The organism is Aeromicrobium sp. Sec7.5 (genome assembly GCF_036867135.1).
Classification (GTDB): Bacteria; Actinomycetota; Actinomycetes; order Propionibacteriales; family Nocardioidaceae; genus Aeromicrobium.
In genome coordinates this window covers 167,468-280,647 of the sequence record NZ_JBAJIJ010000002.1, presented here as the reverse complement: position 1 = coordinate 280,647, position 113,180 = coordinate 167,468, and the positions used below count along the sequence as shown (strand labels likewise).

The window sequence follows — 113,180 nt, the reverse complement described above, 5'->3', positions numbered from 1 at the left end:
CATCCGGCGCCGGTGCGTCCCCGGGCGGGGGAGGCGAGCCACCGACGTCGCGGACATCATCAGTCGCGGCGGCACGATCTACCTCCTCGGCCGAGAAGACCCCTACGCGTCGGCGTCACCGCTGATGACCGCCGTGGCCGAACACGTCCTGGACACCGCCCTCGAGCTCGCGAACTCCTCGCCCCACGGGCGACTGTGCCCGCCGATGGTGGCGGTTCTCGACGAGCTGCCGTCGACCGCGCCGCTGCCGACCCTGCGCACCCGCATGGCCAACGAGCGCGCCCTCGGTCTGTCCTTCATCTACGCGGCCCAGACGTGGCGTCAGCTGGCGGCGATCTTCGGCGAGCAGGAAGCCCGAGCGCTGTTCGGGCTGACGAACGTACTGGCCCTGTTCGGTGGCTCCAAGGACGTCTCCTTCAATCAGGAGGTCTCCGACCTGCTCGGACCCGTCCGCGTGACCCGGTTCAACTGGCAGAGCGGTGCGATGGCCGGCCGCTCGAGCAGCAGCGACGAGATCCCCATCCTGACCGGCGCCGAGATTCGTCAGCTCGAGCAACGTCAGGCGCTCGTGATCGCCGAGAACGGCCGGCCCGTGCTGGCCAAGCTGCACCGCTGCATCGACGGCGCCCCCGGTCGGGAGCTGTTGCGCGCGCAGGAAGCCGCTCGAGCCCGGGTCGAGTCCGCTCGTCACCACCGGATCGACCCGGCCGCCCGCGCCACGGCGGCGCTGGTGGAGTCGCAGCGTCGAGGTCTGGGCGGGTGGCCCACATGAGCACAGCTCACGAGGTGCCCGCCGCCGAGGACGAAAGCCTGATCTGGCCGTTCCCGAAGCCCACGTCCCGGGTCTCTCTGGCCTACCGCGAGCTCGCGGTCGCCGCCAACGGCACACCAGCGCAGATCGCCGAGCTCGGCGATCTCAACGCACTTCCGCGTCCATGGCTGCCAGCGACGTGCACCGACCCCGTCCTGAGAACTGACCTCTGGAAGTGGCTGGATCGCGTCGCGGCCTGGATCAACCATGAGTACGTCTTCGACCCGGCCGGGATCATCCCGCCATGCTGGCCACGGCACCCGCACCTGATCCACGAGCTCGCGGTGCTGGCCGATCAGCGGTACCGCACCCACGAGGCGCTCACCAGCGACCCGATCGAGGAATGGCACCGGTACACGCTGCCCGCGTTCCTCGAGCGCATGCGCGCGAGGATGCAGTCGCACTGCGAGCGTCAGCACTCCCAATGGCCAGCGCGAAGCCGGTACCTCAACCACGTTTCCGAGCCGGAGGTCCGGAGGCGCACCGAGGCGTACGCCGGCGACCTTCGCACGCTGAGCACCGAACCGGGCCAGGCGGCGACGCTGCCCGGGGCACCCAGGCTCAGCGTCGTCGACCCTCAGACAGGTGAACTTCTGGACTGACGGGCTGGCCGTCCATGAGCGCCGGCAGGTTCCTTGCGGTGATCGCAGAAATCAGCCGTCATCGCCGTGCTGGACGAGTCGGCGCCGGTCTTCAACCGTCAGTGGCGCATTCCTCTGCGTCACTGCGCTGCACCGGGCGCGGATGCTCGGCGCTCGGTGCCACGGTTTTCGATGGCCTGCTGGACCTCGCTGATGGCCGTGCGGAGCGTGTCGCCCTAGACGTCCTCCGATAGGGCGGAGGTGTGCTGGTCGGCGTTCTTGATGTGCTCGGCGGCTGCGCCGAATGCGCCCAGGCGGCGGAGGTTGTCGGCGATGTTGAGGTGAGGCTCGGACAGAAACCGGCCACCTGGAGGCTTGCGTTGTGTTGCTGTGCGCGCTCGGTGAGCGCCTCGGCGGCGTCGAGGGCGATCACATCGGTTCGGCGCATACCGATGCCGAATTGACGCTCTTGGTGAACGCGGCACGCGACCTGCTTCACGAGGGGCAAGCGTCTCTTGATCTTGGTGTGCTCGACCAGGCGCAGGTCAGCATCGACGATGTTGCTGACTGGACCCGCCCTGGCAACGACGTAGTCAACGTGCCGAGGCGGAGCGTCCCCGCACCGTCGCTGGAGGCGACAAGGTGGTGCGGACCTCGGCGTTGACCTTATGGAATGTGCTGACCGAGATTTATAGTCAGCTCGGTTTCGATGCTGTCGGTGATGACGCGTTCCGTGCGTTGGTGCTGGCCAGGATCATCGAGCCGACGTCAAAGGCCGATACAGTCCAGGTGCTGACGGATTTGGGTGTTGCGGGGCCGTCGTTGCGCACGATCTTTCGCACCTTGGGCCGCTGCGTCGAGCGGGACTAACGTCAATACCGTTCAATTAGGGTTGCAGCGATGTCGTGGACCCCGAAGGCCGCTAACCTGCACACGGGCCAGGGCGAAGGCCTCGCCGGTCCACTCCCACCAGTCGACCGGGTTGTCGGCGTGCTGCTGCAGGTATGGCGACTGGGCGTCAGCGAGGCGGTTGGCCATGAGCTGGGCTCAGGCGTCGTCGCGGCGCTGGGCGGCCGGGCTGTCGGGGGAGCGGTCGCCCTCGTCGGCGGCCTCGCCCTCCCACGGGTCACGGGCGCGGCGCGAGATGCGCGCGAAGGACCACATCAGCAGGGCGAGCGTGACGGCCATGGCGACGAAGATGAGGAGCGCGACCCAGCCGGGCTTCACGATGTTGGGGTCCAGCTCCCGGCGCTCACCGGAGGCGACGATCAGGTCACCGGCGGCGACCAGCACCCTTCCGGAGACGTCGAGCACGCTGCTCGCGATGTCGTACATGGGTTCAGCGTAGGCCTGCGAACAAGTCGTCCTGGGGCAGGGTCGTGGGCACCTTGCTGTCGACCAGCTCGAAGTCCTCGGTGGGCCAGGCCTCCGTCTGGACCTCCCGCGGCACGGCGAACCAGAAGCCGTCCGGGTCGATCTGCGTGGCGTGTGCGATCAGTGCGGCGTCGCGGACGTGGAAGTACTCGGCACACTCGACCCGCGTCGTGGTGCGATCGCCGCGGTCCGACCTGGGACCTCGGTCCTTCAGCCAGTCGACGTACGGGTTCTCGAGGCCGCGCGCGACCATGGCGGCGCCGACCTTCTCGAGTCGCTCACGGGTGAACCCACCCTGGTAGTAGAGCTTGCTGACCTGCCACGGCTCCCCCAGCTCGGGGTACAGCTCAGGATCGGCAGCCGCCTCGTAGGCGAAGACGCTGATCTCGTGACACTTGATGTGGTCGGGGTGCGGGTAGCCGCCGTTCTCGTCGTACGTCGTGAGGACGTGCGGACGGAACGAGCGGATGAGACGCACGAGCGGCGCCGCGGCCTCCTCGAGTGGGACCAGCGCGAAGCAGCCCTCCGGCAGGGGCGGCTTCGGGTCGCCGTCGGGCCAGCCGGAGTCGACCCAGCCGAGCCAGTCCTGGGTGACGCCGAGGATGTCGCGGGCGCGCTCCATCTCCTCGCGCCGGATCTCGGTGATGAGATCGGGGTCGTCCTAGATGCCTGGGTGCTGAAAGCTCGGATTCAGAATCGATCCGCGCTCGCCCCCGGTGCACGTCGCCACGTGCATCAGTCGCGGCCGTTCCTCCACCCGCCAGTATCTCGGGTCAGGTGAACCTTGATGAGACACTGGACCCATGACCGACCTCACCGATCGCTACGGCACCCGCACCTCGCCGCGCTGGTTGTGGTGGGTCGTCGCCGGCGTCGGCATCAGCTTGGGGGTGGCGTGGGCGGCGTGGATTGCGCTGCAGCCGCGCCCCGTGTCGACCGAGGTGTACTCGTTCGACGTCGTCTCCGACACCCAGATCGACCTTGAGCTGGAGATCATCCGGCCGGAGCCCACAGCGGTCACGTGCAGTGTCTACGCGCAGGCGCTCGATCACTCGATCGTCGGTGAGAAGACGATCACCATCCCCGCCTCTGATCGGGAGATCGTGCGGCACCCCTTGACCCTCACCACCACCGAGAGGGCAGTCACGGGCGTCATTCGTTCGTGCGAGGTCACCGGCTGAGTGCTAGACGGTATGTGGGACCGCTCGGGTTCTGCTGGGGGTTGTCGAGCCGGGGACCGGAACTCTTCACGGCGAAAAACCCGCCGACGATTCCCGTACTCGACGTCAGTGAACGAAGACTGCACGCTGCGCATGCCCAATTCTCCCGCGATTCCACCAACACCAGCGCATCGACACGAGCCGACCCGCCGGATAGATCAGCGATTCCTTAGGTGAGCCTTGCTCACTGCAGGATGTAGATGGAGGCGAAGAGCGCCACCCAGACGACGTCCACGAAGTGCCAGTAGTACGACACGACGATCGCGCTGATCGCCTGTTCGTGGGTGAACTTGCGTGTCACGAAGGTGCGTCCGACGACGAGCAAGAACGCGATCAGGCCGGCGACGACGTGGATGCCGTGGAAGCCGGTCGCGAGGTAGAAGAGGCTGCCGTAGGCCGACGAGGAGAGGGTCAGGCCGTGCTCGATGAGCTCGGCGTACTCGGTGGCCTGGCCGGCCACGAAGACCGCGCCCATGGCGAACGAGAGGATGAACCACTCGCGCATGCCCCACTGGCGCACGTTGAGGATGCCGGCGCTGCGACCAGCCTTGCCGCGCGCGGCGGCGAACACGCCCAGCTGGCAGGTGATCGACGACGCCACGAGGATCGAGGTGTTCGTGGCGGCGAACGGGAAGTTCAGGAGCTCGGTCTCCTGGGCCCACAGCTCGGGGGTGACGTTGCGGACCGTGAAGTAGGCGGCGAACAGGGCCGCGAAGAACAACAGGTCGCTCGCGAGCCAGATGATCGTGCCGACCGTCACCATGGACGGGCGGCCTTCCTGGCCATGAAGTCGGGACGCGGGGATCGCAGAAGTAGTCGCCACGGCATCATTATGTACGATCCGAACGTGCCCAGTGACCGCCTCCTGCGAGTCCTCGTCTACAGCGACGACCGCGACGTCCGCCAAGCCTGACGGCCCGCCGTGACCTCGAGCCGGATGGTGGGCGATGGGCGAGATCCTCGACGGCCAAGCGTCGGACGCCCAGATCGCCGGGTTCGCGGTCGCGCTGACACGAAGGGTGGGACGCGCGTCGAGCAGCCGGCGTGCTGGAGGCGCTCAGCGTGCGCCTGTACGTGCCGGCCGGCCGGATCGTCGACGTGTACGACCGTGCCAGCATCACGTTCTGCTTCGCCCGCCTGTTCCACCCGTCGTTCCGTCACGTCGGTCCCCTCCGCTGAGGGTGGCTGCGAGCCCCTCACGGACCGTAGCGCCACAGTAGTGAAGCCGGAGGCGCTACGGGCGGTCGAGGACTTCCGCAAGGTCAACTCCGAACTCCTGACACAGTTCGCCAACGTGGCCTCCTGATGGCGCGACGAGACTTCAGCTCGATGCTTCCCACAATCGACAGGGCCCCCGAGGCCCCGCCGCCGGGGGCGCGCGGGGCAGCTGCTCCCATCGACGCTCCGGCGCCGTCGAAGCCGAAGGCGGCCAAGCGTGTGGCTACGAGCACCGCGCCGAAGAACTCGGCCGCGAAGACCCCGCAAGCGGCGCCGCGTGGCGTCGCCGGGGGAGGGAGGTTCGATCAGCTTGAGCGCAAAGAGACTCGCCTGAGCGCTGACCAGTAGGCCGAGCTCTCCTCTCTGGCGCGCGACCTCAACCGACGTCGAGACGGTCAAGGTCACCGGATCGCCGAGAACACCCTCATCCGTCTGGGGGTCAAGAGATCACTTCAGCTTCCCTGACGCTTCCGTCCCCCAAGGCTTCCGAAGGTACAGACTCTGTAGGTGCGTGGACGGAACATTCCGGGGTGCTCCGCCTCGTTCGAGCAGCGGCGATCCACGTCACTCGCGGCTTCAAGGGACGCATCCGCCCAGTTTGGCAGTCGTGAAGCATGGCCTCGTGCGCGGCACGGGCCGCGCGGGTGATCGCACTCCTTCCGCGGACCAGCTCGCCGGCGTCGACGCCGGCGGTGTTGCGTGCGCGCATCATGTGGTCCTGGGCGCCCCGGAGGTGGTCAAGCGATGTGGGCATAGCGTTGCACCCCGTCCAGAACTCGGACGATATTCGCGATCGTTATCTGCACGTCGACGTCGAGATCGGCACCTACGAGCTCGACGAGATTCTGGGCGGCCGGCTCAAGGTCGACCATCCGGCTGACCGGCGGGTCGGGCGGGAACGGCGCTGGCAGGTCAGTGAGGCGCTGAATGCGCTGGCTGGCCGTCAGGGCGTCGTACGCGAGCTTGGAGATCTCCGAGGCCGCGAACGGGGCGAGGCCGTAGATGTCGGTCTGTGCCGCCTCGCGGTTGATCGCACTCGAGGATCTCGATGAGGTGTTGGCCCAGGTCGAGGAATCGGGGATCGGTCGTGGTGTTGGTCATGGTCATGTCCTGTCTGTCGGGCGCGTGTGGCACGAGCGTGTAGCCCACCGAGGCACGGCTTCCAGAGGCACATCGCGACCTGTGGACGGTGGGGCTTGTGGACGCAGCCGGCCTTCGGTGAGGGTCACCGGTGACGCCGTGGTTCGCGGCCTCCACCGATCGGGACATCTGGTGGTCCTCGTGGGCGCGGCCGGGAGATCGGCCCGCGTTGGGGTCGCTCGAGAGCGGCAGCCTGGGTTGGTCGGCCGGGCCCGCGACGTCGAGCGCGGGTGTCCGCTCGAGCAGCGGGAGGTCCTCGCAGACGCGGTGAGCACCGCGGCGCGCATGGTCCAACGCCGTCGACGCGTCCTGCACCGAGTTGCGGACCAGGTCGGGAAGGCCCGGATCGCTGGCGGACGCCGAGACCACCTGCTGCAGTGACGTGGCGGCTGGCTGATTCCGAGTTGCATGTGCCGGGTCTCGCGTGCGGTCTGCAGCACCATCCCCGTCATCGTGCGCGCATGCTCCGGATCGATCCGGCCCGAGGTCGCAGCGTGGAAGAAGGCGGTCTCGGCCTCAGCAGGCACCGGGCGCACGAGCTGCGCCTGCTCCTGCAGAGGGCCGGCCAGGTGGCGGCGCAGGTCATCAGCGCGATCGACGACGAGCATTCCCCCTCAGTGCGGTCAAAGGCCGGCGTCGACTGCTCGCGTGTCCACGTGTCGCCGTCGCTGCACACGGCGCTGTGCACCATCACGACCGATGAGGCCCACGCGCAGATCGTGACGTTCTACCCCGGCGCGATGTCCGAGGCGCGATCGATCGACGTCGCCGCGCTCCACGCCGAGGCCCCGGTCGACCTGCTCCTGATCGGGCCCGACGACCCGGAAGCCATGCTGCGGCACACACAGGCGGCGCGCGAGGTCGGTCTGCCGTTCGCCGCCGATCCGTCGCAGCAGCTGGCGTGGGCCGATGGCGACCTGATCCGTCAGCTCATCGAGGGCGCTGCCTACCTGTTCACCAACGACTACGAGGCCGCACTCGTCGAGCAGAAGACGGGGTGGTCGTCCGCCGAGGTCAAGGCCGCTGTGGGTGTGCAGGTCATCACTCGTGGCAAGGACGGGGTCACGGTCGCCGACGCGGACGGCAACCGCGTCGACGTGGATGCCATCAGCGGGATCGAGGCCGTCGATCCGACCGGCGTCGGCGACAGCTTCCGGGGCGGGTTCCTGGCGGGACTCGCCCGCGGGTCTGGACCTCACCACGTGCGCGCAGGTCGGCTGCACCGTCGCCGCGTCCGTCGTCGAGACCACCGGCACGCAGGAGTACGAGCTCGACCGGGAGGCCTTCCTGGCCCGCCTGGCGGGCGCGTACGGTGATGAGGCGGCCGAGCGCGTCGGTAGAGCGGTGACGGTATCCCCGGGCATCTCCGACATCGTGTCGTAGGAGGGTTGCCCTTAACTCCTGACGGGTACGTGCTGGAGTACTGTGCACGTGTCATCACGTGTCATCACGTGACGATCTTGAACCAGAAAGGCGCCCGTGGGTCGATTGAAGTTGGCGGTTCTCGCCCTTGCAGCAGTCGTGCTGAGCGGCTGCTCTCCTGTCGACGACTCCGACATCAAGCGCCTGGCGCTTCCGGTGGCCGGCAGTGACCGGACCCAGACGATCTGGAACCTGTGGCTCGGTGCCTGGATCGCGACGCTCGTGATCTTCCTGCTGGTGTTCGGGCTCATCGTCTGGTGCATGGTGCGGTACCGCCGGCGCAGCGACGACGAGATCCCGGTCCAGGTTCGGTACAACCTCCCGATCGAGGCGCTCTACACCTTCGCGCCCGTCATCATCGTCGCGGTCTTCTTCTTCCACACCGTGACCGCCCAGAACGCGATCCTCGAGAAGGTCGACGAGCCCGATCACACCATCGAGGTCATCGGCTCGAAGTGGCAGTGGGCCTTCAACTACCTCGACGAGGACGCCACCGGAGGGGTCGACGTCTACGACTTCGGCACGCCGGAGGCGCCCGCCGAGCTGTGGCTGGCCGTCGACGAGTCGGTCCGTTTCGACCTCAAGTCGCCCGACGTCATCCACTCGTTCTGGATTCCCGAGTTCTACTTCAAGATGGATGTCGTGCCGGGCAAGGTGAACTCGTTCGACGTCACACCGACGCGCGAGGGCACCTTCACGGGGCGCTGTGCGGAGCTTTGCGGTCTGTACCACTCACGCATGATCTTCAAGGTCAACGTGGTCTCGCGTGCCGAGTACGACGCCCACCTGGCCTCGCTCGAGGACGAAGGCAACATCGGCCGTCCGTCGGGTGCTGAGGAAGCCGACACGATCGCCGGTCTGGATCCCGAAGGAGCCGAGCACTGATGGCCACCACCACCGCCGCGTTCGACACCGGTGAGGCTCACGTCGCGCCGCCCAGCGAGTTCGCGGGCAAGACGCTGCCGCAGAAGATCATCACCTGTCTGACGACGACCGACCACAAGGTCATCGGCAACATGTACCTGGTCACGTCGTTCCTGTTCTTCATCATCGGCGGCGTCATCGCCCTGGTGATCCGCGCCGAGCTGGCGCGTCCGGGCACGACCTTCGTCGACGACGAGACGTACAACCAGCTGTTCACGATGCACGGCACGATCATGCTGCTGATGTTCGCGACGCCGCTATTCTTCGGCTTCGCGAACGTCATCATGCCGCTGCAGATCGGCGCACCCGACGTCGCATTCCCACGCCTCAACATGTTCAGCTACTGGCTGTACCTGTTCGGCTCGCTCATCGCGGTCTCCGGCTTCTTCACCCCCAGCGGCGCGGCGAGCTTCGGCTGGTTCGCCTACGCCCCGTTGTCGGACGGGGTGAACTCGCCAGGGGTCGGGGGCGACCTGTGGGTCATGGGCCTGTACCTGTCAGGCATCGGCACGATCCTCGGCGCGGTCAACTTCACGACCACGATCTTCTGCATGCGCGCGCCCGGCATGACGATGTTCCGGATGCCGATCTTCGTGTGGAACACGCTCGTCACGAGCCTCCTCGCGTTGATCGCCTTCCCGATCTTCGGCGCGGCGCTCCTGGCGCTCGGGGCCGATCGCATGTTCGGGGCTCACGTGTTCGACGCCGCCAACGGCGGACCGATCCTGTGGCAACACCTGTTCTGGTTCTTCGGACACCCCGAGGTGTACATCATTGCGCTGCCGTTCTTCGGCATCGTCACCGAGATCCTCCCGGTGTTCGCCCGCAAGCCGATCTTCGGCTACGTCGGACTCGTGGGCGCCACGCTCATGATCGCGGCGCTCTCGGTCGCGGTATGGGCCCACCACATGTACGTCACGGGCTCGGTCGACCTGGCCTTCTTCAGCTTCATGACGTTCCTGATCGCGGTGCCCACCGGAGTGAAGTTCTTCAACTGGATCGGCACGCTATGGGGGGGATCTCTGTCATTCGACACCCCCCTGATCTTCTCGCTGGGCTTCCTCACGACCTTCCTCTTCGGCGGTCTCACGGGCGTCATCCTGGCCTCGCCGGCACTCGACTTCCAGCTGTCTGACTCGTACTTCGTCGTGGCGCACTTCCACTACGTCGTGTTCGGCACCGTCGTGTTCGCGATGTTCGCCGGGTTCTACTTCTGGTGGCCCAAGATCACCGGCCGCATGCTCGACGAGAAGCTGGGCAAGATCCACTTCTGGTTGCTATTCATCGGCTTCCACCTGACCTTCCTCGTCCAGCACTGGCTGGGTGTCGAGGGCATGCCGCGCCGCTACGTCGACTACTCGCCGAGCGACGGGTTCACCACGCTCAACGAGATCTCCTCGGTCGGTGCGTTCCTGCTGGGCGCCTCGATGCTGCCGTTCTTCCTCAACGTCTGGAAGTCGCGCAAGAGCAAGCCGGTCGGCCTCGACGACCCGTGGGGCTGGGGCCGGTCGCTGGAGTGGGCCACGAGCTCGCCTCCGCCACGGCACAACTTCCACTCGCTGCCGCGCATCCGTTCGGAGAGCCCGGCGTTCGACCTGCACCACCCCGAGATCGCCGCCCTGGAGCTCCAGGACAACCCCGGAGAGCAGTCGGCCTTCGCTGACGCCCCGGACGTCAACGGCAAGCCCGGCACCAGCACCGACGGTCCCACCACCGATGGCCCCGAAACCGACGGCAAGGAGTCCTGACCCATGAAGGCCGAGCTCTGGACCATCGCTTCAGTCGGCGTGTTCTTCGCGCTGATCACGCCGATCTACTGGGTCCTGACGAGCGACCCCACCGGGTCGGTGGCGCTGCTCATGACGACGCTGCTGTGTGTGCTGCTCGGCTTCTACCTGGCGGTCGTCGCCGGGCAGATCCCGGAACGCCCGGAGGACCGCAGCGACGCCGAGATCATCGACGGCGCCGGCGAGCTGGGCTTCTTTCCGGCTTCGAGCTGGTGGCCGCTGTGGGCGGCCATGTCGTTCGCGACGGTCGTGCTCGGTGTCGTGTTCGGCTGGTGGCTGTTCATCATCGGTGTCACGGTCGGCGCTGTCGCTCTCGTCGGATGGGTGTTCGAGTTCTACCGAGGCGTGCACAAGCACTGATCTCCGTGGCGTGTCTCGCGAGCCCCACAACGGCTGGACCGATTGGAACGTCCCCTGGGAGGAGTACAAGCAGGGCTCGGCGCTTCACCAGGCGCCCGCCTGACGCATCGCTGCCCCTCGGGCTGTGAAGTTGGTCAGCTCACCCCACCGCGATCGGTGAGGCTGTCGGCTCATCCGGCTCTCGGTGGCCGACTACGTTAAGAGATTCCGCGGATAGCGTGCGTCGGTGACGTGGTGCAGGCACAGGCGCCCGTAGGAAATGAGGTGTCAAAGTCTCGTTCTTCCCCACGAGGTGCCTGTGCCTGCTCTGCCATCTTTCATCATCGAACCGCTCTGGGACCAGTTCGCCGTGCTGCTACCCGAACACGTCGACCACCATCCGCTGGGTTGCCACCGACCTCGCATCGACGACCGGGTGGTCTTCGACAAGCTCGTCCAGGTCCTCGTACTCGGCGGCGCCTATGAACGGATCGCTGACTCGACCTGCTCAGCGACCACGATCAGAGATCGGCGAGACAGGTGGATCGCGGCGGGCGTCTTCGAACAGCTCGAGCAGATCTGCCTGGATGAGGTCGATGAGGCGCGGGGACTCGGAAGGTGCCGGATGCAGATCCTGGCCGACGGGTCGGCCGCCACACTGCACCCGTTCGTGAGCGCCCACGTCATACCAGGCACGCGCGTAATCACCGACGGCTGGCCCAGCTACCGCGGCCTCGACAAGCTCGGCTACATCCACGAGCCACGCAGCCAACGCGCCGCTCGCCTTCGTGGCGAGGACGTCGATGGGCTGCTGCCCAGCGTCCATCGGGTCGCGTCGTTGACCAAGCGCTGGCTGCTGGGCACCCACCGGGGAGCGGTCGACGAGGCGCACGTGCAGAGCTACCTCGACGAGTTCGTCTTCCGCTTCAACCGGCGCCACTCACGCAGCCGCGGCATGCTCTTCTACCGGTTACTCGAACTGTCCGTCGAGCACGCCCCTGTGCGCTACCGAGACCTCGTGGCCGACCCCCAGCCCGAGCGAGTCCCACCCAAGCCACCTACCGCAGGAGGTCATCCACCGAGCATGGACAGGCCCCGGGCGAATCGGCCATGGAGAGACCTCTGACCTGCGATGGTCCGGTCAGCTGAATAGCCCTGACAATCGATAACAGCCTCGGCTGTCGGTCTGGGTCAGCGACGCGGTGTGCGGTCAGGACGGTGCTGGGGTCCGCGGCGGACCTGCGGTCGCGGCGTGGTCGCCGTGCGCGGCACCGAAACGCCCGTGCTTTGAGAATTATCTAGGTGCCCGGCGAGTCGGTACCGCAGGTCACGGCAGGGGTTCTCGCCCAGCGGTCGTGTGGCGATCGCCTCCCGTGCGACCTGCTCGATGTCGACGCCCTGCTCGTGGAGTCGCTGCAGCATTGTCGCGGCGGCCGGCCAGTCCTTTCGGGCAGTCAGGCGGCCATCGAGAGAGCGTCCGAGCGGCGCCCACCGGTCGGCCGGGCGCGCCTTGTCCTGCCGTTCGAGGCGCTGACGCACGTCAGAGACGCGGCCGAGCTTGTCGGTGCAGTAGCGCTGCGGGTCCTGGTTGAACGAGCATGCCGCGGCCGCGACGTCGGTGCGCAACTGACCAGCCTCCAGCGCCCCTGCTGCCGCCGTGGTGGCGATGAGGTCCTCCCACTGCTCGGGCGCCATGACGGCGATGACCTCGGCCGCGTTGGTGCTCCTGGCTCTCGGGTCGGCCAGGTTGGTGAGACGTTCGTCGACCAGGAGTGCGGCGAGGTCACGGTGCTGCTGCAGCAGAGCCACGAGCTGGGCCGGTCCCCGCTGCTCGAGCAGACTGGCCGGATCGGCGCCGATCGGCATGGGCACAACCCGGGGTGTGACCAGATGCGGTGCGAGCAACCACAGGTCACGTTCGGCGGCGATCCGTCCGGCGAGGTCGCCGTCGGTGGCCACCAACGGTGTGGCGTGCAGACCGGCGAGCTGGGCGGCCTGCTCCTCGGTCGTCGATGTGCCGAGCGGTGCGACGCCGACGAACGCGCCACCTGAGGCGATGGTGACGGCGATCGCGTCGAAGGGACCCTCGACGAGTACGGGTACTGCGCCGTGGGACACGTGGTCGTCGGCGATGCCGTAGAGCTGGGCGCCCTTGTGGAACACCACAGTGTCGGGGGAGTTGAGGTACTTGGGTCCGGCGAGGTCGTGGGTGGCGTCGGGGTTGCGTCGGCCGACGAACCCGATGACTCGTCCTTGGGTGATGACGGGCAGGACGGCGCGGTCGCGGAGCCGGTCGATCAGTCGTCCGGTGGAGCCTTCCTTGGCCACGCCGGCGGCGAGCATCTCGTCGTCGCTGAAGCCGTGGGTGCGCAGGTGGTCGACCAGGTTGGTCCAGCCTGTTGGGGCGTAGCCGGGGCGGAATCGGTCGTCGCCGGCAAGGTCGACACCGAGTCGTTCGTGCACGTGCAGTCGCGCCCACGAGTCGGAGAACTGGCTCTCGAAGTAGTCGGCTGCTGCGGCGTTGATGGCGTTGATGCGCTGGACCGGGACGGGGGAGGCCTGCAGCTCCCATGCCCGGTCGATGATCCGGTCCAGACCCGAACCGGTGGCTCCTGCCGGCTCCAGGAGCTCGCGGGTGTGCGCCGCGGCGTCCAGCTCGTCGACGTCGACGTGGGCCCCGGTCTCGCGGGCATGGTCGTGGTCGAACTCGAGCGGGTCCGGCTCGTGGAGGTCCTCGGGCGGCGGGTTCTCCTCGGGGACGTCGTAGTCGTCGGTCGGGGGTGGGTCGGTCACCAGGGCGATGCGCCAGATCATCGCCTGAGCCAGGTCGAGGTCCTCGACGTCGCTGGTCTTGGCGAAGTCGAGCAGCTGCTCGACCGGCCAGCCTCGATCGTGTGCCTGGTCGACGGTGGCCACCAGGGTCGGCCACCACGGTGATGAGGTCACGTTGGACGCCTCCTCGACGCCGAGGTGCTCGTGCAGGAGGTCTTCCCAGTCAGGAGCCAGCTGGCCGTCGCTGGAGTTCTGCTCGGCCGCGACCGCCGGCGACAGGTGCCGGGCGATGCGCCACCAGAGCGCTGCGGCCACGTGCTCGTCGGGCAACGGACCTTCCGCGGCGGCGCGGCTCAGCAGGTCCGCGGCGTTGACGCCGGACCGGTTGATCGCGGCCAAACGCTCAGCGAGCGGGGGAGTGAAGGAATCCGAACGCGGGTGCAGTGTATGGATGGCTGGCCCCCACTCGTCCATCGCGGGGCGACGTCCGGCGTCCAGACGGGTGTCGAGCTGGCGTTGATACATCACGGCGGCCTTCTGCATCTGCCGTGGTCCGGTCGGACGCCGGTCGGCCTCGTCGACACCCGTGGCGGCCCTCCACACGGCGATGTCGCCGGCGATCGCCGTGGTAGGGGAGAGGCGGGCGTGACGCGCCCAGGCCGGGGAGTCCGCGCCGGAGGTCGCGTCGTGCACCTCGCTGGCAAGCTCCCGGATCTGGTCGGCAAGCGACCCCAAGTACTTGCCCCACTGGGTGTCGCCGGCGAGCCCGACCGGGACGGCAGGAAGCCAGGGCAGCGGCCCCGGCTCGGCGTCGCGCCTGCCCGTAGGGTCAAGCCGCCAGTCCAGCACCGCGGCACGGTCGTCGGCCGACTCGATGTCACGGGCCGCGACAGCGTCGGCGAGCTCGCCGATCGCGCCGGCACCCTGCGCCTGAAGCAGCACCAGGTGCGCACGCAACGCCGGCCATGCCGGCTCGTCGACCAGACCAGGAACAAGGACCTCGGCCTGGGTCTCGATGCCGGCTACGGCATCGTCTCCGAGGAGGTCTGCGGCGGCGACGTAGATGGCGTCGGCATACCTCTCGGTCGCCCTCTGCAGGCGAGCTTCTGGGGCCTGGGCCTCGGCGATCAGCGTGGTGGCCGAACGCGGGGACTCGTGTCGGGCCAAGACCTGGGTCAGGACGTCGCCGGCCGTGGGCGGACGAAGGGCCTCGGGACGGATCAGACCGTGGGCGTTGCCGTCGCTGGCGACCACGACGTAGGCGTGGTTTTCATGGCGGCCGCGGCTCATCATCGTGTAGAGCTGCTGGCGGGTCTGGTCGCCGGTCACGAGCCCGTGCATGGTGTCGGCCGAGATGCCCTGGGCGGTGTGGACGGTCGAGGCGTAGCCCAGCTCGGTGTGCTCGGCGACGTAGTTCGCCGGCAGCAGCACCCGCAGGCCGGTCTCCACGTGCCGCACCGACAGTGCCGTGCCGCGCACGTCGTCGACGAGCCAGCGGTCGCCGTTCTTGACCCAGTCGGTTGCCGAGATCCGCAGCCGGCGGTCGTTGTTGCGGGTCAGCACGACGTCGCCGACCGAGGCGCTGTTGCCGTCGGCCAGTCGCAGCTCACGGTCCGGTGCGGCGCCGACGTCGCCCAGTCGCGCGTCGCGGGCGCGGGCGTTGAGCTCGGCCACCAGGTCGCGAGTGGGTGCCAGCATCACCGCATCCTTGCCGGCGGCGCGATCGCTGCGCCAGGCGGTGAAGATCTCATCGGTCAGGGTGGCGACGTCGCCGACGTGGACGCGCTTGGTGTCGAAGTAGTAGCCCAACGCCTCGGGAAGTCCTTCGCGAAGCGCCAGAGTCGCAGCGCCCTCGGCAGGGTCGGCGAACCGCATCAGCTCGGCGAGCTTGAGCGCGCCGTGGCGGTCAGCGATGTCGCGCAGGACGCCGCCGGCGCCGATGGCGGCCAGCTGCTGGTCATCACCGATCAGGCGCACCGAGGCGCCGCGCTCGAGCACCGCGGTGATCGCGGTGTCCAGGCTCAGGGTGTCAGCCATGCCGGCTTCATCGATCACCACGAGCGTCCCGGCCCCGATCTGGTCGACCAGGGCGCCGCCCGTGCCGCGCTGCAGGGAGTCGACGAGCTTGGCGAGGGTGTCGGTCGTCGTGCCGGTCTGTTCGCGCAGCGCGGCCGCGGCCGCGGCTGACGGCGCCAGGCCGATGACTTTGCCACCGGAGCCCTCCCAGGCGCGGGTCAGGACCCGCATGGCGGTGGTCTTGCCGGTGCCGGCAGCGGCGATTCCCAGCTGGACGCGGGCGCCGCTGGTGGCCATTCCCCGCACCATCGCGTCCTGGCCAGCGTTGAGCTCGACACCGTTGGCGGCGCTTTCCAGGAGCGCGAGGTCGACGTCGACCGGGGCGACGCGGTGCCGGTCGCGGACGCCTGCGGCCTCGACGATGCGCTGCTCAGCGGCCAGGATGCGCGGCGAGGTGTACAGAGTTGCTCCGACGACGGTGTACACGCTCGCGCCGTCGCGCCGCTGCAGTTGCTCCGGTTCCGTGACCGAGTCGTCGACGACGCCCAAGGGCTGGCAGGTGGCGATCGCCTGGTCGACCACGAGGTTCACGAGGTGCTGGACCTGATCGGCGGGCACGTCGGAGCGGCGCACGTGACGCTGCGCTTCGGAGATGAGGTTCCAGCGGTTCCAGGTGCTACGCCGGTCCTGCACACCCTCGACGACGCGACCGGCGACACGTCCGATCCACGCCGCGTCGACGCGGCGATCGGCGGCGGCCTGCGCCGACAACGGGGCGGGGCGAAGCGCCGTGGTGACCATCTGCTCCAGGCCCCTAACACCGAGAACACCGGTCGCCTGCTCGGCCCACTGAGCACGCTGCTCGGGCATCGAGCGAGGTTCGTGCTTGACGTCGCGGGTCTCGAGCGTGGCCTGCTGGGCGAGCTGCACAGCCTCGACTGCAGTCGGCGGACGGCCGTGGTCGGCGTGGAACTTCGCGACCAGGACGTCACGACGCTCCTCGATGCTCTGACGCCTGGTCGACCAACGCTCGTTCAGACGGGGGTCAACCCCGACGATCTCGCGCACCGGCCGCTTGCGTCGGTCGGTGTTCTCTCGCTCCTCGAAACGCACCCCCAGCGATGCCTCAAGGTGCCGCTCGAGGGCGGTGTTGTAGGCCTCCGACGCAGCAACTGTGGCCTGGAACATCAGCCGTCCGTCAATGGCCAGCCACATGCCGTCCTTGGCGGTCTGGACCTTGTTCGCGACTGCAACGTGCGTGTGGAGGTCTGGATCTCCGGCGCGAGAGTCGCGGTGGGTGAACGCCGTGGCGACCAAGCCGCGGACGTCGACCTGACGCACGCCGTTGGTACCGGTACGGGTGTACAGCGCTTCGCGCTCGATGAACGCCAGCGCGTCCTTGACGGCGGCGTTGTGCGCTCGTTCGATCGCCGCCGCCGTCGCCGGGTCGGCGACTGCCCACAGTGTCGAGACCGACTTGACCGGCGAGAAGGTCAGGTCATATCCGGCTACCGCGGTGGTCTTGGGCCGGGAGTAGAGCGCCACAGAGGAGGCGAGCTCGCGGGCGTCAGCCGGCTCGCGTCCGTGCTCCCGCTCGAAGTATTCGCGCGCCACCTCGGTCCGCACCTGCGCCCGTTCCTCGAGCGACACGACCGCCTCTCGCGGTCGGCCGGCGGCGACGTTGAGATCCTCCAAGCGGCGGGCGACCTCGATCCGGTAGGGCGGAACGTCGGCCTCATAGACCTTGTACGGGGTGCCCAGCTGACGGGCGCGCTTGATGTCGGCGGTCGACGCCGAGTCGGTCAGCTGAGCAACTCTGGAGTCGGCCAACGGGTGGAACCCGAACCCAAAAAGTGCCTTCATCTGCTCAGCCGTGACCGGGTCGCCCTCGTCCAGACCGTCGATCCCGGCCATCCCCGAGCCCATCCACTGGCCGGGGGTCTCGCCGTGGTCGGCGTAGTACGTCGCCAGCGACGTGTGACCCTTCTCGGTCGCATCCATCGCGGCGACCTGGCGGGTCAGGTAGTCGTACCCCGACCCGGCAGTCAGCTTGTGAATCGACATCGTCACGCACGGCAAGGCCGCGCCGAGGACTCCAAGTGGTCGTGATCCGAACTTCAATGCTGGCGCAGGGGTCGTATTCGTTCGGGGCGAATCGCTGGGTCAGTGGGCTCGTTGTGCGATGTAGGTGGTCCAGTCTCGGGCGGCGAGTCCTGCCCAGGCGGCGGCGTTCTTGTGGGTGATGCCGATGAGGTCGGCGAGGACTGGCGCGGGGATGTCGCCGGCGAGGCCGAAGAGGGTGGCTTTGCGGTTCTCGTAGGGCTTGATGCCGGTCGCGACGAGTTGGGAGCGGATGGCCTCGGTGGAGAGGTGTCGGCCGGGGTTGCCGCCGGGGAAGAGCCAGCCGGTCTCGCGGGAGGCGTAGAGGCTCTTGCCGCGGTGTTGCAGGTGCTGCCGGATCAGGTCGTCCAGGAGCGGCGGCATCTGGACGGGCGTGGTGTTGAAGGTGACGTGAACGGTCTGGTCGGTGACGGTGGTCTGGCTGGTGCGCATCGCGACGATTCTGGACAGGGGTTGAGCGAACAGCAGGGTCAGCAGTCCGCCGATGCGGACGTAGTGGCGCAGGTTGTCGTCGTGCAGGAGCCGCTCGACCGCGGCCCAGCGTTGCTCCTCGGAGACGGTCACGGCCGGAGTCAGGCGCGGAATGGCAGGGATGACCAGGCGCGTGTTGATGCGCGAGTCCCGCAGCCAGACGATGAAGGCGTGCTCGTGGCTGAAGGCCCTGCCGGTGTGTTCTTGGTAGCGCTCGAGCAGCTCCTGGGTCGCGGTGGCCGCGTCGGCGCCGCAGGTCTCGAGGAAGGCCAGGAAGTCGATCGCGACGCGGATCCGGCGCCGGGACGCGTCGGTGATGGTCTGGGTCAGGCGGCCTTGGCCGGCGGCTCTGCGCATGTGTCGCAACACGTGCCAGTGCGCGAAGCGTTGGATCAGGGCTGCCTGCTCGGCGGGCAGGTCGGCGGTGGTCTGTTCGATCCAGGGCAGCATCCGCTCGATGCGGATCTCGAACGGTGGAAGGACGCCGACCGCGGTGAGCAGGCTGCGCAGGTAGTCATGGGCGCGGTCCGACGGCAGGTTCCGAAACGTCTGATGGCTGATCTCGACGTCCCCGCGTGCCATCTGCCTGAGCAGTCGGGGTCCGGTCCCGGGCTTCTTGCGCAGCCACCAGATCCCGCTCTGCGGCCGCTCGGACCCGACGAGTTCGTGGAAGACCGGTTGCAGGCGGGTGTGGATCTGACCGGTCGCCGGGTCGGTCAGCAGGTCGGTGAGGCGGTCGCGCAGGGTGCAGCGGGCGCATCGTTTGGCGCCGTAGGGGTGGTCCTCCCTTCCGCAGGTGCTGCAGGCGAAGATCGACTCGGTGCCGGCGCAGGAGGCGCAGACGACCAGTGCGCCGGCCAGGTAGGCCAACGGCCGGATCGCGCCGCAGCCGGGACAGGACTCATGGTGGTAGTGGCGCCGACGCCGACACGCGGTGCAGATCGGTCCGTGCGGGAGGCGGGTGTGGGCGTAGCGGGTGCCGCCGCAGTCGAAGCAGACACGGTCTTTCACTCGGCTTGGTTGGGGCGGCGGATCGTGGCGCGGATCGGCCGGAGGTCACCGATCCCGGGCCCGATGTCGCCACTGGCAGCAGGCTCAACGACCTGCTCCTGGGCGAGCTCGAGGAGGTCGTTGGGGGTGCAGGCCAGGATGTCGCAGAGCGCTGCGAGCAGGTCCAGGTTGATCCGCAGGGGTGGTTTCGTCGCGACCCGGTGGACCATCTGCCGGGAGATCTCGACGCCCCGTCGGTGCAGTGGCTCGACGAGGTCGGTGGTGGCGAACATGCCGTTCTCGGCCATCAGCTGGCGCAGGTTCCACCGGATCACGGTCTTGGTGCTCATGCTTCCTCCCGGTTGTCGTCGTTGTTGTGGTTGGTGTCGTAGACGCGTGCGAGCGCGGCCTGCAGGGTCTTGGTCTTGAAGTCGTTGGAGACCGAGGTGTAGATCGCGGTGGTCGAGGCGTAGGAGTGGCCGACCTGCTCGGTCACGAACCGCTCGGGATAGCCGAACTCGATCAGGTGCGTGACGTAGGAATGACGCAGGCAGTGCAACGTCAACTCCGCCGGCAGCCCGGCCTGGTGGCGAAGGAACGCGAACCGCTTGTCCATCGTCTTGGGGCTGATCCGCTGGCGGCGTTCGGTCAACCACAACTCGGAGCGCGTCCCGGGATTCAGCAGCGGCCTGGCCTGCTCGACCCACTGCGCCAGCCCGCCGATGACCCAGTCGAACTCCGGGACAGCCAGGACCGTGCGGCGCCGCGGTGCGCTGCCGCGGCTGGACTTGGCGTAACGGACGTGGACTGCGCCGTAGGTTCCCCAGCCCGGCATCCGCGGATTCGGGCGAAGGTCGACCACGTCCAGGAAGCGCAACTCGCGCCGGCGCAGCCCGAAGGCGTAGGCCGTCTTGACCATCTGCGCGTCCCGCAACGCCGCCAACGTGCCCTTGCGACCCGAGCGGGCGACCTGCTCGACGCGGTCGTCCAGGAACCCGAACAGCGTCTCGATCTCGTCGTACGAGAACGGCCGCCGCGACGGCTTGCCCTCGTACTCGACCAGATGCGCAGCGGTGTTGTAGTCGTGGCAGACCTGCGACGGGATCGTCCCGAACCGCTGCTCGCACTGACCCACCCAGCCATAACGACCGTCGAGCAGGTAGTCGCAGAACAGCCGCAACGTCAGGTGATAGCCACGGATCGTCGACGGCGCCAACCGCCCCGTGCCGGTCATCAGGCTGGCCGTGAAGTCCTCCACATCGCCTGCCGTCCAGTCCCACGGATGCGACCCGACGAAGCTGGTGAACCGTCGCAGCAACAACACCCGCGGCTCGATCGTCGCCTCCGCCAACAGCCTCGACCTCTGTTGCCTGCCCCACCCCGAGAGCATCGCCTCGAACACCGCCGCCGGCTCGTCCAGATGGAGCACACCGGGCGCCAGAACCAGATGAGCCGACCCCGGAACAGCCACACAGACCTCACTTCACCGGTCAACTAAAAGTGGACAATGACAACTATAAGTTACCAGAGAGGCGACGCGATCTGTCGACCAGCAGCGACGTACCCCCTCGCCGACTCCGGCGAAAGGCACTCGCCCCACGCGCGGCTGTAGCCAGTCAACTTCGAGTTGATTCGCGGCCTTGCTACCGAAGATGCAAGAGGTGTGTGGATGTTTGCTGGTGCGGTTTAGGTCGGGGGTAGGCGAACGGGTGCAGGTTCTCAAGGTGTGTCCGCCGGCGAGGTGGGCGATGGCCCTGTTGGACGAAGGCATCTTCGAGGTGAGGAGCAGGTCATGGGTCGCTCGATCAGGCAGCAGGCGCGGTCAAGGGCGCTTGAGGCCCAGGATGTGCGGCGGCGCGAGCGCGCGGCCGGTGAGAAGCGACGGTCGGCGCTCGGGATCGAAGCGGCGGTCGTGCTCGAGGAACGTGACGAGCTCGTCCGGCGGCTGGAGCTGACGGCAGGGCAGGCAGTGCTGAAGCTGCTGCGCGACGAGCGGGTTCCGGTGGCTGAGCTGGCCGATTGGATCCCGGACCTGTCGGATGGTGAGGCCAGGCGTCTGCGGGCGTTGGCTGAGACTGCCGAACGCGACTTGGGCGCCGGGCCGGTCGCTGGGCCGTGAGTCCGGGCCTTGAACGAAGCCGCCGCAGACGAGTCCGCCTGCGTCGCCGGCCGGAACACTGCGACGTAGCAGGAACCCGGGATGGTTCGCACCCCGATGGCCCGAAGGCCACCCGGCGATTCGGCGGGGAGGGGTAACCGTTCTGGGAGCGCCGCAGCGCTGCCGGCTCCCCGTGCCCGTTTGGGGAGGCGACTCAGTTGAGGCGCAGGAACGTGTCGGCGTGGAAGCTCGTCCGGACCTGGGCGAAGCGATCCTCGACATCGGCCAACCTGCACCTGACCGTCATCGTGGCGCGAATCTCCACGCGGTCGCCCTTCTCAAGCCGTAGCAGGGCGTTCGCGAGCTCGCCGGCGCACACCAGTTCTGCAGTCGGGACCGTGTCGAGCACGATCACCTGACCTTGGTGACGGACCTCCTGGCGGGTGCCGAACATGACAGCCGTAACGTCTTCGCGCTCGTCCCCGACGGCTTCTGGTTTGGCGAGAAGCGTTCCCTGGGCGATGACCTGGATGTTCACTGGGACTCCTAACGGTACTTGAAGTACCGTTAGTATGAGCACAAGTCGATCGTGATGACAATGTGCGACATGTCGACTCCTGTGCGTCCTGAGCAGCCCGAAGGCGTCGATCGTGCGATCGACATGGTTGGGAACCGTGTCAAAGTCGCGGCGATTCGCTCGCTGCTCGTCGATGGGCCGGCTACGCAAACGGAGCTTGCGGAACGGTTGTCTGTACAGCGCTCGCTGTTGCGGAAGCACCTGCCTGTGCTCGAGGAGCTCGGAGTCGTGTGGGTCCATCCGCCCCGCGAAGAGACCGATGCGCGCCGTCGTCAGTACTCGATCATCCCGGCAGAGCTCGAGAAGACTTTGACTGACCTGCGCCGCGGTCTCGGACTCGACTGAGCCGATCCCGAGTGCTCCAGAGTCCGCGAGGGCCCCATGGAGTCTCGACGAGGCGGCGGAAAGTCGACCGCCTCATCGCGCGCGTCTTCTTGACCCGACGCGGCCATCTCAGGCGCGCCGGAGGTTAAGTCGGCATCTCCGACGGAACTGCCTTCGGGGACGAGGTCCACGAAGTAGGCGCGCTGGCGGAGCGGCCATCCCGCGCCCAGCCGCGCTCACCTCGGCTGGAACGTCTTGGAGCGTGGGGTGAGAACAGGGGGCAGGACTTCGTCGGGGTTCGGACGGGTCGAATTGCTGGGCCGTCATGGCGCTGGCTTCAGGCCTGCTTGCGACGAGCTGACGTCTGCCGATTGATGTCCGCAGGGAGCCAGTGGCGGGGCCTGTCTGTTCGACAGGAGTCCCAGGAGGCGACATGAGCGAATTGTCCGAAGCTCGCATACACATCGACCAAGGCAACGAGGTTGCGAAGAACCTCGGTCGGCAGTTGATGAGTTCACACGCTGAGCTGTTGGAACTCGAGCGGCTCAGTGACCGTGCCGGCGGTGGCCTGGTGGTCGTCGATCGCGCCGACGATCTGCGCCGCCGGCTTGCTGGACCACTGCAGGATCATGCGCAGTCGATTCGGCCGGCACTGTCAGAGGCCGAAGCCGCGTACTTCGATGCCGCCGTATCGGGCCGAGTCGACCCAGACCACGCACGAACCATCACAGGCGTGGTGCTGCAGGCCGCGCGGGAAACCCGGTACGTACAGTTGAGCATCGCCCAGGCCGCAACTTCGCTGTATCGGATCGTCTCGGCGCTGCCCTCCGATCCGTGTCTGCCGGAGCTGGTTCAACACGCGGTCCAGGAAGCCTCAGTTGCTCTGGACCAGGCTCGACGAGCAGTTCACCGCGTGAGTGAGGACCTGCCGTTGCTGGGACGGGTCCTTGGATTGGACGCGGCGGATACCGCACGTCAGCAACTCCACCTGGTCGTAGGCGCGAGCGAGCAGACCGATCACCGCGTCAGCCGGCGCAACTACGAACCGCGACCCTCGCCGAACCCGAGCCCGACCACGACCCATGGGCTGCGGCGATGACCAACGTCAGGTCGGCGGTCCGAGCTCGTCGCGAGCCATGCCACCGGGCTTGTTTATCCACAGACGCCGAAGTGTCCGTAGACCCGGGGCGACCAACCACCGCACGCTCGATCTGCCACATCCGCCGAAAGGACACACCGATGATCACGACAGTCGCAGATCCGCGCCATTTTGACCTTGCCCGGAGGTTGGTCGCGATCCTGAGCGCGATTAGCCGCGAGACGGCGCAGGCGCACGTCGTTGACCTCGACCCATCGGCGGTGTCCGAGATCTCTGGTCTGTCGTACGACGCCCTAGTGGCCTGCCAAAGGTTGCAGCTGTTGACCGGCCTGCCGACGCCGTTCCCACAGGAGCCCGAGTTCAGCCGCATGACTGAACTCGAACCTTCGGCCCTGGAGCTTTTCGACTTGATGAGCGCGGAACTTGATCCAGATGTTCAGATCTTGCTCGCGAGCATTGCTCGGGTTTTGGCGGGGACTCGGCGATATGTCCAGCTCGCTTGATCACCTCAGGGTCGCTCAGGCCCACATGCTGCGCGCTCGTAGCTCGACTGGGTTGAATGCCGGCGAACTGGTTCGCGGGTGGTCCTTGATCGCTAGAGCTGCTCGCGCCGCTCACGACCGGTTGCCGGTTGGCGATCCGAATAGGACGGTGCAACGTATCGAAGCCATGTCGAGCTCAATCACGTCTCCGGGCCAGAACCAAGCGTGGCCCGGAGACGGCCGGCGAAGTGAGGCACTTGCACCGGTTCATGGCGACTTAGTTGCGGCCGCAAGGGCTACGCCTCCGGCGGCTGCTGCCGATGTGGAGATCGCGCACCGGATGCTTATCGCCGTGCTCTGGGTCGGCGCTGAGCTGGTCGCTGAACGGGCTCGCGACCACGGCTACGATCTGGAGTTCGACAGGAACCCGGACAGTGAACCGGAGCGGGCTTCGGTGCGCGACGTTTTCCAGCGCATGAAGGCCATCGAAACGCTTGCCATGACTGGCGTGTTTCGTCCGGACGTGCCGCTGGGGTCTCCGTCCGCTGACCTTGGTGCCGCGCTGGGTCGTTGGGATGTGATCGCTCATCGAGCGTTGCTGGCACACGGATCTACTGTCGTGCTGCATCACGTCGCGAGTTTGGAGGTCGCCACGTTCGATGCCTTCCGCGCTGCAACAACGCGAGCACACGTTCTCGGCGTGATCGACTCGCTGACTGCCGAGAGGATCGATCCCGCGATCGCCGGCGCCGCGTCGGCATGGCGTGACGTCGAGAACATCGCGAGCCAGTTCAGCTTCGGCCACTCCTCGCCCGACCGGGACATCATGGGCGCCGGCGAGGAAGTCCGATCACGCTTTTCCGGGATCGCATCCTTGACCTGCCGAGCCGAGGACGTGGATGTTCTCGGCACCTTCACCTCGCACTTGGCTACGTCTATGGGACTGGCCGCTGCAGCGCGGGACCTGGTGGACGAACGCGAACTGCTCGCGCCAGCACGCGCCATCAACCGTCTGCTCCGCGAACAGAACCCTCGCCCGGATCACCTGGGATCCATCGTGTCCGCAGCGGACTTGCACCAGGGACGAGTTATACCGCTCCCGGCAGAAGCGCGACAGGCCGTGCGCGGGCCCCTCGACCTCGCCTTCGCGGCTTCAGCGGAGGCTGTCCGACGCTCCGCTGCCTTCGACCCGATCTACCGGTCCTCGCTGACTCCAACCAGCGAGCCCGGCAGGACACTCAGCAGATCGCCGGAGGTCGCGCCCACTCAGAGGTCCGTTGCCCGAGCGCCGAGTCCGTGATTGATTCGTTCATCGCCGGGAAGCTCGCCGCTACCGCTCGCTCATCGAATCCCGTGATCTCGTTCCGCGCCGCCAATGCACACACAAGAATCCCCCCGCCGAAGCGAGGGGATTCTGGAGTGTTTGCGTCGGTCCAAGCCCGGCGCTCGCTGTTTAGGACGATACCGTCATGCTCGTGACCAGTCAAAGCGCATTGTCGACATTGCTTGGTCCCGCACGGCTACAGACATACCTTCGGGCGGGCGCGAACGATGAGGAACGCGCCTTGGAGTTGTACCTCTGGGCGACGGAGTTGGCGGGCGCTCTCCATGCTCAGATTTCATTCGTGGAGATCGCGGTTCGTAACGCTGTGGATCCTCAGCTATCGGCCTGGAACTCGGCCGAGGGCTACTCGCCTGAATGGACCGCCGATCGCGCAGCGGCGCCGGTGCTTTACAAACTTCTCGGGACTCCGCTCGCTCAGGCAAGAGATCGGGCGACACGAGAAGCTCGCGAGAGGCCGTCCGGGCATCCGAGACACGCGAAAGGTGCCGTGCATGACGACGTCCTCGTCCAACTGATGTTCGGGACGTGGGTCAAGATCATTCGCCCGTTCACCCTGTTCGAATCCGACGCAAGGCAGCGACACCTCTGGGCCAACGCGATTTCCAAGGCGTTCCCATACGCCGACTCGAGCGACGCAGGTCGCGTCGCGATAGGCGAGCAACTGGAGACGCTTCGCAAACTGCGCAACCGGGTCGCTCACCACGACAGTCTCTTGGCAGTCAACGTGCGGCACCGACTCAACGACATCCTCTCGCTGGTGGCGAAAATCGACCCAGCTCTGCCGCCGCTGGTCGCAGCGCGCACCCCACTTCGACGACTGGCACGCGAAGATCCTCGACTTCAGTGGTGACACATCAGGCGGAAGTTTCGCGGGGAAGCGAACAACCGTCGCCGTGGCAGCCGGCTCTCTGCAGGCCGCGAGCCCTGGACCGATCAGCTCGGCACATACCTTTCATGGACCGTGGCCCCACCCCCGCAATGTCAAGCATGTCGCCGGCCGCGTCGAAGCGTCGGTAGGTCGGTCGTGCAACCTCAGGTCGCCGAAAAGGCACGTGACGCCGTCACGACCGGGCAGCGGTTGGGCGTCTGCGTGAGCAGGACAACCGGGACGATGACCACTGCGCCGCGCCTCGGAGGCCTGACGATGAAACGGGTCGGATTGCTAGGAGCAGACAATGGCCGCGAATGACATCAACTCAGTCCCCGAGGAAGATGAGCTGCTCAGCATCAGCGAGGCGGCAGCGATTGTGCGGGCACCCGTTGCAACGTTGCGCTACTGGCGGCATCAAGGCGTCGGTCCTCAAGGCTTTCGCGTGGGACGGGCGGTGCGCTACTGGCGACGTGACGTGATCCGCTGGTTGCAGGAGCAGTCTGTCCACAGCGGCTCAGGTGGGGCTTGATGCGTGGCTTTGAGCCCTCGAGACTTCTGTGAGGAGGTTGACACATGGCGAGCATCGAGAAGCGCAGCCGCGACGGCAAGCATGTCTGGCGCGTGCACTACCGGACGCCGGCCGGTAAGCAACGCAACAAGACCTTCCAGCGAAAGGTCGATGCAGACCGCTTTCTCGTGACGGTCGAGAACTCCAAGATGACGGGCGGCTTCGTTGACCCAACCTTGGCGCGCGTGACCATAGGCGACTGGTCCGCCACATGGCTTGCCGCTCAGACTCACATCAAGCTGACAACGCTCAACCGGTATGAGGGCGTCCTCCGTAAGCATGTCCTACCGACATGGAGTCACGTCACGCTCGATTCGGTGTCACACAGTGACGTCCAGTCGTGGGTGACCGGGCTGACGGGGATGCAGTCGCCCGCGTCAGTTCGCAAGATCCACCGCGTGCTCTCGCTCATGCTCGACATGGCCGTCAAGGATGGCCGGCTCAGTCGAAACTCTGCCGCCGGCGTGAACCTTCCCAGGCTGTTGCGACATGAGCACCGGTATCTAACTCATGCACAGGTCGATGCCCTCGCGAACGCGTGCGCTCTGCCGGCCGAGGTCAGCAAGTACAGATCGGCTGAGGAACAGACGATGGAGCTCTACCGACTCGTGATCCTGTTCCTCGCGTACACGGGCGTACGGTTCGGCGAGATGGCCGCGCTTCGGGTCGTGCGGCTCGACCTGGGCACGCGGCGCGCCATGATCGCGGAGTCGGTAACGCCCGTGCAAGGCCACGGGATGGTGTGGGGCACCCCGAAGTCCCATCAACGTCGTGCCGTCCCTATCCCGCGGTTCTTGATAGAGGACCTGCGGACGCACGTTGACGGCAAGGCCGCCGAGGACCTCGTCTTCGGGGGGATCCGCGGCGGTGAAGCAATGCGCGTGTCCACGTTTCGTCGACCGTTCAAGGTAGCTGCTGCCGAGATCGGCGTGCCGGACCTTCATCCGCACGAGCTGCGACACACAGCGGCGTCCCTTGCGATCGCGTCCGGCGCTGACGTGAAGGTGGTCCAGCAGATGCTTGGGCATGGTTCGGCAACGATGACGCTCGACACCTACGGACACCTCTTCGACAACCGTCTCGATGAGGTTGCCGATGCCCTCGATGCGGCGCGCACAGCGCAGCGGCTCGAAGCTGGCGTTGCCCGTACGTTGCCCAAGTCGGAAACTCTGGACTCGACGAAGATGTCGGATTTGGACAGTCCCGCTGAAACCGCTGGCGATGTGCTGAAGTACCCCGTACGGGATTCGAACCCGCGCTACCGCCTTGAAAGGGCGGCGTCCTAGGCCGCTAAACGAACGGGGCGTGACGCCGGAACAGCATAGCCCTAGCGGATTTGCTCGATTCTCGGCGGTCGGGCCGATCGCGGGCGGCGCCGTGGTGGGATGGCGTCATGACCGTCGACCAGCTGGTGGGCCGCTACCTCGATGCCCTGCGGGCGGCCGACGCAGACGAGGTCGTGTCGCTGTTCGCCGCAGACGGCATGGTCGACTCGCCGCTGTACGGGACGATGCCGGCGGCCGAGTTCTACCCAGCCCTGTTCGCTGACACGGCGCAGTCCGTGCTGACACTGCGCGCCACGATGCTCGGCGGCACCGACGAGCTGCCCGTGATCAGCTTCTGGTTCGACTTCGACTGGACGCTCGCCAACGGGGATCCGGCGCCGTTCACCGTGGTGGACGTCGCCGAGCTCGACGCCGAGGGCCGCATCTCGACCCTGCACATCGTCTACGACACGGCACCGATCCGGGAGGCCTTCGCACGCCAGCACGACTGACTCAGACCGGGGCGGCGGCTTCGACCTTCAGCACGAGCAGCGCGACGTCGTCGTCGATGTCGGGTGGCATGTGACCGATCAGCAGGTCGCACAGCTCCTCGGTGCCGAGGTGCTGCTGACCCTCGAGTGCCTGCTCCAACCAGGCGAGGCCCACGTCGATCGACTGGCCGCGGCGCTCGATCAGGCCGTCGGTGAAGAACACCACCGCAGACCCTGGGGCGAGGGTCTCGACGTGGTCAGCCCGGTCCCAGGCACCGATGCCGACCAGGGGATCGGGGTGGCGATCGAGGATGCGCACCGAGCCGTCCGGCTCGATCACGGCGGGCGGCGGGTGCCCGGCATTGGACCAGCGCAGCGTCGCCGCTCTGAAGTGGGCGTCGTCGATCAGCTGGACCCGGGCGACGATGCTCGTGGCGAAGATCTCGATCCCGAGACTCTGCACCGCTCGCTCCGCCGCCGACAGGATCTCGGCGGGTGAGCCGTCGGCCGTCACGGCCACGCCGCGGAGCAGGTTGCGCAGCTGGGCCATGCCCGCAGCGGCATCGCGGTCGTGCCCCGTGACGTCCCCGATCACGAGGCACAGGTCGTCGCTCGGCAGGCAGAACGCGTCGTACCAGTCGCCGCCGACCTGCGCCTCCTCCGCAGCCGGCAAGTACCGAACGGCCACGGCCAGCCCGTCGGGCTGGGCCGGCCTGCTGAGGAGGCTGCGTTGCAGCGTCTCGCTGAGACGGCGCTCCTGGTCGACGTGGTCGCGCTCCTCTGCCTCGGCACGAGCCCGGCCGAAAGCGCGGCCGACGACGGATCCGGCGAGGCGGACGAAGTCGATGAGGTCGTCGTCGAGGAGGACGCGCGGGTTCAGCTCCATCACCAAGGTCGACGCCGCGAGGTCCTCGCCGTCGGCCTCCAGGGCCGCCCAGATGATCTCGCGCCCGTCCGTCGAGGTGTCGGTGACGACCTCGCCGGCGTAGATCGGGCGAGGCGGTTCCCAGTGCGACTCGCCGGACCAGTCGACGCTGCTGGAGTCGGACAGCTGCAGCTCGACGTCGATCACGTCGTCGTCGTACACGCGGAACACCCGCAGGGCGCGCCGCTTGACCTCGTCGAGCGTCGTGGCGCCGGCCAGCGACTCGGCCAGCCGGGCCAGGACCTCGAGTCGCCGCCGCCCCAGGACGGCGCGCGTGGTCTCGACCACGACGTCGAGCACTCCTTCGACCCGCCCGTCCTCGCCCCGGACCGCCGAGTACGCGAACGTGAAGAAGCAGTCCTCGAGGAAGCCGTTCCGCTCGAGCGGGACGAGCCCGTTCTCGAGCAGCTGGCCCTGGCCGGTCGTGGCGACCTCCTGCATCATCGGTCCGATCTGGTTCCAGACCTCGCCGAAGATCTCCTGCGAGGGAGCCCCCAGGGCCACCGGGTGCTTCCCGCCGATGATCTCGATGTACGCGTCGTTGTAGACGAGGACGAACTCCGGGCCCCAGAGCAACGTCATGGGGAACGGGCTGTGCAGCATCATGTCGACGACGCCCCGCAGGGCAGGGCTCCACGACTCGACGGGCCCGAGGCTCGTGGAGCGCCAGTCCACGGCGTCGAGCACCTCGCGCAGCTCGGGGCTGGCGGCCGCGAAGACGTCCCTGGTCACGCTCGGATTCTAGTGAGGCAAGGTCCGGCTGGCAGGATGATGGTGTGATCGAGGTCGACGAGGACCGCTTCGTGGAGCTGGCCGAGGCGGCGCTGGCATCGCTGCCGCCGCAGCTCGCCGGCCTGCTCGACAACGTCGTGCTGTTCGTCGAGGACGACGCGCCCGAGGACGACCCCGATCTGCTCGGGCTCTACGACGGGGTGGCACTCACCGATCGCGACACCACGTACGGCGGGGTGCTCCCAGACCGCATCATGATCTTCCGCCGGCCCACCCTGGCGATCTGCGAGACCGAGCAGGACGTCGTCGAGGAGGTCCACATCACCGTGGTGCACGAGATCGCGCACCACTTCGGCATCGACGACGCCCGACTCCATGACCTCGGCTATGCCTGATCTTTCTGGGCCTGACGTCTCCGGGCGTGAGCTGCGCCGGGCCGATCAGCGGTACCTCACGGTCGGCGCCGGCACCTCCACCCGGCACTCGTTCAGCTACGGGGCGCACTACGACCCCGACAACGTCGGCTTCGGTGCGCTGGTGGCCATCAACACCGAGTCCGTCGCGCCGGGGGCCGGGTACGACGAGCATCGCCACTCGGACGTGGAGATCGTCACGTGGGTGCTGGCAGGTGCCCTCGAGCACCGTGACTCGACGGGCGCCGGCGGCGTCATCCGTCCCGGGACCGCCCAGCGGCTCAGCGCGGGCGAGGGGGCGAAGCACGCGGAGCGCAACGCCTCGACCACCGAGCCCCTGGTGTTCGTGCAGACGATGCTGCGCTCACGGCACGAGGCCGCCCCGGAGTACGCCTCGCTCGAGGTCCCCGACGGGCCGGGCCGGCACGAGGGGGTCACGGTCCACGCCGATGCCCGGCTGGAGGTCGTGCGCCCCGTCGCACCGGTCGACATCGAGATCGTGAGCCGGTTGCTGGTCCACGTCACGCGGGGGAGCGTGAGCGTCGACGGCGACGTCCTCGCGGAGGGCGACGAGCTGCGCTGCCCGGACCCGGGTGGCCGGCTCCGGCTCGTGGGCGACGGCGAGGCACTGATCTGGCACCTGTCCTGACCTACGGGATGGTGATTCTGCCGACAGCGAAAATCGTTGCTGTGCGCAACGGCACTCTGTTGCTCCGCCGAGTCGACGCCCTAGTCTGAGGTCCGTGAAGGGATGGAGCGCGCACCAGGAGTCTTTGGATCGACTGCGCGAGTCCTATGCCGCGATCCCGCCGGGCTCACCGGTGCGGCTCGCCAAGCGCACCTCCAACCTGTTCCGCCCCCGCACGGCCACCACCGCCCCGGGCCTCGACGTGTCCGGACTCGACGGCGTCATCGCGATCGATCCCGACGCCGCCACCGCCGACGTCCAGGGCATGTGCACCTACGAGGACCTCGTGGCGGCCACCCTCCCGCACGGGCTCATGCCGTTCGTCGTGCCGCAGCTGCGCACCATCACGCTCGGGGGTGCCGTCACGGGCCTCGGCATCGAGTCCACGTCGCTCCGCAACGGCCTGCCGCACGAGTCGGTCCTCGAGATGGACGTCCTGACGGGGTCAGGTGAGATCCTCACGGTCACCCCGGACGGCGAGCACGCCGATCTCTTCACGGCGTTCCCGAACTCCTACGGCAGCCTCGGGTACGCCACCCGCCTGCGCATCCGCCTCGAGCGGGTGCCCGAGCGCGTCTCGCTGCGCCACGTGCGCTTCGACTCCGCCGACGACGCGGTCAAGGCCATCCACGAGATCGGCCAGACCGGCGAGCACGACGGCCGCCAGGTCGATGGCGTCGACGGCACCGCGTTCACGCCCGACGAGATCTACCTGACCCTCGCCGAGCTCACCGACGCCCCGATCGACGTCAGCGACTACACGCGTCAGCAGATCTACTACCGCTCCGTCCAGGAGCTCGAGACCGACGGGCTCACGGTCCACGACTACCTCTGGCGCTGGGACACCGACTGGTTCTGGTGCTCCGGCGCGTTCGGCGCCCAGACCCCCTGGGTCCGTCGCCTCTGGCCGCGCCGGTGGCGCCGCAGCGACGTCTACCACCGCCTCGTGGGCCTCGACACCAAGCTCGGCATCATCGAGAAGCTCGACAAGATCAAGAAGGTGCCCGGCCGCGAACGCGTGATCCAGGACATCGAGGTGCCGCTCGAGGCGCTGCCGGAGTTCCTCGCGTGGTTCGACGCCGAGGTGGGCATGCGGCCCGTGTGGCTCTGCCCCCTGCGCACCACGCGCGAGTGGTCGTCCTACCCGCTCGAGACCGGGGCGATCTACGTCAACGTCGGCTTCTGGGGCACCGTCGAGGTGCCGGCCGACGCCGCGCCGGGCAGCGTCAACCGGGCCGTCGAGTCCAAGGTGCACGAGCTCGGCGGTCACAAGTCCCTCTACTCGGAGGCCTTCTACGACGAGGCGACGTTCGCGGACCTCTACGGCACGGCGGCGATCGACTCCCTGCGCGAGCGCTACGACCCCGACGCTCGACTGACCAACCTGTACGACAAGGCGGTGCGGAACTCATGACGATCTCGACAGCGCTCGAGAAGCTGATGCGACACGGGATGCCGTTCCGTTTCGAGGCCTACGACGGCAGCGCGGCGGGCGACATCGACTCGACCTACACCGTGCGGCTGCTCAACGAGCGCGGACTGCGCTACCTGATGTCGCACCCCGGCGACCTCGGGTTCGCCCGCGCCTACGTGGCCGGCGACCTGGAGATCGACGGCATCCACCCCGGCGACCCGTACGAGCTCATGCAGCACTTCCGCAGCCGGCTCACCTTCAAGCTCCCGCCGCCGGGCGAGCTCCTCACGGTGCTGCGCAGCCTCGGGCTGGCCAACCTCATCGCGCCCACCCCGCCGCCGGAGGAACACCTCTCGCGGGCCCGCCGCGCCTTCGAGGGCTGGCGACACAGCCGGCAGCGCGACGCCGAGGCGATCCACCACCACTACGACGTCTCCAACCGTTTCTACGAGCTCGTCCTCGGTCCCTCGATGGCGTACACGTGCGCGGTCTACCCCGAGCTCGAAGCCACGCTCGAGCAGGCGCAGACCGAGAAGTTCGACCTCATCTGCCGCAAGCTCGACCTCAAGCCGGGCCAGCGCCTGCTCGACCTCGGCTGTGGCTGGGGCGGCATGGTGCGCCACGCCGCCGAGCACTACGGCGTCCACGCGCTGGGGGTCACCCTGTCGGAGCAGCAGGCGGTCTGGGCGCAGCAGGCCATCAAGGAGCAGCGCCTCGACGACCGCGCCGAGGTGCGTTTCCTCGACTACCGCGACGTCACCGAGCGCGACTTCGACGCGGTCAGCTCGATCGGCCTCACCGAGCACATCGGCGTCCGGAACTACGGCTCGTACTTCGCCTTCATCGAGGACCGGCTCAAGCCCGGCGGGCGACTGCTCAACCACTGCATCACCCGCGACAACAACACCTCGCCGGCCAGCGCGGGAGCCTTCATCGACCGCTACGTGTTCCCCGACGGCGAGCTCACGGGTGTGGGGCGCATCGTCTCGGCGGCCCACGACGCCGGTCTCGAGGTGCGTCACAGCGAGAACATCCGCGAGCACTACGCCATGACGCTGCGTGACTGGAACCGCAACCTCGTCGAGAACTGGGACGAGGTGCTGGGCGAGGTCTCGCTCGGCACCGCCAAGGTGTGGGGCCTCTACATGGCCGGCTCGCGGCTGGCGTTCGAGGAGGACGAGATCGAGCTGCACCACGTCCTGGCCGGCAAGCCCCACGCGGACGGCACGAGCTCGTTCCCGCTGCGCCCCAGTTGGTGAGGCGCGCGGTTCGTACCTCGTCGCATCCGCGGTTCGTTCCTCACCGCGGCCGGGCTTCGCCCGGGCGCCCTGCCTCGCTTCGCTCGGCCCGTGGTCACCACCGGTGGTTGAGGTGTGAGCGCCCGCCAGGGCGCGAGCCTCGAAACCTTGGTCAGCTGATCGCAGCCGTCAGCACGGACCAGCGGCCACTGACCGTCAGAGGGTTTCGAGGCTCGTCGCCGAGGGCTCCTCACACCTCAACCAGCGGCGATCTGACTAGTCCAGGTCGATGACGACGGGGGCGTGGTCGCTGGCGCCCTTGCCCTTGCGCTCCTCGCGATCGATCCAGGCGCCGCTGACCCGCGCGGCGAGGGCGGGTGAGCAGAGCGAGAAGTCGATCCGCATGCCCTGACGCTTCGGGAAGCGCAGCTGCTGGTAGTCCCAGAACGTGTAGACGCCGGGGCCCGGCGTGTGTGGGCGGACGACGTCGCTGAAGCCCGCCTCGAGCATCGCGCGGAACGCGGCTCGCTCGGGCTCCGAGACGTGGGTGCTGTTCTCGAAGACGGCCATGTCCCACACGTCGTCGTCCTCGGGGGCGATGTTCCAGTCGCCGGTCAGCGCGATCTGCGCCTGCGGGTCGGCGGCCAGCCAGTCCTGGCCGGCGGTGCGGAGCCGCTCAAGCCATGCCAGCTTGTAGGTGTAGTGCTCGTGGTCGAGGTCGCGACCGTTCGGCACGTAGAGGCTCCACACCTGCACGCCGCCGCACGTCGCGCCCACCGCCCGCGGCTCGAGCACGTCGGCGAACTGGGGCTGGTCGTCGGCGAACTGCCGTTGCACGTCCTCGAGGCCCACGCGCGAGATCAGCGCGACGCCGTTCCACTGGTTCAGGCCGACGTGCGTGTACTCGTACCCCAGCGCGCTGAGCTCGAGCCCGGGGAACTGGTCCTCGCGGCACTTGGTCTCCTGGATCGCGAGCACGTCGACGTCGTGGCGCTCCAGGAAGGCGACCACGCGGTCGATGCGGCTGCGGATGGAGTTGACGTTCCAGGTGGCGATGCGCACGACCCGAACCTAACCGAGGGCGACGAGCGAGACCGCGACGGCCGCGGCACCCAGCCCGATCGCCTGCCCGGGACCGATCCGCTCCTTCAGCACCAGCCACGCGAGCAGCACGGTCGAGGCGGGGTACAGGGCGGCGATGACCGACACGATCGACAGCAGTCCGTCGTGCGTCGCCAGGAGGAAGGTGCCGGTCGCGACGAAGCCCAGCGGGCCCAGGAGGACCCCGCGGCCCGCGGCCCGGGTGCGCGGGACCCACGGCTCCCGCAGCGTCACGGCGATGATCACGACCGCCACGATCGCGGCCGAGTTCGCGACGGCGAGCGGCGCGAAGCCCGCCTCCTCCGGCACCTGGCCGAGCGCCGCGAACAGCACGCCGAAGCCGAGTCCGGCGAGGACCCCGTCGAGGAAGCCCGTGCTCGCGATCTCGAGGGTGCCGGGTTCGTCGACGGGGCGGGCGACGAGCCAGATCGCGGGGAAGGCGCACGCCACCCCGAGCGCCGCCAGGGCCGAGGGTCGGTCGCCCTGACCAAGACCGACGGTGAGTGGCACCAGGGCCGAGCCGACGGCGGAGACCGGCGCGACGACGCCCATGCGTCCGTGGGCCAGGCCGCGGTAGAGGAACACGATGCCGAAGCCCGAGCCGAGCCCCGCCACGGCGCCGAGCAGCAGGTCGCGAGCGGTCGGGTCGCCGGCGATGAACAGCACCGAGACCCAGGTGATGAGGGCGGCGGACGTCTGACCGCAGACCGAGATCTGCCACGCGCTCGCCCGGCGCGAGAAGAGTCCCCCGAGGAAGTCGCTGATGCCGTAGGTCAGCGCCGAGACCAGCGCCAGGATCACCGCCACGGCGTGAACCTACTCCACCCGCGCTCGGTGGGTGCGGCTCCGTAGTCTGGATGCGTGGATGAGCGCATGAGCGGGCGCACGAGTGGGCGCAGACGCGGCTGGGGCCGTCGCACCAACGAGGCAGCGAGCCGTGCCACGGCGCGCGTCGACGACGGCACCGGACGGGCGGCCACGCGTGCCGCCGACCTGCTGGTCGTCGCGGTCCGACTGCTGCGCATCCCCACCGCCGTGCTGCTCGCGGTCCCCTTGCCCTTCATCGCGGTCACGGCCGTGGTGGCCGCCACCTCCGAGGGCGCCTTCCGGGTCGTGGGGCTCGTCGTGGCGGCTCTCCTGGCCCTGGTGTCGGCAGGATTCGCGTGGCGCCGGCGCCAGATCGTCCGCGCCGTCGACGACCCGGTGGCCCTGGCCACCGAGCTCGCCCTCATGGTCGAGATGAGTGGCCGGGCCGACGAGACCCGGGGCATCCTCGAGCAGATCGCGGGCGGCGGCGGTTCGCGGGTCTTCTCGCGGCTCCGCGGGGCCTGGCGCGGCGTCGCGATGCCGGCCCGCTGGATCCAGGGCGTCGAGGACCTGCGCCGGGCCCGCAACTTCGCGCCGCCCCGGATCGGCTGGACCATCTCGCTCTCGATCGCGGCCCTGTGGCTGGTGCCGATCTCGATCGTCGTCGCCCTGTTCGCGCTGGTCGGGGGCCTGGCCGGCTCCCTGTGACGCCGTATGACATCCGAGGTGTCACATCCGGTGACAGCAGGTCGCCGCGGACCTAGGCTGGCCGCCATGGACCTCCGCCAGCTCGCCTTCCTGCCCCTGCGGGTCACGGTGGCCGCCACGCAGACCACGCTCGCGCTGGGCCACTTCGTCTCGCCGCAGGGGCCTCTGCTGCGCGAGGGCGGATACGCGGCCCAGCTGTCGAGGATCATCGCCGACGACGGCCTGCTCAACCAGCTCAACCGCCTGCTCGAGGACGAGCACGGCCCCATCGGCCTGGCGTACACGCTGGCCGAGCTGACGGCGGAGGACCGGCCGATCGGCAAGGCACTCGCCCGCGACGGCCTGCTCGACCGGATGGCCTCGGAGGAGGGCCCGTTCATCCGCCTGCTCGAGGCCGGTGGCCCCCTCGACCGTGCCTTGGCCGAGGACGGGGCTCTGTACCGGTTCCTCGAGCCGGGAGGACCGCTCGATCGGCTGCTCGCCCCGGGTGGCCCGCTGGAGCGCATCGTCGAGCACGACGGCGCCCTCGACCGCGTGCTGGCCGAGGGGGGACCTCTCGACCGCATCCTGGAGGACGGCGGACTGCTGGAGCAGCTCCTGGCCGAGGAGGGGATCCTCGAGACGCTCCTCAAGCCCGGCGGCACCCTCGACCGCCTCGTCGAGCTCGGCGAGACGTTCGAGGCCCTCGTGCCGCGCGTCGACATGCTCGGTGCCGCGATCCCGACCCTCAACCACGCGGTGTCGGTGCTCAACAGCGCCGTCGAGCCGCTCAGCTCGCTCGCCACCCGGTTCCCCGGCGCGCGCCGCCGTCCTCCGGCGTCTCAGCCGGCGCTCGAGGCGGCCGATCCGGCACCGCAGGACTGAATCACGACCCGTGGTCGGCCCGCCGGCCGTCGCCGTGGGCGGCGATGGGGGTCACCGGGACGGAGGTGACGTCCCGGACCAGGGGCTCCAGGTCCTCGACGTGCTGCCCGAACCGCTCGGTCGCGGCCCAGGCGTCCTTGGCCAGCTCCGAACGGAAGCGGGTGACGACGATCAGGCTGGTGTCGTCGTGCGAGCGGTAGACCTCGTTGCCGAGCCAGCCGTGAGCGCTGGCCGCCGCGCTCATGTCCTGCATCTCGGCGACCTGGAAGGCAGCCAGGGCGTCGAGCCCGCCGTCGACGGCGGTGAAGGTGTTGATCAGGACGAGCGGGCCCTGGCTCTGGTGATCGTTCATGGACGGTCCTCTCTCGGTCGGTGCCGCGGCTGGAAGGCCGCGGTCAGGTCGTGAAGGGGCGGTGGATGCGGGCGTCGGTGAGCACGCCGGCCCACCAGTCCAGCTCGGCCAGGGCGCCCCGCAGCGCCTGGGCCGTGGAGTCGTCCGGCACGTACTGGTCGGCGTCGTCGAAGGCGTTCCACGGGACGGCCAGTCCGAGGCAGCGGCGGGTGGTCACCATGTGCAGCTCGGCGAAGACCCCGCGCAGGTGCTCGATCGCGGCGTGCCCTCCCTGGACGCCGTAGGCCACGACCGTCGCCGGCTTGAACATCCACTGGCCGTAGTGCCAGTCGATCAGCCGCTTCACGGATGCTGGGTAGGAGTGGTTGTACTCCGGGGTCACGAAGACGAACGCCTCGGCGGCCTCGATGCGGTCGGCCACCTCGCTCCGGGGTCCACCACCGGGACTGAGGAGGGCGTCGTCGGGCAGGGTGATCTCGGCGAGGTCGATCAGGTCGAGCTCGACGCCCTCGACGGCGTCCAGGGCTGCGACGACCCAGTGGGCGATGGCCGGGCCGATCCGCTCCGCCCGGACGCTGGAGGAGATCACGAGCACCCGTCGGCGGGTGCCGGTCGGGTCCGTGGAGCGGTCACTGCGCGCTGGTGTCGGTGTCGTCATGACCACCACGCTGAGGGTTGAACCAATGTTGAAGTCAAGCCCGATCCGACTTACGGTGAGGACGTGACGATCACCGCCGCACAGCCCACCCCCGCCGGAGCCTCCGCCCCGGCCTCCGAGGGCGAGGTCCTCACCGTCAGCGACGTCGCCGCCGAGTCCGGCGTGGCGCCGTCAGCGGTGCGGTTCTACGAGAAGCACGGCGTGATCAACGCCGTGCGCACGGCCGGCAATCAACGCCGCTTCGACGACTCCGCGGTCTGCCGCATCCGGATCGCCAAGCTCGCGCAACGCGTCGGACTGACCGTGCGCGAGATCGCCGACCTGTTCGCCGCGCTCCCGGCCCATCCCGGCCACGAGGAGTGGGGGCGCGTCGGTGACCAGATCGTCGTCCAGGCCGAGCAGCGCGTCGCCGATCTCAAGGCCCAGCTCGAGGCCATGGGATCGGACTCCACGCTCTGCGAGATCGGCGCGAACCTCGACACCTGAGCGCCGGTGGTGCTCGTGGCGGGTCGCGGCCTGGCTCCCGGGCCGAGGTTCCTGCTGGCTGCGGGTCCGGCCGTGTGCCCCGATACGATGAGGTCGTGACCGACGCTCCCGCGAAGCCTGTCCTGGACCCCTCGGCGAAGGCCGCCCTCGACACCGTCTCCCACGCTGAGTCCACCCCGGAGCGCGAGCTCCCGTGGGCCGAGCTCGGGCTCAAGCCCGACGAGTTCGAGAAGATCGTCGAGATCCTCGGCCGACGCCCCACCGGCGCCGAGCTGGCGATGTACTCGGTCATGTGGAGCGAGCACTGCTCCTACAAGTCCTCCAAGGTGCACCTGAAGAAGTTCGGGGAGCTGCCGCAGGAGACCCCGCTCGGCAAGACCCTGGCCGGCATCGGCGAGAACGCCGGCGTGATCGACATCGGCCAGGGCTACGCGGTCACCTTCAAGGTGGAGTCGCACAACCACCCCAGCTACGTGGAGCCCTACCAGGGCGCGGCCACCGGCGTCGGCGGCATCGTGCGCGACATCCTCGCGATGGGTGCGCGCCCGGTCGCGGTCATGGACCCGCTGCGCTTCGGTCCGCTGAGCGCGCCCGACACGGCCCGCGTCCTGCCCGGCATCGTCGCGGGCGTCGGTGGCTACGGCAACTGCCTCGGCCTGCCCAACATCGGTGGCGAGGTCGTGTTCGACGAGTCCTACCTCGGCAACCCGCTCGTCAACGCCCTCTGCGTCGGGGTGCTGCGCCACGAGGACCTCCACCTCGCCCACGCCACGGGCGTCGGCAACCAGGTCGTGCTCTACGGCGCCCGCACCGGCGGCGACGGCATCGGCGGTGTCTCGGTGCTCGCCTCGGAGACCTTCGAGTCGACCGGCCCGTCGAAGCGCCCCGCGGTCCAGGTCGGCGACCCTTTCATGGAGAAGCTCCTGATCGAGTGCACGCTCGAGCTGTTCGCCGCCGGCGTGGTCGGCGGCATCCAGGACCTCGGTGGTGCCGGCCTGTCCTGCGCCACGAGCGAGCTCGCCTCGGCCGGCGACGGCGGCATGCGTGTCGAGCTCGACACCGTGCCGCTGCGTGACTCGTCGCTCAGCCCCGAGGAGATCCTCATGAGCGAGAGCCAGGAGCGCATGATGGCGGTCGTCGAGCCCGCCAACCTGGACGCGTTCATGGCCATCTGCGCGAAGTGGGACGTCGAGGCCGTCGTCGTCGGCGAGGTCACCGACACCGGCCGGCTCGTCATCGACTGGCACGGCGAGACCGTCGTCGACGTGCCGCCGCGCTCGGTCGCGCACGACGGCCCGACGTACGAGCGCCCTTTCGCCCGCCCGTTCTGGCAGGACATGCTCCAGTCGAAGGGTGCCGAGCAGCTGCCGCGTCCGGCGTCCGGCGACGAGCTGCGCGACCAGCTTGTGCAGGTCCTGGCCTCGGCCAACATCGCCGACAAGTCGTGGGTCACCGACCAGTACGACCGCTACGTGCAGGGCAACACCGTGTCGTCACAGCCCGACGACGCCGGCGTCATCCGCATCGACCCGGAGTCGAACCTCGGCGTGGCCGTCTCCACGGACTGCAACGGCCGCTTCGCCAAGCTCGACCCGTACGTCGGTGCGCAGCTGGCCCTCGCCGAGTCGTTCCGCAACATCTCGGTCGCCGGCGCGCTGCCGCTCGCGGTCACGGACTGCCTGAACTTCGGCTCGCCGGAGGACCCCGACGTCATGTGGCAGTTCGAGCAGGCCACGCACGGCCTGAAGGACGCGTGCGCCGAGCTCGGCATCCCGGTCACCGGCGGCAACGTGTCGTTCTACAACCAGACCGGCGAGACCGCGATCCTGCCGACCCCGGTCGTGGGCGTCCTCGGTGTTGTCGACGACGTCACGAAGCGCGTCCGCCACGGCTTCGCCGCCGAGGGCGAGCACGTGCTGCTGCTCGGCTCGACCCAGGAGGAGCTCTCCGGTGGCACGTGGGCCGATGTGGTCCACGGTCACCTCGGCGGCCTGCCGCCGCGGGTCGACCTGCCGGCCGAGCAGGCGCTCGGCGCCCTCGCGCGCGAGGCGATCGCCGCCGGCCTCCTGACCTCCAGCCACGACCTCTCCGACGGCGGCCTGGCCGTCGCTCTCGCCGAGTCGACCTTCCGCCACGGCGTCGGCGTCACGGTCGCGCTCGACGACCCGTTCCTCGACCTGTTCAGCGAGTCCTCGGCCCGCGCGATCGTCACGGTGGCCGAGGCCGACCACGACGCCTTCGTCGCCCTCGCCGAGAAGCACGGTGTCGAGCTCGCGTCGATCGGTCGCACCGGTGGCCCCGACCTCGTGGTCGAGGGTCAGTTCAGCGTGCCGGTGGCGGAGCTCAAGCACGGCTGGCAGGCCACCCTGCCGTCCGTCCTCGGCCACATCCTCGACTGAGGGCCCGCCGCGGCCCGCTAGGGTCGTCGGATGGACAGCACCGTGGAGCCCAGGGGTCGCTTCGACTCCACCGTGCGTCAGCTCGACATCGCCGCGAAGGCGATCCTCGTTCTTCTGCTGTTCGCGGCGCTGGTCGACCCGAACATGGGCAACATGCAGGACAAGGCGGCCTGGTGGCGCGCGATCAGCTACCCGGCCCTCGCCTTCACCGTGCCGCTGCTGTGGGCGCTGTACTGGCGCGAACGCATGTCGTTCCCCTGGCTCGCGGACCTGTGCATCACGATCCCGTGCTTCTCGGACATCCTGGGCAACCGGCTCGACCTGTACGACCGGATCTGGTGGTTCGACGACTGGATGCACTTCGTCAACACGGGTCTGCTCGTGGTCGCCGTGCTGCTGCTGACGCTCCCGCGCACGGCCTCCCGTGCGGCCGTGGTGGAACGGTCGCTCGCGGTCGGCGCCAGTGCGGCGCTCCTGTGGGAGGTCGCCGAGTACTTCGCCTTCCTGCACCGGTGGGACGCGCTGCCGGAGCGGCTCTACGAGGACACGCTGGGCGACCTCGCGCTCGGCACCAGCGGCTCGGTCGTGGGCGGTCTGCTGCTCCACCGAGCATGGCGGCGGGGTCGACTCGCTGCTGAGGAGCCGCCGGTCGTGCTGCCCCGCACGCAGGGCTGACCCCGGTCGCGCAGTCGTGCCGGACGGCGTGGTCGACATCCCCGTCGCGCCGGCCCGACCTGCGTCCGCAGCTCGGCGCGCGCCGAGCTGCGCTGACGGGACGGCCGGCGGGCCGAGGTGTGGTGTCGTCATGTCGACAATTTCTCGTAGGCCGCGGCCGGCGTCCACGACGTTCATCCTGGGGAAATGTCGTGCGGTCTGCGAGTGGGGCAAAGACGCGTAGCCTGAAGCAGTACGCAGGCCGCGCGGAGGACGACCGGGCTCGGTGTCGCACACCACTCCAGTCCCAAGGGGACGCCCGATGGAATCCATCACCCGCACGATCGACCAGCAACCACCGACCCCCACGGCGAAAGCCGGCGGCTACGTCAGCCACTTCACCGACCTGATGCAGGAGGTGAAGGCCGCCGGGCTCCTCGAGCGGCGCCGCGGCTACTACGTGTGGCAGATCGGCGTCCACGTCGCCGCGTTCATCGGGATCTGGGTCGGCTTCTTCCTGCTCGGCAACTCCTGGTTCCAGCTGATCCTGGCCGCACTGCTCGGCGTCATCGTGACGCAGTTCGGCTTCCTGGGCCATGACGCGGCCCATCGCCAGATCTTCAGCTCGCCCGCGCGCAACGCGTGGACCGCGCGGATCCTGGCCGGCGCCTTCGCGGGCCTGAGCTTCGCGTGGTGGCGGGCGAAGCACAACATGCACCACCGTGGCCCGAACCTCGAGGGCTACGACCCCGACATCGGCCCCGGCGCGATCGCCTTCACGCCAGGCATCGTCGCCCAGCGCACGACGGGCTTCGCCGGGTGGTTCGTGAAGCGTCAGGGATGGCTGTTCTTCCCGCTGCTCACGCTCGAGGGACTCAACCTGCACGCCGAGAGCATTCGCGCCGCGCGTGACAAGACCTCGAAGCAGCCGTGGCGGCGCACCGAGCTCGCACTGGTCGTCGGGCGTCTCTCGATCTACGTCGTGGTGCTGCTGGCGTTCCTGCCGCTCGGCAAGGCAGTGGCGTTCTTCGCGCTCCAGATGGCCGTGTTCGGCTTCTGCCTCGGGGCCTCGTTCGCGCCGGCCCACAAGGGCATGCCGATCATCCCGCCGGAGATGAAGCTCGACTTCCTGCGGCGCCAGGTCATGGTCTCGCGCAACGTCCGCGGCAACCCCGTCACCGACTGGGCCATGGGCGGCCTGAACTACCAGATCGAGCACCACCTGTTCCCGAGCATGCCGCGCTGCAACCTCAAGAAGGCGCAGCCGCTGGTCCGGGCCCACTGCGAGAAGGAGGGCATCGACTACATGGAGGTCGGGCTCTTCCACTCCTACGCCATCGTGGTCGACTACCTGAACAACGTGGGCCTGCGCGCCCGCGATCCGTTCGACTGCCCCCTCGCCGCCCAGCTGCGCGGGTAACAGCGAGGACCCACCAATCTCGGGGAAGCTCAGCGGGTCGTGAGCGACTCCAGCTCCGTGACGGGGACGTAGCGCTGGGAGATGCCGGGACGGGTCCAGGCGAAGCCCTCCGGGGGCTCGTCGCCCACCGCGACCAGGCCGACGCGCTCGGTCTCGCCGGCCGGGAATGCCGCGGCGTACTCGTGGCCCTCGAACGTGGCCCACGGGCCGAGGGGCTCGACCGGCGCGAGGTAGCCACGGCCGTTGCGCCAGCCGTACGCCGGGCCGTCGAAGTAGGTCAGCACCCGCCGGGAGCCGTCGGCGTCGACGCGCCACAGGCAGCTGCCGTTCGGCACGCGGGTGCGCTCGACGGAGGCGACATCACCCTCGACCTGCAGGGTCATGAGCGGGTGCGGGGCGACCGTGACGAGGTCGACGAACGCCCGAGGAGTGGGGTCATCGACCCCGGCGAGCGCCCGGAGGTCGTCGGGACGCAGGCCCCCGATCCTCGCGGCGTCGAGCAGCACTCCCTCGAGCGTGTCGAACCCGTCCTGCAGGATCGCGGTGGTCGTGGCGGCGGTCAGCACCGCGACCCAACCGCCGGAGCGCGGGTCGTGGACCTCGGTGGGGTTGGGCACGGCGGTGTCCTCAGGCGATCAGGGGACGAGCAGGACCTTGCCGGTCGCCCGGCGCTCGTCGATCTCGAGCAGGGCGTCGGTCACGCCGTCGAGCGGACGCGAGGACGAGATGACGGGGTCCAGCGCACCCGAGGCGAGGTGCGGCAGCAGGGCGTCCCACTCCATGCGGATGTGCCCCTGGCGGCTGAGCGCGTAGGCGCCCCAGCCGACGCCGACCACGGTCGTGTTGTTCAGCAGGAGGCGGTTGACCTTGACCTCGGGGATGGACCCGCCCGTGAAGCCGATGACCAGCAGGCGGCCGTCCTCCTTCAGGCTCCGCAGCGAGTCGGTGAACCGGTCGCCGCCCACCGGGTCGACCACGAGGTCGACCTTCTCACCGAGCTTGTCGCGGAAGCCGTCGGCCAGCAGGTACTCGTCGGCGCCCGCGGCGACCGCGACCTCGCCCTTGGCGTCGGTCGAGACGACCGCGACGACCCGGCCCGCGCCGAACGCCTTGGCGGTCTGGATCGCCGCCGTGCCGATGCCGCCGGCGGCTCCGTGCACCAGCACCGACTCGCCGGGCTGCAGGTGGCCGCGCTCGATCAGCGCGAAGTAGGCCGTGCCGTAGTTGAAGATCACCGATGCGCCCTTGTCGAACGCGACCGACTCGGGCAGTGGCAGGACGAACTGCTCGTCGACCGCGACCTGCTCGGCGAAGCCGCCGAGGAAGCTCAGCGCCGCGACGCGGTCGCCCGGCGCGAACTCGGAGTCCTCGGGCGCCTCGAGCACGAGACCGGCGACCTCCGAGCCCGGCACGAAGGGGAGGTCGGGCTTGAACTGGTACTGGCCACGGGTCTGGAGCACGTCGGGGAACGCCACGCCTGCAGCCTTCACCTCGATGAGCACCTTGCCGGCGGAGTCGGGAACCTCGACCTCCGCCACGCCGACTGCCTCGGGACCGTCCAGGGATGTGATCTGTACCGCACGCATGCCTTGACCCTAGCGAGCGCCTCGAGCGGCCCGACGGGGGTCCCGGGGTCGGGTCCGCGACAATGGGCCCATGCGCCTCGTCGACCTGCTCCCCGACCGTGGGCCGTACGACGAGGACGCCGTCTACGACGCGATCTCCCAGTGGGTCGAGAGCCGCGGCCTGACGCTCTATCCGGCGCAGGACGAGGCGATCCTCGAGTGCGTCGCCGGCTCCAACGTCGTGCTGGCCACGCCGACGGGCTCGGGCAAGAGCCTCGTCGCCACCGGCGCGATGGCGGCGACCCTGGCGCGAGGCGAGTGCAGCGTCTACACCGCACCGATCAAGGCCTTGGTCAGCGAGAAGTTCTTCGACCTCTGCGAGATCTTCGGCGCCGAGAACGTCGGCATGGTCACGGGCGACGCGGCCGTCAACGCCGATGCCCCGATCATCGCCGCGACGGCCGAGATCCTGGCCAACATGGCCCTGCGCGAGGGTGCCGTCGCCGACATCGGCCTGGTCGTGATGGACGAGTTCCACTTCTACGCCGATCCCGACCGGGGGTGGGCGTGGCAGGTGCCCCTGATCGAGCTGCCGAAGGCGCAGTTCCTGCTGATGTCGGCCACGCTCGGCGACACCACGCGGCTCGAGGACGACCTCACGCGCCGCACGGGCCGCGACACCGCCGTGGTCTCCTCGACCGAGCGTCCGGTCCCGCTCGTGAGCGAGTACGTGACGACCCCGGTGCAGGAGACCCTCGAGGAGCTGATCGAGACCGGGCAGACGCCGGTGTACGTCGTCCACTTCACGCAGCTCTCGGCCCTCGAGCGGGCGCAGGCGCTGACGAGCATCAAGGTCGCGACGCGTGAGGAGCGCGACCGCATCGCCGAGGCCCTCGGTGACTTCCGGTTCTCGTCGGCATTCGGCAAGACGCTCTCGCGGCTCGTGCGCATGGGCGTCGGGGTGCACCACGCGGGCATGCTCCCGCGGTACCGCCGCCTCGTCGAGACGCTCACGCAGCAGGGTCTGCTCAAGGTCGTGTGCGGCACCGACACGCTCGGCGTCGGCATCAACGTGCCGATCCGCACCGTGCTGTTCAGCGGCCTCAGCAAGTACGACGGCACGAGGCAGCGCCAGCTGCAGGTCCGCGAGTTCCAGCAGATCGCCGGCCGCGCCGGTCGCGCCGGCTACGACACGATCGGCCACGTCGTGGTGGAGGCGCCCGAGCACGAGATCGAGAACGCACGACTCGTGCGCAAGGCCGGTGACGACCCGAAGAAGCAGCGCAAGATCCAGCGCAAGAAGCCGCCCGAGGGCTTCGTGTCGTGGGGGCAGGGCACCTTCGAGAAGCTCTCCACCGGCACGCCGGAGCCGCTCGTCTCCCGCATGCGGGTCAGCCACGCGATGGTGCTCGACGTCGTGAGCCGCCCCGGCGACGCGCGCGCCTCGCTCGAGCGGCTCCTGCGCGAGAGTGGGGAGACCGAAGAGTCGCAGGACCGGATGCTGGCCGAGGTCGAGGGCATCATCGAGGCGCTGCTCGCCGGCGAGGTCGTCGAGGCCGTCGACCCGCCAGACGCCGAGGGCCGCACGCTGCGTCTCACGATCGACCTGCAGGCCAACTTCGCGCTGAACCAGCCGCTGTCGCCGTTCGCGGTCGCGGCGCTCGACCTGCTCGACCGCGAGGCACCCACCTACGCGCTCGACGTCGTCTCGGTCGTCGAGTCGACCCTCGACGACCCGCGCCCCATCATCAACGCCCAGCGCCACCGGGCCCGGGGCGAGGCGATCGGCGAGATGAAGATGGACGGCATCGAGTACGACGAGCGCATGGAGCTGCTGGAGGAGGTCACGCACCCGAAGCCGCTCGAGGAGCTGCTGACCGCCGGGTACGAGGCGTACCGGATCGGACACCCCTGGGTCGCCGACCACGAGCTCAAGCCGAAGTCGGTCGTGCGCGAGATGTGGGAGCGCGCCATGACGTTCTCGGAGCTCATCGGCGACTACCAGCTCGCGCGGTCCGAGGGGCTCGTGCTCCGGTACCTGTCCGACGTCTACAAGACCCTCGGTCGCACCGTGCCCGAGAAGGCCCGCAACACCGAGCTCGAGGACCTCACCGAGTGGCTCGGCGAGCTCGTGCGGCAGACCGACTCCAGCCTGCTCGACGAGTGGGAGGAGCTCATCAACCCCGGTGACGACCCCGCCGTCGTGCGGCCGAAGGCCGACGGCACGGCGCCGCCCCGGCCCGTCACCGGCAACGCGCGGGCCTTCCGGGTGCTGGTGCGCAACGCCCTCTTCCGACGGGTCGAGCTCGCCGCGTTCGGCCGGTGGACCGAGCTCGGCGGGCTCGACGGCGACGACGGGTGGGACGCGGTGGCCTGGATGGAGGCCATGGCGGCCTACCGCGAGGAGTACCCCGAGATCGGCACGGGCCCCGAGGCGCGCGGCCCGCAGCTCTTCATGGTCGACGAGAGCACGCCCGCGTCCTTCGAGCCCGGCTCACGCGCGTGGACGGTCCGTCAGGTGTTCCTCGACCCCGAGGGCGACCGCGACTGGGGCATCACCGCCGAGGTCGACCTCGACGCCTCCGACGAGGCCGGCGAAGCCGTGCTGCGGATCATCGCCGTGGGCCCTCACGAGTAAGTACCGCTCGCGAGAGACTTTGTTGGTGCACAGGAGAGACTTTGTTGGTGGTCAGGAGCAAACAAGGTCGCTCGTGACCACCAACAAACTCTCTCGCGAGCGCAACGTCAGGCGGCGGTCTTCTCGCGCTTCGCGGCGGTGTGCCAGATGAAGTCGTCGGTCTCGACCTGGCGCAGGTGCCACCAGTAGCGGAACGTGAACCCGGGCCAGATCGTGCGGTTCTTGCCCTGGCTGTCGAGGTACCAGCTGGTGCAGCCGCCCTGGCTCCACACGCCCTTGGACACCTTCTCCTGCACCTGGTCGTTGAACTCGCTCTGGGCCTGCGACGTCGGCTGAACCGCCCCGGCGCCGCGGGCGTCCATCGCCTGCAGCAGCTTGACGATCCACTTGGTCTGCTGCTCGATCATGAACACGACCGAGTTGTGGCCGAGCGCCGTGTTGGGCCCGAGGAGCAGGAAGAAGTTCGGGAAGTGCGTCACGGCGACGCCGTTGTACGTCTCGATGCCGCCCTCGTCGAACGTCTTCGAGAGGTCGCGCCCGCCCTCGCCGGTGACGTGCACCCACTGGAACGCGTCGGTCACGTGGAAGCCGGTGCCGTAGATGATGACGTCGACCTCGCGGAAGTCGCCGTCCTTCGTGCGGATGCCGGTGGCGGTGATCTCCTCGACGCCGGTGTCGATGAGCTCGACGTTCTCCTGGTTGTACACCGGGATGTAGTTGTCGGTCTTGAGCACGCGCTTGCAACCGAGGCGGTAGTCGGGGATGAGCTTCTCGGCGGTCGCGGGATCGTTGACGGTCTTGCGGATGTAGCCCGAGACCTTCTTCTCGACGACCGAGGTGATGTTCTGCAGCGGGCCGGTGAAGCCCAGCTGGGTCGCCTCGTTCATCCAGTAGTGCATGTTGCGGTAGGCGCGGGTGCCGCCGGGCACCTTCGAGATGAAGGTCTTCTTCCGGCCGGTGATGTCGTGGTTCGACTTCGGCACGACCCAGGGCGCGGTGCGCTGGTGAACGTCGAGCTGGCCCACGATCGGCGCGATCTGGGGGATGAACTGGATCGCGCTCGCGCCCGTGCCGATGACCGCGACACGCTTGCCGGTCAGGTCGACGTCGTGGTCCCACTGCGCGGAGTGGAAGCGAGCGCCCTTGAACGACTCGGCGCCCTTGATCTTCGGGATGTTGGGGATGTGCAGGCCACCGATGCCCGAGACCAGCACGCGGGTGTCGTACGTCTCGCCGTTGGTGGTCACGGTCCAGCGCTGGGCGTCCTCGTCCCAGGTGGCGCCGGTCATCTCGGTGTTGAAGTGGATGACCTCGTGCAGGCGGTGCTTCTGGGCGACCCCGCGCATGTACGCGTGGATCTCGGCCTGGCCCGAGTACTCGCGCGACCACTCGGGGTTGAGCTCGTACGAGAACGAGTACATGTGGCTCTGGACGTCGCACTCCGCGCCGGGGTAGGTGTTGTCGCGCCAGGTGCCGCCGACGTCGTCGGCCTTCTCGAGCACGATGAAGTCGGTCCGTCCGGCCTCGCGAAGCTTCATGGCCATGCCCATGCCGGAGAAGCCGCTGCCGATGATGAGGGTGTCGGTGCTGATCACATTTCAGATACTATCGGTATCTGAGTGCTGCGCCAAGACGGAACGGCATCGATGTGAGGAGAGCGACGTGACGGTCGACGGAACGCGGATCACCCGGGCCGAGCGCCAGGCGCAGACGCGCGAGCGTCTCGTGGAGGTCGCTCGCGACCTCTTCCTGACCGAGGGGTACGCGGCCACGGCCCTCGACAAGGTGGCGGTCGCGGCCGGATTCTCCAAGGGTGCCGTCTACTCCAACTTCGCCGGCAAGGAAGAGCTGTGCCTGGCCGTGCTCGACAGCATGCACGCCGAGCAGATCGAGGGGATCGTCGAGGCGTTCAGCGCCCGTACCGACCTCGACGGCCGGATCGACGCCTTCGTGGAGTGGGCGCGCCGCAGCGTCGGCAGCCCGCGCTACACCGCGCTCGAGGTCGAGTTCGCCGCAGCCGCCCGCCACAGCCCGTTCGTCGCGCGCGAGCTCGTGAAGCGGCACCGCGAGATGCGGTCGATGGCCGCCGGTCTGATCGCTCAGATCGCCGAGGAGGAGGGCTTCGAGCTCGCGCTCACGCCCGATCAGGCGGCGACGTCGCTGCTGAGCCTCGGCATCGGCATGGGGGCCATGCGCTCGCTCGACAGCTCGATCGACGTCGGCGTCTTCGCCCCCGCGATCCGTGCCCTCGTCCGCCCGCGCGACAGCTAGAACGACAACGCTCCCCGCCATTGGCACCAGCCATGGCGAGGAGCGAAGCGACGAGAAGTACTCCGGGCGAAGCCCGGCCCAGGACCGCCTCGAGCCGCCAGAACGACGACGCTCCCCGCCGCTGGCGTTAACCAGTGGCGAGGAGCGAAGCGACGAGAAGTACTCCGGGCGAAGCCCGGCCGCGACGAAGTCGCGGAGACGCGCGGAGCGCGTCAGTACCCTCCGTTGTCGGTGAAGCGCTGGAAGCTGGCGCGGATCTCGGCCTCGGCCTCCTCGCGGCCGACCCACAGGGAGCCCTTCTCGACGAACTTGTCGGGCTCGAGGTCCTTGTAGGTCTCGAAGAAGTGCTGGATCTCGCCGCGGTCGAACTCGGCCACGTCGGTGATGTCCTGCAGGTGCACCTGGCGCGGGTCGGTGGCCGGGACGCACAGGATCTTGTCGTCGCCGCCGGCGTCGTCGGTCATCTTGAACATGCCGATCGCCCGGCACTCGATGACGCAGCCCGGGAACGTCGGGAACGGCAGGACGACGAGGGCGTCCAGCGGGTCGCCGTCGTTGCCGAGCGAGTCGTCGATGAACCCGTAGTCGGCCGGGTAGGTCATCGAGGTGAAGAGCGTGCGGTCCAGACGGAGCCGGTGCGTCTTGTGGTCGAGCTCGTACTTGTTGCGCTCGCCCTTGGGAATCTCCACGGTGACGTCGAAGATCACATGTCCTCCAGGTGGTGGCCGGCCGGAGTCGCTCACGGCAGGTCGTCAGTCGTCGGTGGCCGTCCACTCCGATGATCCGAGGCGGGAGGCCGTCTCTATAGTCTGGCCCATGTGACGTCGCGCAACAGCCACCGGGTGCGGAAAAGCACTGGGAGGCGAGTCCTGGGTGTCCTTTCCTGGGCCATGGCACTCGTGGTCCTGGCAGGTGCCGTCGCCGGTGGCGTGGTGCTGCACCAGCGGGGGGCGCTGAACGACTTCCTCTGCGGCGGCGACTGCGGCGACCGGTACGTGTCCGAGCCGGAGGCGCTCCGGGCGCCCGGCCCCGCCGACCAGACGGTGTCCGCGGTTCCGCCGGCGTCGGCCGATGCCACGGCGGTCGCCCGGGCGGTCGAGTCGGCCTCCGGACAGCCGATCCTCGGGCCGCACGTCGGCGTCTCGGTGCGCGAGCTCGACGGCGACGAGCTGCTCATGACCTCGCCCGACGCCTTCATCCCGGCCTCCACCACCAAGCTCCTCACGGGGTACGCGGCGTTGACCACGCTCGACCCTCAGGAGCGGTTTCGCACCACGACGGTGCTCGACGGCGATCGCCTCGTCCTCGTGGGCGGCGGCGACCCCTATCTCATGGCCACGCCGGCCGACCGAGGTTTCGCGGCTCGTGCCGACCTCGCCACCCTCGCCGACCGCACGGCGCAGGCGCTGGTCGAGCAGGGCGTGACCCAGGTGCGGCTGGATTACGACGACACCCTGTTCACCGGCCCTGCCGACAATCCGACGTGGGAGCCGTCCTACGCCTCCCAGAACCAGGTCAGTCCCATCACGGCCCTGTGGGTCGATCGCGGTCGCATCGACCAGCGCCGGGTCGAGGACCCCTCGGGCTCGGCGGCCGGGATCTTCGCGGCGCAGCTGGTCGAGCGGGGCATCGCGGTCGGCGAGGTCCAGCCCGGCCAGGCCCCGGTCGACGCGGCGCCGGTCGCCCAGGTCGAGGGCCCCACCGTGGCGCAGGCCGTCGAGCGCATGGCGGTCACGAGCGACAACGGGGCCGCCGAGGTGATCGCTCGGCAGGTCGCCCTCGGGTCCGGGGCCGAGCCCAGCTTCGAGGGCGCCACGAGCTCGATCGTCGCGGCGCTCGAGTCCGGGGGCATCGACACGTCGGGACTCGTGCTCCGGGACGGCAGCGGTCTGTCGCGGCAGAACCGCATCGCGCCGTCGACCCTGACCTCGGTCGTGGCCGCCGCCGAGCTCGCCGCGCCCCAGCTCACGGGCGACCTGCCGGTGGCGGGGTTCACCGGCACGCTGGTGGAGCGGTTCGTGGGGCTCGCCGGCCGCGGACTGGCGCGGGTCAAGACGGGGGCGCTCAACCAGGTGCACTCGCTCGCCGGCACGGTCACGACCGCCGACGGCGTGGTGCTGACCGTGGCCGTCATGGTCGACCAGGCCGACGTGGCCCTGGCGCTCGACGCACGGGCGGCGGTCGACGCCGTCGTGGCGTCGCTCGCCGCCTGCAGCTGCGCGGCCTGACGGGGCCGGCGCCGGTCCAGCGCACTTGGGCGCGGGACCGTAGGTTGAGGGGCATGATCGATTGGCGGCTCGCCCGCAGCACGGGAGCACGTCTCAGCCGTCCTGGACCCGAGGTCTCCCCGGGCGAGGCGGCCGAGATCGTCGAGGAGCTCCGGGTTGCGGCCGTCCGGTCGCAGGGCCCGGTGCGCGACTTCACGGGCCTGTCGGCCCCCACCGACGCCACCCCGATCCTCGTCGTCGACCGTCCGCGCTGGATCGAGGCGAACCTCGGATCGTTCTCCGGGCTGCTCGGCCCGGCGCTCGACAAGCTCGACGAGCGCAGCAGCCCGCTCGTGCGGCGCGTGGGTGGTGCCGTCAGCGGCGCCGAGCTCGGTGCGGTCCTGGCCCTCGTCTCGAGCCGGGTGCTCGGACAGTTCGACCCGTTCTGGACCGGACCCGGCGGCGAGCCGGGCCGTCTGCTGCTCGTCGCGCCCAACGTGGTCCAGATCGAGCGCAAGCTCGAGGTCGTCCCGGCTGACTTCCGCCTGTGGGTCTGCCTCCACGAGGAGACCCACCGGGTCCAGTTCACCGCCAACCCGTGGCTGCGCGACCACCTCCGCAGCATCGTGCAGGAGTTCCTCGACCAGACCGACTCGGAGTCGATGGGGCACGTCCTGGAGCAGATCGGGCGGGCGGTCCGCGGTGAGATCGAGCTGTCGCTGGCCGAGCTGTTCCAGACCGAGGAGCAGCGCCGCCTGGTCGGCAAGGCCACGGGCGTCATGTCGCTGCTGGAGGGCCACGCCGACGTCGTGATGGACGGGGTGGGTCCGGAGGTGGTGCCCACGGTCGCCACGATCCGCCGTCGCTTCACCCAGCGTCGCGACCAGGCGAGCCCGATCGACCGCCTCGTCCGCAAGCTGCTCGGGATGGAGGGCAAGCTGCGCCAGTACAAGGAGGGCGCGGAGTTCGTGCGCGCCGTGGTCGACCGGGTCGGGATGGACGGGTTCAACGCCGTCTGGACCTCGCCCGAGACCCTGCCCTCCCACGAAGAGGTCCTCGAACCGAAGCTCTGGCTCGACCGCGTCCACGCCTGACCGCTCGCGAGAGACTTTGTTGGTGGTCACGAGCGAGTTTGTTGGTGGTCACGAGTGACTTTGTTGCGGCGGGCGCTCGGCGGTCCGCACGAACTCTCTCCTCGCCACCAACAAAGTCTCTCCTCGCCACCAACAATCTCTCTCGCGAGCGGAACGGCTGAGAGGGTGGGGGCGTGGGCGGAGGACGGATGGACCCGGCGGTGGCGGCGGGGCGCGCCGCGGTCCGTGACGCGCTGGGCGACGTCGCGCCGGGCAGCGCCGTCGTGGTCGGCGTCTCCGGCGGTGCCGACTCGCTGGCCCTGGCCGCGAGCCTCGCGTTCGTGGGGAGCCGTGCCGACTGGCACGTGACCGCGGTGGTCGTCGACCACGGTCTGCAGGCCGGGTCCGCGGAGGTCGCGGCGCGCGCTGCCGCCCAGTGTCGCGACCTGGGCCTCGCGGCGGAGGTCGCGACCGTGGCCGTGGGGGAGGAGGGCGGACCCGAGGCGGCGGCTCGCACCGCCCGGCACGCAGCGCTGCAGACGCGGTCCGCCGAGCTCGGAGCCGTGGCCCTCTGCCTCGCGCACACCCTGGACGACCAGGCCGAGACGGTCCTGCTGGGCCTCGGCCGCGGCTCGGGACCACGGTCGCTCGCCGCGATGGCGACGCGCACCGGCCTGGTGCGACGACCGTTCCTCGGTCTTCGTCGCCTCGACACCGAGGCGGTCTGCGCGGCGCTCGGCCTCGTCCCCTGGCACGACCCCCACAACGCCGACCCCCGGTTCCGGCGCTCGCGCGTGCGGCACGAGCTGATGCCGCTCCTCGACGACGTGCTCGACGGCGGCGTCGCCGAGGCGTTGGCGCGCACCGCGGAGCAGCTCCGGCGTGACACGGAGCTGTTGGAGTCGCTGGCCGCGGGCTGGCTCGACGCCCACCCCGAGCCGAGGATCCCCGAGATCGCGGCGCAGCACCCGGCGGTGCGCAGCCGGGTGCTGCGCCGGCTCGCGCTCGCGGCCGGGGCGTCGGCCGGTGACCTGACGGCCGCTCACCTCGCGCACCTCGACGGCCTGGTGACCGACCTCCGCGGCGGTCGACGGATCGAGCTGCCCGGCGGTATCGCCTGCACTCGGGAGGCCGATCGCCTGGTCTTCGTCCCGACCCCGCCCGTGCCGTGACGCTGTGGCACCCTGAACCCGTGGACCGCGCAGACATCGAAGCCGATCTCGACCTCAGCCAGACGCTCTTCACGGAGGAGCAGATCCAGGCTCGACTCCGGGAGATCGCGCAGCAGATCCAGGCCGACTACGAGGGCCGCGACGTCCTGCTCGTGGGCGTGCTCAAGGGCGCGGTCATGGTCATGGCCGACCTGGCCCGGTCGCTCGACCGCCACGTCGAGATGGACTGGATGGCGGTCTCGTCGTACGGCTCGGGCACCAAGAGCTCGGGCGTCGTGCGCATCCTCAAGGACCTCGACGCCGACATCAGCGGTCGTGACGTCCTGATCGTCGAGGACATCATCGACACCGGCCTCACGCTGTCGTGGCTCGTCGCCAACCTGAAGTCGCGCAAGCCGGCCTCGGTCGAGATCGCCACGCTGCTGCGCAAGCCCGACGCCCTGCAGATGGAGGTCGACGTCAAGTACGTGGGCTTCGACATCCCCAACGCCTTCGTGGTCGGCTACGGCCTCGACTACGGAGAGCGCTACCGCAACCTGCGCTGCATCGGCACGCTCGCCGAGCACGTCTACCGCTGAACCGTCCTGCGATGCCGGGCCTCGAGCCCGTGCGGGCGGAACCTGACGGGTCCTCCGGACGTTGCTCACGCGTGACCTGTGCGCGTGTACGGTTCACCTACCGTCGATTCGCCGAGGAGAGGGTGGGCTGACGCCCCATGAATGTCAAGAAGATCGTGAAGGGCCCCTGGCTCTGGATCGTGGTCATCGCCCTCGTCGTGATCGGCATCCTGCAGTTCTCGTCCTCCTCCGACGGCTACCGCGAGGTCGAGACGTCGACCATGGTCAAGTACCTCGAGAACGACGAGGTCGAGACGGTCACGTTCGTCGAGGGTGAGCAGCAGATCCAGGCGACCCTCAAGAAGGACGACGAGCATGTCCGGGCCACGTGGCTCGGTGAGCAGGGTGCGCGCCTCGTGGAGTCCGCCGAGACCGCCGTCGCCGACAAGCAGCTCAAGAGCTTCGACGTCGAGAACCCCACGACCAACACGTTCGTGTCGCTGCTCTTCACGCTCCTGCCGATCCTGCTGATCGTGCTGGTGCTCTTCTGGTTCATGGGCCGCATGCAGGGCGGTGGCGGCGGTGTCATGAAGTTCAGCAAGTCCAAGGCCAAGCTCATGACCAAGGACACCCCGCAGACCACGTTCGCCGACGTCGCCGGCTGCGACGAGGCGATCGAGGAGCTCGGCGAGATCAAGGAGTTCCTCGCGGAGCCGGCCAAGTTCCAGGCCGTCGGTGCGAAGATCCCGAAGGGCGTCCTGCTCTACGGTCCGCCCGGCACCGGCAAGACGTTGCTCGCCCGCGCCGTCGCCGGTGAGGCCGGCGTGCCGTTCTACTCGATCTCGGGCTCGGACTTCGTCGAGATGTTCGTCGGCGTCGGCGCGAGCCGCGTGCGCGACCTCTTCGAGCAGGCCAAGGCGAACGCCCCGGCCATCGTCTTCATCGACGAGATCGACGCGGTCGGACGTCACCGCGGCACGGGCATGGGCGGCGGCCACGACGAGCGCGAGCAGACCCTCAACCAGCTCCTGGTCGAGATGGACGGCTTCGACGTCCGCGGAGGCGTCATCCTGATCGCGGCCACCAACCGCCCCGACGTCCTCGACCCGGCGCTGCTGCGTCCGGGCCGTTTCGACCGCCAGATCGGCGTCGAGGCGCCCGACCTGCGCGGACGCGAGACGATCCTCAAGGTCCACGCGCGCGGCAAGCCGCTCGGTCCGGACGTCGACCTGCACGCCGTCGCCAAGCGCACGCCCGGCTTCAGCGGTGCCGACCTCGCCAACGTGCTCAACGAGGCCGCGCTGCTCACGGCCCGCAACGGCGACAAGGTCATCACCAACGAGGCCCTCGACGAGGCGATCGACCGGGTCATGGCCGGACCGCAGAAGCGCACGCGCCTCATGAACGAGAGTGAGCGGCTCGTCACGGCCTACCACGAGGGTGGCCACGCGCTCGTGGCTGCGGCGCTGCCGCAGAGCGACCCCGTGCACAAGATCACGATCCTGCCGCGCGGGCGCGCCCTGGGGTACACGATGGTGCTGCCCGACGAGGACAAGTACAGCCAGACGCGCGCCGAGCTGCAGGACAAGCTCGCGTACATGATGGGCGGCCGCGCGGCTGAGGAGCTCGTGTTCCACAACCCCACGACGGGCGCGGGCAACGACATCGAGAAGGCCACCGGGCTGGCCAAGGCCATGGTCACGCAGTACGGCATGAGTGACCGGATCGGCGCCATCAAGCTGGGCAGCGACAACAGCCAGCCGTTCCTCGGCGCCGGCACCGGCATGGGTCACTCGCGCGACTACTCCGAGCGGGTCGCCGCGGTCGTCGACGAGGAGGTCACGGTCCTCATCACGAACGCGCACCAGGAGGCCTTCGACATCCTCCACGAGAACCGCGACGTCCTCGACGCGCTCGTCGTGGAGCTCATGGAGAAGGAGACGCTCGACAAGGCCCAGGTGGCCCGCATCTTCGAGCCCCTGCGTCGCCGGCAGATCCGTCCGCCGTGGACCGGGTCCGACACGCGGGTGCCCTCTGACGAGCCGCCGGTCGTCATCGCTCCGGCCCAGCCCCCCGTCTCCGACGGGGGCGTCAACATCGGCCCCGTCGTCGACGGAACGGACTGATCCGTGGCCGTCGACCTGCCTCGGGCCGAGGCGGCCGTCCGCGAGCTGCTGTTCGCGATCGGCGAGGACCCCGACCGGGAGGGGCTGCGCGAGACGCCCGCCCGGGTCGCGCGGTCCTACGGTGAGCTCGTGGCGGGCCTCGACCAGGACCCCGCCGAGGTCCTCAACGCGACGTTCGACGTCGGTCACGACGAGCTCGTGCTCGTCAAGGACATCGAGATGTGGAGCATGTGCGAGCACCACCTGGTGCCGTTCTTCGGCGTCGCCCACATCGGCTACATCCCGGCTGCCGAGGGCAACGTCACCGGCCTGTCCAAGCTGGCCCGCCTCGTCGACGTCTTCGCCCGGCGCCCCCAGGTGCAGGAGCGGCTCACGACCCAGATCGCCGACGCGTTGATCGAGGTGCTCAATCCCCGGGGCGTGATCGTGGTGATCGAGGCCGAGCACCTGTGCATGACGATGCGAGGCGTCCGCAAGGGCGGCGCCAGGACGATCACGAGCGCGGTCCGCGGTCAGCTGCGTGAGGTGGCCACCCGGAACGAGGCGATGAACCTCATCAAGGGATCGTGACCCGGCCACTGGTCCCCGGCCTCGCCGGTGCCCCCGGCGCGGACCGCACCCTCGTCATGGGGGTCGTGAACGTCACCCCTGACTCCTTCTCCGACGGTGGTCTATGGCTCGACGCCGACGCGGCGGCCGCCCGCGGCAGGAGCCTCGTGGCCGACGGCGCCGACCTCGTCGACGTGGGCGGCGAGTCCACCCGGCCCGGCGCCCAGCGGGTCGACGAGGCGACCGAGCTCGAGCGGGTCGTCCCCGTCGTCCGGGCCCTCGCGCGCGACGGTGTGGCGGTCTCGGTCGACACGATGCGCGCCTCCGTGGCGGCGGCGGCGTGGGACGCAGGTGCCGCGCTCGTCAACGACGTCTCGGGCGGCCGGGCCGATCCCGACATGCTGCGTGTCGTGGCCGACGCGGGTGCGCCGTTCGTCGTGATGCACTGGCGGGCCCACTCCGCCGCGATGCAGGACGCCGACCACACGCACTACGACGACGTCGTGGCCGACGTGCGGACCGAACTCCTGCTGCAGGTCACTGACGCGCTCGCTGCGGGCGTCGCGGCCGACCGCCTAGTGGTCGACCCCGGTCTGGGCTTCTCCAAGACCGGTTCGCAGAACTGGGAGGTGCTCGAGCGTCTCGGCGTGTTCGCCGACCTCGGGCACCCGTTGCTCGTGGCGGCCAGCCGCAAGCGGTTCCTGGGCGAGCTCCTGGCGTCCCACGACGGGCTGAGACCGGCGGCGGACCGTGACGACGCCTCCGCGGCCGTCTCGACGCTGTCGGCGCTGGCGGGCGCCTGGGCGGTCCGCGTCCACGAGGCCCGACCGTCGGCCGACGCCGTCCGCGTCGTGGCCCGTCTGCGAGGATCGACGCGTGACTGAGGCGCGGAGAACCCCATGAGCGGCGACGTGCTCGCGGTCCATCGCAGCTTCTACGAGTCGATCGAGTCCGGCGACGTCGACCTGATGGCGGCGCTCTGGATCGACCGGCCCGACACCTCCTGCGCCCATCCGGGCACGATGCCGGTCCGTGGCACCCCCACAATCCTGCGCTCCTGGACGATGCTCATGGCGCAGGCGGGCTACCTGCAGTTCTTCCTGACCGACGTGCACGCGTCGTACACCTCCGACGGCGCCGTCGCGATCGTCACCTGCACCGAGAACATCCTGTCGGGTGCCGGCCTGGAGAGCGCCGACGGCTTCGCCGGCGGACGCGTCACGAGCACCAGTGTCCTGGTGCTGCGCCAGGGGCGCTGGCTCTTCCACACGCGTCACGCGTCGCCCGTCATCGACTTCGACGCCGAGACCACCGAGGAGGACTGACGTGGCGATCCCCGACGGGCTCGACCGGATCGAGCTGACCGGCCTGCGCGGGTTCGGCCACCACGGCGTGTTCGACCACGAGCGTCGCGACGGGCAGGAGTTCGTCGTCGACGCCGTGCTGGGCCTGGACCTCACGGCAGCAGGCCGGACGGACGACCTGACCGAGACGGTGCACTACGGCGAGCTGGCCGACGGCATCCACGCGATCCTCGTGGGTCCGCCCGTGGACCTCATTGAGTCCCTGGCGCTGCGTATGGTGGACTTGTGTCTCAGGGACGCCCGCGTGCAGTGGGCGAGCGTCACGGTGCACAAGCCGAACGCGCCCATCACGCCCACGTTCACCGACGTGGCCGTCACGATCGAGCGGAGCAGACAGTGACCGAATCGCCCACCCCCTACGTGCTGGACGCGGACACCATGACCGGTGGCATGCGCCCCATCCGCCAGGCCGTCCTCGCGATCGGCTCGAACCTGGGCGATCGTCACGCCCGCCTCCAGGGCGCCGTCTCGGCGCTCGAGGACACCCCTGAGGTGCAGGTCGTCGCGATCTCCTCGGTCTACGAGACCGAGCCCGTCGGCTCCCCGTCGGACTCCGACAAGTTCCTCAACGCCGTGGTCCTGATCGACACGACCCTCACGGTGCACACCCTCCTCGATCGCGCACTGGCCATCGAGGACGCCTTCGGTCGCGAGCGCGCCGAGACCAACGCGCCGCGCACGCTCGACGTCGACGTCATCGTGGTCGGCGAGCGGGTGGCCGACGACGAGCAGCTGCAGCTCCCGCACCCGCGGGCCCACGAGCGCGGCTTCGTGCTCGTGCCGTGGCTCGAGATCGACCCCGAGGGCCAGATCCCCGGGCATGGCTTCGTGGCCGACCTCATCGGTGGTGTCGACACTGCCGGCGTGGTCAAGCGCGAGGATCTCGAGATCCTGCTCTGAGACGATGAGGTCCGTGCGCCCGACCTCGATCCGGTTGCTGGCCCTCGTGGTCAGCGCCGGGCTCGTGGTGGGTGCCGGCCTGCCGGTCCTGGTCCGCCGCCTCGGCGGCGACGTCCCGCTGCTCTCGTGGGGCCCGGCCCTGCTGCTCGCCGCGGCTGCCGGGGTCGTGGCCATCGTCGCGCGGGTCACGTGGAAGGCGGTCCACCAGGACCACCAGCGCGTCAACGCCGATCGGGCGCTGTTCCACCTGGCGCTGGCCCAGGCCTCCTCTCGGGTCGGGGCGCTGCTGCTCGGCGGCTACGCCGGGTTCGCGCTGGCCTACCTCGACCTGTTCGAGACCGCCAACGGTCGCGACCGGGTCCTGCACGGTGGCGGGGCCGCCGTCGCCGCGGCGCTGCTGCTCGCGGCAGGACTGGTCATGGAACGGGTCTGTCGCCTGCCCACCGAGGGCGACGAGGACGACGAGGACGACGACGGTTCGCGATCGAAGGCGAGCCCCACCCCCACCTGAAGGCCCCTCGTGCCGGCCTACGGCAGCAGGGTCGAGCGCAGCGTGCCGAGGCCGGCGCCGCCGAGCGCGAGCGCCTCGGCGTGGAAGCGGCGCAGGTCCGGGCCGTGGGTCGCCGTCCAGTCGTCGCGCAGCCGGGTCCACTCGCGCTCGCCGATCTTGTACGACGGCGCCTGGCCGGCCCACCCGAGGTAGCGGTTCGCCTCGAAGCTCACGAAGCCCTCGTCCATGTGCATGTGCTGGCGCATGAAGGGCAGGACGTCGTCGCCGCGCCACGGGCCGCTGCCATCGGGCTTCGGCAGGCCCAGGTGCACCCCGATGTCGACCACGACGCGGGCGGCCCGCTGCCGCTGGGCGTCGAGCATGCCGAGGCGGTCGCCCGGGTCGTCGAGGAAGCCCAGGTCGGCCATGAGCCGTTCGGCGTAGAGCGCCCAGCCCTCGCCGTGGCCGGAGTTCCAGCTGATCCGGCGCCAGCCGTTGAGCGTCGCGGCCGCGGCCACCGCGACGCCGCACTGGAGGTGATGACCGGGGACGCCCTCGTGGTAGACCGTCGTGCGCTCCCGCCACGTGCCGAACTCGGTGACGCCGGGCGGCACGCTCCACCACATGCGCCCGGAGCGGGCGAAGTCCTCGCTCGGTGGCGTGTAGTAGATGCCACCGTTCTGCGTCGGTGCGATGCGGCACTCGAGGGCACGGAGGCGCGGGTCGATGTCGACGTGCACGCCGGCGAGCGCCGAGATCGCTGCGTCGCTCGTCTCCTGCATCCAGGCCCGGAGGGCGTCGGTGCCGTGCAGCGTGCGACCCGGGTCGGCATCGAGCGCGGCGATGGCGTCGGCGACGGAGCCGCCGGGCACGATCTCCTGGGCCACCTCCTCCTGCTCGGTGACCATCCGCTGCAGCTCGTCGACGCCCCACGCGTACGTCTCGTCGAGGTCGACCTCGAGCCCGACGAAGGAGCGGGAGGCCAGCGCGTACGCGTCCCGACCCACCGCGTCGTGGTCGCGCGCCGCCGGGGCGAGGGTGTGGGCCAGGAACTCGCCCAGGCGGGCGTAGCCGGCGATCGCGTCGGCAGCCGCTGCGTGGAGCTCCTGCTGCTGGGACACCGGGCCCTGACCGGCGAGCTCGGCGAAGAACGAGGTCTCGCCGGCCAGCTCGCGGGTCTGCTTGAGCACCTCGCGCACCTGCCGGATCGCCGGGGTCTGGTCGTGCAGGATCCCGTCGGTCAGCGTGGCGACGTAGCCGTCGACGGCTGCCGGCACGTTGCGGAGGCGGCGGGCGACGTGGTGCCAGTCCTCGCCGGAGTCCGTGGGGACCAGGTCGAAGATCTCGCGCAGCCCCTGGGCGGGGGAGGCGATCACGTTGAGGTCGCGCCGCCACTCGCCGGAGGCGAACTGCTCGCCGGTCAGCGCGAGGGTGCGCTCCAGCTCGAGGCCGGTCACGCGGTCGACGTCGTCGACGGGTTCGGTCTCCCGCACCGTGCGGAGCGCCGCGGCCGCCGCGGAGGCGAGTGCGGCGTGGCCGTCGGGGGAGTGGTCGGCGTACTCGCCCTCGCGCCCGGGCCGGCCCAGCTCGACGTGCCACTCGGGCTGCAGCTCCAGCAGGGTGTCCAGCCAGTCCTCGGCCACGCGGTCCATGGGGGTGGGTTCGCGGTTCATGATTCGACGTTAACCCGCGCACCGCCACCGCCCGCTCGTGCATTCGGGCGGTAGGTCACCGGTGGCCTCGCCCCCCGCATGGTCCGTGGCCGCTGGTCACCCGCCCGCCGCCGGGGGTGACGACCAGCTGGCCGAGCGGCAGGTGACCGGGGTCACGGTGGCATGCGGCGGCCCCGGGGATAGACTGGCGTCGTCACTTTGTCTGGTACCCCTCCGGGACTGGAACGAAAGGCAACACCATGTCGCTTGCCCCCGTGGGCATCGTCGGCGCCGGCCGTGTCGGTGCCGTGCTGGGTGCTCGTCTGCGCGCCTCCGGGTATCCGGTCGTCGCGGTCGCCGCCCGGTCCGAGGCGTCCCTCCTGCGAGCGCGGACCTTTCTGCCCGGCGTCCCCGTGCGCGAGGCGGCCGAGGTCGTCGGTGCGAGCGAGGTGCTGGTGCTCGCGGTCCCGGACGACTCCCTCGCGGCCCTCGCCGAGGAGCTCGCGGAGCACGTGCGTCCCGGCCAGCTCGTGATCCACACGAGCGGTCGCCACGGCCGCGCCGTGCTCGCCCCGCTGGCCGAGGTCGGCGCCCGCACCGCGGCGTTCCACCCGGCCATGACGTTCACCGGAAGCGATGTCGACGTCGACCGCCCGTGCGTCGTCGGACTCACCACGACCGACGAGGACCGTGCCGCCGTCGAGGCGCTCGCCCTGGCGGTCGGAGGGACCCCCGTCCACGTCGCCGAGGCTGACCGCGTGGTCTACCACGCAGCCCTGGCCCACGGCGCCAATCACGTCGTCACGGTTCTCAACCAGGCCATGGATCTGCTGCGGTCGATCGGCGTCAGCGACCCGTCGTCCGTGCTCGAGCCGCTGGTCCGGGCGTCCGTGACCAACACGCTCGCCTACGGCGACGCCGCGCTCACCGGACCCGTCGCCCGCGGCGACGCGCACACGGTCGCGGCCCACGTGGGCGCCATCACCGACCGCGAGATCGCGTCCACCTACACCGCCCTCTCGGCCGCCACGATCGAGCGCGCGCTGCGCGACGGACGCGTCGACGAGTCGGCCGCTGCGCAGCTGCGTGGCACTCTCTCCGCGGGGATCGAGCGATGAGCATCAGGGTCGTCCGCACCGCAGCCGAGCTGCGCGGGCTCGACGGCACGATCGCGCTGGTCCCCACGATGGGCGCCCTGCACGACGGTCACGTCCAGCTCATGAAGCACGCCTGCCCGCTGGCCGACACCCTGGTCGCGTCGATCTTCGTCAACCCCACGCAGTTCGGGGCGGGCGAGGACTTCGGCGAGTACCCGCGCACGTGGGACGCCGACCTCGAGCGCTGCGAGGAGGCGGGGGTCGACGCCGTGTTCGCCCCCGAGGTCGCCACGATGTACCCGCACGGCCTCGTCAACCAGGTCATGGTCGACCCCGGCCCGCTCGGCGCGATCCTCGAGGGCGAGCAGCGACCCACCCACTTCCGCGGCGTGCTCACGGTCGTCGCGAAGCTCTTCGGCCTGGTGCGGCCGGACGTCGCGGTCTTCGGCGAGAAGGACTACCAGCAGCTCGCCCTGATCCGTCTGATGGTCGAGACCCTCTGCCTCGACGTCGAGGTCGTCGGCTGCCCCACGGTGCGCGAGGTCGACGGACTCGCGATGAGCTCGCGCAACCGGTACCTGACCCGCGACGAGCGCACGCGCGCCGTCGCCCTGTCGCAGGCCCTCGACGCCGGTGTGGCGGCGGGCCCGCACGGTCCGGACGACGTCCGGGCCGCGGCCCTGGCCCGCCTCGCCGACTTCGGCGTCGTGCCCGACTACGTCGCCCTCACCTCGCCCGACCTGGGTGAGCCCGTCCCCGGTGAGGCCCGACTGCTCATCGCCGCCCGTGTCGGCAAGCCCCGACTCCTCGACAACCGTGCACTCACCCTCGGGCCCGACGCCCTGGGGCACGCCCCGGAAGGAAGCTGACCATGCTCCGCACCCTCATGACCTCCAAGATCCACCGCGCCACCGTGACGCAGGCCGACCTGCACTACGTGGGCTCGGTCACGGTCGACGCCGACCTGCTCGACGCCGCGAACCTCATCCCCGGCGAGCAGGTGCACATCGTCGACATCGACAACGGCGCCCGCCTGGTCACCTACGTCATCGAGGGTGAGCGCGGCTCGGGCGTCATCGGCATCAACGGCGCCGCCGCCCGCATCGTGCAGCCGGGTGACCTCGTGATCCTCATCGCCTACGGCCAGATGGAGGACGCCGAGGCGCGTTCCTTCCAGCCGAACGTGGTCTTCGTCGACGCCGAGAACGGCATCATCGGCACGGGCTCCGACCCGGCCGAGGCGCTGCCCGGCACGGGCCTCATCCGTGGTGACGTGACGCTCGGCAGCGACGTCCGCTCGAACCCCCTGGTCGCGGGCCGCGCGTGACCCTCCTGACCCTGGACGTCGGCAACAGCCAGACCGTCATCGGGGTCTTCGACGGCGAGAAGCTCGTCAACCGCTGGACCGTCTCGTCGGACGCGCGGCGCACGGCCGACGAGTGGTACCTCCTCGCGCTCGGCTTCGTGCGCTCGGCCGGGCTGGCCGACGTCGAGGCCGTCGCGATGTGCTGCACGGTCCCCGCGATCCAGGTCGAGCTGCGTGCCATGCTCGAGCGTCACTACGGCGCCCTCCCGGTCTCGATCGTCGGGCCGGGGGTCAAGACCGGCATTCCGATCCACACCGACAACCCGCGCGAGGTCGGCGCCGACCGCATCGTCAACGCGCTCGCGGCAGCCGAGCTCTACGGCGGGCCGGCCATCGTGGTCGACATGAACGGCACGGCCACGATCCTGGACGTGGTCGACGAGGCGAACCGCTACGTCGGTGGCGCGATCGCCCCGGCGATCGAGCTCTCGCTCGAGGCGCTCGCCCGCCGAGGTGCGCAGCTCCGGAGCGTGGAGCTCGCGATCCCGCGCAGCGTGATCGGCAAGAACACGGTGGAAGCCGTCCAGGCCGGTGCGCTCTACGGGTTCGCCGGCCTGGTCGACGGCCTCGTCGAGCGCATGATCGAGGCGCTCGGGGCCGACGTCGACGACGTGGCCGTGATCGCCACGGGCGCCTACTCCGACGTCGTGATCGACCACTGCCGGACCATCACGCACCGCGACCCGTGGCTGACCCTGACCGGTCTGCGGCTGGTCCACGAGCGCAATCACTCCTGAGGGCGGCAGGAACGCTGCGCGCCGGGCGCAGGCACGCCTGAGCGGTCGGAGGTTCCTCAGTAGGCCGACGGGAGGCCGTAGCGCTCCTCGAGCGTCAGGCCCGAGGTGGTCAGCTCCGTCGCGAGCTCGACGCCGAGGTAGCGCAGGTGCCACGGCTCGTACTTGAAGCCGGTGACCCCTTCCTTGCCGTCGGGGTACCGGATCACGAAGCCGAACCGGTGGGCGTTCGCCGCGACCCACTGGCCGGTGGGCGTCGCGCCGAAGCTCGTCGACAGGCTGTTGACGTCGATCGCGAGGCCGGTCTGGTGCTCGGAGTGGCCGGGACGGGCCATCCCGCGGTCGGCGACCTCCTGGCCCACGTTGGCCACGCGCTGGTTGTAGTTGTCCGCCTGGTGCGCGTGGCTGCGGTAGCCCGACAGGATCCACAGGGACAGCCCGGCCGCGGAGGCCTCGGCCCGCATCGCCGCGAAGGCTGCGTCGACCGCGGGGTCGAGAGCCCCTGGACCGAAGGTGGGCGGGAGCGCGAACGACTTGTTCACGACGACGTGGCCGTCGATGCGGAGCACGCCGTCGGAGCCGAACACGACGCCCGCGAGCTGGTCGATCCTCGTGGGTGCGGCACCGGACGAAGCTCCCGACAGCACGCCTGGCGGCGTCGTCGGTGCAGCGGAGCTCGGTGGCGCCGCCGGGGTCCGGGACGATGCGGCAGGACGACTCCCGGCGACCGTCGCAGCGATCGCCAGCGCGATCGCGACGGTGCCGATCACGAGACCAGCGGTGATCCGCCGGTCGGTCCGGTGCCTGCTCATCAGGGACGACGCTACCCGGATACGGGTGGTCCGGCCCGACTTGCGAACCCCCGCCACCGACCTACCGTGGAAGTGCGGGGCCGGACACGCCGGCCGTGACTGATCGGAGGAACCATGGGTATCGCCGACAAGGCTGAGAACGCCGCCGAGAAGCTGACGGGCCAGGCCAAGGAGACGACCGGTGACGCCACCGGTGACGACGAGCTCAAGGCCGAGGGCAAGAAGGACCAGACGAAGGGCAGCCTGAAGAACGCGGGCGAGAACGTGAAGGACGCGTTCAAGTAGGTCAGTCCCACAACGGAGGGTCCGGGGATTCCCCGGGCCCTCTGTCGTGCCCGCAGCACCCGCCCCGCAGCACCCGCCCCCACTGCTCGAAGGAGCTCCCCCATGCTCGGTTTCATCCTCGGCCTGCTCATCGTCGGCCTGATCGCCGGCGCCGTCGCCCGTCTGCTCGTTCCGGGCCGCCAGAACCTCTCGATCCCCGCCACGATCGTGGTCGGCATCATCGGCTCGTTCGTCGGTGGTCTTCTCGGCAGCCTGTTGTTCGACGCCGAGGCGTCGCTGCAGACCTCCGGCATCATCGGCTCGATCATCGGCGCCATCATCGTGCTGCTCATCTGGATCAAGGTCTCCGGCTCGCAGAAGTCGAAGCACTGACGCGACCTCGGGGTGATGGGCGTCGCACCACTACCCTTGGGGCGTGACCGACGTACCTGTGTCCGAGCCCGAGGACGACCTGCCCGAGCAGCTGCGCATCCGCCGCGACAAGCGGCAGGAGCTCATCGACTCCGGCCGGGCGCCGTACCCGATCTCGGTCCCGCGGACGCACACGCTCCGCGCGATCGTCGACGGGTACGACGCCGAGGCCCTCGGACCCGACCACCACTCGGGACAGACGGTCTCGATCACGGGCCGGGTCATCTTCCAGCGCAACACCGGCAAGCTCTGCTTCGCGCGGCTGCGTGAGGGCGACGGCACCGAGCTGCAGGCGATGCTGTCGCTGGCCGAGGTGGGGGAGGAGTCGCTCGCCGACTTCAAGCGGTTGGTCGACATCGGCGACCACCTCTCGGTCACCGGTGAGGTCATCACGAGCCGCCGCGGCGAGCTCAGCATCGCCGCGTCCTCGTGGGACCTCGCGGCCAAGACGCTGCGACCGCTGCCGAACGAGCACAAGCCCCTGTCGGACGAGGCGCGCACCCGCCTGCGGTACGTCGACCTGATCGTGCGGCCCGAGGCGCGCGAGAACGTCCGCACGAAGGCCAAGGTCCTGCAGTCGCTGCGGGCCACGCTCGACGGCCGCGACTACGTCGAGGTCGAGACCCCCGTCCTGCAGCACACCAACGGTGGTGCCGCGGCGCGCCCGTTCTCGACCCACGTCAACGCCTTCGACGAGCCGGCGTTGCTGCGCATCGCGATCGAGCTGCACCTCAAGCGGGCGCTCGTGGGCGGCATCGACCGGGTCTACGAGATCGGCAAGACCTTCCGCAACGAGGGCGTCGACAACACGCACAACCCCGAGTTCATGATGCTCGAGGCGTACGAGGCCTATGGCGACTACGACTCGATGGCGGCGCTGACGCGCGATCTCGTGGTCGGCGCGGCGAGGGCCGTGGGCCGCACCGTCGTGCCGGCCCGCGACGGGTCGACGATCGACCTCGAGGCCGAGTGGCGCCACGCCACGGTGCACCAGCTCGTCAGCGACGCGGTCGGCCAGCCGGTCGACGTCGACACGTCGGTCGAGACGCTGCGCGGGATCGCCGACCAGCGCGGCGTCGCGCTCCAGCCCGGCTGGGACGCGGGCCAGGTGGTGCTCGAGCTGTACGAGAAGCTCGTCGAGCACACCCTGATCCAGCCGACGTTCGTGCGTGACTACCCCGAGTCGGTGCGACCCCTGGCCAAGAAGCACCGATCGACGCGCGGACTCGTGGAGGCGTGGGACCTCATCATCAACGGCGTCGAGCTGGCACCCGCCTACTCCGAGCTCAACGACCCCGTCATCCAGCGGGAGCGGCTCGAGGAGCAGGCGCGGCTGGCAGCGGCGGGTGACCCCGAGGCGATGGACGTCGACGAGGACTTCCTGCGCGCGCTCGAGTTCGGCATGCCGCCGGCCGGCGGCGTCGGCCTCGGTGTCGATCGCCTCGTGATGCTCCTGCAGGGCATCGGCATCCGCGAGGCGATCCTGTTCCCCATCACCCGGGCGGAGTAGGGCGGTCAGCTGACCGCGGCCGTGGGCTGGCGACAAGCGGCCACGGACCAAGAACCGATGGCCCGTTCTTCCGGGTCCTCGACCTCGGGCGGTGAGATAGCGACCCTTCACAGCGGGTAGCGGTGAGTCAGCGACCTCAAAATGTGCCCGACAGGTCGCTGACACGCCGCCGGGTCGGGAGTGAGGTCGCTAACTCACCGCCCGCCGCTCCGTCAGATGCCGCACTCGGGGGCCCGAAGCCTGTGGTCCGTGGCCGCTTTTCGGTCAGGACCGAGGGAGGTTGGCTGAATCAGGCGACCTCAGGCGAGGGCGTCGCGGGCGGCGGTGCGGGCGGCGTCGGGGGTGTCGGCCAGCAGGGCGGCGTGCGCGGCGGCGCGGCACTGGTCGAACGTGACTGCTCCCACCTGCGCGCCGACGGCTCGAACCGCGGTGGCGGCGCACGAGAGCGACGTGACCCCGAGACCGACGAGCACGCACGCGAGCATCGGGTCGGCCGCGGCCTCGCCGCAGACGCCGACGGGCTTGCCGGCCCGGAGACCGGCGGCCGCGACCTGCTCGATCAGCATCAAGAGGGCCGGCTGCCACGGATCGGTCAGGTGGGCCAGTGCCGACGACATGCGGTCGGCGGCGAACGTGTACTGGCTCAGGTCGTTGGTACCGATCGAGACGAAGTCGACGTGCTCGAGGATGCGATCGGCCAGGAGGGCGGCCGACGGCGTCTCGATCATGACCCCGGCCCGGAGACCGCGGGCGTGGATCCGTTCGGCGAGGGCAACGGCCTCGGGCGTGACCGAGACCATGGGTGCCATGACCCACACCTCGGCCTCGCTGTCGGTCGCGGCCAGGGCGACGGCATCGAGCTGGTGGTCGAGCAGCTCGGGCCGTGACTCCGCGATCCGCAGGCCCCGCACCCCGAGGGCCGGGTTGGGCTCGTCGCCCATGTCGGCGAACTGCAGCGGCTTGTCGGAGCCGGCGTCGAGGGTGCGGACCACGACCTTCTGGCCGGGCTGCACGGCGGCGAAGACCTCGCGGTAGATCGCAGTCTGTTCCTCGACCGTCGGCTCGGTGCCGCGGTCGAGGAAGCTGAGCTCGGTCCGGTAGAGGCCGAATCCCTCGATCGGCTGCTCCGCGGCACGCCGGGCGCCCGGTCCGTCCTGCACGTTGGCCAGCACCTGGACGCCATGACCGTCGGCCGTGCTGCCGGGGCCGGTCCAGGCGGCACCCGCGGTGCGTCGCTCGAGGTCGGCCGCGCGCCGCGTCTCGACGTCGGACGGGTCGGGATCGAGCACGACCTCGCCGGTCGTGCCGTCGACGAGGGCCGTCGCGCCGGCGTCGGCGTCCAGGTCGAGGGGGAGGTCGGCGATGCCCACGACGCACGGGATGCCGAGCTGGCGCGCGATGATCGCGGTGTGGCTCGTGGTGCCGCCGAGGCGGATCGCGATGGCCACGATGCGGTCCGGGTCCAGCCCGGCCGTGTCGGCGGGGGCGAGGTCGTCGGCGAACAGCACCGACGGCTGCTCGGGCTCGGGCACCCCGGGCTCCGGCACACCGAGCAGCTCGGCGACCACGCGATCGCGGACGTCGTGCAGGTCGGTCACGCGCTCGGCCATCAGTCCGCCCGCGGCGGTGAACATCGCGGCCAGGTCGGCGACGGCTCGCGTGGTGGCGGTGGCAGGTCCGGTGGCATCGGCGTGCTTGCCGACGAAGGTCGCGAGACCTCGGTCGGCTGCCATGGCTGCGGTGGCCTGCAGCACCTCGGAGGCGGCGCCGGACGCGTGGCCGGCGCGGGCGGTGAGCCGCTCGGCGACGGTGGCGGCAGCCGCCGTGAAGGCTGCGACCGTGGCATCGCTGTCGACGAAGACCTCGTCGGCCGGCGCCTCGGCGCGGGCGCCGGGACGGACGACCGGGCCGGCTCCGACACCGGGGACGACGGGGGTACCGGTGGTGCTCATCTCACTCCTGACCGTGACCGAGGCGACATGTTCGCGAGGACTTTTTCGCCCATGCGCTTGACGTGACGCCACGTTAACGCGTAGAACAACACAAAGCAACAGAAATCCACACGAATCCACATCCGCCGATCCGGTGGGTGGATCGGGTGGCCGGACGGAAGGAACACCGGTGTACGCATCCGAACGACGGACCGCCCTGGCGCGCAAGCTCCGCGCCGACGGTCGGGTGAGCGTCCCCGACGCCGCCCGGGAGTTCGGTGTCTCCGGCGAGACCGTCCGGCGCGACCTGGCCGCCCTGGAGCGGCACGGGGTGGCCCGCCGGGTCCACGGCGGCGCCGTCGCGCGGACGTCGGTGCAGGCCGTCGAGCTCGACCTGGTCGAGCGCGAGAACCGCCAGTCCGGCCAGAAGCAGGCGATCGCCATCGCCGCGCTCGCCTACCTCCCCGATGCTGGCGGCAGCATCATCGTCGATGCCGGCACCTCGACCGCCGCGCTCGCCGACCACCTGCCGACCGACCTGCCCCTGGTTGCGATCACCCACGGCGTCGTGACCGCCGCCCAGCTCGCTCGGTCGGCATCGATCGACCTCCACGTGCTCGGCGGCCACGTCCGCGACGCCACGGGCGCAGCGGTCGGCTCCGGCACGGTCGAGGCCTACGGGCAGGTCGGCGCCGACGTCGCCTTCGTCGGCGCGAACGGCATCTCGCCGGAGCGTGGCCTGACCACCGCCGACTTCGCGGAGGCCGCCGTCAAGCGCGCCGTCGTGACGGCCGCCCGGCGCACCGTGGTGCTGGCCGACGCCACGAAGCTCGACACGGACTTCGTCGTCACGTTCGCCGCGCTCGAGGACGTCGACGTGCTCGTGACCGACGACTCCGCGCCCGCCGACGCGGTCGCGCGTCTGCGCGAAGCCGGCATCGAGGTGGTGCTCGCATGAACGCACGACGTACGACCGCCCCGGGCACGACCGCCCCGCACCGGATCGTCACCGTCACCGCCAGCCCGGCGATCGACCGGCTCATCGCCTTGGACGCCCCGCTCGACCGGGGCGCCGTGGTGCGAACCGGAACGCCGGTGGACCAGCCCGGCGGCAAGGGCGTCAACGTGGCCCGCGCGATCCACGGTGCGGGCGAGTCGGTCATGGCGGTCTTTCCCGCCGGCGACCACGACTCCTTCGTCGCGGCGGTTCGGGAGACCGGCTTGCACCATGTGGTCTCGCCCCTCGCATCGCGCGTCCGGGTCAACCTGACGCTCGCCGAGCCCGACGGCACCACGACGAAGCTCAACGCGCCCGGGGCCGAGCTCGGCCCCGCCGACCTGGAGCTCCTCGTCCGCACCGTGATGTCGAGCGCTTCCGGGGCCAGCTGGGTCGCGCTCTGCGGCTCGTTGCCGCCGGGGGTGCCGGGCCACTGGTACCGCGACCTCACCGGCCGGCTCCACGAGGTCGGGGCGCGGGTCGCCGTCGACACGTCGGGCGAGCCGCTCGCCGCCGTGCTGGCCGACGCCGCGCACGCCCCCGACCTGGTCAAGCCGAACGCGCAGGAGCTCGTCGAGCTCGTGGGCGGCGACGCCGACGAGGTGGAGTCCGACCCGCACCTCGCGGGTGAGCTCGCGCAGCGCCTGCGCGCCGACCGCGGTCCTGGCGCCGTGCTGCTGACCCTCGGCGGCGCCGGTGCTGTGCTCGCCACGGCGGACGGCACCTGGTTCGCGCCGTCGCCCCGCATCCGCCCCGTCTCCACGGTCGGCGCCGGCGACTCGGCGCTGGCGGGCTACCTCCTCGCCGACACCCGCGGTGCCGACGGGCCCTCAGCGCTCGTCAGTGCCGTCCTCCACGGCAGTGCCGCCGCTGCCCTCCCGGGCTCCACGCCCCCACGTCCGTCGGACGTCGACGCCCTCGAGGCGCCGCACGTCCGCGAGCTGTTCACCACCCCCACCCCGCAGCATCCCTGAAGGACAGTCATGTCATCACTCATCACCGCAGACCTGGTCAGCCTCGACGCCGACCTCGGATCCCAGGCATCCGACGTCATCGCCCGACTCGCGGCCACCGTCGCCGCCGCCGGTCGCGCCACCGAGGCGGACGGCCTCACGGGCGACGCGCTCGCGCGTGAGGCCCAGTCCGCCACAGGGCTGCCGGGCGGCATCGCCATCCCGCACTGCCGGTCGACCTCCGTCACGGAGCCGACGCTGGCCTTCGCCCGACTCTCGCCGAAGGCCGACTTCGGTGCGCCCGACGGCCCGGCCGACCTCGTCTTCATGATCGCGGCCCCGGACGGTGCCGGAACCGCGCACCTCAAACTCTTGTCGTCGCTCGCTCGGGCGCTCGTCCGCGCCGAGTTCACCGACGCCCTCCGCTCGGCCACCACGGCCGACGAGGTCGTCGCCCTGGTCGACGGTGTGGTCGCGCCCGCGGAGGGAGCCGGCGCGGCCACCCCGTCCGCGTCACCCGCCGCCGCCGAGCCGAAGCACGCCGCAGCCCCCAGCGACGGGTTCAAGGTCGTGGCGGTGACCGCCTGCCCCACCGGCATCGCGCACACCTACATGGCCGCCGACTCGCTCGCGCAGGCCGCGGTCGACGAGGGCATCGACCTCCAGGTCGAGACGCAGGGCTCCTCCGGCAGCACGCCGCTCAGCCCAGCCACGATCGCCGCCGCCGACGCCGTGATCTTCGCGACCGACGTCGGCGTCAAGAACGAGGGTCGCTTCGCCGGCAAGCCCGTCGTCGTCAGTGGCGTGAAGCGCGCGATCAACGAGCCGTCGACGATGCTCGCCGAGGCCCGCAAGGCCGCGACCGACCCGAAGGCCCGCCGCGTGGGCGGCTCGGTCGAGACCACGACCGACGAGACCGAGGGGGGCGGCATCGGCCTGAGGCTGCGCCAGTGGCTCCTGACCGGCGTGAGCTACATGATCCCGTTCGTCGCCGGAGGCGGCCTGCTGATCGCGATCGGATTCCTGCTGGCGGGCTACGAGTACAACGGCGACCCGGCGCGGGCCGTGTTCGACGACTTCTCGCTGACGAACCTGCCGCCGGCGGGTGAGCACGCCCTGTTCGGCAGTGCGCTGCTGACCTACGTCGGGTCGCTGTTCAACGTGCTCGGCGGCTGGGCCTTCAGCTTCCTGGTGCCCGCTCTGGCGGGCTACATCGCCTACGCGATCGCCGACCGCCCGGGCATCGCTCCCGGCTTCGTGATGGGCCTGCTGGCCAACGAGATCGGCGCCGGATTCCTCGGCGGCATCGTCGGTGGTCTGCTCGCGGGCCTCCTGGCCGGCTGGATCGCCAAGCGGCCTGCTCCTCGCTGGCTCGCCGGGCTCATGCCCGTGGTGATCATCCCGCTGATCACGATCACCGTCGTCGGCTTCCTCATGCTCCTCGTGGTGGGCCGTCCGATCGCCGACGCCTCGCAGGGTCTGGAGAACTGGCTCAACGGCCTCTCGGGTGGCTCGATCGTGCTGCTCGGCGCGATCCTCGGCCTGATGATGGCGGTCGACCTCGGCGGTCCGGTCAACAAGGCGGCGTACGTCTTCGCCACGACCGGCCTGACCGCGGACGCGATCGCGAACGGCGGCACGGAGGTCAAGATCATGGCCGCCGTCATGATCGCCGGCATGGTGCCCCCGTTGGCCATGGCGCTGTCGACGGCCCTCCGCCCCCGCCTCTACACGCAGTCCGAGCGGGAGAACGGCAAGTCGGCGTGGCTCCTGGGCGCCGCCTTCATCTCGGAGGGCGCGATCCCGTTCGCCGCGGCCGACCCGTTGCGGGTGATCCCGTCGATGATGCTCGGCTCGGCCACGGCCGGCGCCATCTCCATGGCCGCCGGAGTCACCTCCGCCGCGCCCCACGGTGGTGTGTTCGTGTTCTTCGCGATCGACCAGGTGATCTGGTTCTTCGCCGCCATCGTCGTGGGTACGCTCGTGGGCGCGCTGTCTGTGACCGCCCTGAAGCAGATCGGACGCGACCGCACCGAGGGTGCCTTCGCGTACGAGCACGAGACCGCCCCCGCGAACGCCTGACGGCCGACGCCCCGCAGAAGGAGACACCATGCCCAGCAAGACCGTGACCGTCGGATCCGCCGTCGGCCTGCACGCCCGCCCGGCCGCCACCATCGCAGCGGCCGCTGCCGCCCAGTCGGCCCCGGTGACCCTGGCGACCGAGGGCGGCGAGCCGGTCGACGCCGGCTCGGCGCTGCTCATCATGACGCTCGGAGCCGCCAAGGGCGACAGCGTCACGGTCGAGTCCGACGACGAGGGCGCGCTCACCGCGATCGCCGACCTCGTCGAGGCCGACCTCGACGCCTGACCGGGCCGCAGCGGGGCCCCGGGGCGGTCGTCACGACGACCGTCCCGGGGCGCCGCTGTACGCCGAGAGCGAACGCGGGGAACACCGGCCCCCGTGGTCCAGTTATCTAGGTGTGCGGACAGCAGTCTGCACAGGACCTGTCCGCCCGTAGACTGGGCGGACAGCCCAACACCGGGAGGGACGCCATGTTCGAAAGATTTACCGATCGGGCCCGTCGTGTGGTCGTGCTTGCGCAGGAGGAAGCGCGCATGCTCAGCCACAACTACATCGGCACCGAGCACATCCTCCTGGGCCTGATCCACGAGGGCGAGGGCGTCGCCGCCAAGGCTCTCGAGAGCCTCGACATCTCGCTCGAGGCCGTGCGCGCGCAGGTCGAGGACATCATCGGCCAGGGCCAGCAGGCCCCCAGCGGCCACATCCCCTTCACGCCGCGCGCCAAGAAGGTGCTCGAGCTGTCCCTGCGCGAGGCGCTGCAGCTCGGTCACAACTACATCGGCACCGAGCACATCCTGCTCGGCCTGATCCGCGAGGGCGAGGGCGTCGCCGCCCAGGTCCTCGTGAAGCTGGGCGCCGACCTCAACCGCGTGCGCCAGCAGGTCATCCAGCTCGTCCAGGGCTTCCAGGGCAAGGAGGCCGAGACCGCCGGCGCCCCCCAGGAGTCGGCCCCGCAGGGTTCGACGGTCCTCGACCAGTTCGGCCGCAACCTCACGCAGGCGGCCCGCGAGGGCAAGCTCGACCCGGTCATCGGTCGCGAGACCCAGATCGAGCGGGTCATGCAGGTCCTGTCGCGCCGCACCAAGAACAACCCCGTGCTGATCGGCGAGCCCGGCGTCGGCAAGACCACGGTCGTCGAGGGCCTCGCCCAGGACATCATCCGTGGCGACGTCCCCGAGACGCTCAAGGACAAGCAGATCTACACGCTCGACCTCGGCGCGCTCGTGGCCGGCTCGCGCTACCGCGGTGACTTCGAGGAGCGCCTGAAGAAGGTCCTCAAGGAGATCCGCACCCGCGGCGACATCATCCTGTTCATCGACGAGATCCACACCCTCGTGGGTGCGGGTGCCGCCGAGGGCGCGATCGACGCCGCCAGCATCCTCAAGCCGATGCTGGCCCGCGGTGAGCTGCAGACCATCGGTGCCACGACGCTCGACGAGTTCCGCAAGCACTTCGAGAAGGACGCCGCGCTCGAGCGCCGGTTCCAGCCCATCCAGGTGCCGGAGCCCTCGGTCGCGCACACGATCGAGATGCTCAAGGGCCTGCGCGACCGCTACGAGGCGCACCACCGCGTCACGATCACCGACGAGGCACTCGTCGCGGCGGCCAACCTGGCCGACCGCTACGTCACCGACCGGTTCCTCCCGGACAAGGCGATCGACCTCATCGACGAGGCGGGCTCGCGCCTGCGCATCCGTCGCATGACGGCGCCGCCGGTCCTCAAGGACTTCGACGACCAGATCGCCGACGTCCGCCGCCGCAAGGAGGGCGCGATCGACTCGCAGGACTTCGAGGCCGCTGCCTCCCTGCGCGACGAGGAGAAGAAGCTCATCGCGGCCAAGGCCGAGCGTGAGAAGCAGTGGAAGGCCGGCGACATGGACGCCGTCGCGGTCGTCGACGAGGAGCTCGTGGCCGAGGTCCTGGCGCTCGCCACCGGCATCCCGATCTTCAAGCTCACCGAGGAGGAGTCGAGCCGACTCCTCAACATGGAGGAGCACCTGCACAAGCGCGTCATCGGTCAGGACGAGGCCATCAAGGCCCTGTCCCGGGCCATCCGTCGCACGCGTGCCGGCCTGAAGGATCCGCGCCGTCCCGGCGGATCGTTCATCTTCGCCGGCCCCTCGGGCGTCGGCAAGACCTGGCTGTCCAAGACGCTCGCGGAGTTCCTGTTCGGTGACGAGGACGCGCTGATCCAGCTCGACATGAGCGAGTACTCCGAGAAGCACACGGTCGCGCGCCTGTTCGGCGCGCCTCCCGGCTACGTCGGGTACGAAGAGGGCGGCCAGCTCACCGAGAAGGTGCGGCGCAAGCCGTTCAGCGTGGTGCTGTTCGACGAGGTCGAGAAGGCCCACCCCGACATCTTCAACTCGCTCCTGCAGATCCTCGAGGAAGGCCACATGACCGACAGTCAGGGCCGACTCGTCGACTTCAAGAACACCGTCATCATCATGACGACCAACCTCGGTACCCGCGACATCGCCAAGGGCGTGAGCCTGGGCTTCGGCCAGGCCGATGACGTCGAGGGGTCGTACCTGAAGATGAAGGCGAAGGTGTCGGAGGAGCTCAAGCAGCACTTCCGCCCCGAGTTCCTGAACCGTGTCGACGAGGTCGTCGTGTTCCCGCCGCTGACGCGCGAGCAGATCGCCTCGATGGTCGACATGATGATCGCCTCGCTCGAGAAGCGCCTGCTGGACCGGGACATGGGCATCGAGCTGACGCCGGCCGCGAAGGACCTGCTGGCCAAGCGTGGCTTCGACCCGGTGCTGGGCGCGCGTCCGCTGCGCCGCACGGTGCAGCGCGAGATCGAGGACGCGATGGCCGAGAAGATGCTGTTCGGCGAGCTGCGTCCGGGACAGATCGTGCTGGTCGACGCCGAGGGCGAGGGCCCCGAGGCCACGTTCACCTTCGTGGGCACGGCCAAGGCCGATCTCGAGCTGGCCGAGGGCTCCGAGCCCCTCGCGGTCGAGGCCGGCAGCTCGGAGTGATCCGGACCGTCTGACCGATCCAGGCCCCCGTACCCCCTGTGGGTGCGGGGGCCTCGTCGTGCCGCCCGAACCGAGATGTGCTGACGTGTCCACCGTTTCGATGCGTCAGAACGGCCGGTTGGCCAGCAAGTCTGGGCGGGGCCCCGGGTCAGAGCGTGAAGGTGCCGTCGGGTCGTGGCGTGACGAGTCCGTCGTCGATCAGGGAGTCGAGGCAACGTTCGCGCTGGCCGACGTCGTCCCAGGCCAGGTCGAGGTCGGGCTTCGGGACGGGGTCCGCCGACTCCCGCAGCACCGCCAGCAGTCGGCCTCGGCACTGCCGGTCGGTCCCGGCCCAGGCCTGGCCACGACGGGGCGGACCGTCGTGCTCCGGGTGTCCGGCCAGGTGCCAGCGGCACACGTCGGCCACGGGGCAGGCCTCGCAGCGGGGCGCCCTGGCCGTGCAGACGACGGCGCCGAGCTCCATCGTGGCCGCCGCCCACCGGTGGGCATCCTCCTCGGGCAGCAGGGACGTCGCGAGCTCGCGCTCCGCCTTCGTGACCGACGTGTGCGGGTACTGCCGACCCTCGGCCACCCGCGCGAACACGCGCCGCACGTTCGTGTCGAGCACGACATGGCGCCGAGCGAAGGCGAACGACGCGATCGCCGCCGCGGTGTAGTCGCCGATGCCGGGCAGCTCCAGCAGCTCCTCGTAGGTCCCCGGGACCTCTCCGGCGTGACGGTCGACGATCGCGACCGCTGCCGCGTGCAGGCGCTGGGCACGACGCGGGTAGCCCAACCGGCCCCACGCGCGCACCGCCTCGCCGACCGGCTCGGCGGCCAGGTCGCCGGGCGTGGGCCACCGCTCCATCCAGGCCGCGAACATCGGGAGCACGCGCACGACGGGCGTCTGCTGCAGCATGAACTCCGAGACCATGACCGGCCAGGGATCCGGGGCGTCGCGCCAGGGCAAGGACCGGGCATGGGCCGCGAACCAGGCGTCGACTCGCGCGTGCAGGACGGCGGGGTCGAGCGGGTCGGTGAGCGCGGATTCGACGGGCGAGGTCATGGCGGGTCGATCCTGTCACGCGCGGGGTGACGGCTACCGTAGCCGGGTGAGTCGTCCGCTGCCACCTGAGATCTACCGGCGGCGCCGCATCGTCCTCGTGTCGGGAGTGGTGGGCGTCGTGCTGGTGGTGTGGTTGCTCGTCCGCGCCGTCACCGGTGGCGACTCCGCCGGCGACACGTCAGCGACCCCGCCCCCGACGCCCACCGCGACCGAGGCGGCGGAGCTCCCCGCAGGAACCGTCCCGGCCAGCCTCAAGACCGGCGACCGCGCGTGCGACCCGGAGACGGTGCGCATCAGCCCGAGCGTGGCCGCCGACCAGACGGCCGGGGCCGACGTCACGATCACGCTGACCGTCTCGACCACGGCGAGCACGGCCTGCGTCCTCGAGGCCTCCGCCTCCGAGCTCGTCGTCGTGATCGACGACGGCAGCAACCCGGTCTACGACTCGACCTCCTGTGCGGCCTCGCTCCTGGGGAGCCCGGTCTCGCTCAGCCCCGAGTGGGCCACCGTCACGACGGCCACGTGGAGCGGGCGGGTCTCGGGATCCTCGTGCTCGGACGCCGAGGCCTTCGCCGCGTCGGGCGACTACACGATCAAGCTCGGCACCCTCGGCGGGGAGCCGGGCGAGGCCACCTTCACGCTGGGTGAGGCGCCGCCGCCTCCCGCTCCGGACCCGGTCGTGCCGGATCCCACGGTGCCAGACCCCGCGGTGCCTGACCCCACGATGCCGACCCCGGCTGCCACCGACCCGGCCGCCGACCCCGAAGCCCTGCCGGTTGGCTGACGGTCAGACGTAGCGCTCGAGGATGCTCGAGTCGGCCAGGCGGGAGAGGCCTTCACGCAGGCTCTTGGCGCGAAGCTCGCCGACACCCTCGACGAGCGTGAGGTCGTCGACGCTCGCGGCGAGCAGCTTCTGGAGCGATCCGAAGTGCTCGACGACCCGCTCGGCGACGGTGGTCGGGATGCGGGGGACCCGGTCGAGCATGCGGTGCCCGCGGGGCGACAGGGGGGCGTCGAGGGTGTCGTCGGTGCCGATCCGCATGGCCCGGGCGATGCGGCCCAGGTCGACCAGGTCGGGCGCGTCGACGGCCTCGAGGTCGGTGAGCACCTGCGCGGTGGGGCGCGCCCGGCGGCCGCGGGGCATGTAGTCGCGGATCAGAAGCTCACGCTCGTTCTGGACACCGCTGACGAGCTCGTCGAGCTGCAGCGCGAGCAGGCGACCCTCGACGCCGAGCTCGAGCACGTAGGCGTCGATCTCGCGGGCGATGCGGTCGACCATCTCGAGGCGCTGGGCGACCTGGGCGACGTCGCGGACCGTGACGAGGTCCTCGATCTCGAGGGCCGAGAGCGAGTCGGCGACCTCGTCGAGACGGTGGCGGTAGCGCTCCAGCGTCTGCAGTGCCTGGTCGGCGCGGCCGATGATGGCCGCCGACTCCTCGAGCACGTGGCGCACCTCGCCGAAATACACGGCGATGGTGTGCATCGAGGCCGAGACCGAGATGACGGGCAGCCCGGTCTGCCGGGCCACGCGGTCGGCCGTGCGGTGACGGGTGCCGGACTCCACGGTGGGGATGCTGGGGTCGGGCATCAGGTGCACGCTGGCACGCAGGATGCGCTGGGCGTTCGCGTCGAGGATGATCGCGCCGTCCATCTTGGCCAGCTCGCGCACGCCCGTGGCCGAGAACGGCACGTCGAGCACGAAGCCGCCCGTGGAGAGCGACTCGATCGGCTTGTCCTGGCCGATCACGATGAGGGCGCCGGTGCGGCCGCGCAGGATGCGCTGGAGGCCCTCGCGCAGCTCGGTGCCGGGCGCGACGGACGCCAGGACGGTCCGCAGGTCAGGGGGGTTCGGCACGGCCTCAGTGTAGGGGCGCTGCGGCCACTGGTGCGCGGAGCAGCCTGGTCAGGAGAGGGCGGCGCGGATCGCGGTGGCGACGTCGCCGACCGCTGCGACGGTGATGACGCCGTCGAGGCCCGAGAGATCGCTGCCGGCCGGCACGATCGCCCGCTTGAAGCCGATGCGGGCGGCCTCGCGCAGGCGTGGCGCGAGCTCGTGGACCGGTCGGACCTCACCGGCGAGGCCGACCTCGCCGATCGCGACGAGATCGGACGGGCAGGGCTTGTCGCGGACGGCCGACGCGAGGGCGATCGCGGTGGCGAGGTCGACCGACGGCTCGGTGAGTCGCGCCCCGCCGACCGATGCGGTGTAGACGTCGGACTGCTGCACCTGCAGGCCGCAGTGCTTGGTGAGCACGGCCAGGATCATGGCGACGCGCGAGCCGTCGAGACCGCTGGACGTGCGGCGGGGGTTGCCGCCGGCCGTGGCGGGCACCGTGAGTGACTGGACCTCGGCCAGCAGGGGCCTCCGGCCCTCCATCGTGACCGTGACGCACGTGCCGGCGACCGGCTGCTCGTGCCGCGAGACGAACAGCCCGGTGGGGTCGGGCACCTCGACGATGCCCGTGCCGGTGAGGTCGAAGCAGCCGATCTCGTCGACCGGGCCGAAGCGATTTTTGACGGCTCGCAGGAGCCGGAGCCGGGAGGTGCGGTCGCCCTCGAACTGCAGGACGACGTCGACGAGGTGCTCGAGCACGCGTGGCCCGGCGACCGAGCCGTCCTTCGTGACGTGGCCGACCAGCAGCGTGGCGATGTGGTCGGTCTTGGCGCGGCCGATGACGGCGGCGGCCACCTCGCGGACCTGCGTGACGCCCCCGGGGACACCCTCGACGTCGGTCGAGCCGATCGTCTGCACCGAGTCGACGATGAGCAGGCTGGGCTTGACCTGGTCGACGTGGGTGAGCAGCGCACCGAGGTCGGTCTCGGCAGCGAGGTACAGCTCGTCGGTGATGGCACCCGTGCGCTCGGCCCGGAGCCGGACCTGGGCGGCCGACTCCTCGCCGGACACGTAGAGCACGCGGCGGCCGGCACGCGCCCAGCAGGCGGCGGCCTCGAGCAGGAGCGTGGACTTGCCGACGCCGGGCTCGCCGGCCATGAGAAGCACGGCACCCGGCACGACGCCCCCGCCGAGGACGCGGTCGAGCTCGGGGATGCCAGAGGTGACGGAACGGGCGTCCTCGGAGCGGACCTCGCCGATCGGCACGGCGGGTCGGCTGACCGCGGCCGGCGCCGTGCGCCCGGCGGAACGGTCGCTGCCGGCGACGTCGACGGTGCCCCAGGCCTGGCACTCGCCGCACCGGCCGACCCACTTGGTGGCGGTCCAGCCGCACTCGGTGCAGCGGTAGGTGGGGCGGGCCGCCTTCGCCGCCTTGGAGGTCGCCATGGGATCAGCCTAGGCGGCGGCGCCGACACGGTCCGAGCCCTGCACCGATGCCGACGCGATGCCATGCTGGCGAGGTGAAGCGCGCGCTGGTGGTGGGTCTCGTCCTCCTCGCGGGCGCCGCGACCGTGTACCTCGGGGCGACGACCGACGCCTGGTTCCTCGACGCCGTCGGGGTCGTCGTCGTCCTTCTCGGTCTCGTGGGCGTGCACGACCTGGTGCAGACCCGGCACAGCATCACGCGCAACTATCCGATCGTGGGCCACCTGCGCTTCCTGCTGGAGCACATCCGTCCCGAGATCCAGCAGTACTTCGTCGAGACCAACACGGCGGGCACGCCGTTCGACCGGGAGACGCGCGACCTCGTGTACGACCGTGCCAAGGGCAACCACGGCGAGGAGCCGTTCGGCACGGAGCGCGACGTCAACGCGGTGGGCTACGAGTTCGTGGCCCACTCGATGCGCGCGCGCCCGAAGCCCGACTCGGCCCAGCCGCGGGTGCGTCTCGGCGGCCCGCACTGCGCCCGCCCCTACGACATCGCCCTGCTCAACGTCTCGGCCATGAGCTTCGGCTCGCTCTCGGGCAATGCGATCGAGGCCCTCAACGCGGGCGCGGCGCTCGGCGGCTTCGCGCACGACACCGGCGAGGGATCGATCTCCCGCCACCACACTGCGCACGGCGGAGACCTCGTGATGGAGGTCGCGTCGGGCTACTTCGGCTGCCGCACGCCCGAGGGGCGCTTCGACGACGAGGCGTTCGCCGCCCGGGCGGAGCTGGACCAGGTCAAGGCGATCAGCATCAAGATCTCCCAGGGGGCCAAGCCGGGGCTGGGCGGACTGCTCCCGGGGTCGAAGGTCAACGCCGAGGTCGCCGAGGCGCGGGGCGTGCCGATCGGCACCACGGTCGTCTCACCGCCCACGCACCCCGAGTTCTCGACGCCGCTGGGCCTGGTCGACTTCATCGACCGGCTCCGAGGCCTCAGCGGCGGCAAGCCCGTGGGCTTCAAGATCTGTATCGGCTCGCGCCGGGAGTTCCTCGCGATCTGCAAGGCGATGCTGGAGCGGGGGAGCGCCCCGGACTTCATCATCGTCGACGGATCCGAGGGCGGAACCGGCGCCGGTCCGGTCGAGTTCGAGGACCACGTCGGCATGCCGCTCACCGAGGCACTGATGTTCGTCCACAACGCCTTGGTCGGCGTGGGCCTGCGGCCTCAGGTCAAGATCGGGGCGAGCGGCAAGGTCGCGACGGGCATCGACATCGTCAAGCGCATCTGCCAGGGCGCCGACTTCACGATGTCGGCACGGGCCATGATGTTCGCGATCGGGTGCATCCAGGCGCAGACGTGCCACACCAACACGTGCCCCGTGGGCGTCGCGACGCAGGACGCCTCGCGGGCGCGGGCCCTGGTCGTGGACGACAAGATGCATCGGGTGTTCCAGTACCAGGAGAAGACCGTCAACTCGGCGCGCCAGATCGTCGCCTCGATGGGCCTGGACAGCTTCGACCAGCTCAGCCCGCGCAAGCTCTTCCGACGGATCGACCCGCAGGTCACCACGACCTACCAGGAGCTCTTCGCGTGGCTCGAGCCCGGCGAGCTGCTCACGGCGCCGCCCGAGGCGTGGGAGCGCGACTGGCGCGAGGCCGTGGCGAGCTCCTTCGAGGCCGCCAGCGATCTCGACCCCTCCGAGCGACGTCCGGCCATGAGCCGCGGCGACGACTGAGCGCCGTCACCACGCGCATCCGCCGGTCGGGGTACGGAGCCGTGCCCTGCAGAGCAGCACCAGGCGTCAGCCAGGCGAACCGTCAGATGCGGACGTCGCCGTGGGGGGTGCGGAATGTGACGGCGAGGATGCCGGGCATGCCGTTGGGGGCGGCCCAGTCGACCTTGATCGACTCGAGCGCGTCGAAGACCGTCTCGCCGAGCCAGTCGGCCACGCGCTGCGGATCGCCGGCGATCTCCATCTGCACCAGCTCGACGTCCGAGGGCGCCGCCTGCGACGGGTGCTCCTCGGGGGCGATGTCCCAGCGGGTCACGTACGGGAGCTGCGGGTCGGCCTTCATCGAGCTCGTGCCGATCTGGTGCCACTCGAGGTTGAAGCCGTCGGGGCGGTGACGGTTGCCGGGCACCGCGTGGCGACCCATGCGCTCCTCGACCTCGGCCAGCTGCTCGACCGCGAGGCACCAGTGCAGCCAGCCGCCGCCGGCCTCGGACCGGGCACGCACGACCTGGCCGAACGCCAGCTTGTCGGCGGCCGGGTGGTCGAGCACCTCCACGACCTCGAGGTACTGACGATTGCGCAGCGGCAGGATCCGGTTGCGCGTGCCGAAGCGCGGATGGACCCCTCCGTCGACGAACGTCGAGCCGAGCGCAGAACCGAGCTTCTCCGTCGTGGCGTCGAGCCCATGAGGCCCCACGGCGAACGTCACGTGGTCGAGATGCATGCCGTCAGTCTCGCCCGGGCGACTCGACCGAGATTTCTCAGGGTGGCCTAAGTCACGTGGGCGGCACGGGCGAGGGGCGTGCCGAGGCGGGGTGGGGGACGGGGATGCCTGCCGCCTCGAAGGCCTCGCAGTGGCGGGCGAGCTCGTCGTAGCCGGCAGCGCCCATGAGCGCGGTCAGCTCGGGCCGGTTGGACCGGTAGACCGGTTCGGCCCCGACGTGCGCCTCGGTGTTCGACGAGCAGTACCAGTCGAGGTCGTGGCCCCCGGGGCCCCAGCCCGCGCGCACGTACTCGCCGATCGTGACCTCGGTGTACTCGTCGCCGTCACCGGGATCGACGTCGCGGAACTGGCGGCGCAGCGGCAGCTGCCAGCAGACCTGCGGCTTGGCCTCGAGCGGCTCGATCCCCTCGGCGAGGGCGAGGCCGTGCAGCGCGCACCCGTAGCCGCCGGAGAACTCGCGGGAGTTGTGGAAGATGCAGGCACCCTCGACCGCACGGGTCTTGAGCTCGCCGTCCTCGTCGCGCTCGGTCCAGCCGTTCGCGAGCCCGTCGTCGTGGCGCTCCCACCGTTCGGGCGTGAGGCGCTCGACGAAGGTGGCGACGGTCTCGTGGTCCTCGTCGTCGGCGAAGTGCGCCCCGAGCGTGCAGCACCCGGCCTCGGGACTGGACTCGTAGATGCCGGGGCAGCCGGCCCCGAAGATGCAGGTCCAGCGCGAGGTCAGCCAGGTGAGGTCGCAGCGGAAGACCTCGGACGTGTCGTCCGGGTTGGGGAACTCCACCCACGAGCGGGGGAATCCGAGGTCGACTTCGGGCATGGTGCCGGCCACTCTACGTCGGGGCGGCCCGAGCGCGAGCCGAGCGCGTGGGACGATGGCCGGCATGCGCATGGGCGTTCTCGACATCGGCTCGAACACGGGGCACCTCCTCGTGGTCGACGCCTTCCGTGGTGGCCCACCGGTCGCGGCCTACTCCTACAAGGAGCCGCTGCGACTGGCCGAGCACCTCGAGCACGGCGCGGTCACCGAGGACGGCGTCCGCCGGCTCGTCGCGTTCTGCCAGGAGGCCAAGCGCGCGGCCGAGGACCAGGGGTGCTCCGAGGTCATGGCGTTCGCCACCTCCGCGGTGCGTGAGGCGAGCAACGCCGAGGACGTCATCGCCGAGGTCAACGCCTCCACCGGACTCGACCTGCAGGTCCTGGGCGGCGCCGACGAGGCACGTCTGACCTTCCTGGCCGTGCGTCGCTGGTTCGGGTGGTCGGCCGGACGCATGGGCGTGTTCGACATCGGCGGAGGGTCCCTCGAGATCGCCGCCGGCGCCGACGAGAGCCCGGATGTGGCGTACTCGCTGCCGCTCGGCGCGGGTCGGCTCACGCGGGACTGGATCGACGCCGGTTGCGGGGTCGACGACCTGCGCCGCCACGTGCGTGCCGAGATCGCCGCGGGTGCCGGTCCGATCCTGCGCGCCGGAGCGTTCGACCACGCCGTCGCCACCAGCAAGACCTTCCGGTCGCTCGCCCGGGTCTGCGGCGCCGCCCCGTCGGGCGAGGGCCGTTTCGTGCGCCGGTCCCTGGCGCACGCCGACCTGCTGACGCTCGTCGACAAGCTGCGCGAGCTGACCGTCGAGGAGGTCGCCGATATGCCGGGCGTCTCGGCCGACCGCGCCCACCAGCTGCTCGCCGGGGCCCTCGTCGCCGACGCCACGATGAGCCTGTTCGGCCTCGAGCGGCTCGAGGTCTGTCCGTGGGCGCTGCGCGAGGGTGTGCTGCTCGAGCGCATCGACCGACTCTGAGACCGGGGGAGCCGCGCCATGACCTCCACGATCGTCCTGACCCTGACCTGCCCGGACCGCGCGGGCCTGGTCTTCGCTGTCTCCCGGTGGATCGCCGAGTCGGGCGGGAACATCCTCGACAGCCAGCAGTTCACCGACACTGCCGACGGGGAGTTCTTCCTCCGGGTCCACTTCGACCACCCGGAGACGGTCGCCGCGCTCCGGGAGTCGTTCTCGCCCGTCGCGGCCGACCTCGACATGGTCTTCCAGCTCGTCGCGGCCGAGCGCCCGACCCGCACGCTCGTGATGGTGTCGAGGGAGGGGCACTGCCTCAACGACCTGCTGTACCGGCAGAGCACGGGGGCGCTCCCCGTCGAGGTGCCGGCCGTCGTGTCGAACCACCGCGATCTCGAGGGTCTCGCGACCGCGTACGGCGTGCCGTTCCACCACGTGCCGTCCGGCGACAAGGCCGCCGCGGAGGCCACCGTCCTGCGCCTCGTGGCGGAGCTCGACGTCGAGCTCGTCGTGCTGGCGCGGTACATGCAGATCCTGAGCGACGGCCTGTGTCGAGCCCTCTCGGGGCGGGCGATCAACATCCACCACAGCTTCCTGCCCAGCTTCAAGGGCGCGCGCCCGTACGCCCAGGCGCATGCCCGCGGGGTCAAGCTGATCGGTGCGACCGCCCACTACGTCACCGCCGACCTCGACGAGGGGCCGATCATCGACCAGGAGGTGCAGCGCGTCGACCACCGGATGACGCCCGCCGACCTGGCCCGCGTGGGACGCGACGTGGAGGCCCGCACGCTCTCGCGCGCCGTGGCCCTGCACGCCGAGTCGCGCGTCCTGCTCAACGGCCCGCGGACGGTCGTCTTCGACTGAAGCGCGCCCCCCAACCGGGGGCGGTGAGTGTTCCACCCTTGGTGGCTGGGGCGGTGAGTGTTCCACCGCACCAGCTCTGGGGCGGTGGAACACTCACCGCCCGTCCGCCCGTCCGCCCGTCCGCCCGTCCGCCCGTCCGCCCGTCCGCCCGTCCGCCCGTCCGCGCGAAGGTGGAACACTCACCGCCCCGGGGCGGGCTGGAGGGTGAACCGGTGCCCGGTTCCTGGGGGTCGGGCCTAGGCTGGCCGTCGTGTCCTCTCCCGTCCGTGTGTCGCTGTCGACGTCATCGGTGTACCCGGGTTCCACGGCCAGCGCCTTCGAGGCTGCTGCGCGGGTCGGCTACGACGGGGTCGAGGTCATGGTCGGCACCGACGAGGTCAGCGCCGACATCGAGGCGGTCACGCGGCTGGCGGAGTTCCACGGCGTCCAGGTCGTCTCGGTCCACGCGCCGACACTGCTCCTGACCCAGCGCGTCTGGGGCACCGAGCCGTGGGGCAAGCTCCATCGGGCCGCTGACATGGCGAACGCCGTCGGGTGCGACACGATCGTGGTGCACCCGCCGTTTCGGTGGCAGCGCGAGTACGCCGCCGAGTTCGTCCAGGGCATCGCCGACCTCGAGGCCGAGCACGGCCTCACCTACGCCGTCGAGAACATGTACCCCTGGCGCACGGGCCGCCGCGAGTTCCAGGCGTACGCCCCCGACTGGGACCCGGTCGGCCAGGACTACGCCCACGTCACGGTCGACCTGTCGCACAGCGGTACCGCCAAGCAGGACCCGGTCCAGATGGTCCGCGACCTGGGCGACCGGCTCGCGCACGTGCACATCGCCGACAGCATGGGCAGTGCCAAGGACGAGCACATGATCCCCGGCCGCGGCAGCCAGCCGTGTGCGGAGTTCCTCGCCGAGGTCGCCCGGTCGGGCTACTCCGGCGAGGTCGTGGTCGAGATCAACACGCGCAAGGCGCTCGACACCCGCACCCGCGAGGACGCGCTGATCGAGGCCCTGGACTTCACCCGCCGCCACCTGGAGCCGTGATGGTCACGGGAGGCCAGCTCCTGGCGTTCGGCCTGGCCGTCACGAACCACCGCTGACCCATCAGCCCACCGGCTCCTCCGGCGCCGCTCGCCCGAGTCGCTCGGCCAGGATCGAGCTCACCACGAGCTGGAACTGGTGGTAGATCATGAGCGGCAGCACGATCAGCGCCGCCGTGGCCCCCGGGAACAGCACCGCCACCATCGGCAGCCCGCTCGCGAGGCTCTTGGTCGATCCGCAGAACATCAGGGCCATCCGGTCGGGTCGGGTGAACCCGCCCCAGCGCCCCACGAGGGCAGTGCCGCCCAGGGCCAGCGCGAGCAGGGCCGCGCAGACCACGGCCACCAGTGCGAACGACGAGGCCGGCACGGCCGACCAGATCTCGGCCTCGGCACCTTCGCTGAACGCGACGTACACGACGACGAGGATCGCACTGCGATCGAACCGCTTGAGCCAGCCGTCGTTGCGCTCGACCCAGCGACCGACCAGCGGGCGCAGCAGCTGGCCGGCGGCGAACGGGGCGAGCAGCTGCGCGACGATGCGGGCGATCGAGCCGCCGTCGACGCGACCCTCGCCCCCCATCAGCAGCGCCACGTAGAGCGGGACGAGGAAGACCCCGACGAGGTTCGACGTCGAGGCGCTGACGACCGCCGCCGCGGTGTTCCCGTGCGCGATCCGGGTGTAGACGACGCAGCCCTGCACGGTCGACGGCACGAGGCAGAGCAGCAGCACCCCCGCTGCCAGCGGCCCCGGCAGGACCGACTCGGGCGTCAGGCGCACCAGCAGCCCGACGAGCGGGAACGCGACGAAGGTCGTGGCGAGGATCGTCAGCTGCAGGCGCCAGTTGCGCAGGTTGCGCAGGGTGTCGGCAGTCGAGAGTCGGGCGCCGTAGAGGAAGAACAGCAGCCCGATCGTGACCATTGCGCCGATCTTGACGACCTCGAGCCCGTCGCCCGTGGCCGGCAGGAACGTCCCGACACCGGCGACCGCGAGGAGCAGCAGGAGGAACGGATCGAGTCGCACCCGTCGACCCTAGAGCGGGGCGCGCGTCCCGCGGCGCGCGGCTTAGGCTGGCGACATGACGACGATCGCGTTCCTGGGTGCCGGTGTCATGGGCGAGACGATCCTCGCCGCGATCCTGAGGGCCGGTCAGGCTCCTGGCGACGTACGGGTCGCCGAGAAGAGCCCCGACCGGGCCGAGGCGCTCCGCTCGGCGCACGGTGTGACGGTGACCGACGCGCGTAGCGCGGTCGAAGGCGCCGACGTCGTCGTCGTGGCGGTCAAGCCCCAGGACGTGCCGGCGGTGCTCGCCGACGTGGCCGACGCCGTGTCGCCGTCGTCCACGGTCGTCTCGATCGCTGCGGGGGTGCGCACGGCGACCTTCGAAGCGGCACTTCCCGCCGGGACCGCCGTGGTGCGCGCCATGCCGAACACCCCGGCGCTGGTCGGCCAGGGAATGTTCGGCATCTCGGCGGGCTCGTCGTGCACGCGGGAGCAGGTCGAGGCCGTGGCCGCCCTGCTCGGCACCGCCGGCGAGGTCGTCGTGGTCGACGAGTCGCTGCAGGATGCCGTCACGGCGGTCTCGGGGTCCGGGCCCGCCTACGTCTTCTACCTCGTGGAGCAGATGATCGCCGGCGGGGTCGAGGCGGGGCTCGACGAGGCCACCGCTCGGGTGCTGGCCACCCGCACCCTCGTGGGGGCCGCGACGCTGCTCGACCGCTCCGGCGACGAGCCGGCCGAGCTGCGTCGGCGGGTCACCTCCCCCGGCGGCACGACGGCCGCGGCGATCGCCACGTTCGACGAGTCCGGTGTCGCCGCCGGACTGCGTGCCGGCGTCGTGGCGGCGGCCCGGCGCTCTGCGGAACTGTCCGGCTGACGCCGGGGGGGCGGAACTGTCCGGCTGACGCCGGGGGGCGGAACTGTCCGGCTGACGCCGGGAGCCGAACTGTCCGGCTGACGCCGGGTCAGCGGTCAGCGACCGAGGCTCGGGGACTACCCTCGAGAGGTGGGTCACAACCATCGTCCGGTCGTCGTGTTCGACGAGGCGGTCACGTCGTACAACTTCGGTCCGACCCACCCCATGGCGCCGGTCCGCGTCGAGCTGACGTTGGAGCTCGCCGGGGGGCTCGGGGTGCTCGACCACCTCGACCTGGTCGGAGCGGTCTCGGCCACCGACGACGAGCTCGCCGCGATCCACTCGACCAGCTACATCGAGCGGGTGCAGAAGCTCAGCGCCCACCCGATCCACCGCGACCTCGGCATCGGGCTCGGCGGTGACGACAACCCGGTCTTCGGCGGGATGCACGAGGCCAGCGCGCTCATCGCCGGCGCCAGCGTGGAGGCGGCTCGCCGCGTGTGGACCGGTGAGGCGCCCCGCGCCGCGAACGTCGCCGGCGGCCTGCACCACGCGATGCCCGACCGTGCCAGCGGCTTCTGCATCTACAACGACATCGCGCTGGCGATCCGCTGGCTGCTCGACCACGGGGCCGAGCGCGTCGCGTACGTCGACGTCGACGCCCACCACGGCGACGGCGTCCAGACGATGTTCTGGGACGACCCACGCGTCCTGACGGTGTCGATCCACGAGGGCCCGCAGACCTTGTTCCCCGGCACGGGGTTCGCGACCGAGACCGGCGGGTCGCAGGCGCCGGGCACCGCCGTCAACATCCCGCTGCCGCCCGGCACGTCGGACGCCGGCTGGTTCCGGGCGTTCCACGCGCTCGTGCCGCAGGTGCTGCGGGAGTTCAAGCCGCAGATCCTCATCACCCAGCACGGGTGCGACTCGCACATGGACGATCCGTTGACCAACCTGATGCTCAGCGTCGACGGCCAGCGTCAGTCGTACGTCGTGCTCCGCGAGCTCGCCGACGAGCTCTGCGACGGCAAGTGGGTCGTCACGGGCGGCGGGGGCTACGCCGTCACCGAGGTGGTGCCACGGGCGTGGACCCATCTGCTCGGCATCGTGGCCGACCATCCGATCGACCCCGCGACCCCGACCCCGGCCGACTGGCAGGCGTTCGTCCAGCACCGTCAGGGCGTCGTGGCGCCGACGCGCATGAGCGACGGACGCACGCCGACCTACCGCCCCTGGGAGCAGGGCTTCGACCCCGCGAGCTGGCTCGACCGGTCGATTAACGCGACCCGCCAGGCCGTCTTCCCGCTGGTCGGCATCGACCCGCTCTACTGACGTGCCGCCCGCGGGCCGGCCGAGCCACGGGAGAGATGTGGCTCACGGTTCCTGAGGGTCTGCTGAGACGAATTCGGACAACCCCTGTACGCCCGGGACATCGACCCACTAGTGTCACCGACAAGCACGCGCGCTGCCTCTCCGGTGGGGAAGCCGGAGAGCGCGCGTGCCCTCACGTGGAAAGGGAACGCAGATGGCGTCCGCTGGCGAATTTCTGACCATTGCCGAAGTCGCGGCGCAGATGCGTGTCTCGAAGATGACCGTCTACCGTCTGGTGCACGGCGGTGACCTCGAGGCGGTGCGCGTCGGCCGCTCCTTCCGGGTCACGCAGAAGGCCGTCGACGACTTCATCGACAAGTCCTTCTACCAGGCCGGCTGAGCCCGCCGCCGGGTTCCTCCGGCACCGCGGTCCGTCACCGCGACCTCCGCCGGATCGGTCGTTCGTGCTCGCCGCTGTCGCTCCGCTGTTGGCGGTGTGTGCAGGTCAGGCCGAGGCGGGTACGCTGAGCCGTCATCTCCATCAACACCAGTACTGGGGTTCCTCTGTGGGTTCTGTCATCAAGAAGCGTCGCAAGCGGATGTCGAAGAAGAAGCACCGCAAGATGCTGAAGCGCACGCGCGTGCAGCGTCGTCGTCTGGGCAAGTAGTCCCCAGGCGCCATGGGCAAGGTCGTTCTGGTCACCGGCGTCTCCGACTCCTTCGCCACCCTCGTGGCACGGAGCCTTGCCGACGAGCCCTCGATCGAGAAGGTCGTCGGTGTCGACACCGTCCTCCCGGACGGTGACCTGAGTGGCGTCAAGTTCGTTCGAGCCGACATCCGCACCCCGGTCATCGGCAAGGTCATCGCGGTCGAGGACGTCGACACCGTCGTGCACCTCGACCTCAGCCCGCAGGTACGAGGTCGAGGCGGCGGCAAGGAGCTCAACGTCATCGGCACGATGCAGCTGCTGGCCGCGTGCCAGCGCTCGTCGGTCGTCCGCAAGCTCGTGCTGGGTTCGTCGACCGCGGTCTACGGCTCCTCGCCGCGCGACCCGGCGCTGTTCCGCGAGTCCACGAGCGCCCGTGGGGGAGTCCGCTCGGGCTTCCCGAAGGACATCGTCGAGGTCGAGTCGTACGCGCGTGGTTTCGCGCGGCGCCGGCCTGAGGTGCTGATCACCACCGTGCGCTCCGCCCACCTGCTCGACGTCGACCACTTCTCGCCGCTCGGGCAGTACTTCCGCAGCGCCGCCCTGCCGGCGGCCCTCGGTTACGATCCGCGCCTGCAGTTCGTCCACGTGCAGGACCTCCTGGCGGTCCTCGAGGAGTCGGTCCGCAAGGACCGCCCGGGCACCTTCAACGTGGCCGGTGACGGCGTCGTGCTCCTGTCCCAGGCCGCTCGACGCCTCGGCCGACCGGTCGTGCCGGTGCCTCCCTTCGGCTTCGCCGGCGGAGCACGCCGTGTCCTGCGCGCCGTCGGGTCCGACATCTCGCCCGATCTGCACCGCCTCCTGATGTACGGGCGCGTGGTCGACACGTCCGCGCTGAAGGAGATCTTCGGCTTCGAGCCGACCTACACGACCGAGCAGATCCTGGAGCAGTTCCGCCGCACGGTGCGGCCCGGGGTCCTGTCCGGGCTGGGAGCTCGGGCATGAGTGAGTCAGGGGGGACCACGTCATGAGCGACGATCCGCGCAAGAACATCGGTGCCCGGTCGGCCAAGCCCGGCTCGGGTCGCACCTCGCCGTCCTCGGCCGCACGATCCCTCGCCGGAGGGTCGGCGCCCCGCAAGCCCCCGACCAAGGCCAAGCCGAAGACGCCCGCCAAGCCTGAGGCCGCGTCCGCGGAGTCGGCGCGGAAGACCGCGAGCACCTCCAGCCCGACGAAGAAGCCGTCGAAGTCCACGGCCTCGAAGCCTGCAGCCTCGAAGTCCGCGACCTCGAAGCCGGCCACGTCGAAGAGCTCGAGCCCGAAGGCACCGTCGTCCACGGGCGGTCGCGCGAGCAGCACCGGCGGCCCCGCGACGACGCCCAGCTCGTCCGCCCGCAGCACCGCCACCGGTACGCGCCTGCGCGCCGTCACCGACGACGACGCCGCTCGCGCCGCCGCCGATGCGGCGGAGGAGGCGCAGCGCCGCACCCGGTCCGCGGGTGCCACCCCGGCCGCGGCGGGCATCCCGATCGACGAGATCGTCGCGGCCGTGATCCAGGCCGCACAGCGCGTCCTCGGCTCGGACTGGGACACCCGGCTCGCCACGCTGTTCGCGGGGCTCCGCCGCCGCATCGGTGGCGAGTACGCGGTCGACGAGTTCGGCTTCGACCCGCAGATCACCGAGATCCTCGTCGGGGCCGTCGAGCCGCTCGCCGAGAAGTGGTTCCGGCTCGAGGTGCGCGGCGTCGAGAACATCCCCACCGAGGGGGGCGCGCTGCTCGTCTCGAACCACTCCGGCACGGTGCCCATCGACGGGGTGATGGTCGGTTACGCCGTCAAGAAGTACGCGCAGCGCAACCTGCGCCCGCTGGGCGCCGACCTGGTCTTCCAGCTGCCGTTCGTGAGCCAGCTGGCCCGCAAGCTCGGCGCCACGCTGGCCTGCACCGAGGATGCCGAGCGACTGCTGAGCAACGGCGAGCTCGCCGGTGTCTGGCCGGAAGGCTTCAAGGGCATCGGCAAGCCGTACGCGGAGCGGTACAAGCTGCAGCGATTCGGTCGCGGTGGATTCGTGTCGTCGGCCATGCGCGCGCAGGTGCCGATCGTCCCGGTCTCGATCGTGGGCGCCGAGGAGATCTATCCCCTGATCGGCAACGTCCCGTCCCTCGCCCGCCTGATGGGCGTGCCCTACCTGCCGATCACGCCGTTCTTCCCGCTGCTCGGTCCACTCGGCCTGGTGCCGTTGCCGAGCAAGTGGATCATCGAGTTCGGCGAGCCGATCCGCACCGACGCGTACGAGCCGGAGGCGGCCGACGACCCGATGCTGCTGTTCAACGTGACCGACCAGGTGCGCGAGACGATCCAGCAGACGCTCTACACCCTCCTCGTCGACCGAGGCAGCGCCTTCTTCTGAGGGTCAATTCGTTCTGCGGGTATCCCGCCAGATCAGACAAGCGGCATGGACGACAGCCGTGGCTACGGCTGGAGAAGCGGTGAGCCTACAGACTGCGTCAGCCACCCGTGGTGACCATGGGCCGAGCCGAAGGCGAGGCAAGCGCCCGGACGAAGTCCGGCACCGGCGAGGAACGAGCCGGTGATGCGACGAGGTACGAGTCGCGCGCTCTACTTCTGACCCAGCAACCCGCCGAGGAGCGACGGCACCAGGCCTTCCTCACCCAGCAGGCTATCGACGAGCGGGGTGACGATCGGGACCTGAGGCGCAGGGGACGGCGTCGACGAGGGGGCCGGGGTGGTCGGCTGCGTGAGCAGGGGGGTCTTGGAGGGCGTGGGGGCCGGCGCGCCGGTGGCCGAGGGCGATGACTTGGTGGGCGTCGGCGCGGGACCAGCGCTGGGTGCGGCGGAGGTCGTGGTGCCGTCCGTGGGGCTGGCGATGGCCTGGAGCTCGGGCAGCGTGATCGGGCCGCACTCGAGGCAGAGCGCGCTGGCCTGCGTGGCGATGTCGCGCACCGTGTTCATCGCGAGCTCGACCGGGTCCGACGACGTGGACGTGGACGTGGACGGGAACTGCTCGGCCAGATCGGTCAACGTGCCGGCGGACTCGACAGCGAAGTCGTTGACCGACTCGACCGAGGCGCTCTGGCCTTCGGCCTCGTAGTCCGTGAACAGGTCGGCCGTGCCGGCGTCGGCCTGGTTGCGGAAGTCAGCCAGGGCCGTGGCGGAACGTTCGAGGTCGCCCTCGTCGGCCAGGTGCTCGGCCTCGGCGAGGCGCTCGCGCGCCTGCTCGAGCTGGAACGTGCCGCGTGCCTCGTCGGTCCGGTGCAGGGCGAGCTCGACCGACTCGACACTGCGCTTGACGCCGTAGAGCATGTCGCCCGGGACGGCCTGCGCGCTGGAGGCGACGATGCCGACGCCACCGACCGCGACGAGCGCGGCGGCGCTGAGTCGGGCGACGCGGCGGCGGAGGCCGCTCGTGCGCGGCGCCGCCACGGCCGTGGCGGCCGGACGGGGGTGGGCGGTCAGCAGCTCGGGGGCCTCGGCCATGAGGCGCTCGCGCAGGGCCAGGCGGAAGTCGTCGGACGGGGCCACGGTGGCGGCGCGGGCGCACAGGATCTCGGCGTGCCGGACCAGCTCGGTGACGGCCGCGTCAGCGGGCGCGCCGCGGAGAGCGGCCTCGAATGCATCAGCCTCGCGCTTGTGGCTCGTCATGATTCCTGCCTTGAAGCCATCGGGTGGTCACAGTACCGAACGACCATGAGACGGCGGGAGTTACGAATCATGACGCGGAACGGACGGGTCAATGTCATCGGACGTCCTCCGTCACGTTCTTGGCGAGTCGTCGGACCGCCCGCAGCTGGAGCTGCTTGACGGCTCCTTCGCTCCGGCCGAGGGCCGCCGCGGTCTGGGCGATCGAGAGTCCCTGCATGAAGCGCATCAGGATGCAGTCGCGCTGCTCCTCCGGGAGCGCGTTGACCGCCTCGAGGAGCATCGCGTTCGAGACGAGGTTCAGCACCTCGTCCTCGGGGGTCGGCGGGCTCGAGCGCGTCTCCGGGACGGAGTCGGACACGATCTCGAGTCGGGCGCGGCTGGACTTGAAGTGGTCGGTGATCAGGTTGCGGGCGATCGTGGTGAGCCACGCGCCGAAGTCCTTGCCCTGCCAGCTGAAACGGCTGATCGCGCGGAGGCCGCGGACGAAGGTCTCGCTCGTCAGGTCCTCGGCGAGCTGCGCGGAGCCGACCCGGTAGTAGACGAAGCGGTAGATGCCGCCGACGTAGTGGTCGTAGAGCTGGCCGAACGCCTCGGCATCGCCCTCGACTGCCAGATCCACGAGGGCCCGCAGACGCAGCCCCTCGGCGTCCAGGTGCGGCTCGGGGTCACTGCCGCCGGAGCCGGAACCGGGGCTGGGCGTGGAGTCGACGTGGGCCAGGGCGGCGAGCAGACCGCGGTCGTCGACGTGAGCACCGGCCACGGCCAGCACCCCGCGAAGTCCTACCAGATTCTCCCGCATGACCCTCCCAGATCAGTCTGAGCCTATCCGCCGGGAGCCCGTTCGCCCAGAGATTTCGAGAAATTGGCGGGAGGGAGTCAGCGACGCAGGCGGCGAGCGACCTGCCAGGCCGCCACTCCAGCCCCGGCCATGCCAGCCGTACGGGCCCCGGCCAGCGCCACGCGACGACCGGTGCGGTAGTCGCGGATCTCCCAGTCGTTGGCCCGTGCGTGGGAGCGCAGGGTCGTGTCGGGATTGACCGCGCACGGGTGTCCGACGAGTGACAACATCGGCAGGTCGTTGCTGGAGTCGGAGTACGCCGAGCATCGCGACAGGTCGAGGCGTTCGCGCTCCGCGATGGCCCGCACGGCGACGGCCTTGCCCTCGCCGTGCAGCATCTCGCCCACCAGCTGGCCGGTGTAGACGCCGTCGACGTGCTCCGCGACCGTGCCCAGCGCCCCGGTCAGGCCGAGCCGCCGGGCGATGACCTGAGCGATCTCGACCGGTGCCGCCGTGACGAGCCAGACCCGTTGGCCGCGGTCGAGGTGGGCCTGCGCGATCGCGCGGGTGCCCGGCCAGATCTTGTGCGCCATGTGCTCGTCGAAGATCTCCTCGCCGATCTCCTCGAGCTCGGTCACGCTGTGCCCGGCGATGAACGACAGGGCCGAGCTGCGGGCCTTCGCGATGTGTTCTGGGTCCTCGATGCCGGAGATCCGGAAGTAGGCCTGCTGCCACACGGCGCCGGCGAGGTCGCGGGCCGAGAAGAAGTCGCGCCGGTAGAGACCACGGGCGAGATGGAAGATCGAAGCGCCCTGCATGATGGTGTTGTCGACGTCGAAGAAGGCGGCGGCCCGCGGGTCGGCCTCGGGTGCGAGCGCGATCTCGACCTCCGCCGCCGCTGCGGCGGCCTGGCCCGCCAGCACTGATCGCGACTTGAGGTTGCGCCGCCGATCGGCCGGCGACACGGGCCGGGGGACGGACGGCGGGCGGCTCATGCGGTGAGGCTACCGCGCGCCGTGGGGCCCGGGCGGGTGTTCGGAGGCGAACCGGGGGAGCGGTGTGGAAGAGTTGCCGCGTGACCGTGACCGTGAACGTCAGCGAGATCCTCGCCGTCGCCGCGCGCCGTGACCCGGAGGGCACCGCCCTGGTCGAGGCCCGCGAGGAACGTCGAGCCGTCACCTGGGCCGAGCTGGACCACGCGGCCGACGCCGTCGCCCGCGGTCTCAGCGCCCGGGGGCTCCGGGCCGGTCACCGCGTCGCGCTGGTGATGGCCAACCGCATCGACCTGGTCATCGCGTACTTCGCCATCCTGCGTGGGGGCATGGTCGCTGTCCCCATCAACCCGCGCTCGACCCCCGCCGAGGTCGAGCGCATGATCACCGACTCCGGAGCCCGGGTCGTCCTCGCCGACGGGACCGCCGTCGACGCGGTCCGCGCGGCGGCCTCGGGCCTCGAGAACCTCACCGTCGTCGTCGACGGTCCGTCGCCCGAGGGCGGCGAGGTCGCGTTCACGGCGTTCCTGGACGCCGCCGTGCCGTCGCCCCCGGCTGCGCCGGCCGATCCCGAGGCGCTCGCGGTCATCCTCTACACGTCCGGCACGAGCGGACGCCCCCGCGGCGTCATGTTGTCCCACCGGGCCCTGCTCGCCAACATCGAGCAGGTCGCCACGCTCGACGTCGTCTCGGCCGACGACGTATGCCTCGGCCTGCTGCCGATGTTCCACATCTACGGCCTCAACTGCGTCCTGGGGCAGGCGGTCCACCAAGGTGCGCCGCTCGTCCTGGTCGACGGCTTCGACCCCGACGCCCTGCTCGACCTCGTCGTCCGCGAGGGCCTGACCTACCTCGCCGTGGCTCCGCCGGTCGTCGCCGCGTGGTCGGGACGGACCGACCTGCGCGAGAAGCTGGCCTCGGTCCGGGTCGTCGTGTCGGGCGCCTCGGCACTGGATCCGGACCTCGCCCGCGACTTTCGCGACTCGTCGGGGCACGTCATCGAGCAGGGGTACGGCCTCACCGAGGCCTCGCCGGTCGTGGCGGTCACGATCGGGTCTTCCCGCGACGCCGACGGTGCGCCGAAGCCGTACTCGGTCGGCGCCGTCCTGCCGGGCATCGAGGTCCGCGTCGTCGAGACCGTCGCGGGGCGTGAGGCGTCCCCCGGCGACCCCGCCGAGATCTGGGTGCGGGGCGACAACCTGCTCACGGGCTACTGGCCCGACGGCAGCGACGGACCGGACGCGGACGGCTGGTACCCCACCGGTGACGTGGGCCTGCTCGACGACGACGGTGACCTCACGCTCGTCGACCGGCTGCGCGAGCTCGTGATCGTGTCCGGCTTCAACGTCTACCCCCGTGAGGTCGAGGACGTCATCGCCGAGGCCCCGGGCGTCGACCAGGTCGCCGTGGTGGGCCTGCCGCACGAGGAGACCGGCGAGCAGGTGCTCGCGTTCGTCGTGCCGCTGCCCGGCACCGACGAAGGTGAGGTGGTGGCCGCAGTGGCGGCCGCGTGCCGCACCCGGCTGGCGCGGTTCAAGCAGCCCACCACGATCGAGATCGTCCAGGGACTCCCGTACTCGCCCACGGGCAAGGTCGCCAAGGGCCGGCTCCGGGCGCTCGCCCGGGGATCGGACCTGGGGCTGCGATGACCTCGGGTCCGTCCGCCGGCGCCTCGTCCGAGGTCCTGGGCTCGGCGCGCGTGGTGCTCCTGGTGCGTGACGGCTGTCACCTGTGCGAGGTGGCCACTGCTGTGGTCGAGTCGGTGACCCAGGAGACCGGCGACACGTGGACCACGGTGGACGTCGACACCGATCCCGCCCTCGCGGAGCAGTGGAACGACGAGGTGCCCGTGACGTTCGTCGACGGGCGGCAGCACGACTTCTGGCGGGTGGACCCGCAGCGGCTCCGCGCAGCTCTCGCGGGCTGACACGGCGACGTCACATCGTGACGATTTGGTGAACGACGAGCACCGATCGTAGACTGTGGGGGCGCCGCAGGCCTGTCCCGTCAGGGAAATCCCGAGGTTCGCGGTGCAGGAGAACTGTGACGATTCTGCACCCCTTCTTCCGTGATCTGGACTCCGATGACTCGGCGGTGAGCGTTCCGTGAGTGTGCTCGTGCTGGGCATGTCCCACCGCACCGCCCCGATCGAGGTCCTCGAGCGCGCGTCCCTCGACACCGACGACGGCGTCAAGCTGTCGCACAAGGTCCTCGAGTCCCCGCACATCAGCGAGTCCGTCGTGATCTCCACGTGCAACCGCGTCGAGGTGTACGTCGAGGCCGAGCGCTTCCACGGGGCCATCGAGGAGCTGTCGCGCCTCTTCGCCGACCACGCCGGGCTCGGGCGTGAGGAGCTGGTGCACCACCTCTACGTGCACTACGACGACGCCGCGGTGGCCCACCTCTTCTCGGTCGCGGCCGGGCTCGACTCGATGATCCTGGGCGAGAGCCAGATCCTGGGCCAGGTCCGTCTGTCGCTGCAGTCGGCGCAGGCCGAGTCCACCGTCGGCCCGGCGCTCAACGCGCTGTTCCAGCAGGCGTTGCGTATCGGCAAGCGCGGCCACGCCGAGACCGGCATCGACCGCCTCGCGCCCTCGGTCGTCACGGCCGCGCTCGACGCCGCCGGCGAGGCCATGGCGGCGTGGGTGCCGGGCGACGGGCGGCAAGATCGGCACGGGGTGCCGGGCGACGGGCGGCAGATCGGTGCCGAGACCCGGTACCTCGTGGCCGGCGCCGGCACCATGGCGAGCCTCGCGGTGCGCACACTCGTCGAGCGTGGCGTCGCGCCCGAGAGCATCATGCTCACGAACCGCACCTACCAGCGCGCCGCGGAGTTCGTGGCCACGTTCGGTGTCGGAGCGGTGCGCTGGGAGTCCCTCGACGTCGAGCTGCAGGGCGCCGACGTCCTCATCAGCTGCACCGGCGCGACCGGCGTCGTGTTCGACCAGGAGCGCATCGCGCGGGCCACGCAGGACGGCCGGCCCATGACCCTGGTCGATCTCGCGCTCCCGCGCGACATCGCCGCCGACGTCACCCAGCTGCCCAACACGACCCTCATCGACATGCAGGTCCTCGGCGAGCGTGCGGCCGACTCCGAGGTCGTCTCGGACGTCGCCGCGGTGCGCGCGATCGTCGATGGCGAGGTCGGCACGTTCCTGGCCGCCAAGTCCGCCTCGCGCGTCACGCCGACCGTCGTCGCCCTGCGCGGCATGGCGGTCGAGATCGTGGAGTCCGAGACCGAGCGCCTCGAGGCTCGCCTCGGAGATCTCTCCGACGTGCAGCGGGCCGAGATCCGCCGGGCGCTGCGCCGGGTCTCCGACAAGCTCTTGCACCAGCCCACCGTGCGGGTGCAGCAGCTCGTCGACGGGCCCGCCGGGCTGACGTACGCCGACGCTCTCGCCGACCTCTTCGCGCTCGACCCGTCCGCGGTCGACCGCGTCTCCGCCGTGGGGGAGGGGGCTGCCAATGACTGAGCCCCTGCGCCTCGGCACGCGTGCCAGCGAGCTCGCGCGCACGCAGTCCGGCCACGTCGCCGACCGCGTCCGCGAGCTCACCGGCCGCGAGGTCGAGCTCGTCACGATCAGCACCGAGGGCGATCGTTCCTCGGCCCCGCTCGACCAGATGGGCGGCACCGGGGTGTTCGTGGCCGCGCTGCGTGATGCACTCGTCGCCGGCGACGTCGACTTCGCGGTGCACTCGCTCAAGGACCTCCCCACGGCTGACGACCCGCGCCTCGTGCTCGCCGCGGTCCCGCCGCGCGAGGACGTCCGCGACGCCCTCGTGGCCCGCGACGGCCTGACCCTCGGCGAGCTGCCCCCGGGCTCCCGCATCGGCACCGGATCGCCGCGACGTGCCGCGCAGATCAACGCGCTCGGCCTCGGCGTGGAGGTCGTCCCGATCCGGGGCAACGTCGACACCCGACTGGGCAAGGTGCGCTCGGGCGAGGTCGACGCCGTCGTCCTGGCCCGTGCCGGGCTGCTGCGCCTCGGCCGCGCGGACGAGGCCACCGAGGTGCTCGACCCGATCCAGGTACTGCCCGCTCCCGGTCAGGGTGCGCTCGCCGTCGAGTGCCGCTCCGACCGGACCGACCTCATCGATCTGCTCGGGGTGCTCGACGACCCCGACACCCGTGCCACCATCACGGCCGAGCGCACGTTGCTCGCCACCTTGGAGGCCGGCTGCAGCGCGCCCGTCGGAGCCTTGGCCGAGGTCGCCTGGGGCGACGACGGCGATGAGCTCTGGCTGCGCGCCGTCGTGGCCGACCCGTCCGGAAGTCCATCCATCCGCCTGTCCGCGATCGGCGTGCCCTCCGGCGCCGCCGCGCTCGGCCTCCGTCTCGCCACCGAGATGCTGGCCGAGGGTGCCGACCAGATCATGGCTCCCGTCGCCTGATCGGTCGATCCGACCCGACCACCCGCAGACCCCGTCTGCACCAGAAGGAAGTACCCACGTGACCACCACCACCGCGACGCCGGACGCCACGTCCGTGCCGTCTCGTGCCAGCAAGCCGGCCAAGAAGCTCGGACGCGTCAGCTTCGTCGGCGCCGGCCCGGGCGACGCCAGCCTGCTCACGGTCCGCGCGGCCGAGCTCCTGCTCCAGGCCGATGTCGTCATCACCGAGCTCCCCGAGCAGATCGCCCTCGTCCCGGGCGACGCCGAGATCGTCGACGGCGGACTGGGTGAGGACGGCGCGCTGCTCACGCACGCGGCTCGCGCCCGGCTCGTCGTCCGCCACGCGAAGACCGGCGCCCACGTCGTCCGGCTCATCAGCGGCGACCCCTTCACGTACGCCACGGGCCCGGAGGAGGCCGCCGCGTGCGCCAAGGCCGGCATCGAGTTCGAGATCGTCCCCGGCATCTCGTCGGTGCAGGCCGTCCCGGCGTACGCCGGGGTGCCGCTCACCAACCGTCAGCACCGCGAGTTCCGCGTCGTGAGCGTCGGCGACACCCAGGTCGCGTGGGAGGAGCTCGGCAGCGACGACACCTTGGTGCTGCTCTCCGCCGTCGCGCGGATCGGCGAGGCGGCCGACGGCCTCATCGCCGCCGGGCGCTCGCCGCAGACCCCCGTCGCGATGACGCGGGTCGGCACCACGACCGAGCAGAGCACGATCGTCTCGACGCTCGAGGGCATCGCCGCCGACGCGAAGGCGGCGGGCATGACCGCGCCGGCCATCACGGTCGTCGGCGAGGTCGTGCAGATGCGCGACGCGCTGTCGTGGTTCGAGACCAAGCCGCTGTACGGCTGGCGCATCCTCGTGCCCCGCACGAAGGAGCAGTCGGCCAGCCTGGCGTCGCGCCTGCGCGGGTACGGGGCGGTGTCCGAGGAGGTCCCCACCATCTCGGTCGAGCCGCCGCGCAACCCGCAGCAGATGGACAAGGCCGTGCGCGGCCTCGTGGAGGGCCGCTACGAGTGGGTCGCGTTCACGAGCGTCAACGCCGTCAAGGCGGTCCGCGAGAAGTTCGAGGAGTACGGGCTCGATGCCCGCGCCTTCTCGGGTCTCAAGATCGCCGCGGTCGGTGAGAAGACCGCCGAGGCCATCGCCACGTGGGGCATCCGTCCCGACCTGGTGCCCACCGGTGAGCAGAGCGCTCGCGGTCTGGTCGAGGAATGGCCGCCGTACGACGAGACGCTCGACCCGATCAACCGGGTCTTCCTCCCGCGCGCCGACATCGCGACCGAGACCCTCGTCGCGGGGCTGATCGACCTCGGCTGGGAGGTCGACGACGTCACGGCCTACCGCACGGTGCGGGCGGCGCCGCCGCCGGCGCCGATCCGCGACGCGATCAAGACCGGCAAGTTCGACGCGGTCCTGTTCACGTCGAGCTCGACGGTGCGCAACCTCGTCGGCATCGCGGGCAAGCCGCATCCGTCGACGATCATCGCGTGCATCGGTCCGGCCACGGCCAAGACCGCCGAGGAGCACGGCCTGCGGGTCGACGTCATGGCCGAGTCGCCGTCCGTCGAGGTCCTGGCCGACGCGCTGGCCGCGTTCGGCGCGGCTCGTCGCGTCGCGTTCTTGGAGGCCGGCGAGCCGGTCACCAAGCCGTCCCAGCGCCGCCCGTCCACCCGGCGCAAAGCCTGACGACAGGTTCGAGAACGACCAAGGGGTCGTGGTCGCTCCGGCGGCCACGACCCCTTGGTCGTTGGTGGCCGCGGAACAGCGGCATGGACCAGAGCGCGGTTGGGGCGGCCGCGGTCAGCCGCCCCGTTCCCACGGGGACCGAGGATGATGCATCTGGGTAGTCCCGGCTGCCGAGGTGCATCATCCGTGATGTCTCGCGAACGACCGATGATGCATGCGGGTCGCCCTGGCTGCCGGGGTGCATCATCGTCAGTCCGCCAGCGGCCGGACTAGGCTCGATCCCATGACGAACCTGCCGCACCGCCCGCGTCGCCTGCGTTCCTCGCCGGCCACGCGACGGATCGTCCGCGAGACCCACACCGTCGCGTCGCAGCTCGTGCTGCCGATGTTCGTCGCCGAGGGCCTGGACGAGCCGCGGCCCATCGCGAGCATGCCGGGCGTCGTGCAGCACACCCGGGAGTCGGCGAAGAAGGCCTACCGCGAGGCGGCCGAGCTGGGGCTCGGCGGCGTCATGCTGTTCGGCGTCCCGGCGTCGAAGGACGCCACGGGGTCCGGGGCGCTCGACCCCGACGGCATCCTGAACCTGGCGATCGCCGACGCGCGGGCCGAGGTCGGTGACGACCTGCTGGTCATGAGCGACCTCTGCCTCGACGAGTTCACCGACCACGGTCACTGTGGCGTGCTCGATGCGCGGGGCCGGGTCGACAACGACGCGACCCTCGAGGTCTACGCGGCCATGGGGGTGGCCCAGGCCGATGCCGGCGCCCACTGGGTGGGTCCCAGCGGCATGATGGACGGCCAGGTCGGGGTCGTGCGTGCCGCGCTCGACGCCGCGGGCCACACCGACGTCGCGATCATGGCCTACACCGCGAAGTACGCCTCGGCCTTCTACGGCCCGTTCCGCGAGGCCGTGGACTCCTCGCTCCAGGGCGATCGCCGCACGTACCAGCAGGACCCGGCCAACGCCCGGGAGGCGCTGCGCGAGCTGGGGCTCGACCTCGCCGAGGGGGCCGACGTCGTGATGGTCAAGCCCGCGCTCGGCTACCTCGACCTCGTGGCGAAGGTCCGCGAGCGCACCGACGTCCCCGTGGCGGCCTACAACGTGTCCGGGGAGTACGCGATGGTCGAGGCGGCGGCCGCGCAGGGCTGGATCGATCGCGAGCGGGCGATCGACGAGACGGTCCTGTCGATCCGACGGGCCGGAGCCGACATCGTGCTGACCTACTGGGCGGCCGAGCTCGCCGCGCGCCTGCGCTGACGGCGGGTGCCGGCGAGGTCGGGCACGCGCGGCAGCCGGCCGGACCAGACGACGCCGACCACCACGAGGGCCCCACCCACGACCTCGAGCCCTGACGGGTGCTCGTCCAGGACGATCGCGGCGGTCAGGAGCCCGACGACCGGGACGAGCATTGAGAACGGGGCGACGACGCCCGCGGGGTGGCGCTTCATGAGCCAGACCCAGATGCCGGACCCGACGACGGTGCCCAGGACCACGGTGTAGGCCAGGCCCAGCCATGCGGGGAGCGCTGCCGCGCTGCCGGCCGTCGACCACGCGTCGCCGATGCGGGCCGGGCCCTCGACGACCAGCGACAGGGCCAGCATCGGCAGCGGCGGCACGACGGCCATCCAGCAGATCAGGTGGAGGGGACGCTCCGGTGCCGCCAGGCGGGTCGAGACGTTGCCGAACGCCCACCCGAGGGCGCCGAGCACGACGAGCCAGAACGGCCACCATCCGTCGGCACCACCGCGGGAGAGGCCGACCAGGCCCAGGCCGGCGACCGCGACCGCGATGCCGGCGAGGCGCCGGGCGGTCAGCGTCTCGCGCAGGAGCACGGCACCGAGCACCACGGTGAACGGGGCCGAGGCCTGCAGCACGAGCGAGGCCAGTCCCGTCGGGAACCCGGCCTCCATGCCCAGGTAGAGCCCCAGGAACTGCACGATGCCGAACCCGACGCCGTAGCCCAGCAGCCAGCGCGTCGGCACGTCCGGCCGTGGCACGAACAGCAGCGTCGGCACGGCCAGCAGCGCGAACCGCAGCGCCACGAGGAAGATCGGCGGGAACTGCTGCAGGGAGGCGTGGATCGCGAGGAAGTTGACGCCCCAGAGGGCGGCGACGAGGCAGGCGAGCGCGATGTGGCGAGGGGGCACGGATCGAGTGTGGGAGATCTGGCCATGAAGCACCAGCGAAGAGTTGTGACTTCACCCATTAGGCTCCCTTCATGGATGTTCGACATCTCGAGCTGCTCCGGGAGCTCCGGGACCGCGGGACCCTGGCAGCGGTCGCGGCGGCGACCCACCGGACGCCGTCGGCCGTCTCCCAGCAGCTGCGCACGGCGGAGCGCGACCTCGGGGTCGTGCTCGTCGAGCCGTTCTCCCGGGGGGTGCGTCTGACCTCGGCCGGACGGATCCTGGCCGACGGCTCCGAGGTCGTGGGCACCGCCCTCGCCGAGGTCCGGGCGCGGCTGGACGCGAGTCTCGGTGAGCCCAGCGGCCCCGTCTCGATCGGCACGCTGCCGAGTGCGGGGGAGGCCCTGCTGCCGGGCCTCGTCGAGCGCCTCGAGGGCTCGGCGATCGAGCTGAGGCTCGACGACTTCGACCTCGCGGAGACCGACTACGCCGCTCGCGCGATGGACGTCGACCTCGTGATCGCCCACAGCGTCGCGGGCGACGTGCCCCACGGCGCCGAGGGCCTGATCTGCACGCGACTGGTGGGCGAGCCGATCGACGTGGCCCTGCCCAGCACGCATCCGCTCGCCGACCGCGACCAGATCCACGCCGACGACCTCGCCGGTACCGTCTGGATCGGGGTTCCCGAGGGATACCCGTTCGACACGATCCTCACGGCGGTGGAGAACGTCACGGGGGAGCGGCTCGAGCGTCGGGTCCGGCTGCGCGACAACCACCTGGTCGAGGCCCTGGTCGCGACGGGCGTGGGCCTGGCGCTGCTGCCGCGCTACACGACCCGGCCGCGCCCGGGGGTCGTCCTGCGGCCGCTGGAGGGGGTGCGCGCGGTGCGCAGCATCGTGGCCCTGAGTCGTCCCGACCGCCAGGCCAGGCTGGCGGTGAGGACCGTGGTCGAGCACCTCGTCGCGGTCGGCGGGGGCCTGGAGTCGTGAGGTGTCCTGACGCGACGAGGCCCCCACCGGATCATCCGGTGGGGGCCTCGTCGGGCCGGGCCAGCCCCTAGCGCAGCAGGTTGGCGATGCAGGTCGACAGCGCGGCCACGTCGAGCGCCGAGATGCCGGTCGCCAGGCACTTCAGGTTGGCGTCGAGCCAACTCATCGTGTTGCCGAGCGGAGCGGACGGCGTGGTCGAGCCGGGCGTCGGCTGGCCCGTGAGGTCGCTGGCGAGCCCGCCGACGAGTCCGCTGACACCAGTCTTGGGAGGCGCCGGAGTGCTGCCTCCGCCTCCGCCACCCCCGGTGGAGCCTCCGCCACCGGGGGTGCTGGTGCCACCGCCGGGCGTGGAGCCCGGCGTACCGGGAGCAGTGCCACCCGGTGCGGCCGGGGTGGTCGCCGCCGTCTCCTCCTGCACGGCCGCGTCACGCTGCGCCTGGGTCGTCGACTGGTCGACGCTGCGCTGCACGAGCGGGCTCGAGGAGCTCAGGTTGTTGGGGGACTGCGTGAAGTTGCCCTGGGCGTACGCGGCGGAGATCGCCATGACCGTGTCGGCGTACGAGCTGGAGCGGTTGTAGCGCAGCACCGAGGACCGCAGGTCGGTCGGGTTGCTGAGGTCGCCCGGACCGGCGCACAGGTAGATGCCGGCCGAGGTGGCGGCGTCGCTGATGTTCTGCGGGTTCTTCACGCCGTCGTTGTCGGCGTCGACGCCGACCGACTTCCAGGTGCCGGGGATGAACTGCATCGGCCCCACGGCCCGGTCGAACACCGGGTCCTGGTCGAGCGCGCCGGCGTCGGTGTCGGAGATCTTCGCGGTGCCGTTGCTGCCGTCGAGCTGCGGGCCGAAGATGCCGGGCGTCGCGGTGCCCCGGCCGTCGAGCTGGTTGCCGCCCGTGCGTCCGTGGTTGGACTCGACACGGCCGATCGCGGCGACGAGGTTCCAGGGCAGACGGCACGAGGCGTCGGCCTGGGCGAGGAGGGTCTCGGCACGCTTGTAGGCGGACAGGGCGGCGTTGGGGATGCCGTCGGTCGACAGGGTCGCGACGGTGCCGTCGGTGCCCGCGCGCGGATCGATGCCCGCGGGAGCTTCCTGGACGCTGGCCGGGTCGTCGAACGCGGTGCTGGGCACCGAGGGGACGTCGCTCGGGTCTGCGCCGTCGGTGGCCGACGCGAGACCGGAGTTGGCGAGCGCCACACCCCAGGCGCCGACGAGAAGTGCCATCGGCACCAAGGCCCCGGCCTTCTGCCACCGAGTCAACTTTCCTGACCGCATCGAATTCCCTCCGGTCCTGCGACCTCGACGTTCGAGGCTCCCCCGCCCCGCATGGTAACTGGACGTGACGTCCGAGCGCCACGGGAGCGGCATTCGTACAACGATGGTACGTGACCTGGGTTACGCCGCTCGCCCACATCCGGGAGGACGTCTTCCACCCGCGCGGGGAGGCGTCGCCCTTGGTCAGGGGCCACGGCCGCTGCGCGCTCGGAGCGGCTGGGACACTGGAGGGGTGACCGACACGACCAACTCCCGCGAGCTCTTCCGCCGTGCCCTCGACGTCTCGCCGGGTGGGGTGAACTCACCGGTGCGCGCATTCCGCGCCGTGGGCGGCGCCCCCCGCTTCATGCGGTCGGGGTCCGGGGCGATCCTGACCGACGTCGACGGGGCCACGTACGTCGACCTCGTGGGCTCCTGGGGGCCCATGCTGCTGGGCCACGCCCATCCCGAGGTGCTCGCTGCGGTCGCCGACGCGGTGTCGCGGGGCACGTCCTTCGGCACCCCCAGCGAGCCCGAGGTGGCGCTCGCGGAGGAGATCGTGGGCCGCACGCCCGTCGAGAGCGTCCGGCTCGTGTCGTCGGGCACCGAGGCGACGATGTCGGCCATCCGCCTGGCCCGAGGCGCCACCGGTCGCGACACGATCGTCAAGTTCTCCGGCTGCTACCACGGCCACGTCGATGCCCTCCTGGCCGAGGCCGGCTCGGGCGTCGTGACCCTCGGCATCCCGGGCACGCCGGGCGTCCCGGCCCACGTCACCGCCGACACGGTGGTGCTGCCCTACAACGACCGCGAGGCCGTGACCGCCGCCTTCGCCGAGCTCGGCGACCGCATCGCCTGCGTCATCACCGAGGCGGCACCGGGCAACATGGGTGTCGTCCCCCCGGAACCCGGGTTCAACGCGTTCCTCTCCGCCACCTGCCGTCAGCACGGCGCGCTGCTCATCAGCGACGAGGTCATGACCGGGTTCCGCGCCAGTCGGCACGGGCAGTGGGGCCTCGACGGAGCCGTCGAGGGGTGGGCCCCCGACCTCATGACGTTCGGCAAGGTCATGGGCGGCGGCTTCCCGGCCGCGGCGTTCGGTGGACGACGCGATCTCATGGACCTGCTGGCGCCGGTCGGCCCGGTCTACCAGGCCGGCACGCTGTCGGGGAACCCCGTCGCCACCACGGCGGGCCTCACGACCCTGCGCCTCGCGACCCCCGAGGTCTACACGCACCTCCTCGCCGTGTCAGACCAGCTGCAGCTCGCGGTCGGACAGGCCCTCACCGAGGCGGGGGTGCGGCACACCGTGCAGCGCACCGGCACGATGTTCAGTGTCTTCTGGGGCGTCGACGAGGTGCGCGACTTCGCCGGTGCGCAGGCCCAGGAGACCTGGCGGTACCCGCCGTTCTTCCACGCGATGCTCGACGCGGGCGTGTACCTCCCGCCGAGCGCCTTCGAGTCGTGGTTCGTCTCGGCGGCCCACGACGAGGACGCCCTCTCTAGAATCATCGAGGCACTGCCCGCCGCTGCCCGGGCCGCTGCCGCCGCCCAGCCGGCCTGAACCGACCCCAGCACCGAACAGCGAGCACCGAGGACACCATGAGCACCCGAACGATCGTGCACCTGATGCGACACGGCGAGGTCGAGAACCCCGGAGGCGTCCTGTACGGCCGCCTCCCGGAGTTCTACCTGAGCGACCTGGGCCACCAGATGGCCGAGCGCGCCGCCGACTTCCTGGCCAAGAACGAGATCGTGCACGTCGTGGCGTCGCCGTTGGAGCGCGCGCAGCAGACCGCTGCGCCGCTGTCGAAGATCCTCGACGCGCCGATCACCACCGACGACCGCGTGATCGAGGCCGACAACCTGTTCGAGGGCCGCACGGTCGGCGCCGGGCCGAAGGCGTTCCGCCACCCCAAGAACTGGTGGATGCTCCGCAACCCGTGGCGCCCGTCCTGGGGCGAGCCGTACAAGGAGATCGCGGCGCGCATGCAGGCGGCCGTCGCCGATGCGCGCGACGCCGCTCGGGGCCACGAGGCCGTCATCGTGTCGCACCAGCTCCCGGTCTGGATCGCGCGCCAGGCCTACGAGGGCAACTCGTTCCTGCACGACCCCCGCAAGCGGCAGTGCACGCTGGCCAGCATCACCAGCCTGACGTTCGACGGCGACGACTACGCCGGGTTCGCCTACGCCGAGCCGGCCGGCGACCTGCTCCCCGAGGCGCTCAAGGGCAAGTTCGTCGGCGGCGCATGAGTCTCCTGCGTCCCCTCGTCGCGGTGCTCGCCTGCCTCGCCGTCGTGGCTGGGTGCGGCGGCGCCGGCAACAGCGGGTCGACGGGCGGTTACGTCAGCTCCGACGGCACCGTCACGATCGTCGACCCCAAGGACCGTGAGACGGCCCCCGATCTCGTGGGCGTCGACCTCGACGGGGAACCGCTCTCGACCGACGACTTCGCCGGAACCGTCATGGTCGTCAACGTGTGGGGCTCGTGGTGCCCGCCGTGCCGGGCTGAGGCGCCGGTGCTGAAGGAGCTGTCCGACAGCTACGCCGACGACGTCCAGTTCCTCGGCATCGTCAACCGCAGCAAGGACGCGGCTGCCACGGCGTTCAACCAGACCTACGGCATCACCTACCCGAGCTTCTCCGACGAGGGCGGCAGCCTGGAGCTCCGCTTCGTCGACTCGTTGCCGTCGCAGGCCATCCCCACCACGTGGGTCATCGACACCGAGGGACGGGTCGCGGCCCGCATCCTCGACGAGGTCGACGCCTCCACGCTCGGCGGCATCATCGACGACCTCCTGGCCGAGTCGGGCAGCGGGACCGGCGAGGGCGGCTCGTGAACGAGTGGCTCAGGGAGACGGCCTTCAGCGGCTCCCTGCTGCTCGCGGTTCCCGTGGCCGTCCTGGCGGGCCTGGTCTCCTTCTTCTCGCCGTGCGTGCTGCCGCTCGTGCCGGGCTACCTCTCGTACGTCTCCGGGGTGGGAGTGCAGGACCTCGACCGAGAGGGTGGCCGGCCCCGCATCGTGCTGGGCGCCGTCCTGTTCGTGCTCGGGTTCTCGACGATCTACGTGGCCGGTGGTGCGCTGTTCGGGGCCTTCGGTCTGCGGCTCGCGGAGCACCAGCGCACCTTCTCCGTCGTCGCGGGCGTCCTGGTGATCCTCCTCGCGCTGCTGTTCCTCGGGGTGGGCTCTCGCCTGCAGCGTGAGTTCCGCATCCACGCCGTGCCCACCGTCGGTCTGGCGATCGCGCCGGTCCTCGGGGTGTTCTTCGGTCTGGGATGGCTGCCGTGCGTCGGGCCGACGCTCGGGGCCGTGCTGGCCCTGGCCAGCAACGAGGCCACGGCCGTCCGCGGTGCCGCCCTGACCGCGGTCTACTGCCTGGGTCTCGGCGTCCCGTTCGTGCTGGCGGCGCTCGGTTTCGCCCGCTTCACCCGAGCGACCGGCTGGGTCCGCAAGCACCAGCGAGCGATCCAGGTCGCTGGTGGGGTCCTGCTCCTGGTCGTCGGCGTCCTGCTCGTCACCGGGTGGTGGGACTACCTCATCCGGGACCTGCAGAGCTGGGCCGGCGGATTCGGGGCCCCCCTGTGAGCAACGACCGCGACACCGACGGCACGATCCCCCGGCGCGACCGGAAGCGGGGAGCCGCACCGGCTCTGAACAGCTGGGAGTTCCTGCGCTGGATGTGGACGCAGCTGACATCGATGCGTACCGCGCTGCTGCTCCTGCTGCTGCTCGCGGTGGCGTCACTGCCCGGGTCCTTCGTGCCGCAGCGAGGGGTCGACGCGCGCGCGGTCGAGGCGTTCCGCCTGCGCCACCCCGACCTGTCACCGGTGCTCGAGAAGCTCGGCGCGTTCAACGTCTACGCGTCACCGTGGTTCAGCGCGATCTACCTGCTGCTCATGGTCTCGCTGATCGGCTGCATCCTGCCGCGATCGCGGGTGTACTGGCGCGCTCTGCGGGCACGTCCGCCGAAGGCCCCCCGCCGCTTCGACCGCCTCCCGGCCTCCGGCACGTTCGAGACCACGGCCGACGTCGAGACCGTGCTCGTCGCGGCACGCCGCGTCGTCGGGCGCGCGCGCATCGACGTCGTGACCGAGGACGACGGCGCCCGTGGCGAGCTGCGCTCCGAGCGCGGCTACCTGCGCGAGTTCGGCAACCTCGTGTTCCACGTGAGCGTCGTCGTGGTGCTGATCGGTGTCGCCGTCGGCTCCCTCCTGGGCTACCGCGGCGCCGTGATCGTGACCGAGGGAGACCGGTTCTCCAACGTCCTCACGCAGTACGACGAGTTCACGTCGGGCACGTGGTTCGACCCCGACAGCCTGCCGCCGTTCTCGCTGGAGCTCGACGACCTCGTCGCCGAGTTCGACATCAGCGACGGGCCCCAGCGTGGCGCTCCTCGCCTGTTCGAGGCCGACGGCACGTTCGTCGAGGGTCTCGACGGCGATCAGGACGACTACTCGATCCGCGTCAACCACCCGCTCTCGATCGGGTCGACCGACATCTTCCTGGTGGGCCAGGGGTACTCCCCGGGCATCAAGGTCACCGATCCCGACGGCACGGTCGTGTTCGACGAGGCCGTCCCGTTCCTGCCCGAGGACGCCACCTACACCTCCGGCGGTGTCGTGAAGGTGCCCGACACCGGTCCGGAGCAGCTCGGGATGCAGGGGTTCTTCCTGCCCACCGCCGCCCGCACGGCCGAGGACGAGGCGTCGATCTCGCTCTTCCCGGCGGCGGCCAACCCCTACATCGCCCTGCAGGCGTGGACCGGCGACCTCGGCCTCGACGACGGCACGCCGCAGTCGGTGTACGTCCTCGACACGAGCAAGATGACGCAGGTACTCGACGAGGACGGCAACCCGTTCCGGATCGAGCTGCAGCCCGGCCAGTCGAGCACCCTGCCCGACGGGACGGTCGTGGAGTTCACCGAGCTGAAGCAGTTCGCCCGGTTCCAGATCAGCTCCTCGCCGCTCGCCGGTCTGCCGCTGGGCGGCGTCGCGGTCGGTCTCGGAGGCCTGATTCTCTCGCTGTTCGTCCGCCCTCGTCGCACGTGGGTCCGTGCCGTCTCGGACGGCTCACGTACCGTGGTGGAGGCAGCCGCGCTCGACCGCGTCCCGCGCGACGACCTCCCGGACGACCTCACGTCCTTCGTCGACCGTCTGCGTGAAGCGCTCGAGCCCCAGGAGAAGAAGACCCCATGACCCTCGCCGACTTCGCCGAGTTCTCGAACTACGCCGTCGCGTCGGGCACCGTCGTGCTCGCGCTCGCCTTCCTCGCCCACCTGGCCGAGCTGCTGTTCGTCCGCCAGGAGGCCGTCGAGCCCGTCGCCGCCACGGTCGGTGCCGGTGCCCAGGGCTCGGTCGCCGTCGCGACGCCCGACGACGACGAGGTCCCCCCGCGCAGCGCGGTCCTGAGTCGCATCGGCATCGCGCTGACGGTCGTCGCGACCGGCCTGCTCGTGGCCGGTGTCGTCTCCCGTGCGCTCGCGTCCGAGCGGGTCCCGTGGGGCAACATGTACGAGTTCGGCCTCACGGGCGTCTCGATCGCCCTGGTCGTCTACCTCGTGCTCGTCCGCATCACCTCGGTGCAGTGGATCGCGCCGCTCGTCACGGGCTTCGGCCTGGCGATCCTCGGCCTGGCCTGGTCGGCGTACGTCCCGGCCGGTCCGCTGGTGCCCGCGCTGCACTCGTACTGGCTCGTGATCCACGTCGCGGCCGTCATGATCGCCGGTGCCCTGTTCCTGGTCGGTGCCTCCGCCTCGCTGCTGTACCTGCTCAAGGAGCGGGCCGAGAACCGCGGTTCGGTCGGGCCGATCCTGCGGCGCGTGCCGACGATCGCCGCGATGGACCGCCTGGCGTACCGCACGCACGCGGTCGGCTTCGTGCTCTGGACCTTCGGCGCACTGATCGCCGGCCCGATCTGGGCGCACTACGCGTGGGGCCGGTACTGGGGCTGGGACCCCAAGGAGGTCTGGGCCTTCGTCACGTGGGTCGTCTACGCCGGCTACCTGCACGCCCGCGCGACCGCTGGCTGGAAGGGCCGCCGCGCTGCGATCATCGCGCTGCTCGGCTTCGCCACGTTCCTGTTCAGCTACTACGGCGTCAACATCTTCGTCCCGGGCCTGCACTCCTACGCCAAGTGAGGCGCGCGGCTCC

General features: G+C 70.5%; 110 protein-coding genes, 1 tRNA gene and 4 pseudogenes (1 of these 115 cut by a window edge). 82 read left to right on the top strand and 33 right to left on the bottom strand.

The genetic code is table 11. The annotated features are described in order from the left end of the window. From V6S66_RS14660 to V6S66_RS14645, 4 genes are all read left to right on the top strand, one after another. Positions 1-772, top strand: partial view of a type IV secretory system conjugative DNA transfer family protein gene (locus V6S66_RS14660; RefSeq protein ID WP_334207530.1) — the 3' portion only. The gene continues 665 nt to the left of window position 1, outside the view; 772 of the gene's 1,437 nt are visible here — the last part of the coding sequence; its start codon lies off the left edge, out of view; the stop codon is at positions 770-772. Continuing rightward, positions 769-1,413, top strand: coding sequence for a hypothetical protein (locus V6S66_RS14655; protein ID WP_334207529.1), 645 nt, complete (start codon positions 769-771; stop codon positions 1,411-1,413). The genes V6S66_RS14660 and V6S66_RS14655 overlap by 4 nt, the downstream gene beginning before the upstream one ends. Before the next feature lie 361 nt (positions 1,414-1,774). Then, complete coding sequence (locus V6S66_RS14650; RefSeq protein WP_334207528.1) at positions 1,775-2,056, top strand: hypothetical protein; 282 nt, start codon at positions 1,775-1,777, stop codon at positions 2,054-2,056. A gap of 11 nt (positions 2,057-2,067) precedes the next feature. Beyond that, on the top strand, positions 2,068-2,262 hold the full coding sequence (locus tag V6S66_RS14645; RefSeq protein ID WP_334207527.1) for a hypothetical protein: 195 nt from the start codon (positions 2,068-2,070) through the stop codon (positions 2,260-2,262). A 12-nt stretch (positions 2,263-2,274) separates the two neighbouring features. Here the strand turns inward: V6S66_RS14645 and V6S66_RS14640 are convergent, their stop codons facing one another. The 3 genes from V6S66_RS14640 to mca are packed head-to-tail and all read right to left on the bottom strand — an operon-like array spanning position 2,275 to position 3,403. Then, positions 2,275-2,430, bottom strand: coding sequence for a DUF255 domain-containing protein (locus V6S66_RS14640; RefSeq protein WP_442885937.1), 156 nt, complete (start codon positions 2,428-2,430; stop codon positions 2,275-2,277). A gap of 9 nt (positions 2,431-2,439) precedes the next feature. Next, positions 2,440-2,727 carry a hypothetical protein gene (locus tag V6S66_RS14635; RefSeq protein ID WP_334207526.1) on the bottom strand — a complete coding sequence of 96 codons (288 nt, stop codon included), beginning with the start codon at positions 2,725-2,727 and terminating at the stop codon, positions 2,440-2,442. A 4-nt stretch (positions 2,728-2,731) separates the two neighbouring features. Continuing rightward, positions 2,732-3,403 carry a mycothiol conjugate amidase Mca gene (gene mca / locus V6S66_RS14630; protein WP_334207839.1) on the bottom strand — a complete coding sequence of 224 codons (672 nt, stop codon included), beginning with the start codon at positions 3,401-3,403 and terminating at the stop codon, positions 2,732-2,734. A 166-nt stretch (positions 3,404-3,569) separates the two neighbouring features. Between mca and V6S66_RS14625 the strand changes: the two genes are divergently transcribed. Beyond that, positions 3,570-3,947 carry a DUF4307 domain-containing protein gene (locus V6S66_RS14625; protein ID WP_334207525.1) on the top strand — a complete coding sequence of 126 codons (378 nt, stop codon included), beginning with the start codon at positions 3,570-3,572 and terminating at the stop codon, positions 3,945-3,947. A gap of 223 nt (positions 3,948-4,170) precedes the next feature. Here the strand turns inward: V6S66_RS14625 and ctaE are convergent, their stop codons facing one another. Continuing rightward, a complete protein-coding gene (gene ctaE, locus V6S66_RS14620) occupies positions 4,171-4,809 on the bottom strand; it encodes an aa3-type cytochrome oxidase subunit III (RefSeq protein WP_442885936.1) in 639 nt (212 codons plus the stop codon). Between the two features lie 124 nt (positions 4,810-4,933). On the opposite strand from ctaE, the pseudogene V6S66_RS17055 reads away from it, so the two are divergent. The 9 genes and pseudogenes from V6S66_RS17055 to V6S66_RS14580 all read left to right on the top strand — a co-directional run. Continuing rightward, positions 4,934-4,990: pseudogene (locus V6S66_RS17055) on the top strand (hypothetical protein); the annotation flags it as partial. Between the two features lie 40 nt (positions 4,991-5,030). Beyond that, a complete protein-coding gene (locus V6S66_RS14615; protein WP_334207524.1) occupies positions 5,031-5,165 on the top strand; it encodes a hypothetical protein in 135 nt (44 codons plus the stop codon). Positions 5,166-5,818: 653 nt separating this feature from the next. Next, the gene (locus V6S66_RS14610; protein ID WP_334207523.1) at positions 5,819-6,256 is read left to right on the top strand and encodes a hypothetical protein; all 438 of its coding nucleotides are present in this window, start codon (positions 5,819-5,821) and stop codon (positions 6,254-6,256) included. A gap of 549 nt (positions 6,257-6,805) precedes the next feature. Continuing rightward, positions 6,806-7,660 carry a PfkB family carbohydrate kinase gene (locus tag V6S66_RS14605; RefSeq protein WP_334207522.1) on the top strand — a complete coding sequence of 285 codons (855 nt, stop codon included), beginning with the start codon at positions 6,806-6,808 and terminating at the stop codon, positions 7,658-7,660. Between the two features lie 163 nt (positions 7,661-7,823). Beyond that, complete coding sequence (gene ctaC, locus V6S66_RS14600) at positions 7,824-8,651, top strand: aa3-type cytochrome oxidase subunit II (protein ID WP_334207521.1); 828 nt, start codon at positions 7,824-7,826, stop codon at positions 8,649-8,651. Beyond that, a complete protein-coding gene (gene ctaD, locus V6S66_RS14595) occupies positions 8,651-10,438 on the top strand; it encodes an aa3-type cytochrome oxidase subunit I (protein ID WP_334207520.1) in 1,788 nt (595 codons plus the stop codon). The genes ctaC and ctaD overlap by 1 nt, the downstream gene beginning before the upstream one ends. Positions 10,439-10,441: 3 nt before the next feature. Next, positions 10,442-10,837 carry a cytochrome c oxidase subunit 4 gene (locus tag V6S66_RS14590; RefSeq protein ID WP_334207519.1) on the top strand — a complete coding sequence of 132 codons (396 nt, stop codon included), beginning with the start codon at positions 10,442-10,444 and terminating at the stop codon, positions 10,835-10,837. A gap of 298 nt (positions 10,838-11,135) precedes the next feature. After that, positions 11,136-11,429 (top strand): annotated as a pseudogene (locus V6S66_RS14585) (transposase); the annotation flags it as partial. After that, positions 11,430-11,942, top strand: a pseudogene (locus V6S66_RS14580) (IS1595 family transposase); the annotation flags it as partial. A 65-nt stretch (positions 11,943-12,007) separates the two neighbouring features. On the opposite strand, the gene mobF reads toward V6S66_RS14580, so the two are convergent. From mobF to V6S66_RS14560, 4 genes are all read right to left on the bottom strand, one after another. Continuing rightward, positions 12,008-17,668: a MobF family relaxase gene (gene mobF / locus V6S66_RS14575; RefSeq protein WP_334207518.1), complete on the bottom strand. Its 5,661-nt coding sequence runs from the start codon at positions 17,666-17,668 to the stop codon at positions 12,008-12,010. A gap of 99 nt (positions 17,669-17,767) precedes the next feature. Beyond that, complete coding sequence (locus tag V6S66_RS14570; protein ID WP_334207517.1) at positions 17,768-19,207, bottom strand: hypothetical protein; 1,440 nt, start codon at positions 19,205-19,207, stop codon at positions 17,768-17,770. After that, on the bottom strand, positions 19,204-19,536 hold the full coding sequence (locus V6S66_RS14565) for a helix-turn-helix domain-containing protein (RefSeq protein WP_334207516.1): 333 nt from the start codon (positions 19,534-19,536) through the stop codon (positions 19,204-19,206). The genes V6S66_RS14570 and V6S66_RS14565 overlap by 4 nt, the downstream gene beginning before the upstream one ends. After that, on the bottom strand, positions 19,533-20,537 hold the full coding sequence (locus V6S66_RS14560; protein WP_334207515.1) for a tyrosine-type recombinase/integrase: 1,005 nt from the start codon (positions 20,535-20,537) through the stop codon (positions 19,533-19,535). Before V6S66_RS14560 ends, V6S66_RS14565 begins: the two co-directional genes overlap by 4 nt. A 441-nt stretch (positions 20,538-20,978) precedes the next feature. Between V6S66_RS14560 and V6S66_RS14555 the strand changes: the two genes are divergently transcribed. Then, positions 20,979-21,305 carry a hypothetical protein gene (locus V6S66_RS14555; protein WP_334207514.1) on the top strand — a complete coding sequence of 109 codons (327 nt, stop codon included), beginning with the start codon at positions 20,979-20,981 and terminating at the stop codon, positions 21,303-21,305. Positions 21,306-21,498: 193 nt separating this feature from the next. Here V6S66_RS14555 and V6S66_RS14550 read toward each other — a convergent pair whose 3' ends face one another. Next, positions 21,499-21,822 (bottom strand): hypothetical protein, encoded by a 324-nt coding sequence (locus V6S66_RS14550; protein ID WP_334207513.1) that lies wholly within the window; start codon positions 21,820-21,822, stop codon positions 21,499-21,501. A gap of 69 nt (positions 21,823-21,891) precedes the next feature. On the opposite strand from V6S66_RS14550, the gene V6S66_RS14545 reads away from it, so the two are divergent. The 7 genes and pseudogenes from V6S66_RS14545 to V6S66_RS17045 all read left to right on the top strand — a co-directional run. Then, entirely contained in the window at positions 21,892-22,206 is a 315-nt protein-coding gene (locus tag V6S66_RS14545; protein ID WP_334207512.1) for an ArsR/SmtB family transcription factor, read from the top strand. Between the two features lie 412 nt (positions 22,207-22,618). After that, on the top strand, positions 22,619-23,284 hold the full coding sequence (locus V6S66_RS14540; RefSeq protein WP_334207511.1) for a hypothetical protein: 666 nt from the start codon (positions 22,619-22,621) through the stop codon (positions 23,282-23,284). Positions 23,285-23,424: 140 nt separating this feature from the next. Beyond that, entirely contained in the window at positions 23,425-23,787 is a 363-nt protein-coding gene (locus tag V6S66_RS14535; protein ID WP_334207510.1) for a hypothetical protein, read from the top strand. A gap of 301 nt (positions 23,788-24,088) precedes the next feature. Then, positions 24,089-25,066: a hypothetical protein gene (locus tag V6S66_RS14530; RefSeq protein ID WP_334207509.1), complete on the top strand. Its 978-nt coding sequence runs from the start codon at positions 24,089-24,091 to the stop codon at positions 25,064-25,066. A gap of 169 nt (positions 25,067-25,235) precedes the next feature. Next, positions 25,236-25,961 carry an Abi family protein gene (locus tag V6S66_RS14525; protein ID WP_334207508.1) on the top strand — a complete coding sequence of 242 codons (726 nt, stop codon included), beginning with the start codon at positions 25,236-25,238 and terminating at the stop codon, positions 25,959-25,961. 325 nt (positions 25,962-26,286) lie between these two features. After that, positions 26,287-26,511 (top strand): helix-turn-helix transcriptional regulator, encoded by a 225-nt coding sequence (locus tag V6S66_RS17050; protein WP_442885935.1) that lies wholly within the window; start codon positions 26,287-26,289, stop codon positions 26,509-26,511. 44 nt (positions 26,512-26,555) lie between these two features. Next, positions 26,556-27,566 (top strand): annotated as a pseudogene (locus tag V6S66_RS17045) (tyrosine-type recombinase/integrase); the annotation flags it as partial. Between the two features lie 216 nt (positions 27,567-27,782). Here the strand turns inward: V6S66_RS17045 and V6S66_RS14515 are convergent. Next, positions 27,783-27,855, bottom strand: a tRNA-Glu gene (locus tag V6S66_RS14515). An 88-nt stretch (positions 27,856-27,943) separates the two neighbouring features. Between V6S66_RS14515 and V6S66_RS14510 the strand changes: the two genes are divergently transcribed. Continuing rightward, a complete protein-coding gene (locus V6S66_RS14510; RefSeq protein WP_334207506.1) occupies positions 27,944-28,327 on the top strand; it encodes a nuclear transport factor 2 family protein in 384 nt (127 codons plus the stop codon). Position 28,328: 1 nt separating this feature from the next. On the opposite strand, the gene V6S66_RS14505 is transcribed toward V6S66_RS14510, so the two are convergent. Further along, positions 28,329-29,963, bottom strand: coding sequence for a PP2C family protein-serine/threonine phosphatase (locus V6S66_RS14505; protein ID WP_334207505.1), 1,635 nt, complete (start codon positions 29,961-29,963; stop codon positions 28,329-28,331). A 44-nt stretch (positions 29,964-30,007) separates the two neighbouring features. Here V6S66_RS14505 and V6S66_RS14500 point away from each other — a divergent pair, with 44 nt between their 5' ends. The 4 genes from V6S66_RS14500 (at position 30,008) to V6S66_RS14485 (ending at position 33,737) form a co-directional block, all read left to right on the top strand. Next, on the top strand, positions 30,008-30,358 hold the full coding sequence (locus V6S66_RS14500) for a metallopeptidase family protein (protein WP_334207504.1): 351 nt from the start codon (positions 30,008-30,010) through the stop codon (positions 30,356-30,358). Next, positions 30,351-31,025 (top strand): pirin family protein, encoded by a 675-nt coding sequence (locus V6S66_RS14495; RefSeq protein WP_334207503.1) that lies wholly within the window; start codon positions 30,351-30,353, stop codon positions 31,023-31,025. Before V6S66_RS14500 ends, V6S66_RS14495 begins: the two co-directional genes overlap by 8 nt. A gap of 94 nt (positions 31,026-31,119) precedes the next feature. Beyond that, positions 31,120-32,478 carry an FAD-binding oxidoreductase gene (locus tag V6S66_RS14490; RefSeq protein ID WP_334207502.1) on the top strand — a complete coding sequence of 453 codons (1,359 nt, stop codon included), beginning with the start codon at positions 31,120-31,122 and terminating at the stop codon, positions 32,476-32,478. Beyond that, positions 32,475-33,737, top strand: a complete 1,263-nt coding sequence (locus V6S66_RS14485; RefSeq protein WP_334207501.1) for a class I SAM-dependent methyltransferase — start codon at positions 32,475-32,477, stop codon at positions 33,735-33,737. The genes V6S66_RS14490 and V6S66_RS14485 overlap by 4 nt, the downstream gene beginning before the upstream one ends. A 255-nt stretch (positions 33,738-33,992) precedes the next feature. Here the strand turns inward: V6S66_RS14485 and V6S66_RS14480 are convergent, their stop codons facing one another. Both V6S66_RS14480 and V6S66_RS14475 read right to left on the bottom strand, forming a co-directional pair. After that, the gene (locus tag V6S66_RS14480) at positions 33,993-34,778 is read right to left on the bottom strand and encodes an exodeoxyribonuclease III (protein WP_334207500.1); all 786 of its coding nucleotides are present in this window, start codon (positions 34,776-34,778) and stop codon (positions 33,993-33,995) included. A 9-nt stretch (positions 34,779-34,787) separates the two neighbouring features. Beyond that, positions 34,788-35,624, bottom strand: coding sequence for a DMT family transporter (locus V6S66_RS14475; protein ID WP_334207499.1), 837 nt, complete (start codon positions 35,622-35,624; stop codon positions 34,788-34,790). A gap of 54 nt (positions 35,625-35,678) precedes the next feature. Here V6S66_RS14475 and V6S66_RS14470 point away from each other — a divergent pair, with 54 nt between their 5' ends. Together V6S66_RS14470 and V6S66_RS14465 are read left to right on the top strand one after the other, a co-directional pair. After that, entirely contained in the window at positions 35,679-36,332 is a 654-nt protein-coding gene (locus tag V6S66_RS14470) for a hypothetical protein (RefSeq protein ID WP_334207498.1), read from the top strand. A 66-nt stretch (positions 36,333-36,398) separates the two neighbouring features. Next, complete coding sequence (locus V6S66_RS14465; protein ID WP_334207497.1) at positions 36,399-37,196, top strand: hypothetical protein; 798 nt, start codon at positions 36,399-36,401, stop codon at positions 37,194-37,196. Position 37,197: 1 nt separating this feature from the next. Here V6S66_RS14465 and V6S66_RS14460 read toward each other — a convergent pair whose 3' ends face one another. Together V6S66_RS14460 and V6S66_RS14455 are read right to left on the bottom strand one after the other, a co-directional pair. Continuing rightward, positions 37,198-37,548, bottom strand: a complete 351-nt coding sequence (locus V6S66_RS14460; RefSeq protein WP_334207496.1) for a putative quinol monooxygenase — start codon at positions 37,546-37,548, stop codon at positions 37,198-37,200. 43 nt (positions 37,549-37,591) lie between these two features. Continuing rightward, a complete protein-coding gene (locus V6S66_RS14455; protein ID WP_334207495.1) occupies positions 37,592-38,206 on the bottom strand; it encodes an NADPH-dependent FMN reductase in 615 nt (204 codons plus the stop codon). A gap of 63 nt (positions 38,207-38,269) precedes the next feature. Here V6S66_RS14455 and V6S66_RS14450 point away from each other — a divergent pair, with 63 nt between their 5' ends. The 4 genes from V6S66_RS14450 to V6S66_RS14435 all read left to right on the top strand — a co-directional run bounded on the left by V6S66_RS14450 (position 38,270) and on the right by V6S66_RS14435 (position 43,165). Then, complete coding sequence (locus V6S66_RS14450) at positions 38,270-38,692, top strand: MerR family transcriptional regulator (protein ID WP_334207494.1); 423 nt, start codon at positions 38,270-38,272, stop codon at positions 38,690-38,692. 95 nt (positions 38,693-38,787) lie between these two features. Continuing rightward, positions 38,788-41,091 (top strand): phosphoribosylformylglycinamidine synthase subunit PurL, encoded by a 2,304-nt coding sequence (purL, locus tag V6S66_RS14445; RefSeq protein ID WP_334207493.1) that lies wholly within the window; start codon positions 38,788-38,790, stop codon positions 41,089-41,091. A gap of 30 nt (positions 41,092-41,121) precedes the next feature. After that, positions 41,122-41,766 carry a hypothetical protein gene (locus tag V6S66_RS14440; RefSeq protein ID WP_334207492.1) on the top strand — a complete coding sequence of 215 codons (645 nt, stop codon included), beginning with the start codon at positions 41,122-41,124 and terminating at the stop codon, positions 41,764-41,766. Positions 41,767-42,067: 301 nt separating this feature from the next. Beyond that, complete coding sequence (locus V6S66_RS14435; RefSeq protein ID WP_334207491.1) at positions 42,068-43,165, top strand: fatty acid desaturase family protein; 1,098 nt, start codon at positions 42,068-42,070, stop codon at positions 43,163-43,165. A 29-nt stretch (positions 43,166-43,194) separates the two neighbouring features. On the opposite strand, the gene V6S66_RS14430 is transcribed toward V6S66_RS14435, so the two are convergent. Both V6S66_RS14430 and V6S66_RS14425 read right to left on the bottom strand, forming a co-directional pair. Further along, entirely contained in the window at positions 43,195-43,782 is a 588-nt protein-coding gene (locus V6S66_RS14430) for a hypothetical protein (RefSeq protein WP_334207490.1), read from the bottom strand. Positions 43,783-43,800: 18 nt separating this feature from the next. Beyond that, the gene (locus tag V6S66_RS14425; RefSeq protein ID WP_334207489.1) at positions 43,801-44,751 is read right to left on the bottom strand and encodes an NADPH:quinone oxidoreductase family protein; all 951 of its coding nucleotides are present in this window, start codon (positions 44,749-44,751) and stop codon (positions 43,801-43,803) included. A gap of 70 nt (positions 44,752-44,821) precedes the next feature. Here V6S66_RS14425 and V6S66_RS14420 point away from each other — a divergent pair, with 70 nt between their 5' ends. Continuing rightward, a complete protein-coding gene (locus V6S66_RS14420) occupies positions 44,822-47,368 on the top strand; it encodes a DEAD/DEAH box helicase (protein ID WP_334207488.1) in 2,547 nt (848 codons plus the stop codon). A gap of 107 nt (positions 47,369-47,475) precedes the next feature. Here the strand turns inward: V6S66_RS14420 and V6S66_RS14415 are convergent, their stop codons facing one another. Then, a complete protein-coding gene (locus tag V6S66_RS14415; protein WP_334207487.1) occupies positions 47,476-48,963 on the bottom strand; it encodes a flavin-containing monooxygenase in 1,488 nt (495 codons plus the stop codon). A 67-nt stretch (positions 48,964-49,030) separates the two neighbouring features. Between V6S66_RS14415 and V6S66_RS14410 the strand changes: the two genes are divergently transcribed. Continuing rightward, on the top strand, positions 49,031-49,639 hold the full coding sequence (locus tag V6S66_RS14410) for a TetR/AcrR family transcriptional regulator (RefSeq protein WP_334207486.1): 609 nt from the start codon (positions 49,031-49,033) through the stop codon (positions 49,637-49,639). Positions 49,640-49,851: 212 nt separating this feature from the next. Here the strand turns inward: V6S66_RS14410 and V6S66_RS14405 are convergent, their stop codons facing one another. After that, on the bottom strand, positions 49,852-50,382 hold the full coding sequence (locus tag V6S66_RS14405) for an inorganic diphosphatase (protein ID WP_442885933.1): 531 nt from the start codon (positions 50,380-50,382) through the stop codon (positions 49,852-49,854). 147 nt (positions 50,383-50,529) lie between these two features. Here V6S66_RS14405 and dacB point away from each other — a divergent pair, with 147 nt between their 5' ends. The 11 genes from dacB (at position 50,530) to V6S66_RS14350 (ending at position 60,098) form a co-directional block, all read left to right on the top strand. Further along, on the top strand, positions 50,530-51,867 hold the full coding sequence (gene dacB, locus V6S66_RS14400) for a D-alanyl-D-alanine carboxypeptidase/D-alanyl-D-alanine endopeptidase (protein WP_334207484.1): 1,338 nt from the start codon (positions 50,530-50,532) through the stop codon (positions 51,865-51,867). A 53-nt stretch (positions 51,868-51,920) separates the two neighbouring features. Continuing rightward, positions 51,921-52,940 carry a zinc-dependent metalloprotease gene (locus tag V6S66_RS14395; protein WP_334207483.1) on the top strand — a complete coding sequence of 340 codons (1,020 nt, stop codon included), beginning with the start codon at positions 51,921-51,923 and terminating at the stop codon, positions 52,938-52,940. Between the two features lie 173 nt (positions 52,941-53,113). Continuing rightward, positions 53,114-54,091 (top strand): tRNA lysidine(34) synthetase TilS, encoded by a 978-nt coding sequence (gene tilS / locus V6S66_RS14390; RefSeq protein ID WP_334207482.1) that lies wholly within the window; start codon positions 53,114-53,116, stop codon positions 54,089-54,091. 20 nt (positions 54,092-54,111) lie between these two features. Then, positions 54,112-54,669 carry a hypoxanthine phosphoribosyltransferase gene (hpt, locus tag V6S66_RS14385; RefSeq protein WP_334207481.1) on the top strand — a complete coding sequence of 186 codons (558 nt, stop codon included), beginning with the start codon at positions 54,112-54,114 and terminating at the stop codon, positions 54,667-54,669. Between the two features lie 137 nt (positions 54,670-54,806). Further along, positions 54,807-56,774: an ATP-dependent zinc metalloprotease FtsH gene (gene ftsH / locus V6S66_RS14380; protein WP_334207480.1), complete on the top strand. Its 1,968-nt coding sequence runs from the start codon at positions 54,807-54,809 to the stop codon at positions 56,772-56,774. A 3-nt stretch (positions 56,775-56,777) separates the two neighbouring features. After that, positions 56,778-57,344: a GTP cyclohydrolase I FolE gene (gene folE, locus V6S66_RS14375; protein ID WP_334207479.1), complete on the top strand. Its 567-nt coding sequence runs from the start codon at positions 56,778-56,780 to the stop codon at positions 57,342-57,344. A 56-nt stretch (positions 57,345-57,400) separates the two neighbouring features. After that, complete coding sequence (gene folP, locus V6S66_RS14370; protein ID WP_334207836.1) at positions 57,401-58,207, top strand: dihydropteroate synthase; 807 nt, start codon at positions 57,401-57,403, stop codon at positions 58,205-58,207. Positions 58,208-58,222: 15 nt separating this feature from the next. After that, positions 58,223-58,648, top strand: a complete 426-nt coding sequence (locus tag V6S66_RS14365) for a nuclear transport factor 2 family protein (protein WP_334207478.1) — start codon at positions 58,223-58,225, stop codon at positions 58,646-58,648. 1 nt (position 58,649) lies between these two features. Next, the gene (gene folB / locus V6S66_RS14360) at positions 58,650-59,027 is read left to right on the top strand and encodes a dihydroneopterin aldolase (RefSeq protein ID WP_334207477.1); all 378 of its coding nucleotides are present in this window, start codon (positions 58,650-58,652) and stop codon (positions 59,025-59,027) included. Beyond that, complete coding sequence (gene folK, locus V6S66_RS14355) at positions 59,024-59,587, top strand: 2-amino-4-hydroxy-6-hydroxymethyldihydropteridine diphosphokinase (RefSeq protein ID WP_334207476.1); 564 nt, start codon at positions 59,024-59,026, stop codon at positions 59,585-59,587. The genes folB and folK overlap by 4 nt, the downstream gene beginning before the upstream one ends. 4 nt (positions 59,588-59,591) lie before the next feature. Beyond that, positions 59,592-60,098 carry a DUF3180 family protein gene (locus tag V6S66_RS14350; RefSeq protein ID WP_334207475.1) on the top strand — a complete coding sequence of 169 codons (507 nt, stop codon included), beginning with the start codon at positions 59,592-59,594 and terminating at the stop codon, positions 60,096-60,098. 17 nt (positions 60,099-60,115) lie between these two features. On the opposite strand, the gene V6S66_RS14345 is transcribed toward V6S66_RS14350, so the two are convergent. Next, complete coding sequence (locus tag V6S66_RS14345) at positions 60,116-61,750, bottom strand: DUF885 domain-containing protein (protein WP_334207474.1); 1,635 nt, start codon at positions 61,748-61,750, stop codon at positions 60,116-60,118. Positions 61,751-61,929: 179 nt separating this feature from the next. On the opposite strand from V6S66_RS14345, the gene V6S66_RS14340 reads away from it, so the two are divergent. The 4 genes from V6S66_RS14340 to V6S66_RS14325 are packed head-to-tail and all read left to right on the top strand — an operon-like array spanning position 61,930 to position 64,929. Next, positions 61,930-62,847, top strand: coding sequence for a Rossmann-like and DUF2520 domain-containing protein (locus V6S66_RS14340; protein WP_334207835.1), 918 nt, complete (start codon positions 61,930-61,932; stop codon positions 62,845-62,847). Next, positions 62,844-63,695: a pantoate--beta-alanine ligase gene (gene panC, locus V6S66_RS14335; RefSeq protein ID WP_334207473.1), complete on the top strand. Its 852-nt coding sequence runs from the start codon at positions 62,844-62,846 to the stop codon at positions 63,693-63,695. Before V6S66_RS14340 ends, panC begins: the two co-directional genes overlap by 4 nt. Positions 63,696-63,697: 2 nt before the next feature. Further along, positions 63,698-64,153, top strand: coding sequence for an aspartate 1-decarboxylase (gene panD / locus V6S66_RS14330; RefSeq protein ID WP_334207472.1), 456 nt, complete (start codon positions 63,698-63,700; stop codon positions 64,151-64,153). After that, positions 64,150-64,929 (top strand): type III pantothenate kinase, encoded by a 780-nt coding sequence (locus V6S66_RS14325; protein WP_334207471.1) that lies wholly within the window; start codon positions 64,150-64,152, stop codon positions 64,927-64,929. The genes panD and V6S66_RS14325 overlap by 4 nt, the downstream gene beginning before the upstream one ends. 56 nt (positions 64,930-64,985) lie before the next feature. Here V6S66_RS14325 and V6S66_RS14320 read toward each other — a convergent pair whose 3' ends face one another. Continuing rightward, positions 64,986-65,738: a M15 family metallopeptidase gene (locus tag V6S66_RS14320; RefSeq protein ID WP_334207470.1), complete on the bottom strand. Its 753-nt coding sequence runs from the start codon at positions 65,736-65,738 to the stop codon at positions 64,986-64,988. Between the two features lie 114 nt (positions 65,739-65,852). Between V6S66_RS14320 and V6S66_RS14315 the strand changes: the two genes are divergently transcribed. From V6S66_RS14315 to lysS, 3 genes are all read left to right on the top strand, one after another. After that, positions 65,853-66,023: a CsbD family protein gene (locus V6S66_RS14315; protein WP_334207469.1), complete on the top strand. Its 171-nt coding sequence runs from the start codon at positions 65,853-65,855 to the stop codon at positions 66,021-66,023. A 102-nt stretch (positions 66,024-66,125) separates the two neighbouring features. After that, positions 66,126-66,395 (top strand): GlsB/YeaQ/YmgE family stress response membrane protein, encoded by a 270-nt coding sequence (locus V6S66_RS14310; RefSeq protein WP_334207468.1) that lies wholly within the window; start codon positions 66,126-66,128, stop codon positions 66,393-66,395. A gap of 43 nt (positions 66,396-66,438) precedes the next feature. Then, on the top strand, positions 66,439-67,944 hold the full coding sequence (lysS, locus tag V6S66_RS14305; protein WP_334207467.1) for a lysine--tRNA ligase: 1,506 nt from the start codon (positions 66,439-66,441) through the stop codon (positions 67,942-67,944). A 299-nt stretch (positions 67,945-68,243) separates the two neighbouring features. On the opposite strand, the gene V6S66_RS14300 is transcribed toward lysS, so the two are convergent. Continuing rightward, complete coding sequence (locus V6S66_RS14300) at positions 68,244-69,896, bottom strand: phosphoenolpyruvate--protein phosphotransferase (RefSeq protein WP_334207466.1); 1,653 nt, start codon at positions 69,894-69,896, stop codon at positions 68,244-68,246. Between the two features lie 169 nt (positions 69,897-70,065). Here V6S66_RS14300 and V6S66_RS14295 point away from each other — a divergent pair, with 169 nt between their 5' ends. The 5 genes from V6S66_RS14295 (at position 70,066) to V6S66_RS14275 (ending at position 76,892) form a co-directional block, all read left to right on the top strand. Next, positions 70,066-70,833: a DeoR/GlpR family DNA-binding transcription regulator gene (locus V6S66_RS14295; RefSeq protein ID WP_334207465.1), complete on the top strand. Its 768-nt coding sequence runs from the start codon at positions 70,066-70,068 to the stop codon at positions 70,831-70,833. Further along, entirely contained in the window at positions 70,830-71,846 is a 1,017-nt protein-coding gene (locus V6S66_RS14290) for a 1-phosphofructokinase family hexose kinase (protein ID WP_334207464.1), read from the top strand. The genes V6S66_RS14295 and V6S66_RS14290 overlap by 4 nt, the downstream gene beginning before the upstream one ends. A 9-nt stretch (positions 71,847-71,855) precedes the next feature. Next, complete coding sequence (locus V6S66_RS14285) at positions 71,856-73,907, top strand: PTS fructose transporter subunit IIABC (RefSeq protein ID WP_334207463.1); 2,052 nt, start codon at positions 71,856-71,858, stop codon at positions 73,905-73,907. Between the two features lie 28 nt (positions 73,908-73,935). Beyond that, the gene (locus V6S66_RS14280; protein WP_334207462.1) at positions 73,936-74,193 is read left to right on the top strand and encodes an HPr family phosphocarrier protein; all 258 of its coding nucleotides are present in this window, start codon (positions 73,936-73,938) and stop codon (positions 74,191-74,193) included. Between the two features lie 185 nt (positions 74,194-74,378). Continuing rightward, positions 74,379-76,892, top strand: a complete 2,514-nt coding sequence (locus V6S66_RS14275; RefSeq protein ID WP_334207461.1) for an ATP-dependent Clp protease ATP-binding subunit — start codon at positions 74,379-74,381, stop codon at positions 76,890-76,892. Positions 76,893-77,040: 148 nt separating this feature from the next. On the opposite strand, the gene V6S66_RS14270 is transcribed toward V6S66_RS14275, so the two are convergent. Next, the gene (locus V6S66_RS14270) at positions 77,041-77,937 is read right to left on the bottom strand and encodes an A/G-specific adenine glycosylase (RefSeq protein WP_334207460.1); all 897 of its coding nucleotides are present in this window, start codon (positions 77,935-77,937) and stop codon (positions 77,041-77,043) included. 46 nt (positions 77,938-77,983) lie between these two features. On the opposite strand from V6S66_RS14270, the gene V6S66_RS14265 reads away from it, so the two are divergent. Beyond that, positions 77,984-78,721, top strand: coding sequence for a hypothetical protein (locus V6S66_RS14265; protein WP_334207459.1), 738 nt, complete (start codon positions 77,984-77,986; stop codon positions 78,719-78,721). 3 nt (positions 78,722-78,724) lie between these two features. Here V6S66_RS14265 and disA read toward each other — a convergent pair whose 3' ends face one another. Together disA and radA are read right to left on the bottom strand one after the other, a co-directional pair. Continuing rightward, entirely contained in the window at positions 78,725-79,792 is a 1,068-nt protein-coding gene (gene disA / locus V6S66_RS14260; protein WP_334207458.1) for a DNA integrity scanning diadenylate cyclase DisA, read from the bottom strand. A 48-nt stretch (positions 79,793-79,840) separates the two neighbouring features. Beyond that, entirely contained in the window at positions 79,841-81,217 is a 1,377-nt protein-coding gene (gene radA / locus V6S66_RS14255; protein WP_334207457.1) for a DNA repair protein RadA, read from the bottom strand. 74 nt (positions 81,218-81,291) lie between these two features. Between radA and V6S66_RS14250 the strand changes: the two genes are divergently transcribed. Next, a complete protein-coding gene (locus V6S66_RS14250; RefSeq protein ID WP_334207456.1) occupies positions 81,292-82,935 on the top strand; it encodes an FMN-binding glutamate synthase family protein in 1,644 nt (547 codons plus the stop codon). A gap of 82 nt (positions 82,936-83,017) precedes the next feature. Here V6S66_RS14250 and V6S66_RS14245 read toward each other — a convergent pair whose 3' ends face one another. After that, on the bottom strand, positions 83,018-83,656 hold the full coding sequence (locus V6S66_RS14245; RefSeq protein WP_334207455.1) for a VOC family protein: 639 nt from the start codon (positions 83,654-83,656) through the stop codon (positions 83,018-83,020). A 52-nt stretch (positions 83,657-83,708) separates the two neighbouring features. After that, positions 83,709-84,470, bottom strand: coding sequence for a hypothetical protein (locus V6S66_RS14240; RefSeq protein ID WP_334207454.1), 762 nt, complete (start codon positions 84,468-84,470; stop codon positions 83,709-83,711). 64 nt (positions 84,471-84,534) lie between these two features. Between V6S66_RS14240 and V6S66_RS14235 the strand changes: the two genes are divergently transcribed. The 3 genes from V6S66_RS14235 (at position 84,535) to V6S66_RS14225 (ending at position 87,337) form a co-directional block, all read left to right on the top strand. Continuing rightward, on the top strand, positions 84,535-85,443 hold the full coding sequence (locus tag V6S66_RS14235) for a Ppx/GppA phosphatase family protein (protein ID WP_334207453.1): 909 nt from the start codon (positions 84,535-84,537) through the stop codon (positions 85,441-85,443). 18 nt (positions 85,444-85,461) lie between these two features. Next, on the top strand, positions 85,462-86,301 hold the full coding sequence (gene purU / locus V6S66_RS14230; protein WP_334207452.1) for a formyltetrahydrofolate deformylase: 840 nt from the start codon (positions 85,462-85,464) through the stop codon (positions 86,299-86,301). Positions 86,302-86,551: 250 nt separating this feature from the next. Then, positions 86,552-87,337, top strand: a complete 786-nt coding sequence (locus V6S66_RS14225; protein WP_334207451.1) for a sugar phosphate isomerase/epimerase family protein — start codon at positions 86,552-86,554, stop codon at positions 87,335-87,337. A 60-nt stretch (positions 87,338-87,397) separates the two neighbouring features. Here the strand turns inward: V6S66_RS14225 and V6S66_RS14220 are convergent, their stop codons facing one another. Then, on the bottom strand, positions 87,398-88,357 hold the full coding sequence (locus V6S66_RS14220) for a bile acid:sodium symporter family protein (RefSeq protein WP_334207450.1): 960 nt from the start codon (positions 88,355-88,357) through the stop codon (positions 87,398-87,400). A 55-nt stretch (positions 88,358-88,412) separates the two neighbouring features. Between V6S66_RS14220 and proC the strand changes: the two genes are divergently transcribed. The 6 genes from proC (at position 88,413) to V6S66_RS14190 (ending at position 93,557) form a co-directional block, all read left to right on the top strand. Further along, positions 88,413-89,210: a pyrroline-5-carboxylate reductase gene (gene proC, locus V6S66_RS14215; protein WP_334207449.1), complete on the top strand. Its 798-nt coding sequence runs from the start codon at positions 88,413-88,415 to the stop codon at positions 89,208-89,210. Positions 89,211-89,339: 129 nt separating this feature from the next. Next, positions 89,340-90,521 (top strand): acetoin utilization protein AcuC, encoded by a 1,182-nt coding sequence (locus V6S66_RS14210; RefSeq protein ID WP_334207448.1) that lies wholly within the window; start codon positions 89,340-89,342, stop codon positions 90,519-90,521. Between the two features lie 193 nt (positions 90,522-90,714). Continuing rightward, on the top strand, positions 90,715-90,900 hold the full coding sequence (locus V6S66_RS14205; RefSeq protein WP_334207447.1) for a helix-turn-helix domain-containing protein: 186 nt from the start codon (positions 90,715-90,717) through the stop codon (positions 90,898-90,900). 166 nt (positions 90,901-91,066) lie between these two features. Beyond that, positions 91,067-91,168: a 30S ribosomal protein bS22 gene (locus V6S66_RS14200; RefSeq protein WP_019143756.1), complete on the top strand. Its 102-nt coding sequence runs from the start codon at positions 91,067-91,069 to the stop codon at positions 91,166-91,168. Between the two features lie 12 nt (positions 91,169-91,180). Continuing rightward, entirely contained in the window at positions 91,181-92,152 is a 972-nt protein-coding gene (locus V6S66_RS14195) for an NAD-dependent epimerase/dehydratase family protein (RefSeq protein ID WP_334207446.1), read from the top strand. Between the two features lie 22 nt (positions 92,153-92,174). Beyond that, positions 92,175-93,557, top strand: a complete 1,383-nt coding sequence (locus tag V6S66_RS14190; RefSeq protein WP_334207445.1) for a lysophospholipid acyltransferase family protein — start codon at positions 92,175-92,177, stop codon at positions 93,555-93,557. A gap of 209 nt (positions 93,558-93,766) precedes the next feature. Here V6S66_RS14190 and V6S66_RS14185 read toward each other — a convergent pair whose 3' ends face one another. From V6S66_RS14185 to V6S66_RS14175, 3 genes are all read right to left on the bottom strand, one after another. Further along, the gene (locus tag V6S66_RS14185; protein ID WP_334207444.1) at positions 93,767-94,810 is read right to left on the bottom strand and encodes a DUF5667 domain-containing protein; all 1,044 of its coding nucleotides are present in this window, start codon (positions 94,808-94,810) and stop codon (positions 93,767-93,769) included. A gap of 94 nt (positions 94,811-94,904) precedes the next feature. Next, on the bottom strand, positions 94,905-95,609 hold the full coding sequence (locus tag V6S66_RS14180; RefSeq protein WP_334207443.1) for a sigma-70 family RNA polymerase sigma factor: 705 nt from the start codon (positions 95,607-95,609) through the stop codon (positions 94,905-94,907). Positions 95,610-95,686: 77 nt separating this feature from the next. Further along, positions 95,687-96,583 carry an HAD family hydrolase gene (locus V6S66_RS14175; protein ID WP_334207442.1) on the bottom strand — a complete coding sequence of 299 codons (897 nt, stop codon included), beginning with the start codon at positions 96,581-96,583 and terminating at the stop codon, positions 95,687-95,689. Between the two features lie 80 nt (positions 96,584-96,663). Here V6S66_RS14175 and V6S66_RS14170 point away from each other — a divergent pair, with 80 nt between their 5' ends. From V6S66_RS14170 to hemB, 6 genes are all read left to right on the top strand, one after another. Next, positions 96,664-98,229 carry a class I adenylate-forming enzyme family protein gene (locus V6S66_RS14170; RefSeq protein WP_334207441.1) on the top strand — a complete coding sequence of 522 codons (1,566 nt, stop codon included), beginning with the start codon at positions 96,664-96,666 and terminating at the stop codon, positions 98,227-98,229. Continuing rightward, positions 98,226-98,507, top strand: a complete 282-nt coding sequence (locus tag V6S66_RS14165; RefSeq protein ID WP_334207440.1) for a glutaredoxin family protein — start codon at positions 98,226-98,228, stop codon at positions 98,505-98,507. The genes V6S66_RS14170 and V6S66_RS14165 overlap by 4 nt, the downstream gene beginning before the upstream one ends. Before the next feature lie 178 nt (positions 98,508-98,685). Further along, entirely contained in the window at positions 98,686-100,053 is a 1,368-nt protein-coding gene (locus V6S66_RS14160) for a glutamyl-tRNA reductase (RefSeq protein ID WP_334207439.1), read from the top strand. Then, positions 100,046-100,972, top strand: coding sequence for a hydroxymethylbilane synthase (gene hemC, locus V6S66_RS14155; protein WP_334207438.1), 927 nt, complete (start codon positions 100,046-100,048; stop codon positions 100,970-100,972). Before V6S66_RS14160 ends, hemC begins: the two co-directional genes overlap by 8 nt. A 58-nt stretch (positions 100,973-101,030) precedes the next feature. Then, the gene (locus tag V6S66_RS14150; RefSeq protein WP_442885930.1) at positions 101,031-102,662 is read left to right on the top strand and encodes a uroporphyrinogen-III synthase; all 1,632 of its coding nucleotides are present in this window, start codon (positions 101,031-101,033) and stop codon (positions 102,660-102,662) included. A 283-nt stretch (positions 102,663-102,945) separates the two neighbouring features. Beyond that, positions 102,946-103,920 (top strand): porphobilinogen synthase, encoded by a 975-nt coding sequence (gene hemB, locus V6S66_RS14145; RefSeq protein ID WP_334207437.1) that lies wholly within the window; start codon positions 102,946-102,948, stop codon positions 103,918-103,920. Here hemB and V6S66_RS14140 read toward each other — a convergent pair. Then, positions 103,884-104,810: an EamA family transporter gene (locus V6S66_RS14140; RefSeq protein WP_334207436.1), complete on the bottom strand. Its 927-nt coding sequence runs from the start codon at positions 104,808-104,810 to the stop codon at positions 103,884-103,886. The genes hemB and V6S66_RS14140 overlap by 37 nt on opposite strands. A gap of 71 nt (positions 104,811-104,881) precedes the next feature. On the opposite strand from V6S66_RS14140, the gene V6S66_RS14135 reads away from it, so the two are divergent. Further along, positions 104,882-105,778 carry a LysR family transcriptional regulator gene (locus V6S66_RS14135; protein WP_334207435.1) on the top strand — a complete coding sequence of 299 codons (897 nt, stop codon included), beginning with the start codon at positions 104,882-104,884 and terminating at the stop codon, positions 105,776-105,778. Positions 105,779-105,845: 67 nt separating this feature from the next. Here V6S66_RS14135 and V6S66_RS14130 read toward each other — a convergent pair whose 3' ends face one another. After that, positions 105,846-107,000: a lytic transglycosylase domain-containing protein gene (locus V6S66_RS14130; protein ID WP_334207434.1), complete on the bottom strand. Its 1,155-nt coding sequence runs from the start codon at positions 106,998-107,000 to the stop codon at positions 105,846-105,848. Positions 107,001-107,283: 283 nt separating this feature from the next. Between V6S66_RS14130 and hemL the strand changes: the two genes are divergently transcribed. The 6 genes from hemL to ccsB are packed head-to-tail and all read left to right on the top strand — an operon-like array spanning position 107,284 to position 113,167. After that, positions 107,284-108,594 (top strand): glutamate-1-semialdehyde 2,1-aminomutase, encoded by a 1,311-nt coding sequence (gene hemL, locus V6S66_RS14125; RefSeq protein ID WP_334207433.1) that lies wholly within the window; start codon positions 107,284-107,286, stop codon positions 108,592-108,594. Between the two features lie 38 nt (positions 108,595-108,632). Continuing rightward, on the top strand, positions 108,633-109,283 hold the full coding sequence (locus V6S66_RS14120; protein ID WP_334207432.1) for a histidine phosphatase family protein: 651 nt from the start codon (positions 108,633-108,635) through the stop codon (positions 109,281-109,283). Then, positions 109,280-109,870 (top strand): TlpA family protein disulfide reductase, encoded by a 591-nt coding sequence (locus V6S66_RS14115; protein ID WP_334207431.1) that lies wholly within the window; start codon positions 109,280-109,282, stop codon positions 109,868-109,870. Before V6S66_RS14120 ends, V6S66_RS14115 begins: the two co-directional genes overlap by 4 nt. Further along, on the top strand, positions 109,867-110,616 hold the full coding sequence (locus V6S66_RS14110; RefSeq protein WP_334207430.1) for a cytochrome c biogenesis CcdA family protein: 750 nt from the start codon (positions 109,867-109,869) through the stop codon (positions 110,614-110,616). Before V6S66_RS14115 ends, V6S66_RS14110 begins: the two co-directional genes overlap by 4 nt. Continuing rightward, positions 110,613-112,226 (top strand): cytochrome c biogenesis protein ResB, encoded by a 1,614-nt coding sequence (gene resB / locus V6S66_RS14105; protein WP_334207429.1) that lies wholly within the window; start codon positions 110,613-110,615, stop codon positions 112,224-112,226. The genes V6S66_RS14110 and resB overlap by 4 nt, the downstream gene beginning before the upstream one ends. After that, positions 112,223-113,167, top strand: coding sequence for a c-type cytochrome biogenesis protein CcsB (gene ccsB, locus V6S66_RS14100; RefSeq protein ID WP_334207428.1), 945 nt, complete (start codon positions 112,223-112,225; stop codon positions 113,165-113,167). The genes resB and ccsB overlap by 4 nt, the downstream gene beginning before the upstream one ends. Positions 113,168-113,180: the final 13 nt, after the last annotated feature.

Coding starts and splice junctions, on each gene's coding strand:
- purU (WP_334207452.1), top strand. CDS start 85,462: ATGACCTCCACGATCGTCCTGACCCTGACCTGCCCGGACCGCGCGGGC.
- folP (WP_334207836.1), top strand. CDS start 57,401: ATGGGGGTCGTGAACGTCACCCCTGACTCCTTCTCCGACGGTGGTCTA.
- V6S66_RS14525 (WP_334207508.1), top strand. CDS start 25,236: ATGCTCGTGACCAGTCAAAGCGCATTGTCGACATTGCTTGGTCCCGCA.
- V6S66_RS14460 (WP_334207496.1), bottom strand. CDS start 37,548: ATGAACGATCACCAGAGCCAGGGCCCGCTCGTCCTGATCAACACCTTC.
- V6S66_RS14455 (WP_334207495.1), bottom strand. CDS start 38,206: ATGACGACACCGACACCAGCGCGCAGTGACCGCTCCACGGACCCGACC.
- ctaD (WP_334207520.1), top strand. CDS start 8,651: ATGGCCACCACCACCGCCGCGTTCGACACCGGTGAGGCTCACGTCGCG.
- V6S66_RS14190 (WP_334207445.1), top strand. CDS start 92,175: ATGAGCGACGATCCGCGCAAGAACATCGGTGCCCGGTCGGCCAAGCCC.
- V6S66_RS14130 (WP_334207434.1), bottom strand. CDS start 107,000: ATGGCACTTCTCGTCGGCGCCTGGGGTGTGGCGCTCGCCAACTCCGGT.
- V6S66_RS14115 (WP_334207431.1), top strand. CDS start 109,280: ATGAGTCTCCTGCGTCCCCTCGTCGCGGTGCTCGCCTGCCTCGCCGTC.
- V6S66_RS14420 (WP_334207488.1), top strand. CDS start 44,822: ATGCGCCTCGTCGACCTGCTCCCCGACCGTGGGCCGTACGACGAGGAC.
- ftsH (WP_334207480.1), top strand. CDS start 54,807: ATGAATGTCAAGAAGATCGTGAAGGGCCCCTGGCTCTGGATCGTGGTC.
- V6S66_RS14175 (WP_334207442.1), bottom strand. CDS start 96,583: ATGAGCCGCCCGCCGTCCGTCCCCCGGCCCGTGTCGCCGGCCGATCGG.
- V6S66_RS14205 (WP_334207447.1), top strand. CDS start 90,715: ATGGCGTCCGCTGGCGAATTTCTGACCATTGCCGAAGTCGCGGCGCAG.
- V6S66_RS14655 (WP_334207529.1), top strand. CDS start 769: ATGAGCACAGCTCACGAGGTGCCCGCCGCCGAGGACGAAAGCCTGATC.
- V6S66_RS17050 (WP_442885935.1), top strand. CDS start 26,287: ATGGCCGCGAATGACATCAACTCAGTCCCCGAGGAAGATGAGCTGCTC.
- V6S66_RS14495 (WP_334207503.1), top strand. CDS start 30,351: ATGCCTGATCTTTCTGGGCCTGACGTCTCCGGGCGTGAGCTGCGCCGG.
- V6S66_RS14285 (WP_334207463.1), top strand. CDS start 71,856: ATGTCATCACTCATCACCGCAGACCTGGTCAGCCTCGACGCCGACCTC.
- V6S66_RS14350 (WP_334207475.1), top strand. CDS start 59,592: ATGAGGTCCGTGCGCCCGACCTCGATCCGGTTGCTGGCCCTCGTGGTC.
- V6S66_RS14440 (WP_334207492.1), top strand. CDS start 41,122: ATGGACAGCACCGTGGAGCCCAGGGGTCGCTTCGACTCCACCGTGCGT.
- V6S66_RS14240 (WP_334207454.1), bottom strand. CDS start 84,470: ATGCCCGAAGTCGACCTCGGATTCCCCCGCTCGTGGGTGGAGTTCCCC.
- V6S66_RS14185 (WP_334207444.1), bottom strand. CDS start 94,810: ATGACGAGCCACAAGCGCGAGGCTGATGCATTCGAGGCCGCTCTCCGC.
- V6S66_RS14245 (WP_334207455.1), bottom strand. CDS start 83,656: ATGCATCTCGACCACGTGACGTTCGCCGTGGGGCCTCATGGGCTCGAC.
- V6S66_RS14280 (WP_334207462.1), top strand. CDS start 73,936: ATGCCCAGCAAGACCGTGACCGTCGGATCCGCCGTCGGCCTGCACGCC.
- V6S66_RS14195 (WP_334207446.1), top strand. CDS start 91,181: ATGGGCAAGGTCGTTCTGGTCACCGGCGTCTCCGACTCCTTCGCCACC.
- V6S66_RS14235 (WP_334207453.1), top strand. CDS start 84,535: ATGCGCATGGGCGTTCTCGACATCGGCTCGAACACGGGGCACCTCCTC.
- V6S66_RS14635 (WP_334207526.1), bottom strand. CDS start 2,727: ATGTACGACATCGCGAGCAGCGTGCTCGACGTCTCCGGAAGGGTGCTG.
- V6S66_RS14565 (WP_334207516.1), bottom strand. CDS start 19,536: ATGAGCACCAAGACCGTGATCCGGTGGAACCTGCGCCAGCTGATGGCC.
- V6S66_RS14290 (WP_334207464.1), top strand. CDS start 70,830: ATGAACGCACGACGTACGACCGCCCCGGGCACGACCGCCCCGCACCGG.
- V6S66_RS14555 (WP_334207514.1), top strand. CDS start 20,979: ATGGGTCGCTCGATCAGGCAGCAGGCGCGGTCAAGGGCGCTTGAGGCC.
- V6S66_RS14590 (WP_334207519.1), top strand. CDS start 10,442: ATGAAGGCCGAGCTCTGGACCATCGCTTCAGTCGGCGTGTTCTTCGCG.
- V6S66_RS14485 (WP_334207501.1), top strand. CDS start 32,475: ATGACGATCTCGACAGCGCTCGAGAAGCTGATGCGACACGGGATGCCG.
- hemB (WP_334207437.1), top strand. CDS start 102,946: ATGACGAACCTGCCGCACCGCCCGCGTCGCCTGCGTTCCTCGCCGGCC.
- V6S66_RS14545 (WP_334207512.1), top strand. CDS start 21,892: ATGTCGACTCCTGTGCGTCCTGAGCAGCCCGAAGGCGTCGATCGTGCG.
- V6S66_RS14320 (WP_334207470.1), bottom strand. CDS start 65,738: ATGAGCAGGCACCGGACCGACCGGCGGATCACCGCTGGTCTCGTGATC.
- hemC (WP_334207438.1), top strand. CDS start 100,046: ATGACTGAGCCCCTGCGCCTCGGCACGCGTGCCAGCGAGCTCGCGCGC.
- V6S66_RS14535 (WP_334207510.1), top strand. CDS start 23,425: ATGATCACGACAGTCGCAGATCCGCGCCATTTTGACCTTGCCCGGAGG.
- V6S66_RS14605 (WP_334207522.1), top strand. CDS start 6,806: ATGCTCCGGATCGATCCGGCCCGAGGTCGCAGCGTGGAAGAAGGCGGT.
- V6S66_RS14510 (WP_334207506.1), top strand. CDS start 27,944: ATGACCGTCGACCAGCTGGTGGGCCGCTACCTCGATGCCCTGCGGGCG.
- V6S66_RS14425 (WP_334207489.1), bottom strand. CDS start 44,751: ATGCGTGCGGTACAGATCACATCCCTGGACGGTCCCGAGGCAGTCGGC.
- V6S66_RS14275 (WP_334207461.1), top strand. CDS start 74,379: ATGTTCGAAAGATTTACCGATCGGGCCCGTCGTGTGGTCGTGCTTGCG.
- mobF (WP_334207518.1), bottom strand. CDS start 17,668: ATGTCGATTCACAAGCTGACTGCCGGGTCGGGGTACGACTACCTGACC.
- V6S66_RS14315 (WP_334207469.1), top strand. CDS start 65,853: ATGGGTATCGCCGACAAGGCTGAGAACGCCGCCGAGAAGCTGACGGGC.
- radA (WP_334207457.1), bottom strand. CDS start 81,217: ATGGCGACCTCCAAGGCGGCGAAGGCGGCCCGCCCCACCTACCGCTGC.
- dacB (WP_334207484.1), top strand. CDS start 50,530: ATGGCACTCGTGGTCCTGGCAGGTGCCGTCGCCGGTGGCGTGGTGCTG.
- V6S66_RS14120 (WP_334207432.1), top strand. CDS start 108,633: ATGAGCACCCGAACGATCGTGCACCTGATGCGACACGGCGAGGTCGAG.
- panD (WP_334207472.1), top strand. CDS start 63,698: ATGCTCCGCACCCTCATGACCTCCAAGATCCACCGCGCCACCGTGACG.
- V6S66_RS14270 (WP_334207460.1), bottom strand. CDS start 77,937: ATGACCTCGCCCGTCGAATCCGCGCTCACCGACCCGCTCGACCCCGCC.
- V6S66_RS14310 (WP_334207468.1), top strand. CDS start 66,126: ATGCTCGGTTTCATCCTCGGCCTGCTCATCGTCGGCCTGATCGCCGGC.
- V6S66_RS14135 (WP_334207435.1), top strand. CDS start 104,882: ATGGATGTTCGACATCTCGAGCTGCTCCGGGAGCTCCGGGACCGCGGG.
- V6S66_RS14540 (WP_334207511.1), top strand. CDS start 22,619: ATGAGCGAATTGTCCGAAGCTCGCATACACATCGACCAAGGCAACGAG.
- ccsB (WP_334207428.1), top strand. CDS start 112,223: ATGACCCTCGCCGACTTCGCCGAGTTCTCGAACTACGCCGTCGCGTCG.
- V6S66_RS14345 (WP_334207474.1), bottom strand. CDS start 61,750: ATGAACCGCGAACCCACCCCCATGGACCGCGTGGCCGAGGACTGGCTG.
- proC (WP_334207449.1), top strand. CDS start 88,413: ATGACGACGATCGCGTTCCTGGGTGCCGGTGTCATGGGCGAGACGATC.
- V6S66_RS14435 (WP_334207491.1), top strand. CDS start 42,068: ATGGAATCCATCACCCGCACGATCGACCAGCAACCACCGACCCCCACG.
- panC (WP_334207473.1), top strand. CDS start 62,844: ATGAGCATCAGGGTCGTCCGCACCGCAGCCGAGCTGCGCGGGCTCGAC.
- V6S66_RS14180 (WP_334207443.1), bottom strand. CDS start 95,609: ATGCGGGAGAATCTGGTAGGACTTCGCGGGGTGCTGGCCGTGGCCGGT.
- V6S66_RS14465 (WP_334207497.1), top strand. CDS start 36,399: ATGGACCTCCGCCAGCTCGCCTTCCTGCCCCTGCGGGTCACGGTGGCC.
- V6S66_RS14640 (WP_442885937.1), bottom strand. CDS start 2,430: ATGGCCAACCGCCTCGCTGACGCCCAGTCGCCATACCTGCAGCAGCAC.
- V6S66_RS14365 (WP_334207478.1), top strand. CDS start 58,223: ATGAGCGGCGACGTGCTCGCGGTCCATCGCAGCTTCTACGAGTCGATC.
- V6S66_RS14300 (WP_334207466.1), bottom strand. CDS start 69,896: ATGAGCACCACCGGTACCCCCGTCGTCCCCGGTGTCGGAGCCGGCCCG.
- V6S66_RS14165 (WP_334207440.1), top strand. CDS start 98,226: ATGACCTCGGGTCCGTCCGCCGGCGCCTCGTCCGAGGTCCTGGGCTCG.
- V6S66_RS14395 (WP_334207483.1), top strand. CDS start 51,921: ATGATCGATTGGCGGCTCGCCCGCAGCACGGGAGCACGTCTCAGCCGT.
- V6S66_RS14625 (WP_334207525.1), top strand. CDS start 3,570: ATGACCGACCTCACCGATCGCTACGGCACCCGCACCTCGCCGCGCTGG.
- V6S66_RS14610 (WP_334207523.1), top strand. CDS start 5,819: ATGGCCTCGTGCGCGGCACGGGCCGCGCGGGTGATCGCACTCCTTCCG.